This window comes from Allobosea sp. TAF32 (genome assembly GCF_052113585.1).
Lineage (GTDB): Bacteria > Pseudomonadota > Alphaproteobacteria > Rhizobiales > Beijerinckiaceae > Allobosea.
The window spans coordinates 220,205-330,314 of the sequence record NZ_JBFRDM010000006.1 but is presented as its reverse complement, the minus strand read 5'-3'; the positions used below and the strand labels follow the sequence as shown (position 1 = coordinate 330,314).

Annotated in this window: 106 protein-coding genes, 1 tRNA gene and 1 pseudogene (2 of these 108 cut by a window edge); 44 read left to right on the top strand and 64 right to left on the bottom strand. The window is 65.6% G+C overall.

Annotated elements, in window-relative coordinates; translation table 11 throughout:
* Positions 1–1,680: the 5' portion of a glycoside hydrolase family 3 N-terminal domain-containing protein gene (locus AB4Z16_RS15185; RefSeq protein WP_441512185.1), read on the bottom strand. It extends 519 nt beyond the left edge of the window; the window shows 1,680 of its 2,199 coding nt (coding positions 1–1,680); it begins with the start codon at positions 1,678–1,680; its stop codon lies off the left edge, out of view.
* Positions 1,681–1,809: 129 nt separating this feature from the next.
* Between AB4Z16_RS15185 and AB4Z16_RS15180 the strand changes: the two genes are divergently transcribed.
* The 3 genes from AB4Z16_RS15180 (at position 1,810) to AB4Z16_RS15170 (ending at position 5,582) form a co-directional block, all read left to right on the top strand.
* The gene (locus AB4Z16_RS15180; RefSeq protein WP_441512184.1) at positions 1,810–2,433 is read left to right on the top strand and encodes a YitT family protein; all 624 of its coding nucleotides are present in this window, start codon (positions 1,810–1,812) and stop codon (positions 2,431–2,433) included.
* Positions 2,434–2,530: 97 nt separating this feature from the next.
* Positions 2,531–3,682, top strand: a complete 1,152-nt coding sequence (locus AB4Z16_RS15175; protein ID WP_441512183.1) for an alpha-hydroxy acid oxidase — start codon at positions 2,531–2,533, stop codon at positions 3,680–3,682.
* Positions 3,645–5,582 (top strand): acyltransferase family protein, encoded by a 1,938-nt coding sequence (locus AB4Z16_RS15170; protein ID WP_441512182.1) that lies wholly within the window; start codon positions 3,645–3,647, stop codon positions 5,580–5,582. Before AB4Z16_RS15175 ends, AB4Z16_RS15170 begins: the two co-directional genes overlap by 38 nt.
* A 182-nt stretch (positions 5,583–5,764) precedes the next feature.
* Here AB4Z16_RS15170 and ettA read toward each other — a convergent pair whose 3' ends face one another.
* The gene (gene ettA / locus AB4Z16_RS15165; RefSeq protein ID WP_441512181.1) at positions 5,765–7,417 is read right to left on the bottom strand and encodes an energy-dependent translational throttle protein EttA; all 1,653 of its coding nucleotides are present in this window, start codon (positions 7,415–7,417) and stop codon (positions 5,765–5,767) included.
* Between the two features lie 159 nt (positions 7,418–7,576).
* On the opposite strand from ettA, the gene AB4Z16_RS15160 reads away from it, so the two are divergent.
* Both AB4Z16_RS15160 and AB4Z16_RS15155 read left to right on the top strand, forming a co-directional pair.
* Entirely contained in the window at positions 7,577–8,122 is a 546-nt protein-coding gene (locus AB4Z16_RS15160; protein ID WP_441512180.1) for a hypothetical protein, read from the top strand.
* Positions 8,123–8,233: 111 nt separating this feature from the next.
* A complete protein-coding gene (locus AB4Z16_RS15155) occupies positions 8,234–9,043 on the top strand; it encodes an MBL fold metallo-hydrolase (protein ID WP_441512179.1) in 810 nt (269 codons plus the stop codon).
* A gap of 9 nt (positions 9,044–9,052) precedes the next feature.
* On the opposite strand, the gene AB4Z16_RS15150 is transcribed toward AB4Z16_RS15155, so the two are convergent.
* Positions 9,053–9,793 carry a 3-oxoacyl-ACP reductase family protein gene (locus AB4Z16_RS15150; protein ID WP_441512178.1) on the bottom strand — a complete coding sequence of 247 codons (741 nt, stop codon included), beginning with the start codon at positions 9,791–9,793 and terminating at the stop codon, positions 9,053–9,055.
* 105 nt (positions 9,794–9,898) lie between these two features.
* On the opposite strand from AB4Z16_RS15150, the gene AB4Z16_RS15145 reads away from it, so the two are divergent.
* On the top strand, positions 9,899–10,522 hold the full coding sequence (locus AB4Z16_RS15145; protein ID WP_441512177.1) for a TetR/AcrR family transcriptional regulator: 624 nt from the start codon (positions 9,899–9,901) through the stop codon (positions 10,520–10,522).
* Positions 10,523–10,615: 93 nt separating this feature from the next.
* The gene (locus AB4Z16_RS15140; RefSeq protein ID WP_441512176.1) at positions 10,616–10,930 is read left to right on the top strand and encodes a hypothetical protein; all 315 of its coding nucleotides are present in this window, start codon (positions 10,616–10,618) and stop codon (positions 10,928–10,930) included.
* Between the two features lie 9 nt (positions 10,931–10,939).
* On the opposite strand, the gene AB4Z16_RS15135 is transcribed toward AB4Z16_RS15140, so the two are convergent.
* Positions 10,940–12,754 (bottom strand): monovalent cation:proton antiporter-2 (CPA2) family protein, encoded by a 1,815-nt coding sequence (locus AB4Z16_RS15135; protein ID WP_441512175.1) that lies wholly within the window; start codon positions 12,752–12,754, stop codon positions 10,940–10,942.
* Positions 12,755–12,883: 129 nt separating this feature from the next.
* A complete protein-coding gene (locus AB4Z16_RS15130; RefSeq protein ID WP_441512174.1) occupies positions 12,884–13,894 on the bottom strand; it encodes an aldo/keto reductase in 1,011 nt (336 codons plus the stop codon).
* Positions 13,895–14,050: 156 nt separating this feature from the next.
* Between AB4Z16_RS15130 and fliK the strand changes: the two genes are divergently transcribed.
* The 4 genes from fliK to mog all read left to right on the top strand — a co-directional run bounded on the left by fliK (position 14,051) and on the right by mog (position 17,725).
* Positions 14,051–15,652 (top strand): flagellar hook-length control protein FliK, encoded by a 1,602-nt coding sequence (fliK, locus tag AB4Z16_RS15125; protein ID WP_441512173.1) that lies wholly within the window; start codon positions 14,051–14,053, stop codon positions 15,650–15,652.
* Positions 15,649–15,939, top strand: coding sequence for an EscU/YscU/HrcU family type III secretion system export apparatus switch protein (locus AB4Z16_RS15120; protein ID WP_441512172.1), 291 nt, complete (start codon positions 15,649–15,651; stop codon positions 15,937–15,939). The genes fliK and AB4Z16_RS15120 overlap by 4 nt, the downstream gene beginning before the upstream one ends.
* Positions 15,936–17,090 carry a GNAT family N-acetyltransferase gene (locus AB4Z16_RS15115; protein ID WP_441512171.1) on the top strand — a complete coding sequence of 385 codons (1,155 nt, stop codon included), beginning with the start codon at positions 15,936–15,938 and terminating at the stop codon, positions 17,088–17,090. Before AB4Z16_RS15120 ends, AB4Z16_RS15115 begins: the two co-directional genes overlap by 4 nt.
* Before the next feature lie 101 nt (positions 17,091–17,191).
* On the top strand, positions 17,192–17,725 hold the full coding sequence (gene mog, locus AB4Z16_RS15110) for a molybdopterin adenylyltransferase (protein WP_441512170.1): 534 nt from the start codon (positions 17,192–17,194) through the stop codon (positions 17,723–17,725).
* A gap of 150 nt (positions 17,726–17,875) precedes the next feature.
* Here mog and AB4Z16_RS15105 read toward each other — a convergent pair whose 3' ends face one another.
* From AB4Z16_RS15105 to AB4Z16_RS15050, 12 genes are all read right to left on the bottom strand, one after another.
* Complete coding sequence (locus AB4Z16_RS15105; protein WP_441512169.1) at positions 17,876–18,442, bottom strand: glutathione peroxidase; 567 nt, start codon at positions 18,440–18,442, stop codon at positions 17,876–17,878.
* A 103-nt stretch (positions 18,443–18,545) separates the two neighbouring features.
* Entirely contained in the window at positions 18,546–18,932 is a 387-nt protein-coding gene (locus tag AB4Z16_RS15100) for a response regulator (RefSeq protein WP_441512168.1), read from the bottom strand.
* A gap of 11 nt (positions 18,933–18,943) precedes the next feature.
* Positions 18,944–20,041, bottom strand: coding sequence for a chemotaxis-specific protein-glutamate methyltransferase CheB (gene cheB / locus AB4Z16_RS15095; RefSeq protein ID WP_441512167.1), 1,098 nt, complete (start codon positions 20,039–20,041; stop codon positions 18,944–18,946).
* Entirely contained in the window at positions 20,041–20,634 is a 594-nt protein-coding gene (locus AB4Z16_RS15090) for a chemoreceptor glutamine deamidase CheD (RefSeq protein WP_441512166.1), read from the bottom strand. The genes cheB and AB4Z16_RS15090 overlap by 1 nt, the downstream gene beginning before the upstream one ends.
* Positions 20,631–21,512 (bottom strand): CheR family methyltransferase, encoded by an 882-nt coding sequence (locus AB4Z16_RS15085; protein ID WP_441512165.1) that lies wholly within the window; start codon positions 21,510–21,512, stop codon positions 20,631–20,633. The genes AB4Z16_RS15090 and AB4Z16_RS15085 overlap by 4 nt, the downstream gene beginning before the upstream one ends.
* 3 nt (positions 21,513–21,515) lie before the next feature.
* Entirely contained in the window at positions 21,516–23,333 is a 1,818-nt protein-coding gene (locus tag AB4Z16_RS15080) for a methyl-accepting chemotaxis protein (RefSeq protein ID WP_441512164.1), read from the bottom strand.
* A gap of 65 nt (positions 23,334–23,398) precedes the next feature.
* Positions 23,399–23,914 (bottom strand): chemotaxis protein CheW, encoded by a 516-nt coding sequence (locus tag AB4Z16_RS15075; protein ID WP_441512163.1) that lies wholly within the window; start codon positions 23,912–23,914, stop codon positions 23,399–23,401.
* The gene (locus AB4Z16_RS15070) at positions 23,911–26,223 is read right to left on the bottom strand and encodes a chemotaxis protein CheA (protein ID WP_441512162.1); all 2,313 of its coding nucleotides are present in this window, start codon (positions 26,221–26,223) and stop codon (positions 23,911–23,913) included. Before AB4Z16_RS15070 ends, AB4Z16_RS15075 begins: the two co-directional genes overlap by 4 nt.
* Positions 26,224–26,233: 10 nt before the next feature.
* Positions 26,234–26,593, bottom strand: a complete 360-nt coding sequence (locus AB4Z16_RS15065) for a response regulator (protein WP_441512161.1) — start codon at positions 26,591–26,593, stop codon at positions 26,234–26,236.
* Between the two features lie 5 nt (positions 26,594–26,598).
* A complete protein-coding gene (locus AB4Z16_RS15060; RefSeq protein WP_441512160.1) occupies positions 26,599–26,880 on the bottom strand; it encodes an STAS domain-containing protein in 282 nt (93 codons plus the stop codon).
* 122 nt (positions 26,881–27,002) lie between these two features.
* Positions 27,003–27,470 carry a response regulator gene (locus AB4Z16_RS15055; protein WP_441512159.1) on the bottom strand — a complete coding sequence of 156 codons (468 nt, stop codon included), beginning with the start codon at positions 27,468–27,470 and terminating at the stop codon, positions 27,003–27,005.
* 53 nt (positions 27,471–27,523) lie between these two features.
* The gene (locus AB4Z16_RS15050; RefSeq protein ID WP_441512158.1) at positions 27,524–29,026 is read right to left on the bottom strand and encodes a methyl-accepting chemotaxis protein; all 1,503 of its coding nucleotides are present in this window, start codon (positions 29,024–29,026) and stop codon (positions 27,524–27,526) included.
* A gap of 238 nt (positions 29,027–29,264) precedes the next feature.
* On the opposite strand from AB4Z16_RS15050, the gene AB4Z16_RS15045 reads away from it, so the two are divergent.
* The gene (locus tag AB4Z16_RS15045; RefSeq protein WP_441512157.1) at positions 29,265–30,011 is read left to right on the top strand and encodes a superoxide dismutase; all 747 of its coding nucleotides are present in this window, start codon (positions 29,265–29,267) and stop codon (positions 30,009–30,011) included.
* A gap of 102 nt (positions 30,012–30,113) precedes the next feature.
* Here AB4Z16_RS15045 and AB4Z16_RS15040 read toward each other — a convergent pair whose 3' ends face one another.
* Complete coding sequence (locus tag AB4Z16_RS15040; RefSeq protein ID WP_441512156.1) at positions 30,114–31,514, bottom strand: amidohydrolase family protein; 1,401 nt, start codon at positions 31,512–31,514, stop codon at positions 30,114–30,116.
* 130 nt (positions 31,515–31,644) lie between these two features.
* Positions 31,645–32,502, bottom strand: a complete 858-nt coding sequence (locus AB4Z16_RS15035) for a LysR substrate-binding domain-containing protein (protein WP_441512155.1) — start codon at positions 32,500–32,502, stop codon at positions 31,645–31,647.
* A gap of 284 nt (positions 32,503–32,786) precedes the next feature.
* On the opposite strand from AB4Z16_RS15035, the gene AB4Z16_RS15030 reads away from it, so the two are divergent.
* On the top strand, positions 32,787–32,981 hold the full coding sequence (locus tag AB4Z16_RS15030) for a hypothetical protein (protein ID WP_441512154.1): 195 nt from the start codon (positions 32,787–32,789) through the stop codon (positions 32,979–32,981).
* Positions 32,982–33,911: 930 nt separating this feature from the next.
* On the opposite strand, the gene AB4Z16_RS15025 is transcribed toward AB4Z16_RS15030, so the two are convergent.
* From AB4Z16_RS15025 to AB4Z16_RS15005, 5 genes are all read right to left on the bottom strand, one after another.
* Positions 33,912–34,778, bottom strand: a complete 867-nt coding sequence (locus AB4Z16_RS15025; RefSeq protein WP_441512153.1) for a flagellar motor protein MotB — start codon at positions 34,776–34,778, stop codon at positions 33,912–33,914.
* Between the two features lie 28 nt (positions 34,779–34,806).
* On the bottom strand, positions 34,807–35,664 hold the full coding sequence (gene motA / locus AB4Z16_RS15020; RefSeq protein ID WP_441512152.1) for a flagellar motor stator protein MotA: 858 nt from the start codon (positions 35,662–35,664) through the stop codon (positions 34,807–34,809).
* A gap of 426 nt (positions 35,665–36,090) precedes the next feature.
* Positions 36,091–37,161 (bottom strand): ligand-gated ion channel, encoded by a 1,071-nt coding sequence (locus AB4Z16_RS15015; protein WP_441512151.1) that lies wholly within the window; start codon positions 37,159–37,161, stop codon positions 36,091–36,093.
* Positions 37,161–38,123, bottom strand: a complete 963-nt coding sequence (locus tag AB4Z16_RS15010) for a cache domain-containing protein (protein ID WP_441512150.1) — start codon at positions 38,121–38,123, stop codon at positions 37,161–37,163. Before AB4Z16_RS15010 ends, AB4Z16_RS15015 begins: the two co-directional genes overlap by 1 nt.
* Before the next feature lie 17 nt (positions 38,124–38,140).
* The gene (locus tag AB4Z16_RS15005) at positions 38,141–41,218 is read right to left on the bottom strand and encodes a S8 family serine peptidase (RefSeq protein ID WP_441512149.1); all 3,078 of its coding nucleotides are present in this window, start codon (positions 41,216–41,218) and stop codon (positions 38,141–38,143) included.
* Between the two features lie 230 nt (positions 41,219–41,448).
* Between AB4Z16_RS15005 and AB4Z16_RS15000 the strand changes: the two genes are divergently transcribed.
* Positions 41,449–42,435, top strand: coding sequence for an AraC-like ligand-binding domain-containing protein (locus AB4Z16_RS15000; RefSeq protein ID WP_441512148.1), 987 nt, complete (start codon positions 41,449–41,451; stop codon positions 42,433–42,435).
* Between the two features lie 107 nt (positions 42,436–42,542).
* Positions 42,543–43,027 (top strand): annotated as a pseudogene (locus AB4Z16_RS14995) (site-specific integrase); the annotation flags it as partial.
* Positions 43,028–43,286: 259 nt separating this feature from the next.
* Here the strand turns inward: AB4Z16_RS14995 and AB4Z16_RS14990 are convergent.
* The 6 genes from AB4Z16_RS14990 to AB4Z16_RS14965 form a co-directional block, all read right to left on the bottom strand.
* Positions 43,287–43,362, bottom strand: a tRNA-Ile gene (locus AB4Z16_RS14990).
* A gap of 113 nt (positions 43,363–43,475) precedes the next feature.
* Complete coding sequence (locus tag AB4Z16_RS14985; protein WP_441512147.1) at positions 43,476–45,884, bottom strand: methyl-accepting chemotaxis protein; 2,409 nt, start codon at positions 45,882–45,884, stop codon at positions 43,476–43,478.
* A gap of 313 nt (positions 45,885–46,197) precedes the next feature.
* Entirely contained in the window at positions 46,198–46,608 is a 411-nt protein-coding gene (locus tag AB4Z16_RS14980; RefSeq protein WP_441512146.1) for an acyl-CoA thioesterase, read from the bottom strand.
* 321 nt (positions 46,609–46,929) lie between these two features.
* Positions 46,930–48,165, bottom strand: a complete 1,236-nt coding sequence (locus AB4Z16_RS14975) for a class I SAM-dependent methyltransferase (RefSeq protein ID WP_441512145.1) — start codon at positions 48,163–48,165, stop codon at positions 46,930–46,932.
* Complete coding sequence (locus tag AB4Z16_RS14970) at positions 48,162–48,965, bottom strand: DUF1365 domain-containing protein (protein ID WP_441512144.1); 804 nt, start codon at positions 48,963–48,965, stop codon at positions 48,162–48,164. The genes AB4Z16_RS14975 and AB4Z16_RS14970 overlap by 4 nt, the downstream gene beginning before the upstream one ends.
* Entirely contained in the window at positions 48,962–50,275 is a 1,314-nt protein-coding gene (locus tag AB4Z16_RS14965; RefSeq protein ID WP_441512143.1) for an NAD(P)/FAD-dependent oxidoreductase, read from the bottom strand. The genes AB4Z16_RS14970 and AB4Z16_RS14965 overlap by 4 nt, the downstream gene beginning before the upstream one ends.
* Before the next feature lie 181 nt (positions 50,276–50,456).
* Between AB4Z16_RS14965 and AB4Z16_RS14960 the strand changes: the two genes are divergently transcribed.
* The 6 genes from AB4Z16_RS14960 (at position 50,457) to AB4Z16_RS14935 (ending at position 54,578) form a co-directional block, all read left to right on the top strand.
* Positions 50,457–51,050: a hypothetical protein gene (locus tag AB4Z16_RS14960; RefSeq protein WP_441512142.1), complete on the top strand. Its 594-nt coding sequence runs from the start codon at positions 50,457–50,459 to the stop codon at positions 51,048–51,050.
* Between the two features lie 29 nt (positions 51,051–51,079).
* Positions 51,080–51,448, top strand: a complete 369-nt coding sequence (locus tag AB4Z16_RS14955; RefSeq protein ID WP_441512141.1) for a DUF2147 domain-containing protein — start codon at positions 51,080–51,082, stop codon at positions 51,446–51,448.
* A 145-nt stretch (positions 51,449–51,593) separates the two neighbouring features.
* Positions 51,594–52,136 (top strand): sigma-70 family RNA polymerase sigma factor, encoded by a 543-nt coding sequence (locus tag AB4Z16_RS14950; RefSeq protein ID WP_441512140.1) that lies wholly within the window; start codon positions 51,594–51,596, stop codon positions 52,134–52,136.
* A complete protein-coding gene (locus tag AB4Z16_RS14945; RefSeq protein ID WP_441512139.1) occupies positions 52,133–52,759 on the top strand; it encodes a ChrR family anti-sigma-E factor in 627 nt (208 codons plus the stop codon). Before AB4Z16_RS14950 ends, AB4Z16_RS14945 begins: the two co-directional genes overlap by 4 nt.
* Before the next feature lie 26 nt (positions 52,760–52,785).
* Positions 52,786–53,556, top strand: a complete 771-nt coding sequence (locus tag AB4Z16_RS14940) for a DUF1295 domain-containing protein (RefSeq protein WP_441512138.1) — start codon at positions 52,786–52,788, stop codon at positions 53,554–53,556.
* On the top strand, positions 53,556–54,578 hold the full coding sequence (locus tag AB4Z16_RS14935; protein ID WP_441512137.1) for an SAM-dependent methyltransferase: 1,023 nt from the start codon (positions 53,556–53,558) through the stop codon (positions 54,576–54,578). The genes AB4Z16_RS14940 and AB4Z16_RS14935 overlap by 1 nt, the downstream gene beginning before the upstream one ends.
* Before the next feature lie 23 nt (positions 54,579–54,601).
* Here the strand turns inward: AB4Z16_RS14935 and AB4Z16_RS14930 are convergent, their stop codons facing one another.
* Positions 54,602–55,015, bottom strand: a complete 414-nt coding sequence (locus tag AB4Z16_RS14930) for a DUF2177 family protein (RefSeq protein WP_441512136.1) — start codon at positions 55,013–55,015, stop codon at positions 54,602–54,604.
* A gap of 144 nt (positions 55,016–55,159) precedes the next feature.
* Between AB4Z16_RS14930 and AB4Z16_RS14925 the strand changes: the two genes are divergently transcribed.
* Complete coding sequence (locus AB4Z16_RS14925) at positions 55,160–56,005, top strand: alpha/beta hydrolase (RefSeq protein ID WP_441512135.1); 846 nt, start codon at positions 55,160–55,162, stop codon at positions 56,003–56,005.
* A gap of 112 nt (positions 56,006–56,117) precedes the next feature.
* Here the strand turns inward: AB4Z16_RS14925 and AB4Z16_RS14920 are convergent, their stop codons facing one another.
* The gene (locus AB4Z16_RS14920) at positions 56,118–57,365 is read right to left on the bottom strand and encodes an MFS transporter (RefSeq protein WP_441512134.1); all 1,248 of its coding nucleotides are present in this window, start codon (positions 57,363–57,365) and stop codon (positions 56,118–56,120) included.
* Between the two features lie 180 nt (positions 57,366–57,545).
* Between AB4Z16_RS14920 and AB4Z16_RS14915 the strand changes: the two genes are divergently transcribed.
* Positions 57,546–58,565, top strand: a complete 1,020-nt coding sequence (locus tag AB4Z16_RS14915) for a 2-dehydropantoate 2-reductase (RefSeq protein ID WP_441512133.1) — start codon at positions 57,546–57,548, stop codon at positions 58,563–58,565.
* 38 nt (positions 58,566–58,603) lie between these two features.
* Here the strand turns inward: AB4Z16_RS14915 and AB4Z16_RS14910 are convergent, their stop codons facing one another.
* On the bottom strand, positions 58,604–58,891 hold the full coding sequence (locus AB4Z16_RS14910) for an HlyU family transcriptional regulator (RefSeq protein ID WP_441512132.1): 288 nt from the start codon (positions 58,889–58,891) through the stop codon (positions 58,604–58,606).
* A 205-nt stretch (positions 58,892–59,096) separates the two neighbouring features.
* Here AB4Z16_RS14910 and AB4Z16_RS14905 point away from each other — a divergent pair, with 205 nt between their 5' ends.
* Complete coding sequence (locus AB4Z16_RS14905; RefSeq protein ID WP_441512131.1) at positions 59,097–59,414, top strand: hypothetical protein; 318 nt, start codon at positions 59,097–59,099, stop codon at positions 59,412–59,414.
* 150 nt (positions 59,415–59,564) lie between these two features.
* Positions 59,565–59,816 carry a DUF2798 domain-containing protein gene (locus tag AB4Z16_RS14900; protein WP_441512130.1) on the top strand — a complete coding sequence of 84 codons (252 nt, stop codon included), beginning with the start codon at positions 59,565–59,567 and terminating at the stop codon, positions 59,814–59,816.
* 6 nt (positions 59,817–59,822) lie between these two features.
* On the opposite strand, the gene AB4Z16_RS14895 is transcribed toward AB4Z16_RS14900, so the two are convergent.
* The 6 genes from AB4Z16_RS14895 to AB4Z16_RS14870 all read right to left on the bottom strand — a co-directional run bounded on the left by AB4Z16_RS14895 (position 59,823) and on the right by AB4Z16_RS14870 (position 66,430).
* Positions 59,823–60,248, bottom strand: coding sequence for a secondary thiamine-phosphate synthase enzyme YjbQ (locus AB4Z16_RS14895; RefSeq protein ID WP_441512129.1), 426 nt, complete (start codon positions 60,246–60,248; stop codon positions 59,823–59,825).
* Positions 60,249–60,255: 7 nt separating this feature from the next.
* Complete coding sequence (locus AB4Z16_RS14890) at positions 60,256–60,867, bottom strand: LysE family translocator (protein ID WP_441512128.1); 612 nt, start codon at positions 60,865–60,867, stop codon at positions 60,256–60,258.
* 100 nt (positions 60,868–60,967) lie between these two features.
* Positions 60,968–61,495 carry a T6SS effector amidase Tae4 family protein gene (locus tag AB4Z16_RS14885; protein ID WP_441512127.1) on the bottom strand — a complete coding sequence of 176 codons (528 nt, stop codon included), beginning with the start codon at positions 61,493–61,495 and terminating at the stop codon, positions 60,968–60,970.
* Between the two features lie 153 nt (positions 61,496–61,648).
* The gene (rpoD, locus tag AB4Z16_RS14880; protein ID WP_441512126.1) at positions 61,649–63,661 is read right to left on the bottom strand and encodes an RNA polymerase sigma factor RpoD; all 2,013 of its coding nucleotides are present in this window, start codon (positions 63,659–63,661) and stop codon (positions 61,649–61,651) included.
* Positions 63,662–63,859: 198 nt separating this feature from the next.
* The gene (dnaG, locus tag AB4Z16_RS14875) at positions 63,860–65,749 is read right to left on the bottom strand and encodes a DNA primase (protein ID WP_441512125.1); all 1,890 of its coding nucleotides are present in this window, start codon (positions 65,747–65,749) and stop codon (positions 63,860–63,862) included.
* A 219-nt stretch (positions 65,750–65,968) separates the two neighbouring features.
* Positions 65,969–66,430, bottom strand: coding sequence for a GatB/YqeY domain-containing protein (locus AB4Z16_RS14870; protein WP_441512124.1), 462 nt, complete (start codon positions 66,428–66,430; stop codon positions 65,969–65,971).
* A 155-nt stretch (positions 66,431–66,585) separates the two neighbouring features.
* Here AB4Z16_RS14870 and carA point away from each other — a divergent pair, with 155 nt between their 5' ends.
* From carA to AB4Z16_RS14850, 4 genes are all read left to right on the top strand, one after another.
* Positions 66,586–67,794 carry a glutamine-hydrolyzing carbamoyl-phosphate synthase small subunit gene (gene carA, locus AB4Z16_RS14865; protein ID WP_441512123.1) on the top strand — a complete coding sequence of 403 codons (1,209 nt, stop codon included), beginning with the start codon at positions 66,586–66,588 and terminating at the stop codon, positions 67,792–67,794.
* A 27-nt stretch (positions 67,795–67,821) separates the two neighbouring features.
* Positions 67,822–68,151, top strand: a complete 330-nt coding sequence (locus AB4Z16_RS14860; RefSeq protein ID WP_441512122.1) for an NIPSNAP family protein — start codon at positions 67,822–67,824, stop codon at positions 68,149–68,151.
* A 172-nt stretch (positions 68,152–68,323) separates the two neighbouring features.
* Positions 68,324–69,142, top strand: coding sequence for a prephenate dehydrogenase/arogenate dehydrogenase family protein (locus AB4Z16_RS14855; RefSeq protein WP_441512121.1), 819 nt, complete (start codon positions 68,324–68,326; stop codon positions 69,140–69,142).
* Positions 69,143–69,177: 35 nt separating this feature from the next.
* Entirely contained in the window at positions 69,178–69,618 is a 441-nt protein-coding gene (locus AB4Z16_RS14850; protein ID WP_441512120.1) for a group III truncated hemoglobin, read from the top strand.
* A gap of 105 nt (positions 69,619–69,723) precedes the next feature.
* Here AB4Z16_RS14850 and AB4Z16_RS14845 read toward each other — a convergent pair whose 3' ends face one another.
* Positions 69,724–70,656 carry a LysR family transcriptional regulator gene (locus AB4Z16_RS14845; protein WP_441512119.1) on the bottom strand — a complete coding sequence of 311 codons (933 nt, stop codon included), beginning with the start codon at positions 70,654–70,656 and terminating at the stop codon, positions 69,724–69,726.
* A gap of 91 nt (positions 70,657–70,747) precedes the next feature.
* On the opposite strand from AB4Z16_RS14845, the gene AB4Z16_RS14840 reads away from it, so the two are divergent.
* On the top strand, positions 70,748–71,656 hold the full coding sequence (locus AB4Z16_RS14840; protein WP_441512118.1) for a DMT family transporter: 909 nt from the start codon (positions 70,748–70,750) through the stop codon (positions 71,654–71,656).
* Between the two features lie 8 nt (positions 71,657–71,664).
* Here AB4Z16_RS14840 and AB4Z16_RS14835 read toward each other — a convergent pair whose 3' ends face one another.
* Complete coding sequence (locus AB4Z16_RS14835) at positions 71,665–72,924, bottom strand: class I SAM-dependent methyltransferase (RefSeq protein WP_441512117.1); 1,260 nt, start codon at positions 72,922–72,924, stop codon at positions 71,665–71,667.
* Between the two features lie 150 nt (positions 72,925–73,074).
* On the opposite strand from AB4Z16_RS14835, the gene AB4Z16_RS14830 reads away from it, so the two are divergent.
* From AB4Z16_RS14830 to AB4Z16_RS14815, 4 genes are all read left to right on the top strand, one after another.
* Positions 73,075–73,767 (top strand): class I SAM-dependent methyltransferase, encoded by a 693-nt coding sequence (locus tag AB4Z16_RS14830; protein ID WP_441512116.1) that lies wholly within the window; start codon positions 73,075–73,077, stop codon positions 73,765–73,767.
* Between the two features lie 136 nt (positions 73,768–73,903).
* Entirely contained in the window at positions 73,904–74,698 is a 795-nt protein-coding gene (locus tag AB4Z16_RS14825; protein ID WP_441512115.1) for a hypothetical protein, read from the top strand.
* 4 nt (positions 74,699–74,702) lie between these two features.
* Positions 74,703–75,173, top strand: a complete 471-nt coding sequence (locus tag AB4Z16_RS14820) for a hypothetical protein (protein WP_441512114.1) — start codon at positions 74,703–74,705, stop codon at positions 75,171–75,173.
* Between the two features lie 128 nt (positions 75,174–75,301).
* A complete protein-coding gene (locus tag AB4Z16_RS14815; protein WP_441512113.1) occupies positions 75,302–76,138 on the top strand; it encodes a peptidoglycan-binding domain-containing protein in 837 nt (278 codons plus the stop codon).
* Between the two features lie 31 nt (positions 76,139–76,169).
* Here the strand turns inward: AB4Z16_RS14815 and AB4Z16_RS14810 are convergent, their stop codons facing one another.
* The 4 genes from AB4Z16_RS14810 to AB4Z16_RS14795 all read right to left on the bottom strand — a co-directional run bounded on the left by AB4Z16_RS14810 (position 76,170) and on the right by AB4Z16_RS14795 (position 79,714).
* On the bottom strand, positions 76,170–76,574 hold the full coding sequence (locus tag AB4Z16_RS14810) for a GtrA family protein (protein ID WP_441512112.1): 405 nt from the start codon (positions 76,572–76,574) through the stop codon (positions 76,170–76,172).
* A 124-nt stretch (positions 76,575–76,698) separates the two neighbouring features.
* Positions 76,699–78,033 carry a hypothetical protein gene (locus AB4Z16_RS14805; RefSeq protein WP_441512111.1) on the bottom strand — a complete coding sequence of 445 codons (1,335 nt, stop codon included), beginning with the start codon at positions 78,031–78,033 and terminating at the stop codon, positions 76,699–76,701.
* A 132-nt stretch (positions 78,034–78,165) separates the two neighbouring features.
* Positions 78,166–79,227, bottom strand: a complete 1,062-nt coding sequence (locus AB4Z16_RS14800) for a class I SAM-dependent methyltransferase (protein WP_441512110.1) — start codon at positions 79,225–79,227, stop codon at positions 78,166–78,168.
* 97 nt (positions 79,228–79,324) lie between these two features.
* On the bottom strand, positions 79,325–79,714 hold the full coding sequence (locus tag AB4Z16_RS14795; RefSeq protein WP_441512109.1) for an ArsR/SmtB family transcription factor: 390 nt from the start codon (positions 79,712–79,714) through the stop codon (positions 79,325–79,327).
* Positions 79,715–79,865: 151 nt separating this feature from the next.
* On the opposite strand from AB4Z16_RS14795, the gene AB4Z16_RS14790 reads away from it, so the two are divergent.
* The 3 genes from AB4Z16_RS14790 (at position 79,866) to greA (ending at position 85,159) form a co-directional block, all read left to right on the top strand.
* Positions 79,866–81,092, top strand: a complete 1,227-nt coding sequence (locus AB4Z16_RS14790) for an MFS transporter (RefSeq protein WP_441512108.1) — start codon at positions 79,866–79,868, stop codon at positions 81,090–81,092.
* A gap of 141 nt (positions 81,093–81,233) precedes the next feature.
* Positions 81,234–84,581, top strand: a complete 3,348-nt coding sequence (carB, locus tag AB4Z16_RS14785; RefSeq protein WP_441512107.1) for a carbamoyl-phosphate synthase large subunit — start codon at positions 81,234–81,236, stop codon at positions 84,579–84,581.
* 104 nt (positions 84,582–84,685) lie between these two features.
* Entirely contained in the window at positions 84,686–85,159 is a 474-nt protein-coding gene (gene greA / locus AB4Z16_RS14780) for a transcription elongation factor GreA (protein ID WP_441512106.1), read from the top strand.
* 119 nt (positions 85,160–85,278) lie between these two features.
* Here greA and AB4Z16_RS14775 read toward each other — a convergent pair whose 3' ends face one another.
* A complete protein-coding gene (locus AB4Z16_RS14775) occupies positions 85,279–85,890 on the bottom strand; it encodes a MarC family protein (protein ID WP_441512105.1) in 612 nt (203 codons plus the stop codon).
* 178 nt (positions 85,891–86,068) lie between these two features.
* Here AB4Z16_RS14775 and AB4Z16_RS14770 point away from each other — a divergent pair, with 178 nt between their 5' ends.
* On the top strand, positions 86,069–86,566 hold the full coding sequence (locus tag AB4Z16_RS14770; RefSeq protein WP_441512104.1) for a hypothetical protein: 498 nt from the start codon (positions 86,069–86,071) through the stop codon (positions 86,564–86,566).
* 261 nt (positions 86,567–86,827) lie between these two features.
* Here AB4Z16_RS14770 and AB4Z16_RS14765 read toward each other — a convergent pair whose 3' ends face one another.
* Entirely contained in the window at positions 86,828–87,292 is a 465-nt protein-coding gene (locus AB4Z16_RS14765) for an Lrp/AsnC family transcriptional regulator (RefSeq protein ID WP_441512103.1), read from the bottom strand.
* Between the two features lie 98 nt (positions 87,293–87,390).
* On the opposite strand from AB4Z16_RS14765, the gene AB4Z16_RS14760 reads away from it, so the two are divergent.
* The 3 genes from AB4Z16_RS14760 to AB4Z16_RS14750 all read left to right on the top strand — a co-directional run bounded on the left by AB4Z16_RS14760 (position 87,391) and on the right by AB4Z16_RS14750 (position 90,597).
* Complete coding sequence (locus AB4Z16_RS14760; protein WP_441512102.1) at positions 87,391–88,380, top strand: mitochondrial fission ELM1 family protein; 990 nt, start codon at positions 87,391–87,393, stop codon at positions 88,378–88,380.
* Positions 88,381–88,605: 225 nt separating this feature from the next.
* Positions 88,606–89,610 (top strand): thioredoxin-disulfide reductase, encoded by a 1,005-nt coding sequence (gene trxB, locus AB4Z16_RS14755; RefSeq protein WP_441512101.1) that lies wholly within the window; start codon positions 88,606–88,608, stop codon positions 89,608–89,610.
* Between the two features lie 477 nt (positions 89,611–90,087).
* Positions 90,088–90,597 (top strand): L,D-transpeptidase, encoded by a 510-nt coding sequence (locus tag AB4Z16_RS14750; protein ID WP_441512100.1) that lies wholly within the window; start codon positions 90,088–90,090, stop codon positions 90,595–90,597.
* A gap of 30 nt (positions 90,598–90,627) precedes the next feature.
* Here AB4Z16_RS14750 and AB4Z16_RS14745 read toward each other — a convergent pair whose 3' ends face one another.
* The 6 genes from AB4Z16_RS14745 to AB4Z16_RS14720 form a co-directional block, all read right to left on the bottom strand.
* The gene (locus tag AB4Z16_RS14745) at positions 90,628–91,308 is read right to left on the bottom strand and encodes a hypothetical protein (RefSeq protein ID WP_441512099.1); all 681 of its coding nucleotides are present in this window, start codon (positions 91,306–91,308) and stop codon (positions 90,628–90,630) included.
* Between the two features lie 120 nt (positions 91,309–91,428).
* Positions 91,429–91,554 carry an ABC transporter gene (locus AB4Z16_RS14740; protein ID WP_441473303.1) on the bottom strand — a complete coding sequence of 42 codons (126 nt, stop codon included), beginning with the start codon at positions 91,552–91,554 and terminating at the stop codon, positions 91,429–91,431.
* A gap of 238 nt (positions 91,555–91,792) precedes the next feature.
* The gene (locus tag AB4Z16_RS14735) at positions 91,793–92,395 is read right to left on the bottom strand and encodes a protein-S-isoprenylcysteine O-methyltransferase (RefSeq protein ID WP_441512098.1); all 603 of its coding nucleotides are present in this window, start codon (positions 92,393–92,395) and stop codon (positions 91,793–91,795) included.
* On the bottom strand, positions 92,392–93,714 hold the full coding sequence (locus tag AB4Z16_RS14730; protein WP_441512097.1) for a hypothetical protein: 1,323 nt from the start codon (positions 93,712–93,714) through the stop codon (positions 92,392–92,394). Before AB4Z16_RS14730 ends, AB4Z16_RS14735 begins: the two co-directional genes overlap by 4 nt.
* 125 nt (positions 93,715–93,839) lie before the next feature.
* Positions 93,840–94,604 carry an IclR family transcriptional regulator gene (locus tag AB4Z16_RS14725; RefSeq protein ID WP_441512096.1) on the bottom strand — a complete coding sequence of 255 codons (765 nt, stop codon included), beginning with the start codon at positions 94,602–94,604 and terminating at the stop codon, positions 93,840–93,842.
* A gap of 408 nt (positions 94,605–95,012) precedes the next feature.
* Positions 95,013–95,978 carry a helix-turn-helix domain-containing protein gene (locus AB4Z16_RS14720; protein ID WP_441512095.1) on the bottom strand — a complete coding sequence of 322 codons (966 nt, stop codon included), beginning with the start codon at positions 95,976–95,978 and terminating at the stop codon, positions 95,013–95,015.
* Between the two features lie 631 nt (positions 95,979–96,609).
* On the opposite strand from AB4Z16_RS14720, the gene AB4Z16_RS14715 reads away from it, so the two are divergent.
* Positions 96,610–97,611, top strand: coding sequence for an HAD family hydrolase (locus AB4Z16_RS14715; protein WP_441512094.1), 1,002 nt, complete (start codon positions 96,610–96,612; stop codon positions 97,609–97,611).
* Between the two features lie 88 nt (positions 97,612–97,699).
* Here the strand turns inward: AB4Z16_RS14715 and AB4Z16_RS14710 are convergent, their stop codons facing one another.
* The 6 genes from AB4Z16_RS14710 to AB4Z16_RS14685 form a co-directional block, all read right to left on the bottom strand.
* Complete coding sequence (locus AB4Z16_RS14710; RefSeq protein WP_441512093.1) at positions 97,700–98,719, bottom strand: amidohydrolase family protein; 1,020 nt, start codon at positions 98,717–98,719, stop codon at positions 97,700–97,702.
* Complete coding sequence (locus AB4Z16_RS14705) at positions 98,716–99,558, bottom strand: citryl-CoA lyase (RefSeq protein WP_441512092.1); 843 nt, start codon at positions 99,556–99,558, stop codon at positions 98,716–98,718. Before AB4Z16_RS14705 ends, AB4Z16_RS14710 begins: the two co-directional genes overlap by 4 nt.
* Positions 99,555–100,781, bottom strand: a complete 1,227-nt coding sequence (locus AB4Z16_RS14700; protein ID WP_441512091.1) for a CaiB/BaiF CoA transferase family protein — start codon at positions 100,779–100,781, stop codon at positions 99,555–99,557. The genes AB4Z16_RS14705 and AB4Z16_RS14700 overlap by 4 nt, the downstream gene beginning before the upstream one ends.
* A gap of 23 nt (positions 100,782–100,804) precedes the next feature.
* Entirely contained in the window at positions 100,805–101,833 is a 1,029-nt protein-coding gene (locus AB4Z16_RS14695; RefSeq protein WP_441512090.1) for an ABC transporter substrate-binding protein, read from the bottom strand.
* A 42-nt stretch (positions 101,834–101,875) separates the two neighbouring features.
* On the bottom strand, positions 101,876–102,640 hold the full coding sequence (locus AB4Z16_RS14690; protein ID WP_441512220.1) for an ABC transporter permease: 765 nt from the start codon (positions 102,638–102,640) through the stop codon (positions 101,876–101,878).
* 94 nt (positions 102,641–102,734) lie between these two features.
* A complete protein-coding gene (locus tag AB4Z16_RS14685; RefSeq protein ID WP_441512089.1) occupies positions 102,735–103,520 on the bottom strand; it encodes an ABC transporter ATP-binding protein in 786 nt (261 codons plus the stop codon).
* Between the two features lie 173 nt (positions 103,521–103,693).
* Here AB4Z16_RS14685 and AB4Z16_RS14680 point away from each other — a divergent pair, with 173 nt between their 5' ends.
* Positions 103,694–104,392, top strand: a complete 699-nt coding sequence (locus AB4Z16_RS14680; RefSeq protein WP_441512088.1) for an IclR family transcriptional regulator — start codon at positions 103,694–103,696, stop codon at positions 104,390–104,392.
* A 332-nt stretch (positions 104,393–104,724) separates the two neighbouring features.
* Complete coding sequence (locus AB4Z16_RS14675) at positions 104,725–105,615, top strand: LysR family transcriptional regulator (RefSeq protein ID WP_149133170.1); 891 nt, start codon at positions 104,725–104,727, stop codon at positions 105,613–105,615.
* A gap of 545 nt (positions 105,616–106,160) precedes the next feature.
* Here AB4Z16_RS14675 and AB4Z16_RS14670 read toward each other — a convergent pair.
* From AB4Z16_RS14670 to AB4Z16_RS14650, 5 genes are all read right to left on the bottom strand, one after another.
* Positions 106,161–106,871 carry an NADPH-dependent FMN reductase gene (locus tag AB4Z16_RS14670; RefSeq protein WP_441512087.1) on the bottom strand — a complete coding sequence of 237 codons (711 nt, stop codon included), beginning with the start codon at positions 106,869–106,871 and terminating at the stop codon, positions 106,161–106,163.
* Complete coding sequence (locus tag AB4Z16_RS14665) at positions 106,846–107,421, bottom strand: methylated-DNA--[protein]-cysteine S-methyltransferase (protein ID WP_441512086.1); 576 nt, start codon at positions 107,419–107,421, stop codon at positions 106,846–106,848. The genes AB4Z16_RS14670 and AB4Z16_RS14665 overlap by 26 nt, the downstream gene beginning before the upstream one ends.
* Before the next feature lie 82 nt (positions 107,422–107,503).
* On the bottom strand, positions 107,504–108,460 hold the full coding sequence (gene msrP / locus AB4Z16_RS14660) for a protein-methionine-sulfoxide reductase catalytic subunit MsrP (protein ID WP_441512085.1): 957 nt from the start codon (positions 108,458–108,460) through the stop codon (positions 107,504–107,506).
* A gap of 181 nt (positions 108,461–108,641) precedes the next feature.
* A complete protein-coding gene (gene leuB / locus AB4Z16_RS14655; RefSeq protein ID WP_441512084.1) occupies positions 108,642–109,751 on the bottom strand; it encodes a 3-isopropylmalate dehydrogenase in 1,110 nt (369 codons plus the stop codon).
* Positions 109,752–109,861: 110 nt separating this feature from the next.
* Positions 109,862–110,110, bottom strand: the 3' portion of a protein-coding gene (locus AB4Z16_RS14650) for a RidA family protein (protein ID WP_441512083.1). The gene runs 141 nt beyond the window's last position; 249 of the gene's 390 nt are visible here — the last part of the coding sequence; the start codon falls outside the window, past its right edge; its stop codon occupies positions 109,862–109,864.

Sequence of the window (110,110 nt, the reverse complement as noted above, 5' to 3'; positions counted from 1 at the left end):
CCCCGACGGATTGTAGCGGCCGGTCAGGATGTCCGCTATCGCGGTCCGCCCCTCCGTGCCGCCATGGAAGGTCTGCAGGATCGCGCCGACATGCTCGCTCGCCCAGGTCAGGATGAGCGGCCGGGCCGTCGCCAGCACCAGAACCACCGGCTTGCCGGTCTTGACCAGCGCCTCGAGCAGTTCCTGCTGCACCCCCGGCAGCCCAAGCTTGGTGCGTGAGGCCGCCTCGCCGATGAATTCGCAATCTTCGCCTAGCATCGCGAGCACGAGATCGCTTTCGGCGGCGGCGCGGATCGCAGCCTCCTTGTCGGCGAATTCCGTGCCGCAATTCTTGGTGAAGGCAGGCTGATAGGTAACCGAGACCTCCTTCGGCAACCGCTCGCGCAGTGCGTCCGGCAGAGGCGTGATGACCCGCCGGCCCAGTCCGGCGGGATCGGTCCAGACCCGCTCGTCTTCCGGCACCGCCATCGCACCGATAACCGCGACCGACTTCACCGTGTCGCGAACCGGCAGCGTCTCGTCGGCGTTCTTGAGCAGGATCGCGCCTTCGCGTGCCGCTTGCAGTGCGACCTCACGGGCGGCCGGCATCTGCATCTGGCGCGGTGCGGCAGCCGGATCGACATCGGGCCTCTCGAACAGGCCGAGATGGAACTTGACGCGCAGCACCCGCCGCACCGCCTCGTTCACCGCCTTCATCGGCACGCGGCCGGCACGTACCTCGTCGGCGAGGTGCTTGTGGTAGACGTCGCCCATCATGTCCATGTCGATTCCGGCCAGGAGCGCCTTGCGGGCCGCCTCGGCATCGTCGCGCGCGATGCCGTGCAGTCGGAGCTCGGAGATCGAGCCGAAATCGGAGGTGACGAAGCCGCGGAAACCCCAGCGACCGCGCAGCAGGTCGGTCAGCATGGCGCGATGCGCCGTCGTCGGCATGCCGTTCAGCGCCGTGAAAGCCGCCATCGCCGTCATGGCTCCGGCCTCGAAAGCGGCCTTGAACGGCGGCAGATGCAGGTCGAAGAGCTGGCTCGTCGGAATCCAGGTCGCGTTGTAGTCGCGCCCCGCCTCGACGGCGCCATAGCCGACGAAGTGCTTCGGCGTCGTCGCCACCCCGCCGCGCTGGTAGCCGCGCGTGCGCGCAGCCGCGACGACGGCCCCGAGATAGGCGTCCTCGCCCGCTCCCTCCAGAGCGCGGCCCCAGCGCGGATCGCGCGAGATGTCGACCATCGGCGCGAAGGTCCAGTTGATGCCGGCGGCCGAGGCCTCCCGCCCCGTCCAGTAGGCCGCCTGCTCGATCAATTCCGGGTTCCAGCTCGAAGCCTGTCCGAGCGGCAGCGGAAAATAGGTCGAGAAGCCATGGACCGCGTCGAGCCCGATGATCAGCGGGATTTTCAGCCGGCTCTCGCGCGCGGCCTTCTGCACCGCCAGAACCTCGGCCGGCACGACGAAGTTCATCACCGCGCCCATGTCGCCGCTGCGGACCTGATTGATGTCGAAGCCTTCGCCGCGCCCCGAGAGGTGGAGCTGGCCGACCTTCTCCTCAAGCGTCATTCGCGCGATCAGCGCATCGACCTTGCGTTCGATCGCGCGCGCCTCGCGTCCGGTTTTCCAGGCGACAGGCTGCTGTGCCCATGCGATGCCGGTCGGGATCAGCAGCAGCAGGGCCGCGACAAGCCGCAGAAGCATCGAGGGCATCTCTCCGAAGAATACGGGAAGTAGGAGAAGTCCGCGCCTCACTGAATGGTTCCCCGCCTCCTGGCTCGTCCATTGCATAGCCTCTGGCGCTCGCAGCCTCCAGCCGATACAGGGCTCGCCATGTCCCAGACCGCCGTCGCCGCCATGCCGCAGCAGCACCGTCTCTACGAAGATCTGCTCGCCCTTCCGCTGGGCACGCTGATGATCAGCATCGGCATCGTGCTCTTTGCCAAGGCGACGCTGCTGACCGGCGGCGCGGCCGGGCTCGCTTTGCTCCTGCAATTCGCCACAGGCGCGGATTTCAGCCTGCTCTTCTTCGTTATCAACCTGCCCTTCTACTGGCTCGCCTTCCGGCGGATGGGCTTTGCCTTCACGCTGCGCACGATCGCTGCCGTTGCGCTGATCTCGCTCTTCGTCTGGGCGACCCCGGGCTGGTTCCGGATCGAGGCGGTCGCACCGCTCTATGCCGCCATCGCCGGTGGCGTCGCGATGGGGCTCGGCCTGCTGGCATTGGCGCGCCACCGCACCGCCATCGGCGGGGTCAACATCCTCGCGCTCTACATGCAGGAGCGCCATGGCCTGCGCGCCGGCTGGGTCCAGCTCGGCATCGACGCGGCGATCTTCGCGGCCGCCCTTTTCGTGCTTCCGCCGGACAAGCTCGCCCTGTCGCTGGTCGGCACGCTCGTACTCAACGCCATCCTGGCGATGAATCATAAGCCGGGCCGCTACATGGCGATCTCCTGATGGAAGGCCCTCCTGCTGCTCGGAGAGGTTGCGCCCTGACCATCGGCATGCGAGTCAGCCGAAGCAGCTGACGGGAAGCGAACGGCGAGACGAGACCATGGCCCAGCCTCTGACCATCGAAGACCTGCGGCTCCTGGCCAAGCGCCGCGTCCCGCGCATGTTCTACGACTACGCCGATTCCGGCGCCTGGACCGAGAGCACCTATCGCGCGAACGAGACCGATTTCGCCAAGATCAAGCTGCGCCAGCGCGTCGCCGTCGACATGACCAATCGTTCGCTGGCATCCGAGATGATCGGCCAGCCGGTCGCGATGCCGGTCGCGCTCGCCCCCACCGGCCTCACCGGCATGCAGCACGCTGATGGCGAGATCCTCGCGGCCCGCGCCGCTGCCAAGGCCGGCGTGCCCTTCACCCTCTCGACCATGAGCATCTGCTCGATCGAGGACGTGGCGAACCACACCCAGGCGCCGTTCTGGTTCCAGCTCTATGTGATGAAGGACCGCGACTTCATCTCCCGCCTGATCCAGCGTGCCAAGGCCGCCGGCTGTTCGGCACTGGTCCTGACGCTCGACCTGCAGATCCTCGGCCAGCGCCACAAGGACATCCGCAACGGCCTCTCCGCCCCGCCGAAGCCGACGATCGCCAACCTGATCAACCTCGCCTTCAAGCCGCTCTGGTGCCTGAAGATGCTGGACACGCCGCGCCGGCAGTTCGGCAACATCGTCGGCCACGTCACCGGCGTCGCCGACATGTCCTCGCTCTCCAACTGGACCGCCAGCCAGTTCGATCCGAAGCTCAACTGGGACGACGTCCAGTGGATCAAGGATCAATGGGGCGGCAAGCTGATCCTGAAGGGCATCCTCGACCCGGAGGACGCCGAGATGGCGGCCAAGAGCGGCGCCGATGCGCTGATCGTCTCGAACCATGGTGGCCGCCAGCTGGACGGCGCCCTGTCCTCGATAGAAGCCCTCCCCGGCATCGTCGAGCAGGTCGGCAACCGCATCGAAGTGCTGTTCGACGGCGGCATCCGCTCGGGTCAGGACGTACTGAAGGCGGTCGCGCTCGGCGCCAAGGGCACCTTCATCGGCCGCGCCTTCCTCTACGGGCTCGGCGCCATGGGCGAGCAGGGCGTCACCGCCGCGCTCGACATCATCCGCAAGGAACTCGACGTCACCATGGCCCTTTGCGGCAAGCGTGACATCAGGGATGTCGATGCGAGCATCCTTGTCGGCGGCAAGCCGACAGCCTGATCTACCGCGCGGAGACCCTACCCTGAGACCCCTGGCCTACAACCCGGGCGGGACCGCGCCGGCGGGCCTGCCCGCGGCGGCTCGCTCGAGCCTCCCGCAGCGACTATTCGCCGGCCCATCCTTCGCAGACCGTCTGGCGGCCGCTGGTAACCGGCCGGCCGGCTTCGACTATCTGCGCCTCCTGCTCTCGACGCTCGTCATCGTCACTCATGCGGTGGGTGTGGCCTACGGCGTCGGCGAAACGCTTCGTATCTTCGGCGGAGCGCTGCGTCCGGCGGTGGCCCTGATCCTGCCGATGTTCTTCGCATTGAGCGGCTTTCTCGTCGCCGGCAGCCTCGAACGCTGCCGGTCGCTGATCTCGTTCCTCGGGCTGCGGCTGCTCCGGCTGGTCCCGGCCCTTGCCGTGGAGACCTTTGCGGCGGCCATCGTCATCGGCGCGATCTTCACGACGCTGCCGCTGAAGGAGTATTTCGCCAGCCCGCTCTTCCGGCAGTATTTCCTGAACATCCTCGGCGTCGTCCAGTTTCTCCTGCCGGGCGTGTTTCTGGACAATCCGTGGCCGGGACTGGTCAACGGCCAGCTCTGGACCCTGCCCTGGGAACTGTACTGCTACCTGATCATCGCCGGCATCACGGCAATCGGGCTGTCGCGCCGGGAGGATCGCGCTCTTGCAACGATCCTCGTCGTCCACGCCGTCATTTTCGTCATCTATGTCCTGATCAGGCGTCAACAGCCGGGCGTCACCGTCTCGGGGCCCGTGCTGATCCTCTGTTTTCTCTACGGCATCGGCTTCTATCTGTTCCGGAACCGGATCGTGTGGAGCAAGGCGCTGTTCGCGCTGTCCCTCGCAGCGACGCTGCTGGGGTTGAGCTTCCCGGGCGGCGACTATCTGATCGCCCTGCCCTGCGCCTATCTGACTGCCTTCATCGGGCTGACCCGGCCGCGCCGCGTCTGGCTGGTCTCGTCGGGCGACTATTCCTATGGCCTGTTCCTCTACGGCTTCCCGATCCAGCAGGCCGTGGTCGCCAGCTTCGGCGCGGGAGGACAGTCCTGGTGGGCCAATGCCGCCATCTCCTGGTGCCTGGCATTCGCCCTCGCCTTCCTCTCCTGGCACCTCGTCGAAAAAAACGCGATGAAGCTGCGCCCGCGGCTCCTCGCCACCGAAACAAATCTGCTCGCGCGCCTGCCGGGGCCCGATGTCTTCGCCGGATGGCTCCGCTCTCGCCGCGTCATCGCCGCCTTTGCCGTAGTGCTGATCGCCGCCGCGGCAGCCGCCACCTATCTCGCGTTGCGCAAACCGGCCGAGAACTTCCCGCTTCTGGCGAGACTCGCGGTCATCAACGCCCAGATCGGCGAAGCCGACGCGGATTATGTCTTCATAGCCGGCGACTCCAACGCCGAGATGATCAACTCCACCCATCGCCTCTGCGGCCGCAACGTCGTCAACGCCGGTATCAGCGGCGCCAAGATGACGGATATGAACGGCCATTGGGCGAAATTCGCCTTTACGAAGAAGCCAAGCAAGATCGTCATCCTGGTCGGCACCAACGACCTGCATCGCAAGCGTAATCCCACTCAGCCGAAATACCTCGACGCATTCGAACGCAACACAGACCGGCTCATCGCCAGCGCGGCCGCGCTGTCCGCGAAGGTCTTCGTCGCCGCAGTTCCCCCCGCCGAGCCCTCGATGATTAAATATTACGAGCCGGCGGCGGTCGTCGCCCTGTCGGAGAGGCTGAAGCGGGCCTGCGGTCGCAACGCCTGCACCTTCATCGACCCCTTCGCCGGCACCCGCGACGGAGCCGAGGGCCTCGCCAAGCCAGACAGCACCCATGACGGCATTCACGTGCGGTCGTACCGGGAGGCCATGACGTCGGTCGAAGCCGAAATCTGCGGCTGATCGCCCGCTTTCGAAGCAGGCCAAAAGCCTCGGATGGCCCCTCCTTCGAGGAGCCGGCCAGTCGGCGCCGCGCCGCCTCCCCAAAAGCAAAGCCCGCCGGCGACCGGAGGCGCATTGGCGGGCTCGACGGAAGGCAGCGGGCAGGACGAGAGCGCCGCATCGCGCGGCGCCCTCGCGAAAGCTCAGCGCGTGAACTTCTTGTACTGGATGCGCTTCGGAATGGTGGAGTCGATGCCGAGGCGGCGCTTCTTGTCCTCCTCGTACTCGGCGAAATTGCCCTCGAACCACTCGACATGGCTGTCGCCCTCGAAGGCGAGGATGTGGGTCGCGATGCGGTCGAGGAACCAGCGATCGTGGCTGATGATGACGGCGCAGCCAGCATAATCCTCCAGCGCCTCTTCGAGCGCCCGCAGCGTATCGACGTCGAGATCGTTGGTCGGCTCGTCGAGCAGCAGGACGTTGGCACCTGACTTAAGCATCTTGGCGAGGTGGACGCGGTTGCGCTCGCCGCCCGAGAGCGAGCCGACCTTCTTCTGCTGGTCGCCGCCCTTGAAGTTGAAGGCCGAGCAATAGGCCCGCGAATTGATCTCTTTCTTGCCGAGATAGATGATGTCGTTGCCGCCCGAGATTTCCTCCCAGACGTTCTTCTTGTCGTCGAGCGAGTCGCGGCTCTGGTCGACATAGCCGAGCTGGACGCTCTCGCCGATCTTGATCGTGCCGGCATCGGGCTTCTCGACCCCGGTGATCATCTTGAACAGCGTGGTCTTGCCGGCGCCGTTGGGGCCGATGACGCCGACGATGCCGCCCGGCGGCAGCTTGAAGGACAGGCCGTCGATCAGGAGCTTGTCCTGGAAGCCCTTCGACAGGTCCTCGAAATCGACGACGTTGTTACCGAGCCGCTCGGCGATCGGGATGATGATCTGGGCGGTGTCCGGCCCCTTGTTCGAGGCCTTCTGCACCAGCTCGTCATAGCGCTGGATGCGGGCCTTGCTCTTGGCCTGCCGCGCCTTCGGCGAGGCGGCCATCCACTCGGCTTCGCGCTCCAGCGTCTTCTGGCGCGAGACATCCTCGCGGCCTTCCTGGGCGAGGCGCTTCTGCTTCTGCACCGACCAGGCTGAGTAATTGCCCTCATAGGGGATGCCCTGGCCGCGATCGAGCTCCAGAATCCAGCTCGTGACGTTATCGAGGAAGTAGCGATCGTGGGTCACGATCAGGATTGCGCCCGGATAGGTCCGCAGATGCCCTTCGAGCCAGGCGGTGGTCTCGGCATCGAGATGGTTGGTCGGCTCGTCGAGCAGCAGCAGTTCCGGCTGCTCCAGCAGGAGCTTGCACATGGCGACGCGGCGGCGCTCGCCGCCCGAGAGCTTGTCGACCTGCCAGTCATCCGGCGGGCAGCGCAGCGCGTCCATCGCCTGGTCGACCTTGGAATCGAGATCCCACAGCCCCTTCGCCTCGATCTCGTCCTGGAGATTGGTCATCTCGTCGGCGGTCTCGTCCGAGTAGTTCATGGCGAGTTCGTTGTAGCGGTCGAGGATCGCCTTCTGCGGCGCGACGCCGAGCATGACGTTCTCGCGGACGGTCAGCTCCTCAGCCAGCTTCGGCTCCTGCGGCAGGTAGCCGACGCGCGCGCCCTCGGCGACCCAGGCCTCGCCGGTCCACTCCTTGTCGAAGCCCGCCATAATCTTGAGCAGGGTCGACTTACCGGCGCCGTTGACGCCGAGCACGCCGATCTTGGCGTCCGGGTAAAAGGACAGGTGGATGTCCTTCAGCACCTGCTTGCCGCCCGGATAGGTCTTGGACAGGCCACGCATATGGTAGATGAACTGGCGGGACATGAGGCGAGCGGGCTCCGCTTTCAGGCGCTTGGCGACGGGATGTCGGGAAATCTGGCCGCTATGTAGCGAGCAGCCGCGCCCGCCGCAACCGCATCGGCGATTGCGGCGGCTGCGCGTGTCCTGAACAATGGACCGACTGCGGCTGGGACTCGATCCGAGATGTCAGATTACGATGGCAAGGCGATGATCGAGCTGCGGCTGCGCGACGGCGCGCAGCTCTTCAACAGCCTCGACCCTTTCCCCTTTCGCGAGGGCGACCTCGCGGCCGAGGCCGAGGGGTATATTCTCGATTGGGCGCGCGACCTGCCAAAGGACAAGCCGATCGCAATCGTGATCCATCTCGAAAAGCCCGATGCTCCCGACAAGCCGCTGCCGGACCTCGCCACCGCCATCACCCGCTGGTTCGCAGGCCGGGCGAGCGCCGAAACCCGCGCATTGCACGAGCTTTTCCACGACGGCCGCCTCGCCTTGATGATTGGTTTTGCCGGGCTCGCCGCCTGCCTGTCCCTCAGCTGGCTGCTGACCCAGGACAGTGAAGGCCCCTTCGCGCGCGTCTTCCGGGAAAGCCTGATCATCATCGGCTGGGTGGTGATCTGGCGCCCGGCCGAAATGTTTCTCTACGACTGGGTGCCGATCCTGCGCCGCAGAAAGCTCTACCGCCGCCTCGCCGAGGCGAATGTCGAGGTCAGATTGCCCGAGCAGTGAAATGCGTATGGCGGGCCGCGTCTCGGCGCCAGTTCACAAAACCGCCAGAGCGCTTCCAACGGCCCGCCATTTGCCTGATCGTCGCCGGAAAAGGGAAAGCAGGAGCGTGCGATGAATCTGTCGAGCCCCTTCGCAGCACTGGCATTTGTCGTCGCCGCTATCGCAGGTTTCATCCCCTCGGCCACCCGCGCCCAATCCGGCGAGCCGGGCTGCCGCCCGGAGATGGCGCGCCTTGGCCTGCCGATCCAGCGCGTGCAACTGGCCAAGGACGAGGTGCGGCTGACCTTCGTCGGCCATGCCACCTTCCTGATCGAGACGCCCGGCGGGGTGAAGATCGCGACCGACTACAACGACTATGTCCGTCCGCCGGTGACGCCCGACATCGCCACGATGAACAAGGCGCATGCGACCCACTACTCGAACCATCCCGACCCCGGCATCAAGCAGGTGCTGCGCGGCTGGGACCCGGAGGGCAAGGGCGCCGCTCATCACGACGTTACGCTGGGCGACGTCCGCGTGCGCAATGTGCCGACCAATATCAGGACCTATGACGGCGGCACCGATTACGACGGCAACTCGATCTTCGTCTTCGAGATCGGCGATCTCTGCATCGCCCATCTCGGCCATCTGCATCACCCGCTCGAACCCGGCCATCTGCGCGCGCTCGGCCGGGTCGATGTCGTGCTCTTCCCGGTCGATGGCAGCTATACACTTGACCAGGAGGGCATGATCGAGGTGCTGAAATCCCTTCAGGCCAAGATTATGATCCCGATGCATTTCTTCGGCGGCGGTACGCTGAACCGCTTCCTCGCCCGCACGCAGGATCTCTGGCCGGCCGAGCGGCGCGAGCAGCCGGCGATCACGTTGAGCAAGGCCACATTGCCGGCGACGCCCACCGTGATCGTCCTGCCCGGACATTAGCTCTGGGCGTCAGGTGTTCACCCCACCATCCACTGCAAAGCCCGCGCCGGTGAGGAAGCGCCCTTCCTCGCTGGCGAGATAGGCCACGGCGCCGGCAATATCCTCCGGCCTGCCATAGGCGGGAATGGCCATGCGCGCGAGCTGCGCCTCGGCACGCGGGCCGTTGGCCGGATTCATGTCGGTATCGGTCGAGCCGGGATGAACGATGTTGACGGTGATGCCGCGCGGGCCGAGATCGCGCGCCAGCCCCTTGGTGAAGCCGATCAGCGCCGCCTTGCTCATCGCGTAGAGCGTCACGTTGGGTTCGACCACTCTATCGGCGAGGCAGGACCCGATCGAGATGATCCGCCCGCCCTTGCCGAGATACGCGGCGGCCGCCTGCGAGGCCAGCACCACCGAGCGGATATTGACCGCAAGGGTCGCGTCGATGTCGGCAAGGCTCCATTCCGCGACCGGCCCGCCGCGATAGATGCCGGCATTGTTGACGAGGATGTCGAGGCCGCCGAGCGCCTTCGCCGCCTCGTCGACCGAGCGCTTCACGGCGGCGGGATCGGCACTGTCTGCGGCGATGGCGACGCCCTTGCGCCCGAGCGCCTCGACCGCCTTCACGACCTCGGCCGCCTTGTCGGCGGAGCGCTCATAGGTCAGCGCGACATCGGCGCCCTCGCTTGCCAGTCGCCGGGCGATGGCGGCGCCAATTCCACGGCTGCCACCGGTGACCAGGGCGCGCTTTCCAGCAAGGCGGGACATGGCAAACTCCATTTATGTGATGATCGATACACAAATGGGTGACGCGCTTGCCTCACGCCGTCAAGAGAAATATATAACGACCGACACAGAAATTTCGGAGATGGAATGGCGATGGCGGAGCGAGGGCGGCCGCGCAGCTTCGACCGGCAGTTCGCGCTGCAGCGCGCCATGGAGGTGTTCTGGGATCGCGGCTATCAGGCGGCGTCGATGAGCGACCTCACCGGGGCGATGCGCATCAATTCGCCGAGTCTCTACGCCGCTTTCGGCAGCAAGGAAGAGCTCTATCGCGAGGCCATCGCCCATTTCGCCGCGACGGAGAGCGACGACATTCTCAGCCCCTTGCAGGACGCGCCGACCGCGCGTGCGGCGCTGGAGGGTTATCTCATGGCCAGCGCCGAGACCTTCACCGGGCCCGGCCGCCCACCCGGCTGCATGGTCGTGCTCTCGGCGGTCAACGCGGTCGGCGTCGGCGAGGAAACCAGCCGCATTCTGCGGGAAATGCGGGCCGGCAGCGTCACCATGATCGAGAAGCGGCTGATCCGTGCGGTCGCGGAAGGCGAGTTGCCCGCTTCGCTCGATCTGCGGGCCCTTGCCAGCTACTACGTCACCGTCCAGCAGGGCATGTCGATCCAGGCCCGCGACGGCGCCTCGCGCGCGATGCTGGAAGCGATCGTACAGGGCGCCATGGCGGCATGGGACGGCCTGACCCGGCCGCGCACTGCAGCCTGAGCATTCGCGTTAACGCCTCGCTGAGGCTGATCCGAAGCTTCGCTTGCCCTTGCGGCAGATCGCGACATCCTGCCGGCAACCGGGAGATCGCCCATGCGCCGCGTCGCCGCCGCCTGCCTGTTCGCCGCCGCCACCTTCCTGCCCGTTCAGGCGGAAGCCGCCGGGTTCCGTGGCGGGCGCGGCAGCGCCGCCACCAAGACCAGCCGCAGCGTTGTCATCGTCCCCGGTGCAGCCGCCGCCAATCGCGCTCAGGCTGCGGAGACCGGAAAGCCCGAGCGGGTGCCCTTCCCGCCTTCCGACACGCCGCGCGAGGAACCCGTTCTGCTGCGCCTGACCGCCAATGAAGGCAACCAGAAGCCCTGGTGCCGGACCGATGTGGTCGTCGGCGGCTTCTGCATCCTGAACTGAGCCCCGCCCTCAGGACTCCCCACCGATATCGTCCGGCAGATTCGCCGGGATCTGGCCGGGCCGCTTCGGCTTGGTCAGCGGCGTCGGGACTGGCGCGTTGTTCCTGAGCAACTCCCGCCCGGAGTAGAGATCGCCTGCCAACTGCAGGTCGAAACGCTCATCGTCGCGCCGGCGCACATCAACCTCGATCGCCTCGGCCTCGTCTTCGGGAACGCCGAGGCATTTCAGCAGGGCCGTGCCGAAGACCATCGCCGATTCGAAGGTTTCCCGGATCTGATACTCGACGCCGGCATGGACAAGATCGAGCGCGTGCCCCCGATCATAGGCCCGCACGAACAACTTGGCGTGCCCGAACTCGGCCTGCGCCAGCCGCACGATCGCATCCGTCGTCTGCTGCCGGTCGACGCAGACCACGATCACCTCGGCCCGCTCGGCGCCAGCGGCTTGCAGGATGTCGCGCCGGGTTCCGTCGCCGTAATAGAGCTTGAAACCGAACTGCGACGCGGCCCGGATCATCCCGACATCGAAATCGATGATCGAGACGCTGATGCCGCGGGCGAGCAGCGCCTGGCTCGCAACCTGGCCGAAACGGCCGAAGCCGACGATCAGCGCCTGCCCCTTCAGCCCGTCCGCCACCTCGATGCCGTCGAGATCGGTCGGTGCCGCAGGCATGAAGCGGTCGAGCGCCAGCGCAAGCAGTGGCGTCAGCGCCATCGAGATGATCACGGTGCCGCTCGCGATGGCGGTGGTGCGCGGATCGAAGATGCCGGCGGCGGCAGCCGCCGCATAGAGCACGAAGGCGAACTCGCCGCCTTGCGAGAACAGCGCGACGCGCGTGATCGCCTCGCGCCAGTCCGAGCCGAAGAGCTTGGCGACGATGAAGATGCCGAGCGCCTTGACCGCCATGAAGCCGATGACGGCGGCCAGGACGAGGCGCCATTCGCGCGCCACGACGCCAAGATCGAGCGACATGCCGACGGCGAGGAAGAAGAGCCCGAGCAGGATGCCGCGGAACGGCTCGATATCCGCCTCAAGTTGATGCCGGAACGTGGATTCGGAAAGGAGCACCCCGGCGAGGAAGGCGCCCATCGCCATCGACAGGCCGCCGAGTTGCATGGCGAGCGCCGAGCCGAGCACGACGAGCAACGCCGCGGCGGTCATGACCTCCCGCGCCTCGGCCGCCGCCAGCACGCGGAACATCGGGTTAAGCAGCCAGCGCCCGGCCGCGATCAGCCCGCCGAGCGCGCCTGCCGCGATGGCGAAAGAGACCCAGGCCTGCCCGCTGCCGCCCCGCTGCGGCGACAGCAGCGCCACGATCGCAAGCAGCGGCACGATGGCGAGGTCTTCCAGCAGCAGGATCGAGACCGCCTTCTGGCCCTGCGGCGTCGAGGTCTCGCCGCGCTCGTTCAGCATCTGCATGACCACAGCGGTCGAGGACAGAACGAAGCCCATCGCCGCGATGAAGGCGACCTGGGGGCCGAGGCCGCCAGCCATGCCGAGCAGCGTGAGGAGGAAGCCGCAGGTCAGAACCTGCGCGATGCCGAGCCCGAAGATGCTGCTCCTGAGGCCCCAGAGCCGCGAGGGCTGCATTTCCAGCCCGATCACGAACAGGAACATCACCACGCCGAATTCGGCGATGTGGAGGATGCCTTCCGGATTCGAGAACAGGCCGAGGCCGAAGGGGCCGATCACGATCCCCGCGCCGAAATAGCCGAGCACCGAGCCGAGCCCGAGCTTGCGGAAGACCGGCACGGCCACGACCCCGGCGCCGAGCAGCGCCACGACCTTGACGAGGTCGCTCGTCAATCCTGCCTCGGCAGCCATTCGCCTTCCCTTCGTGGCGGGCTCGACTGCGGCCCGCCGTTCAAACCTAGCGGGCGCGCCGAAGGTTCAACAAGGCGGTTGTTCGATAGTAACGCAGCGAGCCACGCGGGCACGCCCATCCGGTCGGTGTCAGCCCGCGCGGCTGGTCCGCCCTTCCAGCGGATAGGCCGGATCGGAATAGCCGGGCGTCGAGGGGTGGCCCGGGGGCACGAGGCCGTCGACCAGCGCCTCGTCCTCGCTGTCGAAACCCGCATCGACCGCCGCGAGATAGGTCTGCCATTGCTCGAAGGTGCGCGGCCCGGCGATCGCCGCCGTAACGAAGGCGTTGTTAAGCACCCAGCGCACCGCGAACTGGATCGGCGTCAGCCCCTTCTTAGCGGCATGCTCCTTCAGCGTCTGGGCGATGGCGAGGCTCTCCTCGCGCCATTCCGCCTGCATGATCCGCTTGTCGCCGCGGCCGGCGCGCGTGCCCTCTGGCGGCGCCTCACCAGGCGCGTATTTCGCCGTCAACACACCGCGCGCCAGCGGCGAATAGGAGGCGACGCCCAGCCCGAAATAGCCGCAAGCCGGCAGATGCTCGACCTCGGGCATGCGGTTCATTGCGTTGTAATAGGGCTGGCTGACGACCGGCCGGTCTATGCCGAGCTCGTCGCAGAGCCGGCAGATCTCGGCCAGCCGCCACGCCCGGTAGTTCGAGACGCCGAAATGCCGGATCTTGCCCTGGCGGACGAGATCGGCAATCGCGTGCACCGTCTCCTCCAACGGCGTCTGATGATCCTCCTTGTGGAGGTAATAGATGTCGATCGTCTCGGTGCCGAGCCGGCGCAGGCTGTCCTCGCAAGCGCGCATCATCCAGCGACGCGACAGCCCGCCGCTCATCGGCCCCGGCCCCATCGCACTCGCCACCTTAGTCGCCAGCACCCAGTCATGGCGATTGGGGGCGATGGCGCGGCCTGTGACCTCCTCCGATCGCCCCTCATTGTAGACATCGGCCGTGTCGATGAAATTGATGCCGGCCTCGCGAGCATTGTCGACGATGCGACGCGAGGTCGCCTCGTCGGTCGGTCCCCCGAACATCATCGTGCCCAGGCATAACGGCGAGACCTTGAGGCCGGAACGGCCGAGGCGGCGAAAATCCATGGCGATCATCCTACGGATGGGGAAGCGCCGAGCCTGCCGCAGCACTACCCCCGACGCCAGTGCCGACGGCGCAGGCGCGCCCTGCACGGCACGGCCAACAGCAAGGAAACGCTTAATCTTTCGTGACAGGATGAGTCGTCGTCACATGGCAGCCAGATGAACCTCGCCCAGCTCGTCCAGAGCCAGACCTTTGCCACCCTGCTGCACGCGCTCGAATCGGCGGGTGAGCTGACGGCCGGCCGGACGGTGCAGGCCAGATTGCTCTCGCTGGAGACGGACGGCACGGCAACGGCGATGATCGGCGACGGCAAGGTCGCGCTCGTGCTAGCGGGCCCCCAGGCCAAGCAGGCGGAACTGCAGCCGGGAGCCACCCTGCTGCTGCGGCTGGACCCGCCCGAGCAACCAGGCGGCGATCTACGCGCCACCCTGGTCGAGGTGCGTCCGCCCACTACGTCGCCTGCCCCCCCGGCCGCCTCGCAGCCGACCGTCGCATTTCCGGCGCCCCGAACCGGCGTGCCGCTGCCGGCCGGCAATACGCAGTCGATCGCTCCGGCACCGACCGCGCCGCCTTTGCCGCCGGCCACCAGCCAGCCGCCGCTTTCAGGGCCGGCAGCCATGCCCGCCTATACGACCGTTTCGTCCGCCGGCAGCCCGCTTGCCGCCCCTGCGTCGGTGGCCGCGCCCGGCATCGCCACGCTGCCCCGAGCGCCTTCGCCACCGCCGCCAGCTGGCCCCGCCATTCCAAATCCCGCCACGGCGCGCAGTCTCGCCGGGCCGCTGCTCGGCTCCGTGCTGCAGACCCAGGACAGCCTCGCTCCGCTCTTCGCCAACCTGCGCGGCCTCGCGCAGGGTTCGATCGCGCTGACCTTGCCGAAGCCTCTGCTGACGGCGATCGACCGCGTGCTCGCCCAGGCGATACCGGCCGAGCGCCAGCCGGTCACGGCGCAGCGGCTGAAGGAGGCGTTCCAGAGCTCGGGTCTCTTCACGGAGGCTCGCCAGGCCAGCGGAGCGCCCGCCCCGCGGCAAGGCGATCTCAAGAACGGCCTCCAGGCGCTGCGCGAGACGCTGCTGCCGATCATCGAGAGCCTGTCGCCCGGGCCGAGGGCGAGCCAGCCGGACCGCTCCGCCGCTGCGCTCGCAACCGACCGGCCCTCCGACAGCCCGCCGGGCGCCACGGCGGACAGCGCCAGCCGCACCGCTCCGCCGCGCCGCGATGGCCCGCTGCTACCACAGGCAGCCACCGAGCCAACGCTTTCGCCGGGCGAGAAGCCGCTCGCCATCGTCGAGACGCTGCTCGATCAGGCCGATGCGGCGCTGGATCGCATCAAGCTCACCCAATATGCCTCGCTGCCTCTGGACCAGGCGCGGCACGACAGCAGCCAGCCGGCGCAGCGCTGGCTCGCCGAGATCCCGATCGCCTTCCAGCACGGCACAGCAATCCTGCCGCTGCAAGTCGAGCGCGAAGCCCCGCGGCGGGATGTCCAGGGTATGAGCCCGCCCCTCTGGCGTATCCGCTTCGCCCTCGATGTCGAGCCCATGGGGCCCCTGCAAGGAGTGGTCACCTTGCAGGCACGCGATGTCGGCGTGACGCTCTGGGCCGAGCGCGAGGAAACCAGCCAGCTTCTGCGCGGTGCCGCGCCCGGTCTCGAGAGCGCTTTGCTCCATGCCGACTTCAGCAGCGGCGCCATCGATATCCACACCGGACAGCCCCGTGTGATGCAGCCGACGGCCGGCCAGTTTCTGGATCGCCTGTCATGAATCCGCAGCCGCCCCGCATCGCCGTCGCGCTCGAATATGACGGGCATGGCGCACCGCGCGTCACCGCCAAGGGACGCGGCGAACTGGCGGAGCGTATCGTCGAGACCGCGCGCGAGCATGATGTTGCGGTGGAGCAGAACGCTATCCTCGCTCAGGCGCTCTCGGCCGTCGAACTCGACGACCAGATCCCGGAAGAACTCTATCGCGCGACGGCCCAGGTGATCGCCTTCGTCCTCGCATTGCGCGGCGAATGGCGCCGGCCGAACCGCGACGGCCATCGATCTTGAGCGGCATCGTCGTCAGGCGCATCGGCCCAGCCGCTTACGCGGAGCTGGGGCCGGCTTTCGCGGAACTCGCCGATCATGCGGCCGAGCCGAATCCACATATGGCGCCGGCCGCCGTCAGCGCGGCGACCCTGCTCGTCCCCGAGGAGGAGATCATCGTCCTCTGCGCCTGGTTCAGCGAGGCGCTCGATTTCGAGCGGCTGGTCGGTGTCTGGGCCTTCAAGCGCGTGCGGGGCTGGCGCAGCGGTTTCGCCGGCGCCCTCGCCGCGCCGCTCGTGCCGCTCTACGAGGTCTCTTCGCTGCCCGTGCTCGACCACGACCACGCGGCGGAGGCCGCGCGGGCGCTGATGCGCTATCTCCTGGCCTCGCGCGACCTGCCGCATGCGCTTCTGCTGCCGCTGCTGCCACTCGACGGCCCATGCTATGCCGCCCTTTCGGAAGCCAGCCGCCAGACGGGCAGCCGGATCTCGATCTACGAGCGCTGGACCCGGCCGGTGATGGTCCCTCAGCCCGGCGACGATTTGGAGCGCTATCTGCGGCGCTCGCTCGGCTCCAGCTACAAGAAGCGGATGCAGCAGTTCCGGGCGGTGGCGAAGCATGGCGCGCTGACCTTCCGCCGCAGCCGCGGCCCCGCGGCGCTCGAGGCGCTCGAGGCCTTCCTCACGCTCGAAGCCGCGGGCTGGAAGGGCGCGGCCGGGACGGCAATCGCCTGCATACCGACGGACGCCGCCTATATCCGCCGGATGGCCGAACTCTTCGCCGAGGCGGACGCCCTCCAGATCGATACCTTGCTGCTCGACGGGCGCGTGCTCGCGATGGGCCTGCTCGTCGAGAGCGGCAACCGCCGTCATTTCCTCAAGATCGCCTATGACGAAGCGCAGGCGCGCCATTCGCCTGGCCGCACCCTCACGATCGCGATGCTGCAGGCCGACCTCGCCGGTACGCCACCCGCATTCTTCGACAGCGGTGCCGGCGAAGGCGTCGATGCCGGCACCTATGCCTGGGGCGAGCGCCGTGAGATGGGCAACGTCATCATCCGCATTGGACCCGGCCGGCCCAGCCCGGCGCATATCGCGGCCTTCAGCCGGATGTGGCTGCGACGCCTGCGGGAGGCCGCTCGAAGCCGATCTGACCGAGTATCTCCTTCCAGATAGTCTCAAGGAGCGGGAGCGGGGAGAGTTCGCAACGCCGCCCATGCGCTTGACCGCCCTTCCCGCCGGCCGATAGAGCCGCAGTGCTGCGTTGGAGACGCCCGATGACCGTTGTCGCCCGGATTGGAATTGTCACGGTCTCGGACCGCGCCTCGGCCGGCGTCTATGCCGACGAAGGAGGCCCCGCGATCCGCAGCTACATGGCGAAGGTGCTGACCTCGCCCTGGGAAGCGGTCGAGCGCGTCATCCCCGACGATCGCAAGCTGATCGCGCAGACCTTGACCGAGCTTGCCGACCGCGAGGGCTGCTGCCTCGTCGTCACCACCGGCGGTACCGGCCCCGCCCCGCGCGACGTTACGCCGGAAGCGACCGAGGATGTGATCGAGAAGCCGATGCCGGGCTTCGGCGAGCTGATGCGGCAGGTCAGCCTCGCCAAGGTGCCGACCGCAATCCTTTCGCGCCAGACGGCCGGCATCCGCGGCAAGACCCTGATCGTTAACCTACCCGGCCGCCCCCGTGCCATTGCCGAATGCTTGGACGCAGTGATGCCGGCGATCCCCTATTGCATCGACCTGATCGAAGGCCCCTATCTGGAGACCGACCCGGCGGTGATCACCGCGTTCCGGCCGAGGAAGTGATGAGCGAACAAGCCCTGCGTCATGCTCAGGCTTGCCCCGAGCATCTCCTGCCGAAAGAGGCTCCGGCGTCTTGTTCTGGCGGAGGTTCTCGGGTCTACGCTTCGCTTCGCACGAGAATGACGGCGCTGTGCTAGCCGGAACCGCTGAAACTCAACCCGCCACCAATTCCCGCCCGATCGCCTGGACGAGCTGCGGGGAGAGCGGATCGGTCGCCGCCGGGAAGCCGCCGATCAGCGTGCCGTCGCGGCCTATCAGATATTTGTGGAAGTTCCACCGCGGCGTCTCAGCCGGCCGCTGCGCCGCCGCCCAACGATAGAACGGGTGAGCCTCCGGCCCACGCACGACGGTCTTCTCGACGAAGGCGTAAGTCGCGCCATAGCTCTCATGGGCGGCCTCGGCGATGGCGGCGCCGTCCAACGGCTCCTGCCCGCCGAAATCATTGCTGGGCACGGCGACGAGCATCAGCCCGCGCGTCTGATAACGCTGCCAGAGCTGCTCCAGCGTCGCCATCTGCCCGGCATAACCGCAGCGTGTCGCGGTATTGACGACGAGGATCGGCCGGTCGCGGTAATCAGACAGGGCAAGTCGCCCCCCGCCCGGCCGGTCGAAGCCGAAGGCGTGCGCTCCTGCGAGCGATTGCGCGAGAGCCCCGCGCGACATGACGCCAGCCGCCATGGCGGCTGTTCCAGCAAGCACTCCCCGCCGCGACACGCTCATGGTGCTTCTCCATGCCATCCGACACGCCAATCATGCCCCAAAGCAAAAAGCCCCGCAGCCGGTCGGCGCAGGGCTTTGCTTCACGATGGCGCTATCAGGAGCCTCAGCAGGAGAGAACCTTCTTCACCCGCACCTCGAGGTCGCGCAGCTCGTAGGGCTTCACGACGTAATGATCGGCGCCGTTGCTGGTCGCCTCGTCCATTTTGTCGACCGAGCGCTCCGAGGTCGCCATGATGATCTTGATCTGGTTGAGCTCCGGCACGGAGCGGATGGCGCGCAGCAGGTCGATGCCGCTCATGCCTTCCATGTTCCAGTCGAGCAGCAGCAGATCGTAGCGCTTCTGCTGCATCTTCATCAGCGCCTCGCGGGCGTTCTCTGCCTCGTCGATGTCCTGAAACTCGATCTGCTTCAGGAAATAGGTCGCCAGGCCGCGCATGCTCTTCTGGTCGTCGACCACCAGGATGCGGAACTCGCTTCTGGCCTTTGACATAACTTTGCTCCTTACGCGCTCCGCAGATTCGGGCGCTCGCCGATCAGCTGCCCGACCGCCGCGCCGATCTGGCAGAGCGGAACGACTCTGTCGGCGGCTCCCATCTCGAAGGCCGCTTTCGGCATCCCGTTTACCACGCAGGTCTCACCACTTTGGATTAAAGTTTCGGCGCCTGCTTTGCGCATAGCTAACAAACCGTCAGCGCCGTCGCGCCCCATGCCCGTGAGCAAGATGCCGATCGCATGCGCTCCGAGGCTACGCGCGACCGAATGGAACATGACGTCGACCGAGGGCGAATGGCCGCTGACCAGCGGACCCTCCTTCAGGACGCAGACGAACTCGCCGCGCCGCTCCTCGATTTCGAGATGCCGCAATCCCCCCGGCGCCACCACAGCCGAGCCGGGCCTTAGCCGGTCGCCATCCACAGCCTCGCGCACATCGAGGCCGGTCGCGGTCGCGAGCCGTGCCGCGAACTTTGCCGTGTAGCCCGGCGGCATGTGCTGGACGACGACGACCGGCAGCCGCAGATGGGCGAGGTCGCGCATGACCGTCTGCACGGCCGGCACGCCGCCCGTCGAGGCGCCGATGGCGATCAGCGAGGTCTTGCCGGCACGGGCCGGTTCCTTCGGCGGCGCCGGGCGCGCCGGCGCAGCGATCTGCGCGATCTGACGAGCGGCCGCGATCATCTTGCGGCTTCCCGCCGCACGTTGCAGCCCCGCGACCAGATGCTTCATGAAGCCTTCGAGCGTGTGGGTCGTGCCGTCCGGCTTTTCGATGAAGTCGATGGCACCGAGCTCGAGCGCCTGGATTGTGTTGTCGGCGCCCGGCCCGCCGAAGGCCGAGACGATCAGCACGGGCAGCGGGTCCTGCTTCAGCACCCGTGCCAGCAACTTGAGGCCGTGCCGTCCCGGCAGTTCGAGATCGAGCGTGACCACATCCGGGCGCAGTTCCTGGATGGCGTCCCAACCCTCCTCGGCGCTGCCGGCGACGCCGATCACCTCGAAGCCCGGCGCAGAATCGATGATCTTGGTCATCAGCTTCTGCATCAGGATGGAATCGTCGACGACGAGAACCTTGACCGGCGCAGCGGACGACGTCGGCATGCTCATTACCAGACCTCCACTTCACCAGCCACGGGCTGAGTCTTGAGCCGGTTGAGATAGGCGATTTCCTGCTCGTGGCCGCTGTCCCGCGCCGTCGGCTGGACATGCTGCACCCAGGCCCGTCCCGTCGAGGGCTGGTAGTGGATGCGCCGCGAGCGCGTGCCGCCGACATCCCGCGAGACGACGGGTATGCCCTCAACCTTCAGGAATTCGTTGACGAAGGCGATGTTGCCGTCGCCGATCGCCAGCATGGTCGCGCCCGAAAGCACGCGCGCCCCGCCGAAGACCTTGGCCTCGAAATTCTGGCGCCTCGCCCCACGCTTAAGCAGGTCGTTGATCAGAACCTCCATCGCCGTATCGCCATAGCGTTCGCCGGCGCTGGGGTCGGCATTGCCGTTGTTCTTCGGCAGCAGGAAGTGGTTGAGCCCGCCGACGCCGATCTGCGGGTCGCGCAGGCAGACCGAGACGCAGGAGCCGAGCACGGTGGCGACGATCTCGTCCTTGGCCGAGGTGATCTCATGTTCGCCTGGAGCGACGGTGATAATCGTCGCCTCGAAACGCGGGTCGAAATAGCGGCGCGAGGACCGGGAAACGCTCATGCTGTCCTCTCGTAGATCGTGCGTCCGATCAGGCGCAGATGCTGGTGCGGTTGCGGCAGCGATTCCGAATGGCCGAGATAGAGGAACCCGCCCGGCGACAGCAGCGCTACGAACCGATCGAGGATCGAGGCCTTGGTCTGCGTATCGAAATAGATGAAGACGTTGCGGCAGAAGATCACGTCGAACGGCCCGCTCATCGGCCATTTCTCGATGAGATTCAAACGCTTGAAGGCGATCAGGCGGCGCAGATCCTCAGCGATGCGCGCCTCTGCGCGCCCCGCTCCGCCTTCCAGCTTGAGCAGCGGCTTCACATCGGCGGGCAGCCGCTCGAACAGCTCCGCCGGATAGATCCCCGCTTCGGCCCGAGCCAGGATGTCGGTGTCGATGTCCGTCGCCAGGATCTTGAAATCGAGGTCGCCACGCGCGCCCATCACGTCGCGGCAGGAGGCCGCGATCGAATAGGGTTCCTCACCCGACGAACAGGCCGAGGACCAGATGCGGATGCGCCCGCGCCGGCCCGCCCGCTCCTGCAAAAGCCGCGGCATTACCTCCTTGCGCAAGTGATCGAAATGGTGACGCTCGCGGAAGAAGGCGGTGTGATTGGTCGTCACCGCGTTGATCAACTCGGGCAACTCGCCCGCCGCCTGCGGCGTCTTCAGGAAAGCGCAGTATTCGGCCACCGAGCTCAATCCAAGCGCCTTGACGCGGCGCGCCAGCCGGCCGCGCGTCATCGCTTCCTTATGCTCGCGGATGACGATACCGGCTTGCTCGTAGACCAATGCGGCGATGAACTTCATGTCGTCGCGCGTCAGGCTGATGTCGGCCATTGCGGGCTGGAGCGACGGCACCATGCTCGGGAGCGATGTCGGTCTGGACATGCCTCAGCCTCCCGCCCGTGCGCCAGCGGCAAGGCGGCGAGGCTGCATGTGCGGCGGCAAGCGCTGTTCGGCCGGAACCGGTGCAGGCACGGCGCGGCGCGCGCGCGGCGGTTCGCTGCGCACCGGCACGCTGGCGAGGCGGAGCGTCTCGACGATCTCGCTCAACGTAGCGGCTTGATCGGCGAGTTCGCCCGCCGCCTCGACGCCGCGCCCGGCGAGCTCGGCATTCGCCCGGATATCCTTGTTCACCTGCGCCACGCTGCGACTCATCCCTCCCATGCCGCGCGCCTGCTCGGCGCTCACGGCGGAAATCTCGGCGACCGTCTCGGAAACCTTGCTCACTGCTGCGGCGATGCGGCCGAGCGTCTCGCCGGTCTCGCGCACGAGGCCGACCCCCTCGGCGACCTGCCCGTTCGAGGTCGCGATCAGCCCCTTGATGTCTTTTGCGGCCTGGGCCGAGCGCTGCGCCAGCGACCGCACCTCGGAAGCGACCACGGCGAAGCCCTTGCCGGCGTCGCCGGCGCGCGCCGCCTCGACCGCTGCGTTGAGCGCCAGCAGATTGGTCTGGAAGGCGATCTCGTCGATCACCCCGACGATCTCGGCAATGCGCAGCGAGGAACTCTCGATCCGTTCGATCGCGCCGACCGCCTTGGCAACCACGCTCCGGCCTTCCTGCGCCACGCCCATGGTCGTGCCGGCGAGCTCGCTGGCCTCGCGGGAACGCTCATGGCTCCGTCCGACCGAGGCTGCGATCTCGACCGCCGCTCCCGATGTCTCGCCCAGTTCGCCGGCAACCTTCTCGGTCCGCGCGGCAAGGTCCGTCGCCACGCTGTTCACGTCGATGGCGACATGGCAGACGGAGCCTGCCGTCGCGCGGATCATTTCGATCCGCTCGTCGAGCAGGCCGAGCGCCTGATTGAGCTCGTGCTGGAGCCGGCCCAGCCGGCCGGAGCGGTGGCCTGCCATGCGGCGGGTCAAATCGCCTTCCGACAGGGCCTCAACCACCGCGTCGATATCGGCGAAGGTCTCGTCCAGCTGGCCGTTGATCCGGTTCATGCCCTCCGCGATCCGGGCCACCGTTTCGGATTTGCCCTGAGCGGCGATGCGCCGCGAGAAATCGCCTTCGATGGCAGCCTCGATCAGCTGCGAGATTTCCTGGGCAACAGCCAGCTCGTCGGTCAGTTCGTGCCAATCCACGGCCGTCCCGAGGCTGCGCCCGTCGGCGGCCTCGACGGCCGTCAGGGTCAGGCAGACGATCCGGCGGCCGAGCGTCAGGCGAACGGAGGGGCCGGTCGCCAGGCGGGGCTCGGCCCGCACACGTTCCATCACGCGCCCGAGCATGTCCTTGGCCGAGCAACCCGGAAACGCCGCGCGAAAATCCTCCTGCGCCTCGGCGAAGAAGCGCAGAAGCCCCTTGCTGGCATAGATGACGCGACCGTCCGGATCGCAGATCATGACGCTGGCGCGGCCATGGTCGAGGACGGAGCGCAGGCGGACCGCTTCCTGCGCCCGCTCCTGCAAGCTGGCGAGGACACGCGACAGCTCTGCGCATTCGTGGCTGCCGCCGGCCTTTGGCAGAACCAGATCGACGTCATCCACCAGACCCGGCGCGATCCGCGACAGGCTCGCGACGGATCGGCCCGCGCCCCAGGCGGCGAAGCCGCCGAGCAACGCCACGGCCGAGACCGCGAGAGCTCCCATGACAGGAGTTCCCGACGCCGCCGCATAATAGGCGAGCCCCCCGGCAAGTGCCGCGGAACCGGCGGCGGTCAGCGGCTGGCTGACCGAGAGTCGCGAAAAGGGGCCGAGCGCGCTGCCCATAGGACCTGTCGTTTCTTGTTCTGGCCCGCCTGGACGCTACGCTCGGGCTATGTTTTGAAAGCTGTTCAGGCGGCGCGGCTGGTCTTGAGCTGCACTTCGCCGCCACCACCGTCACGGATGACCGCCGCCAGATCGAGCAGCGCCACGATGTCGCTGTCGAGCAGGACGAGGCCCTCGATCAGGCCGTGCTCGTCGCGCTCCAGGTCAGGAGCAGGGCGAACCGCGGAAACCGGGACATCCACGATGTCCGACACCGAGTCGACCAGCAGGCCCGCGGTCTTGTCCTCGACATCGACGACGACGATCACATGCGTGGCTGAGGCATCGGTGACGCCCATGCCGATCGCGGTACGCAGGTCGTAGACGGCGAGAATCACGCCGCGCAGATTGAGCACACCGCGCACATGCGGGGCCGCATGCGGCAGCGGGGTCGTCGCCTGCCAGCCCTTGATCTCGCGGACCATGCCGACATCGATGCCGAAGGTGCGGTCGCCGACCTTGAAGGTGACGATCCGCCTCGCCGCCGCTTCCGGCTGCGCAGACGAGAAGTGCTTTTCGCCGAGTTGGAGGGTCATGGTCATCCAGCCATCTTGAGATCTGTCACGGGAGTTCGGCCGCCGGACGCGGCGAGCCGCAGCATGGAGTCGATATCCAGGATCAGGGCGACGAGGCCGTCGCCGAGGATCGTCGCCGCAGAGGCGCCGTTGACGGTGCCGTAATTCGCCTCGAGGCTCTTCACGACCACCTGTTGCTGGCCGACGATCTCGTCGACCGCGATGCCGACATTGTTGCCGCGCTCGTTCTCGGCGATGATCACGATGTTCTCGTTGGGCGTGCCGATCGAACCCATTACTTCGCCGAGGCGATAGAGCGGCGTCACCTCGCCGCGCCAGCGGAGCACCTCCTGGCCGAAGGGCAACCGCTCGATCGGTGTCGAGGCGAGATGCTGGGTCTCGATGACGGAGGCGATCGGGATGACGTAGCGGTCGTCGCCGCAGCGGATCACCATGCCTTCCAGAACCGCGAGCGTCAGCGGCAGCGCCAGCGTGAACTTGCAGCCGCGGCCCGGCTCGGAATCGACGCTGATGCGTCCGCCGAGCGACTCGACGTTGCGGCGCACGACGTCCATGCCGACGCCGCGGCCGGAGATGTCGCTGACCGCTTCCGCCGTCGACAGGCCGGCGGCGAAGATGAGCTGGTCGATCTCCTCCGGTTGCAGCCTTTCGTCGGCGCCGACGAGGCCGCGCGAGCGGGCCTTGGCCAGCAGCCGGTCGCGGCCGATGCCGCGCCCGTCATCGGTGACGGAGATGACGATGCGGCCGGCGCGATGCTCGGCGATCAGCTTGATCGTGCCCTCGCGCGGCTTGCCCGCGGCGACGCGCTCGTCCGGCGTCTCCAGCCCGTGATCCATCGAATTGCGGATCATGTGGGTCAGCGGATCGGCGAGCTCTTCGATGATCGTCTTGTCGACCTCGGTGTTCTCGCCTTCCAGTACGAGACGCACTTCCTTGCCGAGCGTCTGCGCGAGCTCGCGCACCAGCCGCGGCATGCGTTGGAACACTGCCTTCACCGGCTGCGCGCGCACCGCCATGACATGATCCTGCAGCTCGCGCGTCTGGCGGGAAAGGGTCAACATACCTTCGGCGGTCTTGGCGTAGACGTCGTAGGGCAGCGAGCGCACGCACTCGACCAGCATCGACTGGGTGATGACGATCTCGCCGACGAGGTTCATCAGCTTGTCGATGCGATCGAGATCGACGCGCACGCTCACAGCCTGGCGCTGGCGCGTCGCTTGGTCATTGGCCGGAGCCCGCGCGGCCGTGCGGGCGGCGGCCGGCACTTCGGCAGCCGGCGGGGCGGCGACGGCAGGCGCCTCGACCGGCGGCATGGCCGGTGCAGACGCGACATCGGGCTGGCTCGCAGCCTCGGGCATCGGGCCGAGTTTGGCGAGGATCGCCGAGAGATCGGCAGCGACCGAGCTTGGAACCTCGGCCTCCGGAGTCTCTTCGACGATGGCGGCGGCTTCGAGCGCCTCGATCTCGAATTCCTCGTTCGCCAGGCTGAAATCGAAGCGCCCGTGCAACTCCTCGACCGACAATTCGGTGCGCAGATCGACCTCGAAGCGCATCCAGCAATCGGTGACGTCGAGGGTTTCGAGCGACGGCACCTGGCTGAGATCGCAGCGGATCGCGACGACATCGTCCGCCGGCAAGGAGGCGAAGACGACGCGCGGCTCGATCACGCGGCGGAACAGATCGTTCTCCGGCGTGATGCGCAGGCGCAGGTCGCGACCCGCCTTCAGGGCGACGGGCGGCGGCGCGGGCATCGCGGCGGGCTCGTCATCCCAGCCGTCGTCTGCAGACGCGGTTGCAGCTGTCTTCGCCTCGACCATGGCAAGGAGGTTACCGAGCGCGGCGATGCCGAGAGGCGCATCCTTGTCCGCAGCAGGGACGGCAGGCGCGGAAACGGGAACCGAAGCGGCCGGAACGGGCGCAAGCGCCAACGCCACCGGTTCCTTGCCGACCTGCTCTAGCGCTGCCAGCAGATCCGGGCGCTCGGTCGCGGGCTCGTCGCTGCGCGCGGCCGCGACCAGATCGGCCACGGCATCCGAGCAGCGCAGGAACAGCGTGAAGGGTGCATCTTCGATCGCGACACGGCCCGACCTCAGATGGTCGAGCGAGGCCTCGAAGACATGCGCGAAGCCGACCAGCTCCGTGCAGCCAAAAGCCCCTGCCCCACCCTTGATCGAATGGATGGCGCGAAAGGCGGCGTTGACATCCTCGGGATCGACGGAACCCTCGTCGAGAGCCTGGAGCTTCTGCTCCAGCGCGCCGAGGAGTTCTTCGCATTCCTGGAAGAAGGTCTGCTTCAGTTCTGCCAACGGATCCATCGGCCGACCTTCAGTTCTGGTAGCGCGCGACGAGGCCGAGCAGCGTGTTGGGTTCGAAAGGCTTGACCATCCAGGCGCTGGCGCCGGCGCGGCGGCCTTCCGCCTTGATCTCGGCTCCGTTCTCCGTGGTCAGCACGATGATCGGCGTGTTCTGCCCGGCGGCCCGCGAGCGGCAGGCGCGAGTGAACTCGATGCCGTCCATGATCGGCATGTTGAGATCGGTGATCACGAGATCGGGCTTGAACTGGTCGAATTTGTTCAGGCCGTCCTCGCCGTTCTCGGCCTCCGCCACTTCGTGACCGGCGTTGCGCAGAGTCAGGCTGAGCAGGCTGAGCAGGGTCTTGGTATCGTCGATGGCCAGGATTTTCATGCCTGTCACTCCAGAACGAGAGCGCTGTGAGCGGCATCGAAGCCGATCGCCCGCAGGGATTCGCGGCATTCCGAGGAGGCCACCTTGAGCGTGACCGAAAGCCCCCGCGCCTTGGCGCTGGCGGCTGCGGAATGAAGGAGCTGGATCCAGAGGCTCGGCAGCGGCCCGGCTTCCGCGCATTCGACGGCGACGCTTTCCTTCTGCTCCAGCGCGACGAGCAACTGGTTGCGAAAGGTCGCGGCCTCGGAACGGCCGAGGAAGGGCGGAAGCGAGACGGTGATGACCATGAAGGGCGATCCAGGATTGCCCGTGGAGCATCACAACAAACTGGTAAAAACTTCGCTAAATGGCGCGAGGCCCGTCAACACTCGTGACGTTTTCGCGACGATGGCGCGGCGGCCGGCCCGGCTCAGAACATATTGTTGCTGATCGCCCGCGGCACCAGTGTGATCTTGCCGTTCGTCTCCCGGTATTTTCGCGGCATGTTGATGATCCCCGACATATGCAGCCAGAGATTGTTGGGCGAGATCGGCTTGGTGATGATCTCATGCGCGCCGAGCTTCGCTGCCTGGAGGATCGAGCGCCGGTCCGGCCGCTCCATCATCACCAGCACCGGCGCCTTGGCGAAGGGCGAAGTCTTGAAGGAGCGGATCGCGGCCAGGCATTTCACGCTGCCGCCATCCGGCAGATCCCAGTCGAGAATGACGATGTTCGGCTGCTTCTGAATGAAGGTCGTGGCGGCCGAGGACAGATCCGGCGCCTCGAAGATGCGATTGAGCTGCGTCTGGTACAGCATCGTGCGGACGATCCGCCGATAATGCGGGCTCGGGTCGATGAGCAACACCGACAGGTTCGGGAAGGAAGGCGCGATATGCATGGCGCTCGCTCGGGTACTCGCTCACTCAACTCCGCAGACGGCACGAATGGCCGCTACGCCTTCAGCCCGATGCGGAAGCCGCCCCAGTGCCGCCCCTTCACCAGGATCGGCGCCGACAGATCCTCCATCACCAGGAACTGCCCGCCGCCCATGTCACGCCTGTAGCTCTGCAGCAGGAAGGGCTTGCGGTTGCGCGCGGCAGCGAGCCCGGTCCGGTCGTCGAAGATGCGCCGGTTGCGGCAATTCGCATTATTCCACGCCGGGTCCCGGCCCTGCGGCTGGGCATATTTGCGGTTATGCGTCGGCAGGAAGCCGTTGCGGTCGACGGCGGCGCAGAACACGATGCGCCCGTTCGAGCCCAGCAGTTGCTCCTGCAGCGGCGGCAGCAGGCGGTCGGTCAGGCCGACGAAGCGGGTCACGTGCTGGACCGGGTCGGAGCCCGGCACCGGCCGATAGCCCTCGTCGAACAGATCGGCGAGCGTCACATCGCCCCGCGCGAGTGCGGTCTCGAACAGCGCTCCGATCGTCGCCGCCGTCTCCATCACCGTCGCGATCAGTTCGGATTGCGCGGTCCGCACGCCGGAGGCGGCGATCGAGCCGAGAATGCCCTCGCTGATCGTGACCAGCGCGTCGGTGCGCTCGACCGCCTGTTCGAGGATGTGGGTCGACGCGTCGACCCCCGCAACGAGCCCGGCAAGATCCTGCCCGGCCTTCGCACAGGCCTCGGCGTTCTCCCGCGTCGGCCGCGACACTGCCTCGATCTCGCCTATCAGATCGACGACCGAGCGGCCGAAGCTGTCGAACTCGCTGACCTGCTGCGAGATCGTCTGGCTGCCCTCGCGGGCACGCTGCGCGGTCTGGGCATTCTGCTGACTGCGGCGGGAAAGCGCGTCGACCGCCTTGACCGGAAGATCAAGTTGCGCCGCGCTCGCGGCTGTCGCTTCCCGCGTCTGCTCGGCCAGTGCCTTCACGGCGGCGGCGATCACGGCGAAGCCCTTGCCGGCCTCGCCGCTGCGCGCTGCCTCGACGCCGGCATTGATCGAGAGCAGCTGAATCTCGCGGGTGATCGACTGGATCGCATCGCTGGAGGCCCGCGCCTTGTGTGCGTCGCTGACGGCCTGCGCCAGCGCCCGCGACATCGACTGCGCCTCCTCCGAGAGCGTCTCGATATCCGTCTGCGCCGCATTGAGACCGAGCTTGACCGAGCCGGCGACACGTTCCAGCCCGCTGCGCACTACCGAAGCCGCAGCTTGCGCCCCCTCGGCGGATTGCCGGATCGCATGATTGGCCCGCGAAACCTGCTCGACCGCCCCGACGACGCGCCGAAGCCCGGCGGTCTGGGTCTCGAATTGCTGGGTCACATCGCCGATTCGGCCGGCGACATCGGTGATCTCGGCGCTGAGCTTGCCGAAGCGATCCGCGATCTCGCGCACGGCGCGCTCGGCGCCGGTCTCCGGAGTTGCAATCGGGCGAATGGATGCGCCGGCGGACGCCGCAGCATCGTTGAGCAGCTCGTTCGGGGTCGCCAGATCGGCCTTGAGAGCCAGTGCGTGCATGCGAGGCGTTTCCCGAACTGACGGATTTCCTTCCAGACCGTAGTGAAACGCGGTAAATCGCTGGTTAAGAGGGTGTTTCGGGGCGTTAAGCGTGTTGCGGGCGGTTCGACTTGCCGTCGCCGCATCCGGCGGAGCCAGATGCCGCTGGAACCGCCCTGAACCTTTCGACGTAGATGAACGACAACAACCGGCGGCGGGCGGACGGGCTGCCGGCCATCATTTCCTGCAGGAGAACGCCATGACGGAATTCGCAGCCCTTTCTCGCCGCGGCGTGCTGACGCTTGGCGCAGCAGCCCTCGCGGTCGCTACTGCGCCGAAGGTCTGGGCGCAGGCCACCGCCCCGGCAGCACCGGCCGGCCCCTTTTCGCTGCCGAAGCGCGCCTATGAGCCCAATGCGCTCGAACCACATATCGACGCGACCACGATGGATATCCACTACAACCGCCACCATGCCGCCTATGTCGCGGCCCTCAACAACGCCGCCAAGGACAATGGCGTGATCGCCAAGGCCTCGGTCGCAGAGCTGCTCACGGACCTCAACCAGCTGCCGGAGAGCGTGCGCACCCTCGTTCGCAACAATGGCGGCGGCCACGCCAACCACACCATGTTCTGGGAGGTGATGGGTCCGGGAGCCGGCGGCGCACCGACCGGCGACGTCGCCGCCGCGATCACCCGCGACCTCGGCGGCTTCGACAAGTTCAAGGCCGATTTCGAGGCGGCGGGCCTGCGCGTCTTCGGCTCGGGCTGGGTCTTCGTCACCGTCGACAAGGACGGCAAGCTCGCCTTGCTGCCGAAGCCGAACCAGGACAGCCCGATCATGGAGAAGCAGATGGTCCTGCTCGGCAACGACGTCTGGGAGCACGCCTACTACCTGAAATACCAGAACCGCCGGGCCGACTATCTCAAGAGCTGGTGGAACGTCGTGAACTGGACGAAGGTCAACGAGCGCTACGCCGCTGCAAAGGCCGGCAAGCTCGCGATCTGAGCTGCCGCGGACTGACCCGGTTCAAGTCGGAGAACAGTCGCATGCACGCTGCCAATCGGCAGTGTGCATGCGAAACTCGCGACGAACGCGGCACTCCAGGGCTCAGGCGACGCCGACGCTGCCGAAGACCATGCGGCCGCGATGGAAGGTTGCGCTGCGCTCCGGTAGGCGCGCGACAGCCTCCGCCGAACAGCTGGCCGGAACCAGCGTGAAGGCCGCGTCGTCGCCGGCCTTCGGCCATGCCCGCTTGCCGCTGTCGTCGAGCGGCAGCACGCCGCCGGTGGCGATCGCCATGGCGCGCGACAGCCGGAACTCGTCGCTGCCCCTGTAGAGCTGCGCGTGGAGATTGGCCTTCTCCAGCATGTCTCCCTTGCCGAACGGCGACCAATGGTCGATCACGCTGTCGGTCCCGGTCATCACGAAGACACCCTTCTCGCTCAGCTGCGGCAGCGGCATCGTCAAACCACCGAGCGGCACCGTCGAGGCGATGGTCATCTGCTGAGCCGCCATGCGGCCGATGGTCTCCGTCAGCGCGCCCGCAGACAGGGTGGTCAGGGCGAAGGCGTGGCTGATCGTCACCTTGCCCCGCAAGGCCGGGTTCTTCTCGACGGTGTCGATCATATGATTGACTGCCGCGACACCCGCCGGGTTGGTCTCATGCAGGTGGATGTCGACGCCCTTGCCCGAGTCGAGCGCGATCTGGAACATGGCGTCGAGCGATTTCTCCATCGCGCCGTCGACATTGGTCGGATCGAGCCCGCCGACATAGGCGGCGCCCATTTTCATCGCCTCCCGCATCAGGCCGTCGACCTTTGAATGCAGCAGGCCGTGCTGCGGGAAGGCGACGATCTCGCAGTCGAAGTCGTCGCGATGGTTCTCCAGCGCGCGCTGCAGATGTTCGAGGCTCTTGAGGCCGCTCACCGGATCGATGTTGCAATGGCTGCGGGCTACGGTCGTGCCCTTTGATTGCAGCAGGGCGATCAGCGCCTCGGCCCGCTGCTGCGAGGTCGGCAGCAATTGCGGGATCAGCTTCTCTTCGCGAGCGATCATGTCGAGGATCGTCTTGCCCTGGCGCGGTAGCGGCGCCTGCCACGGACCGCTGTAGAAGGTCTTGTCGAGATGGATGTGCATGTCGCGCATCGCTGGCAACGCAAGCTGGCCATGGGCGCGGTAGCAGGGCACGCCTGCTGGCAGTGCGGCTCCGGCCGGATGCAGCGCGGCGATCTTCCCGGCCTTGATCTCCAGCGTGTAGAGCGCCGTACGCGTGCCGACGACGATCTCGCCCTCGCGCTCGAAGCCGTCCTCGAGTCTCACATCGGTCAGGCAATAGTGCTGGTCCGTCAGCCTGCTGACGCCCGCCTCAGACGCCGAACGCGGCTGCGCGGCCGTGCTCGGGGCGGCCTGGGCGTCGCCGCTCGCCAGCCCGGCGACGGCATAGGCGGCAGTAACCTTTCCGGTCTGGCTGAGAAAGGCCCGTCGGCTGTGATGATGCCCGGTATCCATGGCGGTTTTCCGTTGCCTCGATGGTTGCGTTTCCGCTCCCGGATTTACGCTCGGGCAGCTGCGCTTGGCAGCGATATTTGCCAATCCTGGCTATTGGAAACGGCAATGGCGCCTGACAGCGGCCACCCACTCACCATTCCAGCTGGCAGAATTCGGCCAAGCGCTCCGCCAGCACGATGACAGCCGCAGGCGCGGTGTCGCGATAGTAGAGCGCCAGCTCGAAATCCTTGATCTCCGGCAACCCCTGGGCCACGCCAAGCACCCGGTGGCCGGGCAGCCGGCAGCTCGATGGCAGCAAGGTCACGCCCAGCCCGGCAGCCGACGCGGCAGCGAGCGCGGCCAGACTGGCGCTGCTGTAGCTCACGCGCCAGCGAATGCCGAGGCCGTCGAGCGCCTCGCAAAGCTCCTCGCGGTAGAGGCCATTGAGCGGAAAGACGGCCAGCGACACCGGCGAGCGCTCGATCGCCGGATGAGCCGTGCTGTCGAGCCACAGCAAGGGCTCCCGCCGGGCTGCGCGAGGCGGCTGGCGGCGGCGCTGCTTGACCAGGATCAGGTCCAGCTCCTCGCGGTCATAGGCGCTGCGCAGATCGGCGCTGAGGCCGCTGGTGACGTCGAGCCGCAAATGCGGCTGCTCGCGGCTGAACGCGGCGAGCAGGTCGACGGTCGGCACCGTGAAGTCCTCGGGCATGCCGAGCCGCAGCACGCCGTCGCGCCAGTAACCGGTCAGCGCGTCATGCGCCTCCTCGTTCAGCGCGATGATGCGCCGCGCATAGTGCAACAGCCTGCCGCCTTCTTCGGTCAATTCGACCTGATGCGAGGATCGCTCCAGCAGGGGCTTGCCGAGGAGCTCCTCCAGCCGCCGGACCTGCTGGCTGACGGTTGATTGCGAGAGGGATACGCGGTCGGCCGCGCGGGTGAAGCTCAGCGTCTCGCACACCGCGACGAAGCTCAGCAGCAGTTGCGGGTTGAACATCGGATAACGGTTCATTGGCCCGCCGCGAGGCACGTCATCGGCCGATTGTCCAAGACCTTGAGGGCGTTCGCCACGCTGCCGCGCACGACCATCGCAGGGTTGGCCAAGCCTTCGGACCTGTCAACGCCGAAGCATCGTTCATCGAAGCGTAAGGCGTTGCCGGCGCTTTTGGCGTATCCTGTGCGAAGCTACGCCGCTAAAGCACGCGCCCTCTCCGCCAAATCACAAGCCAAACACTGCGTGCTTTGGATGGGCGAGGACGGACATCTACCCCGCGCGCAAGGATGAGAGGTTCCGGGATGGCTGAAGACGAGCAGGAGGCCTGGCTCAGGAAGCTGAAGGAAGCCCGCCGGCTGATGATGGTTCACTATCTCGCCGATCGTCATGACGAGGGCGACAAGATGAAGAGGCTCGCAGCAGATCTCGAACAGCTCGGCCGGTCCCGGGCTTGGCCGATTCCAGACGAAGAGTATGCGCGGAAATCCGATCGTTGAGATCGAATTGCCGCCGTCCCACATGGCGGACCGGCAGCTATCTGTGGCGATTTCGGCCTCGCGGAACCCAAAGTGGCCTTTGCTCGGCAAGAACTGGTGGGCCGGGCCGGACAGAACTGGGAACATCTTTGGCCCGTTGAGGTCACCCAGAGCTTCCGCTTTCCGGCGGGGCTGGCTGAGATAATCTTGAACCGCCAAAAAATGGTCCATTCGCTTGCGCCCGGAATGTCGATTTTGTGGCGCGCTATTGAGGTCGGTAGCTCCGCAGGCGGAACCGATGATAAGGCGTTTGCGCGCCAGCGGGGGATTGCTGCAAGCGCGGGCGCTCTGAGGGTAGGCAATAGCCGACGAAGACGAATCTGACGGCAATTGGGGCTTCCGCTGGCCGAAGGCGCGGGACTGACATTTTGCCCAATCCGACCATCACCATGAAAACGCTGACCTCAACCTTTTCGGCTTCAGCCGCACATGGAGGATGACGAGCGAGTACGGGATGGTGGCGGACTTCATGGTCGAGCGGGTAGCCGCAGATTACCACGATAAGGACCTGCTCGTTTTTCCCCATGATCTTCAATTATCGGCACTGGATCGAGCTGTCGTCGAAGTCCCAAGCGCGTACGGCCGAGCCGCGCCGCTGGGCAAGGCCTCCTCGGGCTCAAGAGGGGAAGGCGGGCGCCTATAGGCATGGACCTTCCGCTCCTGCATCCAAGCCGAGCGCTTACGAACCGGAGAGGCTTCGAGGTTCCCACTGGCGCCAAAGGCCGTAGAACGGACCCTCGGTAGATGACTGCTCGCGGCGCCCGGTCCGCAACTTCGCGCAGCGCATCGACGTCTCCGAGGCCGTGATCCACGTCGTAATGGTCAGCCTCTTGCGTGTCAGCCACTGAGCTCAATCTCAACGGAGTCTGAGGCGGCCGAGGCGCCTTGTCGTCAGGGAACGCCCGGGGGCAGCGGCGGCTCCGCATTGAGCAGCGTGATCGTCACCCGTCGGTTCGACGGGTTGTAGGGATCATCGAGGAAGAGCGGCTCGGTGTCGGCACGTCCTACCACGGAAGCAAAGCGGTTGCTGGGGAGCCCGGCACCCGACAGGATCTCGCGCACGGCGAGCGCGCGCCCGGCGGTGAGGCTCCAGGAATCGGCGGCCTGCACCGAGCCCGGGCGCGCAGGGGCCGTGTGGCCGGCGACAGATAGTTGGTTGGGCAGCCGGCGCAGGGTGGGCGCGAGCGCCTCCAGCACGAGACGGGTGCGGTCGTAGGGCTGGACCGAGCCCTCGGGGAACATGGAGCGGCCGTACTCGTCCACGAGGGAAACGTTCACCCCCTCCTTGGTCGGCTCGATCACGATGTTGCGCGACAGCTCGGAAATTTCGGGCATTTTCTGGAGCGCCTGCCGGAGGCTGGCTATGGCGCTGTAGTTGGCCTGCACGCCGGCGGCCGGGCGGCTGACTTCACGGTCGCTGCGGCCCGAGCTGGGTGGGCGCGCCTTGTCCTCTTGCCCGTTAGTGCCCCTCGCCGCGTCGCGGGGCGCCGACGGCCTGCTGCCTGACTTGTCCAGGGCGGTGCCCATCATGACACCGCCGGAGCCACTGGTTGTAAGACTTGGAGCCGCCGGCGCGAAGTATTCCGCCAAGCCGACTTTCTGCTCCTGCGTCGTCATGCTGATCAGCCACATCAGCAGAAAGAACGCCATCATGGCGGTCACGAAGTCCGCATAGGCGATCTTCCAGGCCCCGCCATGGTGCGCATGAGCGGCCTTCTTGACCTTCTTGATGATAATCGGCTGGGTGGGCTTGGCCATCGAGTCCCTGCTGGAGATTGGGTCAGATCTAGGCGGGCAGATTGGCGGTTGCCGCTTCCACTTCGCTGAAGGTCGGGCGGACGTCGCTCATCAGAGCCTTGCGGGCAAATTCTACCGCCACCACCGGTGGCTGGCCGCCGATATGGGCGAGGAGACCAGCCTTGAGTGAAAGGAAGTATTTGGATTCCGCCTCGAAGGTGCCCTTGAGCGACTGCGCCATGGGCCCGAAGAAGCCGTAGGCGACGAAGACGCCGAAGAAGGTGCCTACGAGCGCGCCGCCGATCAGATGTCCCAGCACCTCCGGCGGCTCTGTGATCGCCCCCATCGTCTTGATCACGCCGAGCACGGCGGCGACGATGCCGAGCGCCGGTGTCCCATCGGCAAGCGACTGCATGGCCGCAACGAGACGCTCCTGCTCCTGATGGTGCGTCTCCAGTTCCTCGTCCATGAGAGCGTCGATCTCGTGGACGTTGTTGGCGCCCATCGTCAACATACGCATGTAGTCGCAGACGAACTCGACTGCATGATGGTTCGCTGCAAAAGTCGGGAAGGCGTTGAACAGCGTCGACTCGCTTGGATTTTCAATATGCTCCTCGACCGCGAGCATGCCCTTCTGCTTCACGAATTTGTACAATGAATACTGCATCCCCAGCAGTTCGACATAGCATTCCTGCTTGTACTTGGAGCCCTTCATGAGCGTGCCGAGCATGGCGGGCACGGCCTTGAGCACCGGCGCGGGGTTGCCGATGACGAAGGCACCGATCGCTGCACCGAGGATGATAACAAACTCGAACGGCTGCCAAAGGACCTCGAGGTGGCCACCCATCGCCGCGTAGCTGCCGAAGACGCAGACGAAGACGATGATTGTGCCGACGATCAGCCGCATGGTTTGCCACCCTCGCGCCGCAGCAGGTACAGCCCGCGCGAAGCCACTCACTAGTCCGACGGATGACCGATCAAGGTTAAGGGCGCGTTTATGGCAGCTGGCCCGCAGGTTTGTCAGCGTCGTCCTCCGGCCGCGGCTTTGAGGCTCGGGGCGGCAAGGTAGGCCCAGGGAAGAGATCGGGGGTACGATGCGTCTCCCGCCAATTCCGGTGATCGGCGTCCAATAGGGAACCGTTTCCCGGGATCATCTACGCTGCGCCGCTTTGCTGTGGCGCGGCGAGGCGATGCTCAAATGTCCGGTTATGGCGCCGTTGCGACCCGTTTCGGGATGCGAGCAATTTCCGAAACCATCATATGACTTCGGATAGCATTCCGGATCGTGCGCTCTTCGAACTAGCCTCGAATGCCCGGTGGTGGGAGAGAGGAACTATCCAGGCAGGACGCGGACCGCTGCCCCGATGCAGATGATCAACATCATCGCCGGTACCGCCCAGCGCAAATGCCAACGCAAATCGGCGGCCTGGTCGCGCCAGCGAAAGCTGGGGTGAGCGATCGCCACCGACAGGGCAATCTCGAACATCAGCACTGCGACGAGATAGAGGTATCCGAGCGATATCATCTCGGCGACGGGGGTATTGAGGGAGATCGAGCCCGGAAACGAGGATTCGAAGGTGAAGCTGATCGCGGCAAGGGCCAGTAGCGAGGAAAAGATCAGGCCTCCTTTGTCTTGCTCCTTCAAACCCGGAGACCACAGCACGAACAGCGAGACCGCGAGCACCGCGATAATGGGAATGAAGACCCGCAGGTGATAGCGCTCCGCATAGCGCGCGATCGTCACGGTCGCGTTGAGGCGCGAGTAGGAGCGCGCGTTCCAGCCGATCGCGAGATCGTTGGTGAAGCGCAGGCCGACCGGCCGCCAGTCGACGACCGAGAGCGCATCCTCGACGCCAGAGAAGGGACGGTCGGCCTCCGTCGTCAGAATGATCGCCTCCTGCTGCGCATAACGCGGCAGCGAGAGGCCGATCGTCAGGTTCTGCCGATCGAAGGGAAAGGCGTCCATGTCCATCCGAAAGCGGAAATCGCTTTCGAAGCGCTCGATCAACACCACCTCGCCATCGGCATGCACTGAAAGAGCGACGATGCGTGCGTCCTTGTCTCCGATCTGGTTGTCGAGCGCGAGGCCGGGCGACCATATGGTCTTCAGATAGTCGTCGGCCTCTTCGCCGACCCGATCTTCCCGGGCAAGGCCGCGCGCGACCGCATCGAAGGCCAGGCGCGGGTCTTGCCAGCGCTGGGTCAACTCGAGATGCAATCGCCCCTGCCCTGAGACTTCCTTGATCTCCAGGACGTTGAGCACGCGCAGCGCGATATGGACGCGTACGGGCAAGCCGAAGGCCTCCGGCAGCGTGGCCTTGCCGTTACCCGTCCTTTCCTCGCCCCATGCGCCTTGAGCGAGGCCGAGGAGGATCAGGGGGAGAAGAAGCAGGCGGCCGATCATCAAACGGCCCGCCGCGGGCGCGACAATACGAGAAAGCCGACAAAGGCGAGTATCCCGCCGCAGAGAGCGATGACCCATAGTTCGGTGCTCAGGCGGCGCCAGTCGGACCGGGTTTCTTCCTTGAGCATCAGGACGGTTCCGACCAGCTTGCCGGAGAAGTCGACCAGTGGCTGGCTCATGAAGGCGTAGCTGCGCTCGCCGATCTGCCTGCGGCCGAACTCGATGTCCCGTTGCGGCTGCGCTCCCCGGGAACGCAGCAGGTTCAGGAAAAGCTGATCGTCGGTCGATGCCATGACGCTGAGACCGCCGACCGAAGGCAGCTTCGGATCGAGTGCGACGCCGGTGAGAGAGGCAGCAGCGACGACCCCAATCTCGCTGTTGGTCGCCGTCTTGACGAGCTCGATCAATGGCCGAAGGTCCAGCCCGACCTCCATCGTCCCGAAGAACTCCGAACCGCGCTGGACCAGTGCGACACCGCGGATGCCGATACCGGCGATGCCGATCTCGATTCCGGTCTGGGCGCGCCGCAACCGGTTTGCTGCGACGATCATGGCCCGGAAGGCGGATATGTCGTCGCCATGCTGATCAGGGCGATGCATGCGCAGCAGGTAACGCAGCTCCTTGTCGTGATAGCCGAAGATCTGCACGTTCGCCTGCCGGCTGAGATACTGGTAGGTGTCCTCCGACAGGGCCCGCAACCGAGCGCGATCCTCGGCCGCAAGCGCGTCGCGAATCTCGGCATTGCGCGCGAAGGATTCGGCGAGCGAGAGCGAGAACCTGGCTGCTTGATCAAAGCTCGAGCCGAGCAACGTGCCGACAAGCCGCATTTGTTCCTCGCGGTTGCGGGAGGCGACCTGTTCGACACTGCGATGCTGGTGCAACAGCATCGCCCCGAGAATGCAGGCGAGGAGGAAGGCGGGCAGGCCGGCGCCCAGCAGGCGTCGTCCGAAGGGGGGCAGCATAGGCATCTCCGGTCGGCCTACCAGCGGGTCATCGCCTGGAAGGAGAAGCGATGGGTCGTGGCTCCCAGCCGCAGGTCGCCGTCATAGGAACCGGCCACCTCGATCTGCGGGGTGACGAAGCCCGACAGGCTTGCGCCGATCACCGCTCCGTCGCGGGCTGCCTGCGGGCTTCGCGTCACGACACTCGCACCCAGCAGGCTCGCTTGCAGGACCGCGACGTTGTCAGCGAACTCATGAGACCAGTAAGCCTTGAGGTCGAGGCGCAGCTTCGCGTCGCCGGCCAGGGGCGTCGACAGCCGGGCGCCCGCCAGGGAACGCACGGAAGTCTGGCCTTGACCACTCAGGCTCAGCGCGAAAGCCCCGGCCTGCGTCTCGGTCAGGCCATCCTGTCGGGAATGAAGCAGGCTGATCCCGGCTTCAGGCGACAGATCGAGGCCCGCTACGGAGGCGAGGCGATATCCGGCGACGGCATTGCCGAAGAAGCCGTAGCTATCGCCCTCTCCATGTGCGACCCGCTGGGCATTGCCGAGCTGGATCGTCCTGCGAACGTCCGTCTTGCCATAGTTGGCGCCGATCGAGCCGCGCAGGGTCAGGGCACCGAAATCGGCGCGGCCATAGGTCGCCAGACTGTAGCTGTCGAGCGCGACGCGGCCCGCCGCATCGGCCTTCGGGTCTGCGCTCGAACGCGTGTATCCCAGGGCGGCGCCGATCGTTCCGGCCGGGAAGGCGGCGGTTTCCGCACCGATCATGGCGCCGGCGAGGCCGAAGCGCGAGCCCGTCCCGTTGACGTCTCCTCCCGTCCGCCCGAAACCGTAGAGGGCCTGCCCCCAGATCACGCCGTCCCTGGCCGGCTGCACTCGCCCGGGCTCGACCGAAGCGCTGCCAAGGCTGGCATAGCCCGCCGCCCCCAGCCCGGTGAGCTGGTCATATCGGGAGGACCAGCCGGCCGTCAGGCGCTGATCGAGAGCCGCGCTGACCGTGCGCTGGGCGTTCATCATCGCCATGCGGGCATCGGCGTAGCTCTGCCCTGACAGCGAGCTCAGCGCACCAGGCAGCGTGCCCGATGCGGCCGAGTAGAGCGCGTCGAATACCTCCTGCCGCGCGGCATCGGGGCGCGTCCCGGCGGCTGGCCGCACGGAATCGAGCGCCCTTGCGACGGAAAAGCCATTGCCGTTCAGGCCTGCGAGCGCGGCATAGGAGCCGGGTGTCACGACCAGCGACAGCCCGGTGGCGCCGTAGAGGGCGTCGAAGCGGGCATTGGCAGGCAAGCCATTGGCCGGCTGGTCCAGCCCGGTGAAGCTGCCGCTCAGGCCTCCCTCGGCCACCAGCACCCGGAAAGCGGTTCCGGACACGGGCGTAAAGCCGTTGCTCGCATCGCCGGCGATGCCGCGCAGCACGGGGGCGATCCGCCCATCCACGGTGACATGTCCCGAAACGGTCTGTGCGACGAGACGCGAATAGTTGCCCGCACCGTTGCCCGTGCCGGCTCCGTCGATGTCGAGGACGAAGCGGTTGGTGCCGCCGAAGCTCACCGGGCCCTTGACGAACAGCGTGCCGGGGGAGTTGCCCGGCATGACCGTGCCGGCGCTGAACAGGCCAGCCTCGATCGAGCCGGTGCCGCGCAAGGTGCCTTGCTGGCCGACGGAGACTGCGGAGGTAACGGAGCCATTCAGCGCCAGCGTTCCGGAGATGACAGCGGTGCCGCCGGCGTAGGTGTTGCGGCCGCTCAGTTCGAGCCGGCCTTCGCCCCGCTTGACCAGCCCGCCCGCGCCGGTGATGTCGTTGCCGAAAGTCGCCGAATAGCCCTTGGTGTCGACGTCGAAGGTTTGCACGAACTGGCCGGGGCCGCGCACCGCCTTGCCGACATTGAGCAGGCCCCAGCCATAGATCTCGGGCGAGCCTAGATCGGTCGCCGTGGTGAGGATGGACTGGACCACCTGCGGCGCGGTCATGAATGGAAACGCTTCGCGGACGAGGGCTGCTGCCCCTGCCACATGCGGAGCAGCCATCGAGGTTCCGCTGGATAGATTGTACGGCTCGGTCGGCGAGCTGCCATTGGCCGGGGTTACGGTCGAGACGATGTTGACGCCGGGCGCCGCAAGGCACCAGGCGGCGGCGATGCCGCAATAGTTGCTGAACGACGCTATCTTGCGATCGCGGTCCACCGCGACGACGGCGATCGTGTAGGGCTGGAGATCCGAATAATTGAGGCTGCTCGAACTGACCTGGTCGCCATTGCCGTCGAGGAAGACATAGAGATTCTTGCCGGCATTCTGCGGCCGGATCGCGGGGTAGAAGGCCGCACCCGTCGGATTGTGCGCGATCACCGGCTGGTCCTCGCGCTCGTTGCCCGCGGCGAAGACCATGACCATGTCCGATGCGCCGGCCTGTCGAATGGCTGAGACTTCGGCAGAGGTGCCGTCGATATGGTAGGGCTGGATCGGGAAGACGACGTAGTCGGGGTTGGGGCTGCCGTCCGGCAGGGTCGGCGAGGGATAAGAAGGGCCGTAGCTGCCGTTCAGGACCTTGGCGCCGTGCTCGCTCGCATAGCGGATGGCGGCGGCGATATCCCCGCCGCCCGGAACGATCGCGCGCAAGGCCAGGATCTCCGCGTTATAGGCGACGCCCTGCATGCCGTTGCCGTCTCTCGCGGCGGCGATCGTGCCGGCCACGTGGGTTCCGTGCGAGAACCTATCCCGATCGAGGATGTCGGCCGGGTCGGGCCGATCGAACCCGAAATTGCGGGATAGCGGCGAGAGTCTGCCGTCGAATTCGGGATGCATGAGGTCGATGCCGCTGTCGACGACCGCCACCAGCACGCCCTTGCCGCTGAGCCCAAGCACATAGGCGTCGGCGGCGTTGATCTGCGCCAGGCCGTAATTGGCGTTGTATTCTGGCGTCGCGAAATACGCGGGCGCAGAGGTCATTGCGACACGCGGGAGATTGCGGACGGGGCGGCCGAAAAACGCGTCCGGCAGCGCAGGCAGATCCGATGCCGAAGCCGCCATCGGCATGAGAGCGGCAAGAAGCGACGCCGCGGTCGCGCAGAGGAAGGCGGAGCGATGGACGGCGCGGTGCGCGGCGATGGCAGGCATAGGCAAGGCTCGTCAACGTGGTCCAGCAGGCGTGGACCGGTCGTTCGGCGCGTAACATGGAACGAAAACCGGGGAGACGGCGGAGAGGCGACGCTGCGTCCCAATCATCCGGGGCGGCGTATCAGCGCTCTCTCGTCGGCCTCTTTACGTTATCGCAGCTCTCTTTCGTCTAGAAAAACGTCGCGGATGCCTGGTAACGGGCGGTGCGGCGATGGGGGGCAGGCCGGGCGATGGGCAAGGAAGGCGATCACGCGCGCCAGCTTTTCGGGAGCTGGCGTGAGACCATTGCGCCGATCTTCGATGTCCGGCCGCTCGCGGGCGATTGGGATGCCGGTTTCCACGCCGAGCTCGATCGGCACCATCTGAGCACCGCGCTGGTCGGGCAGGTGGCGACGAGCGCCCAGCATTATGAACGCTCGGAAAGCCTGATCGGCGCGGTCGGCGTCGATCACCTGCTGATCCAGCGGTACGAGGCCGGTCATACGACGCTCGACCTGGATGGGGAGGAAATTCATGCCGGCCCGGGCGACGTCCTGGTTTTCGACCTGTCCCGTCCGGTCCGGTCTCATGCCACCGACATGCGGGCGGTCAGCCTCGTCCTGCCGCGCGGCCTGCTAGCACTCGACGCCGGCAGTCTGGACCGCGTGCATGGCACCGTTCTGTCCGGGACAAGCGCTCTCGGTTCGCTGGCGGGGGACCATCTGCGCAGCCTGCTGAAAGGGGCGCCCACACTGGAACCGACAGCAGCCCCGGACATCGCCAAGGCAAGCGCGCAACTGCTTTCGGCCTGCCTATCGCCTGTACTGAGGCGCGACAAAGATGCCCCTGCAACGCTGACGGCAAGCGTAGCGATGATCTGCCGCTTCATCGATCGCCGGATCGGCGATCCCGCTCTGGATGCCAGAATGCTCTGCAGTGCATTCGGCCTGTCGCGCTCGGCGCTTTACCGCCTCTTCGCCCCGATCGGCGGGGTCTCAAACTATATCCGCCAGCGCCGGTTGGCGCGAGCCCGTCTGGCGCTTAATGCTTCGACGCGCGGAAGGGGCGGCATCGGGAAAATCGCGCGCCAGTTCGGCTTTTCGAGCGACGATGCCTTCTCGCGCGCCTTCAAGGCTCAGTTCGGCATCGCGCCGCGCGACGTCGTGCATCTGCGCCTGTCGCCATCGCTCGAAGCGGGCGATGGCAGCCTGGCGAACTGGCTCCTGCACCTGGTCTGACCGTCGGCTTTCAGCTGCGCGGCCAAATGTCCGGTTGTGGCGCCACGCACGAGCGGCGGATGCGGTACGGTTGGTCCCGGATGCGGCATCCCGATGGAGGATGCGTCATGCTCTTCAAAGCTCAGGAGACTCATCGGAATCCAGCCTGGAATACGGGGCGCATTATCGGCCCGAAGCCGCCACTAAAGCCGCGTCACATCCGGGCTATCAGGACACGGCTGCAGCACGAACGCCGTATGCGAGATTTGGCAATGTTCAATCTCGCGATCGACAGGAAGCTGCGCGGCTGCGGTCTTGTCCTGCTTCGCGTGGCTATGTGGTGCTCGGCGGAACCGTGAGGCTGAGGATGTCGATCATCCAGCAGAAGACCGGCCGGCCGGTGCCATTCGAGTTGACGGCTCCGACCCGAGAGGCGCTGACAGCTCGGCTCAGGAGACGACCAGCAGCAACTGGCGATTGGCTGTTTCCGAGCCGCGGCCGACCCGGGGATCACGTAACGACCCGGCAATACGGTCGCACGCTCGGCGGCTGGGTCGCCTCGATCGGCCTCGATCCCGCGCTCTATGGAACGCACAGCCTTCGGCGAACGCAGCCTGACATCGCTAAGAACGGACGGTTCCACCTCATGGAAAACGGATCTGACCGTGTGGGCCAATGTCGGTCGCGGTACCCCCCGGCGCAGAATGGCCGCTTCCTGGCAGGGACCGAATGTCTGATTGTGGCGCTCATCGATGCAACCGACGGGCGCTACACCGCATCGTCAGCCTCGGCATGTTGCTATCGCCAGACCCGCCCTGAGTTGCAGAAACCACGCCGCTGGGCACGGTCCGGTTCGCAGTTCTGATTGGAAATGGTGGGCCGGGCCGGACTCGAACCGGCACCGGCGCTGTTATGAGCAGCGAGCTCTAACCATTGAGCTACCGGCCCGTCACTCGCCTAGCACCGTGCGAGGCCGGCAAGCAAGGCGATAGCGGCCACATCGAAAAGGAAAGGGCCCTGCGCAGCTGCGCAGGGCCTTCGTTTTCTCGGCGTGCCGTTGTTCAGGCTGCGGTCGCCATGGCCGGCTTGTCGTGATGCCCGGCGGCATGGCCTTCGCGGAAGGTGAAGCGGGCGATGTGCTCGGTCAGCGCGCGCGTCTGCTCGTCCGTCAGCGCCAGTGCCGCGTTGGTCTCTTCGACGAGGGCCGCGTTCTGATGCGCCATCGTGCCGATGCCGTCGATCTCGGTGTTGATGGCCGAGACGTCGTTGGCCTGGTTGCGCGCCGTCTGCGAGATGCCGTTCATCAGCCCGGTCAACTCGTTCACGGACGAGACGATCGCACCGAACATGGCGGATGTCTCCTCGACGAGGCCGACGCCGACCTTGACGTCGCCATGCGCGGCCTCGACCAGCTTCTTGACGTCGTTCGAGGCATCAGCCGAGCGCTTGGCGAGGCTGCGCACCTCGGTAGCGACCACCGCGAAGCCCTTGCCGGCATCGCCGGCGCGCGCCGCCTCGACTGCCGCGTTGAGCGCGAGCAGGTTAGTCTGGAAGGCGATCTCGTCGATCATCGCGATGACCTCGGAGATCTTGCTCGAGGACTGGCGGATGCGCTGCATCGCTTCGAGCGCGGAGGCGACGACCTTCTCGCCCTGCTGGGCGCGCTGCTCAGCGCCCTCGGCCATGCCCGTGGCCTGGGCCGCCTCGCTCGCGGTCTTCTTGACGGTGCCCGCGAAGGCGCCGAGCTGGTTGGTGGCCATCGAGACGGCGTTGCTCTCCTCGCTGGTGCGCTCGGCGAGGTCGGTGACGCCGTCGAGGATCTCGCTGGTGGCGCTGCGCACGGCCGAAACCGTCTCGGCCAGCCGCGCCAGCGTGCTCTCGAACTCGTCGGCCAGCGCATTGGTGCCGTCCTTGAGCTCGGCAAAGGCACCCTGGTAGAGCCCCTCGATGCGGGCCGAGAGATGACCGGCCGAGAGTTCCGCCAGGACGTCGCAGGTCTCGGACAAACCGGCCTGCACCGTCTCAAGCAGCGTGTTGACCGAGCCGGCGAGCGCATTGAGCTCGGCATCGGCGAACTGGGCCGCGACACGCTGGCTGAAGTCGCCGGCGGCGGCGGCGGCCACCACCACGCCGAAGGCCTCGCCCAATTCCTGCATCATCTGCCGGCGCTGCTCCTGCGCACGGACCTGATCCTCGATCTTGGCGGCTTCGGCGGCGCGCAATGCCACCGCATTGTCGCGGAAGAGCAGCACGCTCTTCGCGATATCGGAGATCTCATCGTTGCCCTTGGTGTCGACGGCGGTCTCGAGCGCGCCGTCGGCGATCGCCTTCGTGGCGGCCCAGAGGCGGTTGAGGCGCCCGACGATCATCGGCCGGACATAGAACAGCGACAGCGCCAGCGCGATCAGCAGCGAGCCGAGCCCGATACCGCCGAGCCAGAGCTTGCTCTGGTCGATCAGCGCCCCGCTGGCCTCGCCCGAGGCCACGGCTTCGCTGCGCGCCGTGCTGACCAGCTCGCCGACCTGGGAGCGAACCGCTTCGGCAGCGACATGGGTCTGCTTGAGGCCGGCCTGGATCGCCGTGCTGGTGTTCAGGTCGCGCTCGCGGATCGCGATCAGTCCGCTCTGCCCCTCGCCGAGGTCGATCACGGCGTTGACGGCCTGGGCGCGCGCCGGATTGGCCTGGATCTTGTCCGCCGCGGCGAGGAAGCCGCGAACCTGGCCCAGGATCGCCTTGAAGCGCGCCTTCGCGTTCTCCAGCTTCTCGGGGCTCTCGATCTGGGAAATCTCGCGCAGCAGCCCGACCAGCTCGCTGACCTGGAGCTGCAGCGCCTGTGCCGTCTGCAGCGCCGCCAGATCCTTGTCGATGATGTTGGACAGCGCTTCCTCGACTTCCTTGCCGGTGAGCTGGGTGGCGCTGGCGATGTTCATCTTGACGTTGAACTGGGCATCGCCGGTCTCGAAATCGGCGAGCGCGGTGAAGCCTTCACGGGCCTTCGAGAGCTTGCCCAGCGCTTCGCCCTGCTCCGAGGCGTTGCGCAGCCGGTCGCCGGTCAGGTCGTTGATGTCGTTGATCTGGCGCCACAGCGCGTCGATCGCTCCCTGTGTCTTCGCCTTGTCGACCTGACCCTGCTCGGCAATACGGCGCAGCAGGTCCATCTGCCGGACTTCGACCTTGTCGAGCTCGCCCGTCAGGGCGGAGCGCTGCTGGACCGACTCGATCTCGCTGAAGCGCGCCGCCAGCGCGGTCGACTGCGTCGCCGCCTGCGACAGCTCGAGCGCGAGTTCCACGACCGGCATCTTCTTGCCGACGAGATCGTCCACCGTCTGGTCGACGCGATTATAGGAGAACCATGCGACCGAGGAGGAGACGAGGGTCAGAGCCGTCATCATACCGAGCGCGGCATAGATGCGTGCTGCGATGCCGATCCGCAACGGCTTGCCCTCACGCGCGGGCTTGGCTTTCGTCATGAAGTCGTACTCCGGATATCACGCAACGCTGAACGACGAACTTAAGGGAAACGAGGTGCCGGCCGGGCCGCAGCCGGGAGGCGGCTGTTCGACGGCGCCGCGGCCACGGGAATCCCCTCCCTCCCCTGGCGGCGGCCAGGCGGCTGGACCCGCATGCGGCATCGAACGGACATGAATTCCCCCGGCCGGGTCTTCCCCGGTCTGTCGGAGCAAAGCATCGTCCGGGCGCGCTTAAAGAACGGTTTAAAAATGGATTCTTTTGAATCACATTGCCGGAGGGCGATTTCATCCCCCGTTAGGAATTGAGGCGCGGTCAGTCCTTGGCCGGCTTCGGCACCGGGCGCGGACGGCCCTCCTCGTCGATCGCGACGAAGGTGAAAGTCGCGTCGGTCACCTTCTCATGCAGCGTGGTCCGGAAGCGCTTCGCCCAGGCCTCGACATGGATCTTCATCGACGTCCGGCCGATCGACTCGATCTCCGTATAGACGCTCAGCACGTCGCCGACCTTCACAGGGTGGATGAAGGTCATCGCATCGACAGCAACGGTGACCACGCGCCCCTGCGCCTGATCCACGCCAGCGATGCCGCCGGCCTGGTCCATCCGCGACATCACCCAGCCGCCGAAGATGTCGCCATTGGCGTTGGTATCGCCGGGCATGGCGATTGTCCGCACCGTCAGCGTGCCGCGCGGCTCGTGTTCGTGGCGGTGGTCGGCTTTGGTCATGGGAGTCCTGCGAGTCTCGGCGGGGTATTCGCCGGCGATGATGGCGAGGCGGCCGGCGACAGGCAAGCGCGCCGCTGCCCACTGTGCCTCGCGCAACGCCCAGAGCACGGGCCGGCAGGCGGCGCCCGATAGAGCCCATCGGCCACGCCCTCGCCGCGCCGCTGGGGCTGGACAACCTGCCCTTGGCCACCGACACGCCCTTCGCGATCACCGTGGGGCCGGCATCGGCTGCTCCGGCCGGACTCGTTGTCGCCAAAGGGCTGATGATGCGTCGCCTCTGACCGCGAGGGGCCGCGGAGTGAGTGCGGAACGCTGCGGGCGTCAGCGGCCCCGCAGGCTGATGAGGTTGACGTCGATCGTCCGCGCCCGGAAACCGGCTTCGCAATAGCAGAGATAGAACTCCCACAGGCGGCGGAACGGCTCGTCGAAGCCGAGCGGCGCGATCTCGTTCCAGCGTTCGAGGAATCGCCGCCGCCAATCCTTCAGGGTCAGGGCGTAGCTGTCACCGAAGTCGAGTTGCTCGACCACGCCGAGGCCGGCCGCCATCGCGCTTCGCTTTAGCGCCGGGACCGATGGCAGGCAGCCGCCGGGGAAGATGTAGCGCTGGACGAAATCGGTGCCCTGCTGATAATCCTCGAACATCGCGTCATCGATCGTGATGGCTTGCAGGACCACGCGGCCCCCGGGCCGAAGCGAGCGGCTGAGCGTGGCGAAGTAGGACGGCCAATAGGCCCGGCCCACGGCCTCGATCATCTCGATCGAGACGATGCGGTCGAACTCGCCCGAGACGTCTCGGTAGTCCTGAAGCAGGACGCTGGCGCGCTCGGCAAGGCCAGCTTCCGCGATGCGCCGTTGCGCCGCTTCGAGCTGGGCGGGAGACAGCGTGATTGCGGTCACGCGGCAGCCTTCGCGGGCGAGCCGCTCCGCGAGCGCGCCCCAGCCGCAGCCGATTTCAAGGACACGCTCCCCCCCGGAGAGGCCGAGCATGGCGACGAGCCTGTCGAGCCGCCGCTGTTGCGCTGCCTCGAGCGTTTCCGTCGGATCCGCATAGAGCGCCGAGGAGTACATCATGCTGGCGTCGAGCCAATGGCCATAGAACTCATTGCCGAGATCGTAATGCGCCGCGATGTTGCGGCGGCTGCCGCTGCGCGTATTGGCGTTGAGCCGATGCCGCACGCGGTTGAGCAGGCGCGCAGGCCAGGCGCCGGAGACGAGCTTGCGCAGCGTCGCATCGTTGCGCGCGCCGAGTTCGATCAGCGCCGTGAGATCCGGCGTGTACAGGTCGCCGTCGCGATAGGCGTCAGCCAGGCCGATATCGCCGTCGAGCAGCAGCCGGCGCATCGCTCGCCAGCTTGTCAGGATCATCGTCGCCTGGGGTCCGGCCACAGCCTGAGCGCTGCAATGGCGCGCACCGTCCGGTGTGAAGACCGTCAGACGGCCGATCTTGATGTGGGACAGCAGCCGACGCAGGAACCAGCGCGACAGGCCGACGCCACCTGGCAACGCGAGCGGCTGCTCGCCCGTCCGGAGATGCTGTTCGGTATCGGGCCGGCTCATGGCTGCATCGGTCCTTTCGCATGCTTGGTCACGGCGCAGCCCACGCTGAAGGGGCGCTCCGGCGCGGCAGGATGACGCCGCCAGGGAATGCGCTTCGCCAGCAACCTCAGCGCATGCCAGTGGATGGCGGCGGTGACCTTCAGCGTGAGGAGCGGGTGGGTCGCCAGGAGCAGCAGCAGCGCCGCGTCGCTCAGTACCCGTCTTTTGCCGCCGAGCGTCGTGGCGATGAGGCGCCCCTCGGCATCATGACCGTCGATCGCGACGGAGACGCGCTCGCCGGGTGGCGCGACTGAAAAGGCGTAGCGCATATCCAGGCCCATGAAGGGCGAGACGTGGAAGAGCTTGCAGGCTTCCTGGCGGAGCGTTCGCCCGGCAGCATCGGCGGGCGCGACGTAGCTGTGGGTCTCGCCGAAGGTGTTGTGCACCTCATAGACGGTGGCGCAGAGGCTGCCGTCGCGGCGATAGCAGAAATATGTGCTGAGCGGATTGAACGCGTAGCCGAGGATGCGCGGCATGGTCAGGAGGCGTATTCGGCCGCCGTCATGCGCGATCCCGGCATCACCAAGGGCGGCTTCGATCTGCGGGCGCAGGGGTCGCCCGCTGCGATCTCCGTAATCCGCGTCACGAAAAGCGTAGAGATTGAAGCGGTTGCGCGAGAACAGCGAAAGCCTGGCGGCCAGCTCATCGATCTCGTCGAGATCGATGAGCATCCAGAAGACGCGATAGGCCAGCGCGTGCGGCCGGGGCCGGAACCGATGATGCCGCACCCGGCCGACATAGAGGGCCGATTGGCAGGTCATGCGGCCTGCTCCAGCCGGGGCAGAACGGGAATGCGGCCGGATTCATCGCGAACCCGCCAGGGCCGACGGACGCCGCCGAGCGCCTCGGCAACGGCGAGCCCCGCCTGCAAGCCATCCTCATGGAAGCCCGATCCGACATAGGCGCCACAGAACCAGCTTCGACGCGCTCCCTGCAGCGCCCAGAGCCGCTGCTGCGCATCGAGCGCCGCCGCATCGAACAAGGGGTGTTCGTAGATTTCCTCATGGAGAACGGCATCGGCGCGCAGCGAATCGGGCGGGTTGAGCGTGACGAAGAGAGGCGGCGCGTCCGCCAAGCCTTGCAGTCGGTTCATCCAGTAGGTGACCGCACAGGCGGCGTCCGGCCTGGCACGGTCGCCGATATGGTTCCAGCTTGCCCAGGCGCGGCGACGCGTCGGCATCAATGCGGCGTCGCCATGCAGCACGGCGCGGTTGCGGCTGTAGCGGAAGGCGCCGAGCGCCTGCACCTCGGCCATATCGGCGTCCGTGAGCATCGCGAGCGCCTGGTTGGCATGGGTTGCGAAGACGACCGCGTCGAAGCACTCGCTCCAGCCCTCGCCCACAAGCACGACCCCACTCGGACCACGCTTGACCTGCCTCACCGGCGAGGACGTTCGGACTTCGCCCGAGAAGGCCTTTCGTAGCCTGTCGACATAAACGGCGCTGCCGCCTGCCACCGTGCGCCAGGCGGGCCTGTCCGCGAGCTGCAGCAATCCGTGATTGTGATGGAAGCGCAGGAAGGCGGCAGCAGGATAGGACAGGATTTCCGAACAGGGGGCCGACCAGATCGCGGCCGCCATCGGCAGGAGGTGGTCGTCCCGGAAAGCGGCGCCGTAGCCGCCGGCGGCGAGGTAATCGCCGAGCGAAATCTCGGCCGCGCCACCCGCGAGCGCGTCCCTGGACGCGTTCCGGTAGAAGCGGGTGATGTCCTGCAGCATCGCCCAGAAGCGCGGCCGCACCAGATTGCTGCGCTGGGCGAACAGCCCGGCGACGCTGGTACCGCTATATTCGAGCCGGCCTCCGTCGAGCGACACGGCGAAGGACATCTCGGTCGACTGGGTGGCGACGCGAAGATGGTCCATCAGCGCGATAAAGTTCGGATAGGTCGCCTCATTGAAGACGATGAAGCCGGTGTCGACCGCGGTCTCGCTGCCAGCGCTGGCGACGCGAACGGTGTTGGCGTGACCGCCGAGGCGGCGCGACGCTTCGAACAGCACCACCTCATGCGCTTGCCCCAGCAGCCATGCCGCCGCCAGGCCGGAGATGCCGGCACCGACCACGGCGATCTTCATCGCCTTTCCCCCTGCTCGCTCCATGGTCGCGTCCCCGCTTTTCATGACCGGTATACGCGGCCCGCGCCGGACTGGATTTGCTGTGGCGCGACCAAAAACGCGCGGGCGAGGTGACCCACCCTTGGGTCTGGCTCGTAAGCGAAGAAAGGTCGGAACATTCCGCGAGGGTTCGATAATGCCGATGAGCCGAGTGAAGCGCTTGGTCGCGGCGATCGGCGCCTATTCAGCCGATCCCGATCCGCGGGCTGCGATCGCCAATACAGTCGCGATCGTGGTCGTCTCCAACCAACCCTTCTATCCGTTCTATCTCCACTGGGCGGTCTCGCCCGTCGCCACGCCGTCCTATGTCGCCTTCCTGTCGACGCCGTTTTTCGTAGCCGTACCGATCGTCATGCGGCGCAGCCCTTTGGCCGGGCGGGCGCTGCTTCTCCTCGCCGGCATCGGCAACACATTGCTCTGTCGCGTTGCCTTCGGCCCAGGCTCCGGCGTCGAAGTCTTCCTGTTTCCCTGCCTCATGCTCGCGCTCATGCTGTTTCATCGCTCGGAGCGCGCCTTCGCACTAGGCTTCGCGGCGCTCGCCTTCGTCACCTATCTGCTGCCGACGGCGCTGCTGGGCGCGCCGCTGCACCGCTACCAACCGAGCGAATACGAAGCTTTGCAGCGCCTGAATTTTCTGAGCGCCGCATCCCTGACCGTGCTGATCGGATGGCTCTTCGCCACACGCCTTCACACAATTTCGCGCCCCGATGAAACCGACCGCGACCGTGGAGCGTAGACGAAGTCATTCGCTGAAAGGACACCGCCATGAGGCGTCTGCTGCTCGCTCTCGCGCTGGTTTCGTCTTCGGCTGCTGGCGCGGCCGCCGCCGATCTCGATGGAACGTGGCTACGCGACGACGGCAATGCGCGCGTGCGCATCGCGCCATGCGGCGACAAGATTTGCGCCACCAACCTCTGGATCGGCGACACCAGCAAGGGCGAGGCGGCTGGCGACAAGCTCATCATGACGCTTGCGCGTCAGCCCGACGGAACGTTCTCGGGAAATGCCTATGACCCCAAGCGCGACTGGAATTATTCGATGACGATCACGGCGACGGCCGGCGCGCTCACCACGCGCGGCTGCATCCTGGGGCGCCTGATCTGCCGTGACGTGAACTGGAAGGCCGTCGAGTGACGGTGGATGATGTCACCGCCGAAGTCGGGCCGGTGATCCGATGCGACGACGCCCACGTATTTCGCATATGGTTCCCGCACTCGCCCTGACTGTCGATGGCATGCGCAAGGCGGGAGCTATCGCGCAAGGAGGTCGGTTCGTCGTCTTGTTCGACCCCAACATATTGATTGCCGCCATTGCGCGCTCGGGCGACCGGGCGGCCTTTGCAGCGCTGTTCGATCATTTCGCGCCGCGCGTGAAGGGATTGCTGATGCGCGGTGGAACCTCGGCCGAGCTCGCCGAGGAGGTCGCGCAGGAAACGCTGCTCGCCGTCTGGCGCAAGGCGGCGCTGTTCGACCCCGAGAAGGCGAGCGCCTCGACCTGGATCGCGACGATCGCGCGCAATCTGCGCATCGATATCGCCCGCCGGGAAACCCGTTCGCGACTGTCGCAAGTGTACGAGATTCTGGATGAAGACTCCCCCGAAATGCCCGATGCGACGCTCTCCGGCGCCGAACGTGACGCGCGCGTACGGGCAGCGATGACGCAGCTCTCGACCGATCAGTACCGCGTGGTCGAACTCGCCTTCCTTGAAGGCTTCAGCCATCAGGATGTTGCCCGCCGCCTCGCCATCCCGCTCGGCACAGTGAAATCGCGGCTACGCCTGGCACTGTCGCATCTGCGCAGCCGGCTGGAGGATCTGCGATGAGCATCATGCATCGCCCATCCGACGAGACGCTCGCCGCATTCGCCGCAGGGCAGCTCGACGAGGGCTTCGCATTGGTCGTCGCCTGTCATATCGAGGCGGATCGGAAGAGCCGGCAGCGGCTGCGGGAACTCCAGGCCGTGCAGGGCGCGCTGCTGGATGCTGTGGAGCCCGTCGCGATGGCGTCCGGCCCACGCGATGCGGGCACCGCGGCAGGGGAAATTCCGGTATCGGTTGCGGCCGCCCCGACGCCCGAGGCCGGGATGCCGCAGGTGCTGCGCCCTTACGGCCTCGGTCCCTGGCGCCCGATCGGCATCCGCATCGCCATGCGGCGCATCGAGGTTCCCGGCGCCGAGGCTCGTGTCTTCATGCTGCGCGCCGGGCCGGGCATCGCTTTGCCCCATCACAAACATAGCGGCCTCGAATGGACCACGATCCTCTCCGGTGCCTATGAGCACGAATATGGACGCTATGCGTCCGGCGATTTCGACGAAGCGGATTCCGAGCACGACCACACCCCGCGCGTCGATCCCGTCGAAGGCTGCACCTGCATCGTCGCCATGACCGGCAACGTGCTGTTCCAGGGCTGGCTCGGGCGCTTGCTGCAGCCGCTGGTGCGGCTGTGACGATCGCCTCCTTCGCCGGAGCTGCGGTGTTTACGGCCCTGGCGATGTCCGCCTTCATGTCGCTGGCCGCGTCGATCGAGCGCCGGACCGGCAATTCCGGCTGGATCGACGTGGTCTGGACCTTTGGGCTGGGTTCCACGGGCATCGTTGCCGCGCTGCTGCCTTTCGGGTCGGGCCCGATGTCGCGGAGATTGCTGGTGGCCGGCCTCGCTCTCGCTTGGGCGCTGCGCCTCGGCATGCATATCGCACACCGCACGAGCGGCATCGCCGAAGACCCGCGCTATGCCAAACTCAAGCGCGATTGGGGCACCGAGGCGGCGCCTCGGATGGTCCGGCTGCTCCAGATGCAGGCGCTGGTCAGCATCCCGCTGGCGCTGGGGATCGTCCTGGCGGCCCATAATCCCGCGCCTTCGCTGGGCTCGCGCGATCTCGCAGGGTTGGCCGTGTTCGTCGCCGGCCTGGCGGGCGGCGCCCTCGCGGACGCGCAGTTGCGCGCTTTCGCTCGTTCGGGAAAGGGCGGGGTCTGCGAGCGTGGCCTGTGGGGCTGGTCGCGGCATCCCAATTATTTCTTCGAATGCCTTCTCTGGTGTTCCTATGCGGTGATCGCTCCCGGAGCCGGCTATCCCTGGGGCTGGCTCGCCTTGCTGGCACCGGCCTGCATCACTGTGCTGCTCACCCGCATCTCCGGCATCCCGCCACTGGAAGAGCACATGCTCGCCAAGCACGGCGACGCCTATCGCGCATACCAGCATCGCACCAGCGCCCTGATCCCGCTGCCGCCGAAAGGAGCGACGTGATGACGATCATGCAAAGGCTCTCGACCTGGGGCGAAGGGCTGCCCGTGCCCGATGCCGTCAGCCGCATGGTGATCGCGTCGTTGGTCGGGCGCACCGATCGGTCGCTCGCCGCGCAATCGGCCGACGCCGCGGCCTTCGCCCGCGCGATGGCGACGTTCCCCATCGCCGTCCATACCGACGCCGCCAACGCCCAGCACTACGAGCTGCCTGCCGCCTTCTTCGATCTGGTCCTGGGCCCTCGGCGCAAATACTCCTGCTGCTACTACGCCGACCCTGGCGACACGCTTGCGGCAGCGGAAGAGACGGCCCTGCAACTCACGGCGGAGCATGCCGATCTCGCCGATAGGCAGGACATCCTCGAGCTTGGCTGTGGCTGGGGCTCTCTGTCCCTGTGGATGGCGGAACGCTATCCGAAGGCGCGGATCGTCTCGGTCTCCAATTCGACCTCGCAACGCGCCTATATCGAGGAGCAGGCGCGGCGCCGCCATCTTGGAAATCTGCGCGTCGTCACCGCGGACATGAACGACTTCGCGTCGCAGCAGCGTTTCGATCGCGTCGTCTCGGTCGAGATGTTCGAGCACATGGCGAACTGGCGCGCGCTTCTCGGGCGGATTCGCGGCTGGCTGAAGCCGGACGGCCGGCTGTTCATCCATGTCTTCGCTCACAGGCAGGGCTGCTATCGCTTCGATGCCGCCGACGCGGGCGACTGGATCGCCCAGCATTTCTTCACCGGCGGCCTGATGCCGAGTGCCGCGCTCGCGCACCAGTTCCCAGATCTCTTCGACGTCGAGGACGAGTGGCGCTGGAGCGGCGAACACTACCGGGCGACCGCCGAAGACTGGCTGGCGAATTTCGATCGCAACCTGCCGATGATCGATCCCATCCTGCGACAAGTCTACGGTGCGGAAGCGCCGCTGTGGCGCCGGCGTTGGCGCCTGTTCTTTCTGGCAACGAGCGGGCTGTTCGGCCATGCGAGCGGCGATGTCTGGGGTGTCCATCACTACAGACTGCGCGCTACCTGAGGGGACTGGCCGGTAAGGGACGGCTAAACCCAGCCCCAGTCGGCCGCACGGCGGACGACGCCATAGGCGATCCATGTGCACAGACCGACGACGACCGTGCCATAGACGATGTCCGCGAGCGTGATCGTCAGAGTCCAGGGCCGCAAGGTGGCGTAGTTCGTCAGGTCGTAGGTCGCATAGGCGAGCAAACCGATGAGCGCGCCATTCAGCAACGCAGTGCTTGCGCTCCCATCCCGCAGCGCGGGCATCAGCGCGAAATAGATCACGCCGAGCGGGAAGCCGAAATAGAACAGAGCAGCCGGCCAGTATCGCACCTGCTCGACGATCAGGTCGCCGAGTGCGGGCCTATAGAGCACAGCGGTCATCGTGCCCAGCCAGATGGCATCGCTGATTCCGAACGCGACGAGGAAGGCGATGTAACCGGCAACGAAGCGCATGATGACCTCCCGGGTTGTGTGGAGGATACGCCGGGAATGCCGAAGCGGTTCAGTATCGCATCCGGCCTCTGCGCCATCCGGCGAACAGATCCATCGCGGCACACGAGGCGTATGATTTCGCACGCTCCTCCGGCCGATGGCGACATGACGACCAAGATTTCCCGCCGCGCTATCATTCCGATGCTCGCTGCAGCGCCTCTCCCGGGCTGCGCAGCCCTCAGGCCTGGCGGCTTGGCCGAGGGCAAGCGCGACGTCGCCTATGGCTCGCATCCTCGGCAGCGCATGGACATCTATGTGCCGCGCGCTGCCGGAGCGGCTCCAAGGCCGGTCGCCTTCTTCGTTTACGGCGGTTCATGGGCCAGCGGAGACAAGGAGACCTATGCCTTCGTCGGAGACGCCCTCTCCTCGCGCGGCTTCGTCACCGTGATTGCTGACTATCGCCTGGTCCCGGAGGTCCGCTTTCCGGCCTTCATCGAGGACGGCGCGCTGGCGCTGCGCTTCGCGCACGACAATATCGCCAGCTTCGGCGGCGCGTCCCAGGCGATACACCTGATTGGGCATTCCGCCGGCGCGTATAACGCGATGATGCTGACCTTGGACAAGCGCTACCTTGCCGCCGCCGGGCTTCATGCGAGCGCGATCCGTTCCACCGTCGGCCTCTCGGGCCCCTATGACTTTCTCCCGCTCGACATCGACGTCACGAAGCAGGCGTTCGGCAACGCCCACGACCTGGCCCAGACACAGCCGGTGAACTTTGCCCGGCGCGACGCCCCGCCGATCCTTCTGGCGACGGGCTCTGAAGATACGACGGTCCTGCCGCGCAACAGCGAGCGCCTTGCGCAAGCGCTCAGAAGAGCCGGCGCCAAATCGGTGTCGCTAAAGATCTATCCAGGGCTCGGGCACGCGGGAACGGCGACATCCATCGCTCGGTTGTTGCAATGGCAGGCGCCGGTTCTCGACGATCTCGTCGCCTTTCTCAACGCGACGTGACGCATAACTTTGGCATTTTGCCGGCAGCGGATGCGCCACCAGCTTGGGCGCGCCCCGTCGCAATACCCTTCATCCGCAAGGACCCGGAAGGGCATGTCTGGTGCTTCGGCACCTACCGCCCCGCCTCGCCGGCGAGCTGAGCCGGCGGCGCAGGGCGCCGCGACCGCAGCATCAGCCAGCAGACCACGCTCAGATTGACGAGGTTCCAGGCAAGGCCGTTGAGGAAGGCCATCCGGTAGGAGCTGAAATAGTCGAAGATCACGCCCGACAGATAGCCGCCGACCGCCATGCCGAGCACCGTCGCCGACATCACGAGGCCGATCCGCACGCCGGCCTGCTTGGCCGGCAGGTATTCGCGAATGACGACCGCGTACATCGGCACGATGCCGCCCTGGAACAGACCGAAGATGCCGCTGACGACATAGAGCGAGGTCAGCCCGTCGAACCAGAGATAGAGGAAGAGCGCGACGCCCTGCATCAAAGATCCCAGCGCCAGCGTCGCCACCCCGCCGATCCTGTCGGCGACGAAGCCCGAGCCGACGCGGCTGATGATGCCGAGCAGCATCATCAGCGACAGCATCTCGGCGCCGCGGGCGACGCCGTAGCCGAGGTCGCCGCAATAGGCGACGATATGCACCTGCGGCATCGCCATCGCCACGCAGCAGGCGAAGCCGGCGACGCAGAGCAGGAGCTGGAGCTGGTTGGCGCTGAGGCCGAGATCGCCGCGCGCCCCGGCACTATGCGCCTCAGCGGCTGCGAGCGTGGCGGCTGTGGGCTGGCGGCGGAAGAACGGGGCCAGCGGCAGCATCACCACCAGCGCCACGACGGCGATGCCGAAATGGGTGGCGCGCCAGCCATGATGGGCCAGCCCCCAGGTGATGACCTGCGGCCAGACCACGCCGGCGAGATAGCTGCCCGAGGCACCGCAGACCACGGCAAGCCCGCGATGGCGGCGGAACCAGTGCGACAGGTCGGAGATCAGCGGCGAGAAGCCTGCCGCGCTGCCCATCCCGATCAGCAGCCCATGCGCCAGCGCGAACTGCCAGAGCGAATGCGACAGCCCCGCCGCGGTGTAGCCGGCGGCCAGCAGCAGAGCCCCGGCGATGATCGGCACCGTGATGCCATAGCGGTCCGCGACCCGGCCCATGACGATGTTGCCGGCGCCGAAGCCGAGCATGGCGAAGGTATAGGGCAGCGAGGCGCCCGCGCGCAGCGTCTCGAACTCGCCCTGCATCGCCGGCAGCACCACCACGACCGACCAGGAGCCGACGCAGGCGACGGTGCCGATCACCAGCGCAACGGCAAGGCGCAGCCAGGCATAGGGAGAATCGGGCTGATAACGGTCGGCAGGCTGGGACATGTTTCCTCGGCGGCCACCTGTTTGGAGATGGCTCTTCTCCCGGCAGCTTTAGCGACTGGGACGTCCCGGACAAGGGCACCGGGGGCAGGGCCGCCGCGCGACCGCAGCAGGATCGCCTTGCCGAGAGCGCTTGATGCCTCTCCGCTTTGACGGGACACCGGAACGGCTGGAGCGCGCGACATGACGAGGATCTGCATCTACGGCGCCGGGCTGATCGGCTGCTATATCGGCGGGCGCCTCCTCGCCACAGGCAGCGATGTCCGCTTCGTCGGGCGCCCCGCCATGGGCGAGGTGCTGGCGCGCGAGGGCCTGAGCATCTCGCATTACGACGGCCGCGACTGGCATGTACCGCCCGCTTCGATCGTCTTCGGCTCGGATGCCGCGATGGCTTCGGGCGCCGATCTCGTTCTCGTCACCGTCAAATCAGGCGGCACGGCCGTGGCCGCTCGCGATCTGGCGGAGGTTCTGCCTCCTGCGGCCGCCATCGTCAGCTTCCAGAACGGCCTCGGCAACGGCGCCCTGTTGCGCGATCTCCTGGATGATCGCACCGTTCTCGACGGCATGGTGCCGTTCAATGTCGTCTCCAAGGGACCTGGCAGGTTCCACCAGGCCTCGGAAGGAAACCTCTATGTGCAGGCCGGCGGCGACGCCGATAAACGCCTCGCGATCTTCGACCGGGCCCGGCTGGCGCTCACGCGGCCGGTCGACATGCGCTCCGTCCAGTGGGCCAAGCTGCTCCTCAACCTCAACAACGCCGTCAATGCGCTCGCAAACCTCCCGTTGAAGCAGGAACTGTCGCAACGCGGCTATCGACGCTGCCTGGCCAAAGCGCAGCGCGAGGCGCTGTCTCTTCTCGGCAAGGCGGGCATCGCGCCGGCGCGGCTCACTCCATTGCCCGCGCGGTGGATCCCGGCCCTGCTCGAATTGCCGAATTTCGTCTTCAGCGTGCTGGCGCGGCGCATGCTCGCCATCGATCCGAGCGCGCGCTCCTCGATGGCCGAAGACCTCGCGGCCGGCCGCCCGACCGAGATCGACTGGATCAATGGCGAGGTGGTCCGGCTCGCGGCAAGCCTCCGACGCGCCGCCCCCGTCAATGCCCGGCTTTGCGAACTCGTCCATGACGCCGAAGCCCAGAGTCTGCGGACCTCATGGACCGCAGACCAGCTTTTGGGAGCGCTGCGGCGGCTCCCCGGCAAATAGCGCGCTTTGGGCGGCTTCGACGGCACCCGCGCCGATGCTCAGCGGAAGATGCGCTCGCCTTCCATGTCGACGATCTGCTGGCCCTTCACCAGGGTGAAGTCTGCGGCTTCGGCCTGTCCCGGGAAGCGGTCGGCGCGGATGAAGCGATGGCTCTTCGTCTCGCCGTCGATCACCTTCTCGATGACGCCGCAAAGCTGGTACTGGCCGCCCTCCTGATAGGGCGTCGCATGAATGGTGAAACCGTTGTGCTCGATGCTCTTGACCGGGCCGGCCGGCTTCTCCTCCGCGGGCTTGCGACCGCCGAACAGTGTTTTGAAGAAAGACATGGCACCTCCGGATTGCTTGCCGCTGATATAGGACAGGAGCCGCGCCAAGGGGAGCACTGTTTCGGCATGCCGAAAGCGGCGCGTCTCGCTGCTTCAAGCGCTTGAACGACCGTACGGAACTTCCCACATCCAATCTGTTCTGGGCGGTCGCAAGACTTGCCGTCGTCGTGCCGCCCGGGCGGCCGCTTCCGGACAGGAGGTGGCCATGACGTTGATCAAGGTCCTGATGATCGCTGGATTGGCGGGGGTGGCGTTTTCGCCCAGCGCCCTCGCCCAGAAAGCTGCGCCGCACGAGACGCCCTGTGCCGAACGCGCCCATGTTGCCGAAAAACTCCGCGAGACTTTCGGCGAGCGCATGGTCGGGAGTGGCCTGACCGATAGCGGCGTCCTGTTCGAGCTCTATGTCGGCCCCGCCAGCACCTGGACCTTGCTCGCCACCACGCCCGCCGGCGTCAGCTGCCTCGTCGGCGCCGGCGAAGCCTGGGAGCCCCTGCCCAGCCCAGACATATTCGTGGCGCGGTAGACGGCTTGGCACGATCCCGGCAATCGACTATGGAGCCATCATCGGGCTCCGTTCCCGTTCGTAAGCGTCTCACGTCAGGCAACGCGTCCAGCCGGCCCATGGCCGCATCGGATGCATCCGAACGGCCTGCCACTTGCGAAAGCCTGACCTATGCCTCGCCCTGTCTTCCGCCGCCTGCCCGCCCGCTACGCCGGGGTGGCGATGCCGTTCTTCCTATCCGTGCTGATGACCTTCGTCGTCTCCGGCATCTCGACGCTGAAGGCGCTGGGCCCGACGGCCGAATTCCTGCAGACCTGGCCCGGCTCCTGGGCCCTTTCCTGGATCGTCGCCTTCCCGACCCTGCTGCTGGTGTTGCCTGTGGTCCGGCGCCTCGTCGCGCTGGTCGTCGCCCCGCCGGCTTGAACGCTGCTAGGCGCCGAGGTGCAGCGCGACCTCGCGCCGATGCGGCCTCGCCCGGTGCTCGAAGAGATAGATCCCCTGCCAGGTTCCGAGCGCGAGGCGCCCGCCCATCACCGGAACCGAGAGGGAAACCGGGGTCAGCGCCGCCTTGATATGGGCGGGCATGTCGTCGGGCCCCTCCGCGCGATGGACGAGATAATCCATCGCCGGATCAACCGCGGATGGCACCAGCCGGCGAAAAAACGCGTCGAGATCCCGCTGCACATCGGGATCGGCATTTTCCTGTATCAGCAAGGAGCAGGAGGTATGTCGCACGAACAGCGTCAGCAAGCCGCTGGTCTCCCCGCCCGCACGCACGAAGGCGACGGCGCGGTCGGTGAACTCGTAAAGCCCCGGTCCGCGCGTATCGATCGTCAGGATTGCCTGGCGCGACATCGCCGTTTCATCGCTCGGTGAGAGCAAGCTTGGCGCCGAGCGCGACGAAGGCGGCCGCGAAGCTGCGGCGCAGCCACGCCATCACCGCCGGGCGGCCGATGACCTTGTCGCGCATCGCAGCCGCGAAGAGCCCGTAGAGCGCGAAGACGATGAAGGTCATCGCCATGAACACGCCCGAGAGTTCCAGCATCCGCGCCATCGGACTGGCTTCATCCGCCGCGATAAACTGCGGCAGGAAGGCGACGAAGAAGATCGAGAGCTTGGGGTTGAGCAGGTTGATCGCCAGCCCGTCGCGCAGCACGAGCCAGGCCGAGCGCGCATCCGCCTCGGTTTCGACCTTGAGCGCCCCATGCTCCTTCAGCGTCTGCCAGGCCATGTAGAGCAGATAGCCGACGCCGGCATATTTCACGATGGCGAAGGCGAGCGCGCTGGCATGCAGCAGCGCCGCGATGCCCATCATCGCCGCGATCAGATGCGGCACGATCCCGATCGTGCAAGCGAAGGCGGCGAGCACGCTCGCTTGGCTGCCGCGCGTGAGGCCGGCGGCGATAGTGTAGAGCGCGCCCGTTCCCGGCGAAGCGACGATGATCAGCGAGGTGAGGAGGAATTCTGGGGACATGAGGCCTCCGGGCAGTTGGCTCCAAGAAGCCTCTTCCAACCGGCGAGATCAAGTGCCCGGCAACGCTGGGTCGCCATCGCGGTGTCCGATGCACTTTGCTTCAGCGCGCCATCCAGAAATAGAGCTGGCCGTCATGGCTGTTGCCGCTGAGCAGATACTCCTCGGCGACCATGTTGATGCCGTTGAACAGATCCCAATGATCGCCATTCACGCGCTGGAAGAACAGGAAGGACGTGCTCTTGTCGCCTTCCGTCTGGTAGCAATCCTCCAGATAAAGCACGCCCTTCTTGCCGAGCACCGAACGCCATACCTTGTTCGAGGCGCCCTTGACGTCCGGCTCACCATAGACCCGCCGGACTCGCGGCTCCAGTTCCGCTGCCCGGATGAAGAAATTGGCGCTGAGCGTGCCCATCGGGCGCGCTCCACCCACGGGTCCGGCATCGCCATTCACCCGGCTCGCGATCTTCGCCAGATGCTCGATCGTGGCATCGTCCTCCGAGGGCGTCAGCCGCAGCGTATAGCCCATGCAGATCGCACAACGATTGGTGGCATCGCCGACCGTCTTCTTCGCCCAGGGTCGGACCGTCGCGAACCGTTCGGCAAGCGCAGCATAGGTAAATGGCAGCATCGTGCGGTTTCGAGCCTCTACGATCGAGTGGCGTAGCAGCGTACCCTGCTTCGCCCGCTCTCAAGCCGCATCCTGCGTTCGTGGGACATCCTCCGACAGGCTGTCGGAGGGCACATATGAAAAAGGCCGGCGTTGCGGCCGGCCTTCTTTGGATCAGTTGTCCAGGAAGCTCCGGAGCTTCCGGCTCCGGCTCGGATGCTTCAGCTTCCGGAGCGCCTTCGCCTCGATCTGGCGGATGCGCTCGCGGGTGACGCTGAACTGCTGGCCGACCTCTTCCAGCGTGTGGTCGGTGTTCATGCCGATGCCGAAGCGCATGCGCAGCACGCGCTCCTCGCGCGGGGTGAGCGAGGCGAGCACGCGCGTCGTCGTCTCGCGCAGATTGCTCTGGATCGCCGCGTCGATCGGCAGGATCGCGTTCTTGTCCTCGATGAAGTCGCCGAGATGCGAATCCTCCTCGTCGCCGATCGGCGTCTCCAGGGAAATCGGCTCCTTGGCGATCTTCAGGACCTTGCGCACCTTTTCCAACGGCATGGCCAGCTTCTCGGCCAGCTCCTCCGGCGTCGGCTCGCGGCCGATCTCGTGCAGCATCTGGCGCGAGGTCCGCACGATCTTGTTGATCGTCTCGATCATGTGGACGGGGATGCGGATCGTGCGGGCCTGGTCGGCGATCGAGCGGGTGATCGCCTGCCGGATCCACCACGTCGCATAGGTCGAGAACTTGTAGCCGCGACGGTACTCGAACTTGTCGACCGCCTTCATCAGACCGATATTGCCTTCCTGGATCAGGTCGAGGAACTGCAGGCCGCGGTTCGTGTACTTCTTGGCGATCGAGATCACGAGACGCAGATTCGCCTCGATCATCTCCTTCTTCGCCTGCCGGGCCTCGCGCTCGCCCTTCTGGACCATCAGCACGATCTTGCGGAATTCCTGGATTTCCAGGCCGGTCTCGGAGGCGAGCGTGTGCACCTCCTCGCGCAGTTGCTTGATCCGCTCCAGCTCCGACCCAACGAATTCCTTCCAGCCGCGCGAGCCCAGCTTGGAAACGCGCAGCACCCATTTCGGGTCGAGCTCGCCGCCGACATGCTGCTTGAGGAAGTCCTCGCGGCCGACGCCATAGCTCTCGGCGAGGCGCAGCAGGCGCGTCTCATGGCCGATCAGGCGCTTGTTGATGTCGTAGAGCTGCTCGACCAGCGCCTCGATGCGGTTGTTGTTGAGCGAGAGCGACTTCACCGCGGTGATGATGTCGTCCTTGAGCTTCTTGTATTTGCGGTCCTGCGACGGCGAGAGCTTGGTGTTCTCCAGCCGGTTGGCGATGTCCTGGTCCTGCAGGCGGCGCAGCTTCTTGTAGTCGTCGGCGATGGCGTTGAACGTCTCGAGCACGCGCGGCTTGATTTCGGCTTCCATGGCCGAAAGCGACACGTTGTTCTCGATGTCGTCGTCGTCCATTTCGGGCGGAGCTTCGCCCTCGGCGGCCTCGGCCTGCTCGCCTTCCTCGCCCTCCTCCTCGCCGGACACGGCCGGGTTCTTGCCGTCCGGGCCGGCATAGGTCGCTTCGAGATCGATGATGTCGCGCAGCAGCACCTTGCCGTCGACGAGCTCGTCGCGCCAGATGATGATGGCCTGGAAGGTCAGCGGGCTCTCGCAGAGCCCGGCGATCATCGCCTCGCGGCCGGCCTCGATGCGCTTGGCGATGGCGATCTCGCCCTCGCGAGAGAGAAGCTCCACCGAGCCCATCTCGCGCAGATACATGCGCACCGGATCGTCGGTGCGCTCGGTCGGCTCGAGATTACGCTTGGTTTCGGCCGGAAGCGCCGGGCGCGAGGCATCGACCAGATCGCCGCCCTCGGCCTCGTCGTCGTCGCTGCCGGCGGCATCCTTGCGGTTGGCACGTTCCTCGCCGGCCGCTTCCGGATCCTCGTTGTCGACGACGTTGATGCCCTGCTCGCTGAGCTGGCCGAGCACGTCCTCGATCTGCTCGGAAGAGAACTCCTCCGAGGGCAGCACTTCGTTCAGTTCGTCATAGGTCACATAGCCGCGCTTCTTCGCGAGCTTGATCATGCGCCTTACGGCCTGATCGGTCAGATCGAGCAACGGGCCGTCGGTAGTCGGGGGGGCGTCGGGCGCGACCTGATCGGTCTTTTCCCGTTCGCTCGCTTTCGTCGCCATCAATCAGCGCTCCGCATTCGCGCGCCGGCGATGACAAGAGCTGTCATGTACCGACGCATAAAAGGGCGGCGCGACCGCAGGCCCGGCGCGCTCACCCACCCAAATCCATTCGCAGATGGCACCAGACGTCGTTGACGAATCGTGAACCACCCCGCAGCCCCGCGCGCATCGAACCTGCGTCCACCATTCGCTGGGCTATCAATCTCCGGACATGGCCTCGGTGCCGTCGATTGTCTCGAGGCGGGCCTTCACGTCCTTGATCCAGGCGAAATTGGCTTCGGTCGCGTCGTCAGCCAATGCGCGCTCGGCTGCTCTCAACTCGCTATTTAGCGTTCGCGCGCGATGATGCAAGACGATGGCCTGATGAATCGAGTCAAAAACCGATTCAGGATCAGCATCTTGTGCCAGTTTGCGCCTCTCTGCGGGGCCGGTGACAGCCATGAGTTGATTGCGGGCCTCCCGCACACGCGGCTGTACCAGCCGATTCGCCAGGATCTCCAGGTCGAGCTTGTCCTCCACCGCATCGAGCAGCGCCTGACGGAAGCGTTCGGCGGCCGGACCGTCGAGCGACAGCTCGGCAATTTCGTCGGCGCAGCGCAGGATGAGATCGGGATGGCTCGCCAGCGCTAGCAGGATGAAGGCCTCGCGCTGATCCTCACCGCGCAGCTTCGCCATCATCCGCGACTGGGTCACCGCGCTCGAGGCCTTGAGCGGTCCAGCGAGCCAAGGGGGCACCTGCCGGCCGAAGCCGCCGCGCCCTGCGCCCTTACCGCGTTGAAAATTTGCCCCACCGCCGCGTTCCGGCCGGGCCGGGGCGGCGCTGGCGAAGAGCTGCGCCAGCCGCTCATCCATCTCGCGGCGATAGTGCTTGCGCGTGGTCTCGTCGCGGATCTGCCCGAGCGGCTCCTTCAGCCGGCGCTCGAACGCGGCTCGGCGCTCCGGCGTGTCGAGCGGCCCGGCCTCGACCTCGCGTTGCCAGAGCATGTCGACCAGCGGACGCGCCGCCGCAACCACCTCCGCGATCGCCTGCCGCCCGCCCGAGCGGGCGAGATCGTCGGGGTCCTGCCCGTCCGGCAGCAGCGCGAAGGAGAGCGACTTGCCCGGTTCGAGCATAGGCAACGCCAGATCGATGGCGCGGCTCGCCGCCTTGCGCCCGGCCTTGTCACCGTCGAGGCAGATCACCGGCTCGTCGGCCATGCGCCAGAGCAACCCGAGTTGGTCCTCGGTCAGCGCCGTGCCGAGCGGCGCCACCGTCTGCGGGAACCCCGAAAGCGACATGGCGATGACGTCGACATAGCCCTCGACCACGATCACCTGCCCGGTGTCGTGGGCGGCCTTGCGGGCATTGTGGTGGTTGAACAGGAGATGGCCCTTGTGGAAGAGCGGCGTCTCCGGCGAGTTCAGATATTTCGCCGCGACCTCGGCGCTCATCGCCCGCCCGCCAAAGGCGACGACGCGTCCGCGCGAATCGTGGATCGGGAACATCACACGGTCGCGGAAGCGGTCATAGGGCACGGCGATCTCCTCGCCATGCACGAGCAGCCCCGCCTCCATCATCAGCTCGGCTGGCACGCCCTTGCCGGCAAGATGGTCCCGCAGTGCGAAGCGATCCACCGGGCCGTAGCCGAGGCGAAAGCGCGTACGCGCCTCGCCGTCGAGGCCGCGCGTCGCGAGATAGCGCCGAGCCGAGCCGCCGCGATCGCCCATGAGCTCGGCCTCGAAGAACTGCGCCGCGAGCTCCACGACCTCGTGCAGCCCCTTGCGCTTCTCTTCCTGGACCTGCGCCTCGTGCGTGATCTTCGGCAGGATGACGCCGGCTTCCGCGGCGAGCTTCTCGACGGCTTCCGGGAAGGAGAGCCCCTCGGTCTCCATCACGAATTTGAAGATGTCGCCGTTCTTGCCGGAGGAGAAATCGAAGAACGACGCCTTCTGGTCGTTGACGAAGAAGGATGGCGTCTTCTCGGCATTGAAGGGGGAAAGCCCCTTCCATTCGCGTCCGGCCTTCTGGAGGCGCACGCGTTTGCCCACGACCGCCGAAACCGGCAGCCGCGCCTTGATCTCCTCAAGGACGGAGGGCGGGAATTTCATGTTTCCTGATGTGGCCTCTGCGTGTCGGAAAGCCAACCTCGAACATGGCCTCGACAGAGCTTGTCGGGAATATCCACAAGGGGAGGCGTCCAAGCAGGCTCGTCATTCCCGGGCGAAGCACAGCTTCGACCCGAGAATCTCATGACCAGAGGGCGCGAGTTTCCGAGATGCTCGGGTCAAGCCCGAGCATGACGGCCTGAGCTTTTCGGCCGCGCCGGCTCAGCCGCCGAGCGCGGCCTTCACCATCGGGCTGACCTTGCCGAAATCCATCTGGCCGGCATAGGCCGCGCGCAGGGCGGCGATGACCTTGCCCATGTCCTTGACGGCGGTCGCGGCGGTCTCGGCGATGGCCTTGTCGATCGCGGCCTTCACCTCCTCGTCCGACATCTGCTTGGGCAGATAGGAGGAGATCACCGCGACCTCGGCGCGCTCGCCATCGGCGAGCTCGGGGCGGTTGTTGGCGTCATAGATCGCGATCGATTCCTGGCGCTGCTTGATCATCTTCTGGAGGACGCCGAGGATTTCGTCAGCCGTGGCCTCGCCCTTGCCGGCGCCGCGCGCCTCGATGTCCTTTTCCTTCAGCGCCGCCTGGATCAGACGGATCGCGCCGACCCTGCCCTTCTCGCCGGCCTTCATCGCTTCCTTGAGGTCGCCGGTGAAGCGCTCGCGCAAGCTCGTCATCTCGTTGTTCCTTTTTCTCTTGTGCGGCCTGCGCCTGCCTTGATTGACGGGCAGCGCCCGGCTCTTTATGGCTCGCGTTCCAGATCGGCGGAGCGGATTTCTGCAGCCCCGCCTCCGCATTCTGCCGCTGGCGCGGCCTGGACCGAGACATAGACATGACCGCCTCCGAAGGAAACCCCGCCGATAGCGGCTGGATCGAACCGCGCGCGACCGCGCTCCTCGTGCTCGCCGACGGCACGGTGCTGGAAGGCTTCGGCCTCGGCGCCGTGGGCGAGGCGCCGGGCGAGGTCTGCTTCAACACGGCGATGACCGGCTATCAGGAAATCCTGACCGACCCGTCCTATGCCGGACAGATCATCACCTTCACCTTCCCGCATGTCGGCAATGTCGGCGTGAACGAGGAGGATACCGAGACGGTGAACGCCGCCGCTTCTTCCGGCGTGCGCGGCTGCGTGCTGCACGCCGCCATCACCGAGCCTTCGAGCTGGCGCGCTAACCGCCATTTCGACGCCTGGCTTAAAGCCCGCAACATCGTCGGCATCTGCGGTATCGACACCCGCGCCCTCACCGCGCTGATCCGCGACAACGGCATGCCCAACGCCATCCTCGCCCACAGCCCGGACGGCGTCTTCGACATCGACCGGCTGAAGAAGCTGGCGGCGGAGCTGCCCTCCATGGCCGGCCTCGACCTCGTCCCGCTCGTCACCGCCGCCCAGCGCTACGACTGGGACGAGACGCCCTGGGTCTGGCCGGCCGGCTATGGCAAGCGCGAAACCAGCGACTTCAAGGTCGTCGCCATCGACTACGGCGTGAAGCGCAACATCCTGCGCCTGCTCGCGAAGGCTGGCTGCGACGTCACCGTGGTGCCCTCGACCGCGACGGCCGAAGACATCCTGGCGCTGAATCCCGATGGCATCTTCCTCTCGAACGGCCCTGGCGACCCGGCTGCGACCGGCGAATACGCCGTGCCGGTGATCAGGCAGCTGCTCGACCGGAAGATCCCGACTTTCGGCATCTGCCTCGGCCACCAGATGATGGCGCTCGCCATCGGCGGCCAGACGATGAAGATGAAGCAGGGCCATCACGGCGCCAACCACCCGGTGCAGGACAAGACCACCGGCAAGGTCGAGATCGTCTCGATGAACCATGGCTTCGCCGTCGATCCGGCGAGCCTGCCGGCCAATGCGGTCGAGACCCATGTGTCGCTCTTCGACGGCTCGAACAGCGGCATCGCACTCACCGACCGCCCGGCCTTCAGCGTCCAGCACCACCCGGAGGCCTCGCCCGGCCCGCAGGACAGCCACTATCTCTTCAACCGCTTCGTGGAATTGATGGTGGCGGAAAAGGGCAAGAAGGCCGCCTGACGGCCGCCACGACGAGAGGAGGCAGGCATGATCCACCAGTTGCGCATCTACGAGATCTTCGAGCGCAACAAGGCGGCCTTCCATGCCCGCTTCCGCGACCATGCCGCCCGCATCATGGCGCGCCACGGCTTCAGGATCGTGGCGATGTGGGAGACGGCCAGCGCCGGGCGCACCGAGTTCGCTTACATCCTCGCCTGGCCGGACATCGAGACGAAGGCCAAGGCCTGGGCGAGCTTCATGGCCGATCCGGAATGGAGCGAGATCAAGCGCACCACCAAGATCGAGCATGGCGACATGGTCGGCGCGATCGAGGACCGCACGCTGACGCCGACCGCCTATTCGCCGAAGCTCGATTGACAGCGCCGCACCCGCACGCTTTAAGTGCGTCATGATCAGCCTGCTGACCTTTCTTCACGGCTATTACGCCCCGTCCTCATAGAGGCGGTGGCATTCCCATGTTCAACCGCCGCGCTGGCGGTTGAATTCAGGCAGATCACCCGGCATCGCGGCCCACCACCGGACCAGAGCGATGTCTTCCAAAATCAGCACCATCTCCACCATCGGCATCATGGGCTTCGGCGCCTTCGGCCGCCTGATGGCCCGTCATCTCCAGCCGCATTTCGCCTTGCGCGTCTGCGACCCCGCGCAACCGCCCGAACCGGACCTATCAGGCAAGGGGCTCCTGCCGGTCAGCCCCGCTGAGGCGGCCGCTTGCGACCTCGTGATCCTGGCCGTGCCAGTCCCGGCGATCCCAGAAGCGCTCTCGGTGCTGCGCCCCCATCTCAAGGCCGGCGCCGTCATGCTCGATGTCGGCTCGGTCAAGATCGGCCCGGCCAGCGCCATGCAGGCGGCGCTGCCCGATGATGTCGAGATCATCGGGACGCATCCGCTTTTCGGCCCGCAGAGCGCCCGCAATGGCCTCGCCGGGCTCAGGATCGCGCTCTGTCCTATCAGGGGCGGCAGCGCGCCGCGCATCGCCGCCTTCCTGCGCCGCGTCCTCAAGCTCAAAGTCATCATGACGACCGCCGATGCCCATGATCGCGAGGTTGCGATGGTGCAGGGCCTGACCCACCTCATCGCCAAGATCCTGGTCCGCATGGAACCGCTGCCCCGGACGATGACGACGGCGAGCTTCGACCTCCTGATGCAGGCGACCGAGATGGTCCGCTACGACGCACCCAACGTCTTCATGGCGATCGAGCGCGCAAACCCACATGCCAAGGCGGTGCGGGACCGCTTCTTCGCGCTCGCCGAGGAGATGCGGCTGTTCCTGGAGGATGGCCATGCCGAAGCAGCACAGCCGGCCGCCGACCTGCCTCACAAGGTCGCAGAGGTCGCGCAGGCCTAGCCTTTGCGATCCTCCCCTACGAGAATACCGGAAACATGAACGTCCCTGCGATGACCGACAATCCCCTGACCCACCCGGGCGCTGCCCATCCCGACCTGCGCGAGCCGATGATCGCGGAGCTCGTCCGCACCTTCTATGCGAGGGCGCGACAGGACAAGCTGATCGGCCCCGTCTTCGCAGCGGCCGTCGAGGACTGGGACGAGCATATCGCCAAGATCACCGATTTCTGGAGCGGCGTGATGCTGCGCAGCGGCCGCTACAACGGCCGCCCGATGCGCCCGCACCTGATCCTGCCGCTGAAAGGCGAGCATTTCGACCGCTGGCTCGACCTGTTCGAGATCACCGCGCACGAGGTCTGTCCGCCCGAGATCGCGCAGGCCTTCATCGTCCGGGCGCGGCGCATCGCCGACAGCTTCGAGATGGCGCGCGCCAGCCAGCGGGGCGAATTCGCGGCTCCGCGTCATAGCTTGCGCTGAATGCAGTCCGTCATTCTCGGGCTTGTCCCGAGAATCTCAGGCCGAAAGAGATTTCGGCACCTGCTGGTCACGAGATGTTCGGGTCGAGCATGACGCAGATACGGCTCAGGCCGCCCGCGCCTCGCGATTCAGGAACGCCTCGCTCTCGGCTGGCGCGGCACCTGCCTCGCGCGCGATCCGCTCAGCCAGCGCCGCAGCCGATGGGCGAAGCGCTCCCAGCGGCCGGTCGAGCCAATAGGAAACCGGGTTCAGTGCCTCGCGCGCATCGACCCTGACGATCCGTCCCACCGCCAGTTGCTCGCGCGCCAAAGGCGGCCGCGCCAGCGCGATGCCGAGGCCATGCGCGGCCGCATCGAGCACCAGATTGTAGTCCTCGAAGCGCCGATCCTGCGGGCGCGGACGGTAGTCCAGCCCCTGCGCCGCGAACCAGGCCTTCCAGCCGGCGGCGTCGGAATCATGGATCAGTGGCTGCGCCAGCAGCCGCTCCGGTGCCCCCTCCCCGATTGCGGCGGCGATCTTCGGCGAGGCGATCGGGAAGCACCATTCCTCGAACAGCTTCAGTGAGAGCCGGTCCGGCGCGCCGCCGCGCCCGCAGCGAATGCCGAGATCGACGCCCTCCTCCTCGAAATCCACCTTGCGATGCTCGACCTGCAGCACGATCCGCAATGAGGGCGTCCCCGCCTCCAGCACAGCCAGTCTCGGCATCAGCCAGAGTGCACAGACCGAGGGCGGCGCGCTGACCCGCACCACCGAAGCACCTCGCGCCTCGCGCCAGCGTTCCGACGTATCGGCAATCAACGCGAAGGCCTCCTGCGTCCGCTGGAGCAGGCGCTGGCCCTCCGGCGTCAGCGAAACCCCGCGCGCCTGCCGCAGGAAGACGCGCAGGCCCAGCCAATGCTCGAGCTTCGCGATCTGCCGGCTGACAGCGCCATGCGTCAGGTTCAGGGCCTCGGCGGCGGCCGAGAAGCTGCCGGTGCGCGCCGCAGCCTCGAAGGCACGCAGGGTATCGAGCGGCGGCAGGTTCGAGCTGTGATCCATCCTCACAGCTCATGCGCGAATTGATCGTTTGTCAATCAGCTCGCCGAGGCGTCTATCGGGAACAACCTTTTGTCACCGATGGATCGACGCCATGTCCTCCTCAAGCTGCGCCACTCCCGCGCTGACCTCTTCGGGTTCCCAGCGCCTCGACCCCACGCTGCTCTTCACCGTCACCTTCACGGTGATGGCCTGGGCCTCCTCCTTCCCGGCGATCCGGGCCGGGCTCGCCGGCTTCGGCCCGGCCGAGATGGCGGCGCTGCGCTTCGCGCTTGCCGGCGTTCCCGCCGCGCTTTTCCTCGTCGCGACCCGGGCGAAGCTGCCTGAACGCGCCGACATCTGGCGCTTCCTCGTCGGCGGCGTGATCTTCATCGCGGGCTATGCCCTGCTGCTCAATTTCGGCCAGCGCGTCGTGCCGGCAGGTCCCGCCGCCTTCATCATCAACACCAACCCCATCATGACGGCCGTGCTCGCCATGATGATCCTCAGCGAGCGCTTCAGCCTGACCGCCTGGCTCGGCACGGCACTCTCCTTCGCCGGCATAGGCGTCATCGCGCTCGGCAAGGGGCTCGATGTCGAGATCGGCATGAGCGTGCTCTTGATCCTCGGCGCCGCCTTCTGCAACGCCATCACCACGGTCGTGCAGAAACCGCTCTTCGCCCGCTACAAGCCGCTCCATGTCGCGGCCTGGAACATGGCGATCGGCGGCTTCGTGCTGCTGCCCTTCCTGCCTTCCGCAATCGCACAGGCGCAGGTCGCCCCCGCCGTCTCCTTTTGGTCGGTGGTCTATCTCGCCGCCGTGCCGAGCCTGATCGCCTACGGCACCTGGGCGATCACCCTCTCGCGCCTGCCGGCCGCTCGCGCCGCGAACTTCCAATACGCAGTCCCACCGGTGGCGATGCTGATCGGCTTCCTCTGGCTCGGCGAGGTGCCGACGCTCTTCGGCCTGATCGGCGGCGCCATGGCGCTGGCCGGCGTGGTGGTGGTCAACCTGAAGCGCTGAGCTATGAGCTAGAAGCCCTTCGCCGCTAGCGCCTTCTCGTCATCGGCGATGTAGTCGCGGATGATCGGGACGGCGCTCTTGTGCGGTCCGAGCAGCAGCTGGAACACCATGTCGCCGCCGATGTCGAACGAGATCGAGCAGGCGCAGAGATAGAACTCCCACATCCGGGCGAAGCGCTCGCCCATCATGCCGACCACCTCCTCGCGCCTGGCCATGAAGCGCTCGCGCCAGGCTTCGAGCGTCCAGTGGTAGTGCCGCCGCCAGAACTCGCAATCGGAGGACCACAGCCCGGTCTGCTCCACCGCCGCGAACACCTCCGACAGTGCCGGCGCATAGCCACCGGGGAAGATGTATTTCTCGAAGAACGGCCCGGTGAAGCCGGGCGGCCCGGCGCGGCCGATGCAGTGGACGAGAGCGATCCCGTCCGGCGTCAGCAAGTCGCGGATGCGCTCGAAATACTCGCCGTAATGCGCGACGCCGACATGCTCCATCATGCCGACCGAGACGATGCGGTCGAACGTTCCGGTGAGCTCCCGGTAGTCCTTGTTGATGAAGGTCACGGCATCGCCGACGCCGGCGGCGTCGGCGCGTTGCTGCGCCGCCGCCATCTGGTCGGGCGAGACGTTGAGGCCGGTCACCTTGGCGCCGCAGGCCTTGGCCAGATAGATCGCCAGTTCGCCCCAACCCGAGCCGATATCGAGCACGCGCATGCCCGGCTCGATCTTGAGCTTGGCGGCGATATGCCGGAGCTTGGCCTTCTGCGCGTTCTCCAGCCCCACCTCGGGACTGTGCCAATACGCGCAGGAATAGGTCATCGTTTCGTCGAGCCAGAGCCGGTAGAAATCGGTCGGGATGTCGTAGTGGTGCTTGACCTTCTTGCCGGCGAGGCCGAGCGGGTTGTGCATGCGCCAGCGCCGGATGCGGAAGCGCACCTGCCGAATCGCCTTCTGCAGCGGATGCTTCCGCAATTCCTTGCGCTGCAGCCAGAACAGCGTCAGCAGGTCGTGGATCGTGCCTTCCTCGAAGTCGATCCGGCCATCCATGTAGCCTTCGGCCAAGGCGAGCTCGGGATTGAGGAAGAGTTCCCGCTCGATGCGGTCGTCATGGAAGCGAACGGTGACCGACGGCGCCACCTTGCGCACGCCGGCGAACAACATCTCGGCCGGACCGGGCCCGAAGGCATGGCGCTTCCCGTCCGGAGTGATGACAGTCAGGCGTCCCTGCCGGACGAACCCCTTGAGCAATCGCGGCAGCAGCAGCATCGGCATCCCCCTCCCGCGCGTCCCCGACTCGCGGACGCATTCACGACTTAAGCGGAAACGGACGCGTCCCGGAACCCCGGCTGTTGCGGAGCCACGCCGCTTGCGTCTAGTCATCGGATGACGGCCGCGAGCGGCCACCGAGGATCGACACTGCCCATGTCCTGGCGCGATTTCTGGAACGGCGAACATTCCATCTACGTCTCGCCGCGCCACAAGGCGCTGCATTACCGCGCCATCGCGAGCGACTTGATCGCGCATGTTCCCGCGCGTGACGCCGTCGTGCTCGACCATGGCTGCGGCGAGGCGCTCGACGCCGCGCGCGTCGCCTCCGCTTGCGGCCGACTCTACCTCTGCGAAGCTGCGTCCAGTGTGCGCGACAAACTGCGCGCCCAGTTCGGCCGCAAGGACAACATCGCGGTCGTCTCGCCCGAGGAGGTCGAGGCCCTGCCGGAGGCATCGCTCGACCTCGTCGTCGCGAATTCGCTAGTCCAGTATCTCTCCCGCGACGAGCTGAAGGCACTGCTCGAAACCTGGCGCGGCAGGCTCAAGCCCGGCGGAAAGCTGGTGATCGCCGACGTGATCCCGCCGAACGTCAGCCCGCTCACAGACGCATCGCAGCTCCTCGCCTTCGCCTGGCGCGGCGGCTTCCTGACGGCGGCGCTCGGCGGCCTCATCCGCACCGCCTTTTCCGACTACCGCAAGCTGCGCGCTCAATACGGGCTGTCGACCTATACGTCCGAGGCCATCTCGGCACTGATCGGCGAGGCCGGCTTCGTCGACCTGCAGCGGCCCGCGAATTTCGGCCACAATCCGCACCGGATGACGTTCAAGGCGGTGAAGCCGGCCTGATCCGCAACACGGCGCATCCAACGGCTCGCCATGGCGACTAATACTAAAGTTCCGTAACTGTAATGCATCAGGCATCTTGATTTAACGACGCAAACATGGCTCTGAGCGCGGCTTGCCCCAAAGGCGTGAGAGCTCCGTGCAGGACCAGTTCAACTGTCCCTATTGCGATGCCACGCTCAATGCGGGGGTGCTGTCCTGCCGTTGCTGCGGACGTGACCTGACGCCCGTGCTTCCCTTGCTGCGCCGTCTCGGTGCGCTCGAAGAGCGGCTCGCCGCCTTCGAGAGACGTGCAGAGGAGGACCGCGCCGCGCTGGCTGCAAGACCCGTTGCAGCCCTCGACCCCGCAGCATCGGAGCCGGCAGACGCGCCAGGGCCTGCAGCGCCGGTCGCCCACCCCGCCGCACGCCGCCGCTACTGGGTGCTGCCCTTCGGCCTGACTTTGCTGCTGCTGGCCTATTGCGCCGTCGTCCTTTGGCTCGACCTGCCGCTCTGGGCGCTGCGCCTCGCCTCGATCGGGATCCCCTTCTTGACCGGCATGCTCTATTTCGGGCTTCGCCCGCGGCTGCTCGCTTTCGATATCGGCATCGCCATAGGTTTCGCGATTTTTTCCGTCGCGACCATGAACGCGTTGCTGGGTTGGCACGACAATATACCGCTCCTTCCGCAAGGGCTGGCAGCCTGGCGCGAGACTTCGTTCTACGCGCTGAGCATCGGCGCCTCGATGTTCTCGGGGATGTTGATGCGCGTGACGCAGGCTGCGCTTGCCGCGCGGGGTCTCGTCTCGTTGCCGGAACTGCGAAAGGGGCTGCTGGCCGTGCATGGCAAGGTGCCGATGGAAACGCTGAAGACCATCGAAACCACCATCCTGATGGCCGGTACCATCATTTCTGCCATCGCCGGCCTCATCGCCGGAATTCTGGGAGTGAAATAGGACGATGATGAAGACTGTGCTCATCCCGCACATTCTGCGTGTTGTTCTCGCCACCGCTGCGATGTCGACGGCGTCGCACGCCGCCGAGCCGGTTCAGCTCATCACACGCGAGGAAGCGGGCTTGCCGACCACGGCCAAGGCGCCGGCCAGCACGCGCAACCTCACCCGCGGCCCCGGCATCGACACCTTGCCGACACCCGACAAGGGTGTCGATGGCAAGCCCTTCCGCCTGGCCGTTCGCTTCATGCCGAGCAATGGCGTACCCATCGATCCTGCGACCGTGCGCGTCTTCTATCGCCGCCAGCCCCCGGTCGACATCACCGAGCGGATCAAGCCCTTCATCACCCCGGCCGGGATCGACGCGCCCTCGGTCCTTGTCCCCAGCGGAAGCCACATCATCGAGATCGAGGCGACCGACAAGGAAGGCCGCATCGGCCGCCGCCAGCTCACGCTGACCGTCGCCCCGCCGCAGTAAGGCGGCGCGCAGCAGCCCGAATACACCGTGTGCGTCATCCAAATGGGTGACGCCACATGCAGCCCACGCGCCTTCAATCAACGATGCTGGGGAAGCGCCGTCGCGCCTCCGTCGCCGGCGGGGCTGCCATGTCGTCGAAGATTCTGAGGCCTGGCCAGTTGCTGTCGGCTGGCAGCCAAGGGCCTGAAGTCAAGCAGGTTCAGCGCCTTCTGAACCTGTTCCCTCCGACCAAGCTGGCAGCTCTCAAGCTCGACGGCATCTTCGGGGAGAAGACGCGCCGGCGCGTGCTCGAATTCCAGCAATCGGTAGATCTGCGGCCGGACGGGATCGTCGGCCCAGCCTCGGTCAATGCCCTCTGCGTGACGTTTCCGGAGTTCGAGGCACTCGGAGCCCGCTACGGCACGGTGATTCAGGGGCCCCGTCGTATCGCCTATCAGCGCCAGCTCCACGCCACGGTAAACGGATTTCGCCCGGTCGCCGCCGTCCCGGGCGTCGTCGTGGTGGTCGGGCTCGTCATCGCGATCATCATCGTCTTCTACATCGCGATGCTGAACCTTCTGCCCGCGCATCAGAAGGCGCATCGCGAATTCGCGAAGTTCATCGAGACGAAGATCGACGAACTACGCGAGGCGATGAACCTGCCGGGTCCCGTGCAGGTGATGGAACGCGCCATCGAGAACATCCGCGAGACGACCAAGGAATTCATCGAGCGGCTAAAGCAGAGCCGGCTTAACTGCGACCAGTCGCCCGAGGCCCTGACGCGATGTGCCAAGCAGAGCATGGCAGTCGCCGTTGCCACGCAGAACCTGCTTCACAAGCTCGGCGAGCTCACCTTCATCGGCACGCGAGGTTTCAAGCTCGACGATCTGGTCACCGGCATCCTGGCCTCCTGCGCAGCGCTGGTGAAAGCCTATTCCGAGCTCGGCAAATGCCTGAACTGCAAGGACATCTCATTCCTGGACTGAGTTCGGGCTGCGTCGGGACGCCCCCTCGTCGCTAGCTGGCCTTATCGGCGAAGCTGAAGAATTTGTGGCCGAGGAACGAGAACACCATCACCACGCCGGTGGTGACGATCTGCATCGGCAGATAGGGCAAGCCGGCCCGCGTCACGAAGAGATGCATCATGATGCCGGTCAGCACGAAGCCGCCGGCCGCGATCAGGGCGAAGCGCCACCCCGCCTGCGCATGGCTGCGCGTGGCGTCGAAGGTCATCCAGCGGTTCAGCGTGTAGGACACCAGCGCTCCGACGACGAAGCCGGCGAGCGTCGCGGGAACGGGGTCTACGCGGCCGAGTTCGACGAGCCCGATCAGCACGCCGTAATGCGCGACCGCCGTCAGCCCTCCGGCGACGACATAGGCCATGAGCTGTCGGAACTGGCGCGGATAGCGGCGAAACGGCATCCGCGCTTCCTAGAGCATTTTCGCGCGAAGTGGACACCGGTTCGCATGAAGAAAATGCGATAAGGTCAAAGCCGGAGGACGGACGCGCCGGGCGAATGGTTTTTCACCCGGCGCGTCCGGTCCGTCAGCCCGCGTCGCTGCCGGCGAGATTGGCCGGCATGCCGCCGACCGGCATATCGAGCCCCTGCCTCAACGTATCGAGATGGTATTCCCGGATGCGCCCACCGGTCGGATCGCTGACGAAGGCGCTGCCGCCGATCACGGCGAGGCCGGGCGTCGGAGTCTTCGCGCCAAAGGCGCAGTCGAAAGCCGGGACGGCATCGAAGGAGGCCAGTTCCTTCCAGGCCGGCGCAACCTCATAGACCCTCAGCTTGCCGTCGGCTGTGAGGTTCGCAAGCCGGGTGCCGGTGCTGCTCAGCTCGAACTGGCAGACGGCCTGTCCGCCAGGCACCGACAGCACGTCCTCGGCGGAGAGCGCCTTGGCATGCGGATCGATGCGCAGCAGCGCATCATAGGGCGCCTTCAGTCCGTAATTGCCGACGACATGGCGTCCGCCCTCGCGGGATTTGAGCGCGCTGGTACGGCGCTCGTCGGGATAGGCGAGCTTTCGCGCGCTCCAGCCCGCCGCCTCGCCCTTGCCCGCCTTGGAAAGCACGAGGACGCCGCCCCCCTCCCCTTCGGCGCAACCGAAGAGATGCCGCCCGCCGCGCGCCGGCGCATAGCCGTGATAGAGCTTGCAGGAGGCATCCGGCCGCGCCGGATCGTTGAAGTTCGCGATCCGCTTCCAACCGTCTCCCGTCGCGGACGACTTGGCCCGCTCAAGGATTTCGAAGCCGTTGGGCCGCGGCGAGGCCCCGCGATCGTCGCCCCCGGCATAGGCGGGGTTGGGCACCGAGATCAGCCATTGCTTCGCGCCCAGCGGCACGGCGATGCCATGCTGCGGCGCCGGGCTTGGCCAGATCGTCATATCGGGCTTCGGCTTGGCAAGGCCGTCGATGGCGAGCATCACCACCTTGGGCTCGCTCTTGCCCTCCCAGGGTCGCAAGCCGTCATAGAACAGCCCGAGCTGGCCCTGCCCCGAGATGACATGGGCGGGCCGATCACCCTTCGTCATGAGCTCGAGCAGCTTTGGCTCGGCCTTGGCGAGGTCGACATGGTCGCCATGCGATTCGGCCATCAGCCCGGTGTCGAGGATGCGCAACGTACCGGCCTCGTCGCCGGTCTTGACCACGACGTAGCGCCCCCCGGATACGCCTGCGAAACCCGGATTCGCCTTCGGAACGTCAAAGCTGTGCGTCACCTCGCCGCTGTCGAGGTCGAGGATGCGGATAACCGACTTTTCGTGGTCGGCGAAGACGAGGCGCCCGCGCAGAACCGCATGATCATGCGCAAGGGCCGCGGAAGCGAGGAAGCAGCCGGCGAGCCCGAAGCCGGCTGCGACGAAGCGAGACGAAGGCAAATGGAGCTCCAATCATTTATGCAATGATATAACATTGCACATTTATGATCGCAGCTTCAACCCGCTTCGGCCGCAAGCGCTGGGGAGACGCCGTCCGGGACGCTTCGGACAGCGCCTCGCCGGATTCAGGCCTCAGGCCCGCACCTCGAACACCATGTTGAACGGCGTCTCGGTCGCACGACGGAAATGCGAGAAACCCGCATCCATCGCGACCTTGCGCAGCCGCATCTCGCCGGCCTGCGCGCCGAGGCAAAGCCCGACCTCCTGCGACTGCGAGGCCGGCGTGCAGATCATCGTCGATGCCCCGTAGAAAATCCGCCCGACGGGGTTGAGATTGTCCTTGAGATGGTCATGCGCGAAGGGCTCGACGATCATCCAGCTGCCGTCACGCTCCAGCGACTCGCGCACATGCTTGCCCGCACCGACCGGATCGCCCATGTCGTGCAGGCAGTCGAACATCGTCACGAGGTCGTATTTCCGCTCGGGGAAGTCCTTGGCGGAAGCGCGCTCGAAGACGATGCGGTCCGCGACCCCGGCTTTCTCGGCGGCCTCTCGCGCCCGCTCGATCGACGGTCCGTGATAGTCGAAGCCGTAGAAGCGCGATTGCGGATAGGCCTGCGCCATCAGAATGGTCGAGGAGCCATGCCCGCAGCCGACATCGGCGACGGTCGCGCCCTGCATCAGCTTGGCCTGGACGCCCTCCAGCGCCGGAATCCACTCCGCCGTCAGATGCGCGTTGTAGCCCGGCCGGAAGAAGCGCTCGGTGCCCCGGAACAGGCATTGGCTGTGTTCATGCCAGCCGAGACCCGCCCCCTTCCGGAACGCCTCTTCGACCTTCGGCTCATCGACCCACATCGACTGGACGATCTCGAAGGCGCCGGCGAAGAAGGCAGGACTGTCTTCCTCGGCGAAGGCCATGGCCTGTTCGGGTGACAGGCTGAAGCTGTCGCTGCCTTCGTCATAGTCGACATAGCCGGCCGAGGCCTGGCCTGCGAGCCATTCGCGCACATAGCGCTCCTTGAGGCCAGTCTTCTCCGCCAGTTGCAGGGAGGTGACGGGCTCGCCATCGCCCATCGCCTTGTAGAGGCCGAGCTGGTCGCCCAGCACGATCAGGGCGCCCGTGACGGAGGCTCCGACGTCACCGACGAGACGTCCTACCAGCGCATCGAGTTTCTGAGGGTCGGCTGCACGCATGGCCATGCTCCTCGTGTTCGGGCGTGGCCGGTGCCGCGTCGCGATCCGGCTCGACGCCATCGCGGAAGAGAGGACGCTAAACCCGGATGGACCGCTGTCAACGGGGCGAAGTGGAACCCTGCGCCTCATCGCCGCCTGAAAGCCATTCGGGGCCGAGCCGCGGCAGGTCAGGATCGCGCCGCGCGGTCTCGATCACGCTGTCGATCAGCCCGGGAAAGCGCTGGTTCAGCTCGTCGCGCCGGATGCTCAGATAGCGTGACGTCCCCTCCACCCGCATGCGGGTGATGCCGGCCTCGCGCAGCTTGGCGAAGTGATAGGATAGCAGCGAAGGCGAGGCGAAGGCGGTGAAATGGCTACAGCGCGCCTTGTCGACCTCGCTGACATCGGCGAGCGCGACGAGGATGCCGAGCCGGATCGGATCGGCCAGCGCAGCGAACACGTCGGCGGGCGCGACATCCTCGATATCGGGATGAAAAACCGGCTTCATGACCGACGAGATAGGCGATCCCCGCGCTCCTGACAATATTCAACATTCATTGAAATTACCCTTGCGGTAATTGTCGGGCCCGACTAATTCAACGATCCTTGAATTTCAAAGCCTGACTCCGAAACAGCGATCATCCGCAAGGATCATTCCCATGGATACGCGCCTTCTTTCGCTTGCCGGCGGCGCCTTCGCCATCGGCACGGGCAGCCTGATCGTCACCGGCATTCTGCCCCATCTCGCCAACGGCCTGAGCGTCTCGGTCGACACCGCCGGCCTGCTTATCTCGATCTTTGCGCTCGCCTATGCGATCGGCTCACCCATCCTCTCCACCGTTCTCGGAGACGCCGACCGCAAGGCCGTGCTGGTCGGAGCGATGACGGTGTTCGGCCTTGCCAATCTCGGCGCCGCCTTCGCCAGCGACTTCTGGGTGGTGATGGGCGCCCGCATCGTGATGGCGCTTTCGGCCGGCGTCTTCATGCCGGCGGCGAACGCCGTCGCGGTGGCGGTGTCCGCTCCGGAGCGGCGCGGCCGCGCCATCGCGCTGGTCACCGGAGGCATGACGGTCTCGCTGATTCTCGGCATCCCGATCGGCACCGCCGTCGTCGGCTTCGGCGGCTGGCACCTCGCCTTCCTGATCGTGACGCTGTTCAGCACGCTTTCGCTGGCGGGCCTGCTCGTCAAGCTGCCGCGGGGCCTGCCGCGCGGCACCAACACGCTGCGCGAGCGCCTCCAGGTCGCAGGCCGCGGCGACGTGCTGCTGGCGCTGGCCACGACCATGCTGTGGACCACCGGCGCCTTCGTCCTCTACACCTATATCGCCCCCTTCCTGACCAACCACACCGGCATCGTCGGCCCCTGGCTCGCTGCGACGCTCGTCGTCTCCGGCATCGGCTCGGCCATCGGCAACCAGCTCGGCGGCATAGCCAGCGACCGCTTCGGCCCTGAGCGCACGCTCACCGTGGTGCTGACCGTGCTGGCTGCGGCGCTGCTCGCGGCTTCGCTGATCGCCGTCAGCCTGCCCCCTGAACTGGCGATCTGGCCGATTCCATTCGTGCTGCTGATCTGGAGCGCGGCGGGCTGGGCTGGCCATCCCTCGCAGATGTCGCGGCTCGCGGCGATGGCGCCGGACGCAGCCGTGGTCGCGCTCTCGCTCAACGCCTCAGCACTGTATTTCGGCATCGCGGCCGGCGCCGCGCTCGGCCAGCAAGTGATGCGCCATGCCGGCACCTGGCCGCTCGGCTTCGTCGGCGCCGCCTGCGAGATCGCAGCGCTCGCCGTCCTCTTCATCGCCATGCAGCGCAAGCGCCGGTTGGAGCGTCGCTCGCCGCGCCCGCTGGAGATCGATCTCGCCCTTCCGGCACCGCGGCCTGTGCGTTGAGCAAGGACCGAAGCGCTTTTAGCTTCCTTCCGCCGCCTTGCCCGTCTATAGCGAGCGCCTAGCATTCATTCAGACGCTCGCCAGGCCTCCGCTCGCCCGATCGGACCGGCCTTGCGCGCGCCCGCAAGACCGGTCGAGATCATGCCCAAGCGCACAGACATCAAGTCCATCCTGATCATCGGCGCCGGCCCCATCATCATCGGACAGGCCTGCGAGTTCGACTATTCTGGCACCCAGGCCTGCAAGACGCTGAAGGCCGAGGGCTACCGCATCATCCTGGTCAACTCGAACCCGGCGACGATCATGACCGATCCGGACCTGGCCGATGCGACCTATGTCGAGCCGATCACGCCCGAGATCGTCGCCAAGATCATCGAGAAGGAGCGCCCCGACGCGCTGCTGCCCACCATGGGCGGCCAGACCGCGCTGAACTGCGCGCTCTCGCTCAACAAGAAGTCGATCGTCCAGCCCGATGGCAGCAAGATCAGCGTGCTCGAGAAGTTCGGCGTCGAGATGATCGGCGCCACCGCCGAGGCCATCGACAAGGCCGAGGACCGCGAGCTCTTCCGCGAAGCCATGACCAAGATCGGCCTGGACACCCCGCGCTCGCACCACATCAAGACGCTCGGCCAGGCGCTCGACGCGCTCGAGGATATCGGCCTGCCGGCGATCATACGCCCGTCCTTCACCATGGGCGGCACGGGCGGCGGCATCGCCTATAACAAGGGCGAGTTCATCGACATCGTCGAGCGCGGCATCGACGCCTCCCCCACCAGCGAGGTCCTCATCGAGGAGAGCGTGCTGGGCTGGAAGGAATACGAGATGGAGGTGGTCCGCGATAAGAAGGACAACTGCATCATCGTCTGCTCGATCGAGAACTTCGATCCGATGGGCGTCCACACCGGCGATTCGATCACCGTCGCGCCGGCGCTGACGCTGACCGACAAGGAATACCAGATCATGCGCGACGCCTCGCTGGCGGTGCTGCGCGAGATCGGCGTCGAGACCGGAGGCTCGAACGTCCAGTTCGCGATCGATCCGGCCACCGGGCGCATGATCGTCATCGAGATGAACCCGCGCGTCTCGCGCTCGTCCGCTCTCGCTTCCAAGGCGACCGGCTTCCCGATCGCCAAGGTCGCGGCGCGGCTGGCCGTGGGCTACACGCTCGACGAGATCGAGAACGACATCACCGGCGGCGCGACGCCGGCCTCCTTCGAGCCGACGATCGACTACGTCGTCACCAAGATCCCGCGCTTCGCCTTCGAGAAGTTCCCGGGCTCCGAGCCGACGCTGACCACGGCGATGAAGTCGGTCGGCGAGGCCATGGCGATCGGCCGTACCTTCCAGGAATCGCTGCAGAAGGCCCTGCGCTCGTTGGAAACGGGCCTCGACGGGCTCGACGAGATCGAGATCGAGGGCTTCGGCCATGGCGACGACCGCAACGCCATCAAGGCGGCGATCTCGATTCCGACGCCGGACCGCATCCTCCACGTCGCCCAAGCCATGCGCTTCGGCTTCAGCGACGAGGAGATCCACGAGAGCTGCAAGATCGATCCCTGGTTCCTCGCCCAGATGCGCCAGATCGTCGAGACCGAGGAGAAGATCCGCAAGTTCGGCCTGCCGCAGACACCCGGCGCCTTCCGCCAGATCAAGGCGATGGGCTTCTCGGACAAGCGCCTCGCCGCAGTTGCAGGCAAGACCGAGGCCGAGGTCAGGGCGCTGCGCAAATCGCTTGACGTCCGCCCCGTCTACAAGCGCATCGACACTTGCGCGGCGGAGTTCGCCTCGCCGACCGCCTACATGTATTCGAGCTATGCCATGCCTTTCGCCGGCAAGGCGGCGGATGAGGCCAATCCTTCCGATCGCAAGAAGGTCGTCATCCTCGGCGGCGGCCCGAACCGCATCGGCCAGGGCATCGAGTTCGACTATTGCTGCTGCCATGCCTGCTACGCCCTGCGCGACGCCGGCTACGAGACCATCATGGTCAACTGCAACCCGGAAACAGTCTCGACTGACTACGACACCTCCGACCGGCTCTATTTCGAGCCGCTCACCGCCGAGGACGTGCTCGAGATCCTCGAGACCGAGAAGCAGAACGGCACGCTGCACGGCGTCATCGTCCAGTTCGGCGGCCAGACCCCGCTGAAGCTCGCGAATGCTCTGGAAGAGGCGGGCATCCCGATCCTCGGAACTTCGCCTGACGCGATCGACCTCGCCGAGGACCGTGACCGCTTCAAGCGCCTGCTCGACAAGCTGCATCTCAAGCAGCCGAAGAACGGCATCGCCTATTCGGTCGAGCAGTCCCGCATCATTGCGGGCGAACTGGGCCTGCCTTTCGTCGTCCGCCCCTCCTACGTGCTCGGCGGGCGCGCCATGGCGATCATCCGCGACGAGGTGATGTTCGAGGACTATCTGCTCGGCACCCTGCCCTCGCTGATCCCCTCCGAGGTCAAGGCGAAGTATCCCAACGACAAGACCGGCCAGATCAACACAGTCCTCGGCAAGAACCCGCTGCTGTTCGACCGCTACCTATCGGACGCCATCGAGGTCGATGTCGACTGTCTCGCGGACGGCAAGGACGCCTTCATCGCCGGCATCATGGAGCATATCGAGGAAGCCGGCATCCATTCCGGCGACTCGGCCTGCTCGCTTCCGCCGCGCTCGCTCTCGGCCGAGACCATCGCCGAGCTCGAGCGCCAGACCAAGGCGATGGCGCTCGCGCTCGATGTCGGCGGGCTGATGAACGTGCAATACGCCATCAAGGACGGCGATATCTACGTCCTCGAAGTGAACCCGCGCGCCTCGCGCACCGTGCCCTTCGTCGCCAAGGTCATCGGCCAGCCGATCGCCAAGATCGCCGCCCGCATCATGGCCGGCGAGCCGCTGGCGGGCTTCGACCTGAAGCCGGCCAGCCTCGACCATGTCGGCGTCAAGGAAGCCGTCTTCCCCTTCGCGCGCTTCCCGGGCGTCGACGTGCTGCTCGGGCCCGAGATGCGTTCGACGGGCGAGGTCATCGGCCTCGACCGCTCCTTCGACACGGCCTTCGCCAAGAGCCAGCTCGGCGCCGGCTCCAAGGTTCCGGTCAAGGGCACGGTCTTCGTATCGGTGCGGGATGATGACAAGCCGCGCATCGTCCCGGCCGTCCGCATCCTGGCCGATCTCGGCTTTCGGATCGTCGCGACCGGCGGCACGCTACGCCTGCTGCAGGAACAGGGCATCGATGCCGCGCGGATCAACAAGGTTCTGGAAGGCCGGCCGCATGTCGTCGACGCGATCAAGAACGGCGAGATCCAGCTGATCTTCAACACCACCGAGGGTCCACAGGCGCTTGCGGATTCCCGTTCGCTCCGTCGAACAGCCCTCTTGCACAAGGTGCCCTATTATACCACCTTGGCCGGAGCGATCGCTGCGGCGGAGGGCATCAAGGCCTATTGCAGCGGCGATCTCGAAGTACGATCGTTGCAGTCATACTTCGAACGCGCGGCCTGAGACAGGCCGTTCGTGGCGAACGAGGATTGAGCGGAAGCGCGGAAACGCCGGCGGCTGATTTGCCGCCGGCGAACTGCGCTTTCGGAGCTTATGGAACGGAAAGAATGGAAAAGGTTCCGATGACCGCGAGCGGCTTCGCCGCTTTGGAGGTGGAGCTGAAGCAGCGCCAGCAGGTCGAGCGTCAGCGTATCATCACCGCGATCTCCGAGGCGCGCGCCCTCGGCGACCTGTCGGAGAACGCCGAATATCACGCGGCGAAAGAAGCACAGTCGCTGAACGAGGGCCGGATCCTGGAACTCGAATCGCTGATCGGCCGCGCCGACATCATCGATGTCAGCAAGCTCGGCGGCGACACGATCAAGTTCGGCGCCACCGTCAAGCTGATCGATGACGATACCGAGGAAGAGAAGAGCTACCAGATCGTCGGCGAGCCGGAATCGGACGTCAGGTCCGGCAAGGTCTCCATCGGCTCGCCGATCGCGCGCGCGCTGATCGGCAAGAAGGTCGGCGATTCCGTCCAGGTCAACACGCCCGGCGGCGGCAAATCCTACGAGGTCGTCAGCATCGCCTTCCGCTGAGCTCAGCCTCCCCGCAGACCGCACCATGCTCGCCCTCGTGGCGAGCATTTGTGTTTCGGGTTCTACCGGCGATGGCGACTAAAGCGCTGGAATAAATCCGGGCGCGACGCAGGCGGCCGTCATCCCGTCACGACGATCCTTACCGCCTTGATGATGCCGTCCACCGCGACGCTCGCCAGGATCAGGCCCATTACGCGGCTGATGACGCTGGCACCGGCATTGCCGATCACCGCAATGATGCGCGAGGCGCAGAACAACAGCCCGACCAGGACGACAAAGATAATCGTGATCTGAAGCACGGTCTCGGCCTGCTCGGCGATGCTGAATCGCGAATTGTCGGTGACGGTCATCACCGTCAGCATCGCGCCGGGGCTGGCGATGCTCGGGATCGCGAGCGGATAGACCGCTTTCTCGAGATCCGTGGAGCTCAGCAGCTTCTGATCCTCGTCGAGCTTCGATTCGCCGAAGATCATCGTCAGAGCGAACAGGAACAACACGATGTTCCCGGCGATCTGGAAGGAGCTCAGCTCGATATCCATCGCCGTCAGCAGGATCTGGCCAAGCACGACGAAGAACAGCAGCACGATGAAGGCGACGAGCGATCCCTGAAGGGCGATGCGGCGCGCCGCAGCAGCGCCGAGCCCTGCGGTGACGGCCAGGAATACCGGTAGGGTCCCGATCGGATCGATCACCACCCAGAGCTTCACGAATTCCGTCAGCCAGCGTTCCATCGAATCCCCCAGCGATTCTGACGCCCATAGAGCATGCCGAGACGATGGCGACTATGCTGCCTACCCGCGACACGCCTTGGAAACCAAGATCGAGTGAAGATGGCGCGCGGGCCCGCAGCCATGGAATATCGCAGCCGCGCGCCTACATTGATGTGGCAAGCCTTCGGAGACCCCGGCCATGATGACGCGTCGACTTTTTCTGGCTTCCTCGCTCGGTGCCGCGGCGTGGACTCTGGTGCCCCGCGTAGCCTCCGCTCAGGCCGTGCCGATCGGCTCGATCAAGATTCAGTTCTCGCCAACCGTGACTCACGCCTGGGGCGCGAATGTTGCCATCGTCAAGAGCGAGCTTGAACGCACGCTCATCGACCTGCTCGGCCCGTCGTTGCAGCGCGGCGCCGGCACATCCCTCGTCGTCAATGTCAGCAGTATCTGGCTGGCGAGCTTCGCCGGCGGCGGCGGCGGCGGCAAGCCATCCGATGGCGGGGGTTCCAACGACTACCTGGAAAGCATCGCGACGCTCTACGATCGCAACGGCCGCGAGCTCGCCAGCTATCCGATCATGTCGACGGAACTGTCCGGCGGGGCCGGCGCCTGGTATCGGCCGGACATCGATCAACTGCGTCTGAAGGCGCTCGCCCGCAACAACGCCTACTGGATCAAGCGCTACATCGGCTGAGCGCTCAGAGCCCGTTTCGAAACTCGCTGCGGCCAGTCAGATGGCGGTGCTTTCGGGAACCGGAGCGCAGCGGACATTAGATCAACCTGCCATTGGGCGGAATCACCCAATGGCAGAAAAGTTTATTGATTCCAATATCTTGAGCATAATGTTCTCCAAAAAGTGGAAGCTACTTTTTGGCATCGCGCCCCGGTCCGCGGGCACCGGACGCGCAGCCAACGCCGTCTGATGGCCGCTGCAGCAGAGTTTCGAGACGGGCTCTCAGCCGAAGGGCACGATCGGCTCGTCCTTGACCCGGTCGAGGGCGAGCGCAGTGCGGACGTTGCGGACATTCGGCATGGCCGTCAGTTCCCCGACGAAATCCTGAAAGGCCTTCAGGTCCGGCGCCACGCATTTCAGCGCGAAATCGATGTCCCCCGAGAGCGTCCAGCATTCGCGCACCGTCGCCCATTCGCGGATGCGGCCCTGGAATGCTGTGAGATCGGCTTCGGCCTGGCTCGCCAGATGCACGAAGGCGAAGCAAACCACCTCATAGCCCAGCTTTCGCTCGTCGAGATCGGCATGGTAGCCGCGGATCAGCCCAGCTTCCTCCAATGCCCGGACGCGACGCAGGCAAGGCGGCGGCGAGATGCCGACGCGACTGGCGAGCTCGACATTGGTCATGCGCCCATCGGCCTGGAGCTCGCGCAGGATGCGCAGGTCGATATCGTCGAGTTTCGGACGCACGAAGATCCCCGAAGGCAAAGTATCCTCAAAGAAAAGCCGGGCTGGTGTAGACGGCAGTGACGGGCGATACAAGGCGCATGCCGCGGACGCAGACAGCCATGCACGAAAATCCGACGCCGACCGTCTGGGTCCTGAGCGACGGCAAGGCCGGCGACGAGTTGCAATGCCTCGGCGTGGCCGAGCGCCTGGGTGCCGCCCCGGAGATTCGCCGGGTGAACCCGCGCAAGCCATGGGCCTGGCTGATGCCGCGCGGCCCGATCGACCCGCGAGAGGCGCCGGATCGGCCGGGGAGCCCGCTCAGCCCGCCCTTTCCGGAGATCGCGATCGCCTCGGGGCGGCGCGCCGTCGCGTATCTGCGCGCCCTCAAGAAGGTCTCGAACGGCGCGACCTATACCGTGTTCCTCAAGGACCCGCGCACCGGCCCGGGCACCGCCGACCTGATCTGGGTTGCCGGGCATGACCGGCTGCGCGGCGACAATGTCCTCGTCACCACCACCTCCCCTCACCGCCTGACGCCGCAGAAACTGGCGGCCGCGCGCGCTGCTCCGCCCCCCGCGATCGCCGGACTGCCGCATCCGCGCGTCGCCGTACTGGTCGGTGGCGACAGCCGCCATCACCGCTTCACGCCTGCCGACATCGAGCGCTTCACCGGGCAACTCGACGCGCTGGCCCGCTCGGGCGCGTCCCTGATGGGCTCGCCTTCCCGGCGCACCTCCCCCGCATTGGCCACCGCCGTCGCCGCCGTCTTCACCCGTCACGGCGGCTGGTGGTGGGATGGCTTGGGCGAGAACCCCTATCTCGCGCTGCTCGCCAATGCCAACGCCGTCGTGGCCACCGCCGATTCAACCAACATGATCGGCGAGGCAACCGCGACGGGCGCACCGATCCTGGTTTTCGAGCCGCAAGGCGGCCATCCGAAGATCGCGGCGCTGATCCAGGCGCTGGAGCGCGAGGGCGCTGTGCATCGCTTCTGTGGACGCCTTGAAGGCGAGGGCTATCAGCCGATAGACTCCACACCCGTCATCGCCGATGCGATACGGCAGGGCTGGCAGCGCCACAGGGCCCATTTGGGGCTCGGCGCCGCTTAAGTCCGAGGGCTCTTGTTTTGGCGCCGCGCCGCCGTATCTGACGGATCGAGGCTGCGGCCCGGCCGCAGGAGAGGAACTGAGACGATGGCCTCATACCCACGCCCGCGTCATGGCCATCGGCTCCGGCCCGGCCGCCCGATCGCCCCCATCGCAGGCAGTCGCGGCACTCCGATGCATGCTCTCACGGCCGCCTGATTCCAGCAGCTACCTTTACGGGTTTCACTGATGTCGAAGACTCATCACACCAAGACGCTCATCATCGGCGCAGGTCCTGCCGGCTACACCGCGGCGATTTACGCAGCACGAGCCAGCCTCAAGCCGATGCTGGTGACGGGCATGACACCGGGTGGCCAGCTCACGATCACAACTGACGTGGAAAACTACCCTGGCTTTGCACACGCCGTGCAGGGGCCCGATCTGATGGAGCAAATGCGCCAGCAGGCGGAGAATGTAGGAACGCAGCTCGTCTACGATCTGATCGTCTCGGTCGACCTCGCGGCCAATCCAAAGAAGGCGATCGGCGACTCCGGCGATATCTATCTCGCGGATACCGTGATCATCGCAACCGGAGCCCAGGCGCGCTGGCTAGGCCTCGAATCCGAAAAAGCCTTTGGCGGCCATGGTGTGTCCGCTTGCGCGACCTGCGACGGCTTCTTTTACCGGGGCAAGGAAGTCGTGGTCGTCGGTGGCGGCAACACGGCCGTCGAAGAAGCGCTCTATCTGACCAACCATGCCAGCAAGGTCACCGTCGTCCACCGGCGCGACAGCTTTCGGGCCGAGAAGATCCTCCAGCAGCGTCTTTTCGCCAATCCGAAGGTCGAGGTGATCTGGGACCACGCGGTCGACGAGATCCTCGGCACCACCGACCCGCTGAAATCGGTCACCGGCGCAAGGTTGCGACATGTGAAGACCGGAGAGGCCAGGGACATCGCGACTGACGGCGTCTTCGTCGCAATCGGCCACGATCCTGCCACCAGCTTGTTCCGTGGCCAGATCGATATGGACGAGACCGGCTACATCAAGATCGCACCGTGGTCGACCAAGACCAGCCAGAAGGGCGTGCTCGCCGCGGGAGACGTGGCCGACCCCACCTATCGCCAGGCTGTCCTTGCGGCCGGCATGGGTTGCATGGCGGCTCTGGAAGCGGAGAAATACCTGGCCGAGCACAGCTCGAACCCCGAGGTGGCCGCCGAAGAGAAGCAGCATTCCGAGATGATCGAAGCCTGGTGAGTTGAACTTCCCTGACCGCGCCCCGCAATGCCGGCGTGGTCGCCACAAAATCCAACGTGGATCGCGACGATCGCGCCCGGGCCTTCGCGCGTAGGCGAGATCGCTTTGGCGGATTGCGCTCGTTTCCACGGCAAAGCTTCCAAATGGTCCGGATGCGGCTTCAAGCCTTCGCGATCGGGGCCTCGCGGCCGATGGCAGCGTCGCGCTCGATTGCCGGTTGCATCGGTCCGGCCGCATCCGAGAAGAAGATCGGCTTATCCTGGCCGCCTGTCCCCGAAGCCGCCAGCAGGCCGCTCCATCAAGGCGGAAGACAAAAGCGGTTGCAGGTGAGTTGCGCCATGCATCATTTCGTAAATGCACTGCAGCATATGTTTCTGCACGCTCTGTCTCTCACTTGAGATGAGCGCGGTTCTAAGCGAAGTTAGATAGGCAGCGCTACCGAGCCGCGTGAGAGCCTGACTGTGCAGGGTGAGTGACATGCGAATTGGCTGGACGACAGTGTTGGCACTCTCTTTAGCCGCGCCGCTGGCGCCTTCGCCCGCAAGTGGCAGAGAAGTCGTCAGCTATAATGGCACGGAAGGGCCTGGCTCTATCGTCATCCGGACAAAAGACCGACGGCTATACCTTATTCTGGAAGATGGAACGGCCATCCGATATCGCGTAGCGGTAGGGAAATCAGCGAAGCAATGGCAAGGAACCGTTCGGATTGAAGGCAAATATGTCGAGCCAGCCTGGTCTCCCCCGGACGAAATTAAGCGCGACAACCCAAATATACCCGATGTCATAGCGGGAGGTTCTCCGCGCAACCCAATGGGCGCCCGCGCAATGACGCTTTCCGGCGGCGGGCAATACGCGATACACGGAACGAACAGGCCCGACTCCATCGGGACTTTTGCGTCTTATGGATGCATCCGCATGCTGAATGACGACATCATCGACCTGTTCGGTCGTGTCCCGGTTGGAACCCCGGTCATAGTGGCTAGATAACACGAGAAACACCTCGTGTTTCGAACGGATCTATTGACCACTATGCGATGAGAACTGCGGCTCCGACATTTTACGACTGTTGAGATCGCGAAGACTGGAGATATAATCCGCCGGGTACAGCAGCGTATTATCCGGCGCTCTCATTCCCATGAAAGTAGCAACCTCGCCAACCCAGCGATTGCAGTTATAAAGCACGGCATGCCACATCGTGGCAGTCCTTTGCTTTTGCTTGATATAAGCTAGCACCCGCCGGTACTGAGCCTCATCGAGTAATACGCGAAATCGGTTGGAAATGTACTGATCTTCCGTGTCGCCGTCGCTGGCTCCGGTTTCTGCCGGGACCGGTATGACGTGCCCGGCCGACCAGAGCTGAGGCCCCTCTCCCGCGGGGTGGAGGCCAGCGACTTGATCCGCCGTGACCGGGCCGACCTCACCTCTCGCGTTGAGGCGTCCATGAACCAGGAATGTGTGCCCATAGCTCAAGGCGTAGCGGGAGCGAAACTCGACGAAATATTGCGCTCTCTCGCGCGGTGCGTATGGCGATCTCGGCGCCGACACCGTTCGCGTCGTCGATGCAGCAGCCTGGCTCCTGCTCCCGCCCGATTCATGATCGCGCGCGGCCGCTACACCGCTACCAAATACGAGCAGAATGCTCGTTAGGCCACAAGCGAAGATCCAGGAGCGTATTGGAGGGTTTTTGGCGAACCGCATCGCAAGCCTCCGATCAAGCTTCAACGTGCCAGCGACTGCGCCTCAGTAATCCGAACGCCGCATGCGCCGCACCAAAGGAGAAAGCGGCCGAGTACTCGACCGCTTTCCTTATAGATAATGCTAACCCTTGGTTACGATGGGGGCAGCAGCGGGAGGCGGAGCCTTCCCCTTACCCTTACCGATGGAAGCACACCCGCCAACGCTAATGAGTGCAACAGATACGGCCAACACTACGATCTTTTTCATCGGTTCGCCCTCGGTTAAACAAGCCCACTTTGAGGTCAGCGCAATCATTAGCCTAGTGCAACTGCGCAACATCGTGCCGAAAAATACAAGTCGTCGTGTGGCACCTGCCCATCATCTCAGATGCCATAAGCAATTTCAATTGACAAAAATCCATTAGCTGCGGGACGACGATTTATGGTTGCCAAACAACATGAAGACGGCCGCCCTGGCCGAAGAATCCGCGCTCCATGGCAACTCGTCAGTGGGGAGGATGAGCGCTATTCAGACGTGGCACAACCCGGCCGGTACGATTGATGTAATCCTGGTACTGCTTGCCGAACGCCCCGCTCATGAGCCTTTCCTCCTCCCCGACACGAAAGAAATACAGCGTACCGAAGCCAATGAGTCCAGCCGGACCCGAAATCCAATTAGGTAAAAGCAGCGCCTGCGCTATGGCCCATAACCAAAAGGCGCTATACATCGGGTGACGAACGTAAGTATACACTCCGCTGGTTACTAACTTGTGGCTCTCTCGAAGATCGAGGGAGACAGACCAGTTGCGCCCCAAAGCGCGGTGAGTAAGGTAAAACAATAGCAATGACGCGGCTGCGAGAAGCGCCCCTGCCCAGGCCAAGGTGGGCTGGAACGCGTATTTCGCAAACCGCGGAAACCCGAATGCGACATAGGCAAAAGGCAGGATCCCCAAACCCGTAAAAGAGATGCTCAGCAGGATGCGTTCCTTGATTCCGCGCGCTGACCGGGAAACAGGCGTCCGACGAGAACGCCGCTCGTGCGGAATGCGGATGATGTACCAACCAATTGCGAGAACCAGATAGATCGCCTTGGCAACGGAAAGGGTCATAGCTTCACGACCCCGGCGGCATCGAGATCGCCTGAAAGCTCAACTGATTCGATCAGTTGACCGTCTGCGTCGAATAAATCCATCACACCTCGCTCCGATCGCGCGCTCTGCTCCGCGGAGATCGGGCCGCAGATCGACATGAAGTAATCATAAGGGGCCCGCCGATCGTTGGCCCTCACAAATTGACAGTGCATTTTGTACCAGTTCCTGCGGATTCTCGGATAGCGCTCCGGGGCGATCATCCGTCGGATGCTGACATTGCGAACCATTGGAGAGCCGGTGGCAGGCAGCCTCAAATCTCGCAGCAGGTCCGCGCCATAGAAGTTCATGACATCGGAACGAGCGCGGTAATCCGCCCACACGACGTCCGGATTCGAGCTGACACGACCGACCGCCTCGCGAAATCCGCGTGCAGCGCGGTGGAGGCCAATTTTGAGAATGGAAGCCCCGACCGAAAAAAAGGCCAGCTTCCGGCTTACCCGGCGCTCGAGCTGAAGCTTCGTGGCGCGATCGATGAGATCGACAGCGAGCACGGCGCCCAGACTGTGCCCGACAATGAGAACCTCATCCACCGCCTCGCTTTGAGCGCTGGCGGCGATATCCGCGGCGACCCGCTGCAGGCGGACGTCCAAAACTTCATTGCCAAATCGGATATAGTGACGCGAAAAAATCCAATCATCTAACAATAACCCAAGATATAACAAGCGATCAGACACGTATAGCAATAAACAAACAACCAAAAATAAGACAGCCAAACCAAAAAATACACTACCGACAATCTTCGACACCAAATAAAATGAACCTATAGCGAGCGCGATAATCGACATCAATATCACGAACGGATAAATGAAAAACATCGCGTAACGCCAGCTTGATCGAAGATATCCTACGAACGCTCCTGCACTCAAAAAATCGAAAAAGGCCGCAGCCCCCGGTATCAAGCGTCCCCATGTCGGCCCTGCGACCGATTCAGCTATCAGATCATCCCACCGAACCAGACGAACTTCCGTTTCGGTGCGCCAGTTGGGGCCCGCTGCAGACACCTGCCATGTCGCGAGATCTGGCTCGGCCGTCAGCTCAGAGATCGTCGTGCGCACATTCCAGGCGCGTTCGAAGCGCTTCAATTCCTTGGCGAAACGTTCGAACACGGCCGATGGCGGGGCCGGGTCATAGCCACCAACATGGTACACGCGACGCTTGAGAACCCGAGTCTCACTCGCTCCAGGCTGATTTTGGCCGCGTTGTTCCGCTCCATGATCCTGAAGATCGGTCCTATGTGGAGCAGGCGTCATCTCTTGGAACCCGAAGTCAAGACTCATTCCACTGCAAACGCGGCGAGGTCACCCGTAGGATTGCACCGGTTGAGATCATCACCATCTCGCCCCGGCGTAAAACACGAACGACTCATAGCTCGCTCGGCCTTTTAAATACGGCGACAGCGCCTTTACCCCTTATAGGTCGTTGCAGCTCGTAAACATTGCAGCTCACGCGAAATCCTGTCGGCGGCCTCCAGAATGTGTTCTGCCATCGCCGGAATGACTTCGTCGGTCAATCGGCTCGACGAACCCGATATGCCGACTGCTGCGTGGATTGCCCCGTCGGCGCATCTGATCGGCGCCGCCATCTCGCATTTCGCTCCATCGCCGCCGGTCCAGTGAGCAGCATATCCTTGCGAGCGGATCTCCTCGAACTCGCGTCGAAATGCATGGGGATCACCCTGTGCTGGGGCGGCCGCAAGAGCGCTTTTCTCTAGTTCACCAATCACCTCGAGGGATTGGAAAGCGAGAATAGCCTTCCCTGCCGCGCAAGCGAGGGCAGGCACTTTTGTTCCAACCTCGAACTCCGCCCCCATCGGCCCGGGCACGTTAAATCCGGCCGCGACGACAATCTCCGTATCCGCAATGATTGCCATACACGCCGACTCGCCAGTGCTCATGACAAGCTCGGAAAGATGATGATCCGCAACACGTGTTAGATCGGCCGTGGCCTTCGAGCAAAATCCCAAGCTCCATAATTTTGGCGACAACGTTATAATTTCAGATGCCTGAGATATGGATATATAGCGCGTCGTTTCGAGTATCCTGAGCGTCTCTTGAACTATTTCCTGATCGAATCGCGTCTGAGACCTGATTTGATCAATGGTCTTTGGATGTTTACTTCCAGCTAAAGCTTCAAGGACGGCCATTCCGGCTTCAAATGATACGTTCATGATCAACCTCATGACATTAAGATGGTTGAGAGCCTATGTCCGCTTTCTCAAAGCCACGATACCGGCGCTTGCGCGAACACGGCATCCGGCAACTCAACGTCTACGCACGGATACGCGAGGTGGTCAGGTGCGATGAATACTGATCCGATCGCCAGCCCAAGGCCAGCGCAGATCAAGCTGTCCCCCCAATTTTTTGCCGCAGCGCTGTCCGTGAACTCGCCGATCCGCTGTGGCGCTATCGGAGGCAAGGGACGGCACCCATCCGACCGTCGACGATTGCAGCCTTTTCAACCGCACGCAGTGCGCGCGGGTCGCTGCCCGTTCAACGGGGATGCGCTTTTCGTTGGGCCGAACCGCGGGCAAGCCGTGTCCGCACAATTGGGAACGAAAGATCGGCCGCTTCCGGCACTAGCCAAACTGCATGGATGGCACGCAAGATCGAACACCGGCGTTGAGCCCCGCGAGCGTGGCTGATGGCGCTTCACCGAACAATCGTCGGTAGTACGCAGCGAATTTCCCAAGTTCCGAGAAGCCACATTGAGTGGCCGCTTCGGTGACGCTTTCTCGTCTACTGACAAGACGGCGACGCGATTCGTTCAGTCGATAATTTCGAACGAACTTTGCCGGTGGCATGCCCGTTAGACTGACGAAAGCCCTATGGAGCGTTCGCCTCGGAATGGCGAGTTCGGCACAGATGCTGTCGATCCCGCTGCCCCGTTCGATGCTCGACCGCGTGAACTCGATAACGTCGTTGACGATCTTCCGATCTCTTGTCGGGTCTCTTCTGGAATCCGACGTTTCCGGATCGAGTCTGGAGAGATATGCACCTAGAAACCGGTCGCGCACTTCAGCTGCGAAATTCGGGCAGGAGAAGCGCTCCGGGCTGTGCTGCAAGAAGTTCGAAAGAATGCGGCCGACCCAGAAGGCGCGCTTTCCGTCGGCAATGATGCCCTCGGACTGCAACTGTTTGCGGCCCAGTCGGAATTCGTTCTGATCCGCGAACGCGGCCAATCGATCTTCAGACAAGGCTAAGGTCAGATACTCGGCCGAGCCCTGATAGAGTGCCGTCTGCGGGCTTCCAGCCGGGAAGAAGCCAAGATCGCCGGATTCCACCTCGCTTGCCCAATGCGTCACGGGCCGCATGCACGACAGCAGAACACCTAAAACGACGCGGTCCGGCGACAGCGGGCCCTCCAGGTAGAAATCCCCCGCGACCCTGCCGAACGAGAGAACGGCCCCGTCCAAATCTGCGACGAGGAGCGAACCATGAATGCCCGCGGCAGAAAGTTGCGTCGCGCGGACCTCGGCGCCAGCGATCGGGCGCTGGAGCGCTTCGATGTTGTCGAGAACAGACTGGTGAACCGCATCCACCATCGGCGTCCTCCATTGGCAGAAATGGCATAGCCTACTTTCCGCAACAGATTATGGTCGCGATACGGCGGGATGTCGACAGCATTCAATATTGAACGATAGTTTCAGCAATATCTTGAAAGCAATCACGTCGGGAGGCTGATGGCTGAGTGCGGAGAACTGATCCTCTCGCAAGCTCACGAAACGGAGATCAAAAGGAATTCCGAAGCGCTAGTTGGAGTTGATCCTGTGTTTTGCTGCGCTTTTTCGCTGTGCCTCCTCGCCGCTGCCCCACTTGTCTGGGCGCAATCGACAGGCGCAGATAGGCTCGCCAGGCAGCTCGCAAATCCGGTCTCGGACCTGATCATGTCATGGGCGGCAGTTGGACGGCGATAGCGTACGGGAGCGACGCGATAGCCGTCGGCGGGACTGCCGCGTACAATATGAAAACGGGCGAGGTGTCGGCCTCCGCGCGGTGCAAGATTTACAGGCAGTTCGATGCCTGCAATTGGCAGGAAGGAACCGAGGACTTTCCGACCTGCCGTTGCCGCTCGGCGGGCAGCGGCCGCAGCCGAGCACCGCCAAGACGATTGGGCCGGTGGCGGACGACCGGAAAGGCCCCGCTCTCAGTGCTTTATGTGCGTTGGAGGGTTTCATGAAGGGTATCAGGAAACTCATTGCGGTTTTGACGCTGGCCACTGCGGCCCTCACGACGAGTTGGGCATCGGCGCAGCCGGACCCGCTGCCTGGGTGGAATGACGGCAAGTCCAAGGCCGCAATTCTGGCGTTCGTTCGCAAGGTTACTCTGGAGCGCGGACCCGATTTTGTGCCGCCAGCCGAACGAATCGCGACCTTCGACAATGACGGGACGCTTTGGGCCGAGAAACCGATCTACTTCCAGGCGCAGTTTGCTCTTGACGAGATCAGGAGCCAAGCCGCGGCGACACCCGCGCTGAAATCCAAGGAGCCGTTCCGGACCGTTCTCGCGGGCGATCTGAAGGCGCTGATGGCTGATGGCAACAGGGGCCTCGGCCTGGTTCTCGCGCGTACCCATTCCGGCATGACGACAGAGGCCTTTTCCCGCTCGGTCGCCGAGTGGTTGGAGACCGCGCGTCATCCGCAAACCAAGCGCCGCTATACGGAAATGGTCTATCAGCCACAGCTCGAATTGCTGGCCTATCTGCGCGCAAACGGCTTCAAGACGTTCATCGTTTCGGGCGGCGGGGTCGAGTTCATGAGGGTGTTCGCGGACAAGGCCTACGGGATCCCGCCCGAACAGGTCGTCGGCTCGTCCGGCGTCGTCAAGTTTCGTCTGGGCAAAGACGGGAAGCCTGAACTGATCAAGGAGGCCAAGGTCGAGTTCGTCGACGACGGCCCGGGCAAGCCCGTCGGCATCAATCGCTTCATCGGCCGTCGTCCGATATTCGCATTCGGCAATTCCGACGGCGATCTCCAGATGCTGCAATACACTGTCGGCGGCAGCGGCCCGAGGATGGCCTTGATCGTCCACCACACCGATGCCGAGCGCGAATGGGCCTATGATCGCAAGTCCGAAGTCGGGAAACTCGACAAGGCGCTTGACGAGGCCGCGGCAAGGGGCTGGACGATCGTTGACATGAAGAACGACTGGAAGACCGTTTTCCCGCCGCCCCCGTGACGTCGGCCGCCGACATAAAGCGGGGAGCTCCCTGCCCCCGGCTGGCATGCTGCGGCTGGAGCCGCGCCGTTCGCTTCTGCGCCGCCCGTCAGAGGCGATAGATGCGACTGGCCGTGTCCCAAAACAGTGCCGACCTGTCGTCGGCCGAGTAGTCGGCAGTCAGACGCTTGAAGGCGTTCCAGCCTGCCGCGCAGGCATAGGAGCCCCGGTCCACCGGTGCATTGCTTTCCAGCATGCAGCGCCTCGGGTCGAAAGCCTCGATGGCGGTCTCCACATAAGGCCGCCATGCCTCGGCAAGCGCGCGTGAATCGGGTGGCCGCATCCCTTGCTCGAAGCCGAACCCGTTGATCCGCATGCCGAGGCCGCCGATCTTGGCGACCACGTTCGGGCAGCGGGCGAGATCGCGGATCGCGCGCTTCCAGTCACCGAACAACTCGTCGCGTCGCCCCTGATAGTCGCCGGCGCCGAGAATGCCGCCGAGATGGTCGAGCACGATCGTCGTCTCGGGAAAGGCTTGCGCCAGCGCCGTCAACTCGTCGAGCTGGGGCTGGAACAGCCAGGCGTCGAAACTCAGCCCGAGCGGCGCTAGCCGGGCGAAACCCTCCCGGAAGCGGGCATCGCCGAGCAGACCGGGCGGACCGGCGCTCAGCGGGTTCATCAGGCTGGAATCGGCATCCCACACCGTGATGTGACGGATGCCACGGAACCGGCCGCGCCCCTGCTCCATATGCGCGAGGAGAACCGCCTCGACCCCGGCGCCCAGGCGCAGATCGGCATGGCCGACGATGCCTGCGCAAAAAGCGGGCCCGTCCGGACCGAGCCGCTCGGCCTCGGCAGCGACATAGGCGGTCTCGCCGACCGGGCGCAGATGCGGCGACTGCGTCGGGTCGTAAGCGGTCTGGCATTGCATGAAGACGGAGGCGATGATGCAGTGGCCGCTCGCGGCAAGCTCTGTCTTGTAATCGTCGATCAGAAATCGCCAGCCCGGCCGGTCCCAGAGATGGTGATGGGCGTCGACGATCGGCAATTCTGGTTCGAGGGCCGCCTCTGGGGTGCTCGCCAGCCAGTCCGGGCGCACCGGCAGATAATTGGCGGCCGGCGCGCTCATGGCTCGCGGTTGGGCACCGGCCGTCGCGACGGCCCGTCATAGCGATAGGCGAAGCTGCGTGGGATCGGCCCCTTGTTCCGTTCGCCGCGTCCGCTCTGCTCCCAGGCATGGGCGAGGATGCCGACTGCCCGCGACAGACAAAATACACCGCGCGCGAGCGGAGCGGCGAAGCCGAGCTCGCCATAGATCACCGCGGTGGCACCATCGATATTCATCGGGATGAGCCGCCCCTTGCGTCCCTCCAGGCAGCCCTCGACGGCTCGCGCCGCCGCTGCATAGCGTCCGGTGATGCCGCCCTTGCCGACCGTAGCGTCGACAAGCGCCAGCAGGCGGCCGGAGCGAGGGTCGACCGGATGGAAGCGGTGGCCGAAGCCGGGCAGGTATTTCCCGCGCGTCGCGATAAAGGCATCGATCGCGGCTGCCGCCGCCTCGTCCATGCCACAGCCCGCCGCACATCTCGCCAGCAGGTCGTCATAGAGTTCGAGCGCCTGCTCACCCGCGCCGCCATGCACATCGTCGAGGGTGTTGAGCGCTGAGGCCAGCGCTCCGTTGAGCGGCAGCCCGCAGGACACCGCCATGCGCGAGATGGCGATGGAGGGCGCGTGCGGGCCGTGGTCGACCGAGGCGACGAGCGCGGCCTGAAGCAGTTGCTCCTGCTCCGGGCTCGGCAGATCGCCGCGCAGCATCAGCCAGATCATCGCCGGAAAGGAGACGGCGCCGATCAGTTCCTCGATCGGATAGCCGCGAAAGGCGATGCGACCGGGTGCGATATCCGCGATCGCGGTCGACCAGTACTCGGCGATCATCTCGCGATCGGAGGGTGAAGCTTCGTCGTTCATGCTGCGCTCTTTTGCCGTTCGCAGCCGACGATCCGACGCGCGATCAGGCTCTCGATCTCGTCTTCGCCATAGCCGAGGCGCCGCAGCCAGGCGGCGGTATCCGCCCCCAGCGCGGGCGGATGGGCCGGTGGCTCGAAGGGCTCGTCAAGCAGAAAGCCCGGCCGGGTCACGCGCAGCGAGCGGCCGCCGCGGCCCTTGGCATCGACGGGCTCAACGAAACCGCGCTGCGTCACCTGTGGCTCCGCCATCACCTCGGGCACGGTGAGGACGCAGCCGGCCGGCACGCCGGCAGCGTTCATCAGGCGCTCCCATTCGCGTGCCGGGCGCGTGGCCAGCGCCTGTTCCAGCGCTGCGGTCAGCGCCCGGCGATTGTCCTTGCGGGCCTGGCGGGACGCGAAGCGCGGATCGTCGATCAGTTCTGGCCGTTCGATCAGGCCGCACAGCGCCTCGTATTGCTTCTGCTCGTTGGCGGCGATGTTGAGCGGCCCGTTCCCCGTCCGGAACGTCCCGGACGGGGCGGCTGTGAAGTTTTCGTTGCCGATCGGCTGCGGGTCGACATCGGCATTGAGATGGTTCGACACCACCCAGCCCATCGCGGCGAGCGTCGATTCGAGCAGGGACACGTCGATGAAGCGCCCCCGCCCGCTCTGCTTCTGATCGACGAGCGCCGCCGATATCGCGAACGCCGCCGTCAGCCCGGAGATGGTGTCGGAGATTGGAAAGCCGGTCCGCAGTGGCGCGCTTTCCTCATCGCCGGTCACGCTCATGACGCCGGAGAGACCCTGTACGATCTGGTCATAGGCCGGACGCCCGGCCCAGGGCCCCGTCTGGCCGAAGCCGGAAATCGCGCAATAGACCAGGCGCGGATTGATCTGCGACAGGTCCTCATAAGCGAGACCCAGCCTCTTCATGACGCCGGGGCGGAAGTTCTCGAGGACCACGTCGGCTGTCCCGACGAGCCGCAGGAAGACTTCGCGCCCCTCCGGCGCCTTGAGGTCGAGCGCAATCGACTGCTTGTCGGCATTGACGGCGACGAAGGACAGGCCGGAGAGGCGCGCTGCCATCTCGGGATCGGCGCCGAGCTTGCGGGCGAGATCGCCGCCATCCGGTTTCTCGACCTTGATTACCTCGGCGCCGAGGCGGGCGAGGTTGTACCCGCAGAACGGGCCGGCGAGCACGTTCGAGAGGTCGAGAACGCGCACGCCCGCAAGTGGCATAGTCATTTTCTGTCTCCGACTGCGCGGGATTATTTGCCGATCCGCCTTGCGGCTTCCTCGGCGAACTTGTTCGTGTAGGTCTTGGACAGGTCGATGCCAGCCGCGGCAATCGCGGGATCATAGGCGGTGAGCACCGAGAGCGGCGTCTTCAGGGTGTCAGGCGAGAACCGGCCATCCTTGGAGAACAGACCCGTCGAGGCACGCATGATCTCGATGTTGAGCACGCGATCGTCGAGCTTGTAGGCCGACGGGATCGCATCGACGACAGCCTCCGGGCTGTTGGAATGAATCCAGCGCACAGTCCGCAACATGGCGTTGGCGAGGCGCTGCACGGTTTCCGGATTCTTGTCGATATAGCTCTGGTTAAGATAGAGGCAGGCGGTCGGATAGACGCCGCCGAAAGCTTTCTTCGAGCCTTCCTCGGTGCGGCCGTCGAACAGGATCTTCACGGCGTTCTTGCGCGTCAGGATGGTCGCGGTCGGATCGTAGAAGCCGAGCACGTCGACCGCCTTGCTTTCGAGCGCCTTCATACCCGGGGCGCCGCTGCCGACGCCGATGAACTCGACATCGCGTGGCCCAAGCCCGTTCACCTTGGCGTAGTAGCGAGCGATCATGTCGGTCGAGGAACCCGGCGTGGTGATGCCGACCCTCATGCCCTTCAGGTCGGCGCCGCTCTTCACCTTGTCCGCGAGATCGGCGCGGACGCCGAACACGATGCCGGGGACGTCGTTGAGCAGAAAGACGCAGGAGATGTCCTTCTTCTTCGCCTGCATCTGGATGGTGTGGTCGTAGAAGCCGACCACGCCGTCGACCGAGCCGCCGACCAGTGCCTGGAGCGCCTTGGCGCCACCGGCCTGGAAGTTCTGAATGGTGACGTCGAGGCCTTCCTTCTTGAAGTTCCCGAGGGAGTCGGCCAGCGCCAGCGGCATGTAGTTGAGAATGGCGGAGCCGACGGCGATGGTGACCGCCTTGTGCTCGGGTTCGGCGGCACGCGCAGCGCCCGCCGGAAGCAGCAGCGCGATGGCGAGGGCCGCAGCCCGGCTTGCGATCGATGTCATCTGTTTCCTCCTGCTCGGTTATGTTTGTGGTTGCGATGCGGGTCAGGCGTCATCATGCGAGGGGGCCGGACGCCAGACGAGGAGCCGCTTCTCGAGGCGGTCGACCACGAGATCGAGCAGCACCACGAAGACGGAGAGCACGACGATGCCGGCGAAGACGCCGGTGGCGTCCATCACGCCCTCGGCCTGCGCGATGATATGGCCGAGGCCCATCGAGGAACCCAGATATTCGGCGACCACCGCACCCATCACCGCCATGCCGACCGAGACGCGCAGCGACGACAGGATCCAGCTCATCGCCGACGGGATATAGACATGGCGCAGCAGCGAGAGCTTGCTGGCACGCAGCAGGCGGGCATTGGCCAGGACCACCGGATTAACCTCGCGCACGCCCTGATAGGTGTTGAAGAAGGCGATGAAGATCACGATCGTCATGCCGAGCGCGACCTTGGAGGCGAGCCCGAGGCCGAACCAGATCACGAAGATCGGGGCCAGCAGCACGCGCGGGATGGCGTTGAAGACCTTGATGATCGGCTGGATGACGTCGGCGGCGAAGCGCGAGAGGCCGAGCCAGATGCCGAGTGCGGTACCGCCGGTCACACCCAGCACGAAGGACAGCACGGTCTCGAGGAGGGTGATGCCGAGGTCGCCCCAGATGTCGCCCTCGGCGAACCATTGCGCGATGCGCCCGACGATGGCCGAAGGCGTTGGAAAGAAGAACGGGTCGATCAGGCCGGATCTGGCGCCGGTTTCCCAGGCGGCGAAGAAGCCGCCGATCAGCACCAGCCGGGTCAGCCTGACCTTCATGCGATAGGCGGAAGCGGCGCTGCGCCGGCGCGCCTCGACGGCATCCTCGGAGGAGGCGGCACCCGCTGGCGGCGCAAAGGCGAGCGTCTGCGACTTACTGGACGACATAGCTCTTCTCCACTTCGGCGCCGAGGAGATTCCAGATCTCCCGGTAGAGGCTGACGAAAGCGTCGGTGGTCGCCAGCGCCGAGACGTCGCGCGGCCGGGGCAAGGTGATGTCGACCTCCCCGACCACACGGCTGGCGGGACCTGCGGACATGACCACGACCCGGTCCGCCAGGGTGATCGCCTCGTCGAGATCGTGAGTGATGAAGACGAGCGAGCGGCGGTCGGCCTGCCAGAGATCGAGCAGGATCCGGTGCATCAGCCGGCGGGTATGCACGTCGAGCGCCGAGAACGGCTCGTCCATGAGGACGATGCGCGGTTCCATGATCAGCGTCTGCGCCATGGCGACGCGCTTGCGCTGCCCGCCCGAGAGCTGGTGGGGATAACGCTTCTCGAAGCCCTTCAATCCAACCTTGGCGAGCCAGGCCCGCGCCTTGGCTCGCGCTTCTTCCTTGGCCATGCCGCGAAAGATCAGACCCAGCGCGACATTGTCCTCGGCGGTCTTCCAGGGAAGGATCGCTTCCTGCTGGAGCATGTAGCCGCTGTCGCCGTTCAGGCCCTCGAGCGGCTTGCCGAATATGGCGACCTCGCCGGCGGCCGGGCGAAGCAATCCGGTGACGACGTTGAGAATGGTCGACTTGCCGCAGCCGGTCGGCCCGACCACAGCCACGAACTCGGTGTCGCCCACAGTGAGATTCATGTTGCCGACGGCGGTGAAGGCGCCAAAGCGCACAGCGACGTCGTGCAGCCGAACGGCTGCTGTTCCCTCGGTCATCGTTCCTCCTGACAGAATAGCATTCTATTTTGCTGCGCTTCTAGCAGGACACAGGTGGCCGGTCAACATCCGTTCCGTTAAGCGGAACATAAAATCAGCGTGATAACGGCCTCCTTGCACAATGCAGAAAGTTACGTTCTATTAGACAGAACGATTTTGATGACGAGGTAGACATGTCCGAACCCGGCACGAAGCGGGAGGGAGTCGACGCGGTGGAGCGGGCTCTGGCCATTCTCACGGCGTTCAGTGAGCAGGCCCAGGAGCTGAGCCTTGCCGAATTGGCCCGGCGGACGGGGCTCTACAAAAGCACGATCCTCCGCCTGGCCGCCTCGCTTGAGCACACGCGCTTCCTGACGCGCGGAAGCGACGGCGCCTTTCGCCTGGGACCGGAGCTCTGGCGGCTGGGCTCGCTTTATCGCCGGAGCTTCGATCTCGGCGAATATGTCCGCCCGACGCTGCGTGCCCTGGTCGAGGCGACGCAGGAGACGGCCTCCTTCTACATCCGCGACGGCGATCAGCGCATCTGCCTTTATCGGCTCAACTCGCCGCGCTCGGCCCGCCATCACCTTGATGAGGGCGTGCGCCTCCCGCTCGGCCGCGGCGCCGCCGGGCGCGTGCTGCTCGCCTTCACCGAACGTGACGATCCTTCGTTGCAAGCAATCCGGGACGCTGGCCTGGTGATTTCGCGCGGAGAGCGTGATCCCGAAGTGGCGGCGGTATCCGCCCCGGTCATCGACAGCGCCGGCCATTTGCGCGGCGCGCTCTCGCTCTCAACGCTCATGAGCCGCTTCGACGAGGAGGCCCAGCGCAAGCTGGTGGCAGCGATCGTGCCGGCAGCGACGAATCTCGCAGCGCGGCTGCCGGCTGAATAAGCGCGTTTTCGGGATATCGTCGCGCAGCCCGACAGTGCAGCCGGGGCCGCCGGACCTTCGCCCGAGCCCCCTGGCCGCTGCGCATCCTTGGGCGAGCCATATTCGGCTTTTGGCCGGACACACTGATCGGCCACAACAGGCGGCAGCAAGCCGCCATTGCGCGCCCATCAGGGGAAGCTGCCGAGCAGCCGCCCTTTACGTACTCATCACCGAAGCTGATGGGTTTAGTCACCAGATTAAGTACGGATAATGGGCGACATTTGTCACACGGACATTGACGCACAGCAGCTTTATCCCCCATCATGCAAAAAACGCATAGCGGGGGAAGCGCGGTGGATTGGGACCGCATTAGAATCTTTTATACGGTCGCGGAGTCAGGCAGCTTTACCAAAGCTGGCGATGTTCTCGGCTTGAGTCAATCGGCCGTCAGCCGGCAGATCGGGGCGCTTGAGCGAGAGCTGCGCGCGCCGCTGTTCCATCGGCATACGCGGGGTCTCATCCTGACCGAACAGGGCGAGTTGCTCTGGCGGGCGGCGCGCGAGATGACGCAGCGCCTCGAACGGACCCGCTCGCAGCTTTCGGAGACGCGCGAGCATCCTTCCGGCGAGCTCAAGGTTACCGCCACGCGCGGCCTGGGTGGCCATTGGCTGACCCCACGCCTCGCCGAGTTCATGGATCTCTATCCGGACATCCGGGTCGAGCTCATCCTCACGGATGAGGAGCTCGACCTGTCCATGCGCGAAGCCGACATCGCGATCCGCCTGCGCCAGCCGCAGCAGCCGGATCTGATCCAGCGCAAGCTCTTCACGGTGCACTTCCACGTCTACGCTTCGCCTGCCTATGTGAAGCGCTTCGGCGAGCCGAAGACCTATGACGACCTGGACAACCACCGCATCCTGTCCTTCGGGGGCACCTCGCCCTCCTATCTGACAGCGGTGCACTGGCTGGGCACGATGGGACGCGACCAGCGCAACCCGCGGCCGATCCATCTGACGGTGAACAACATCACCGCCATGAAGCGCGCGGTGGATTCGGGCGCCGGCATCGCCGTGCTGCCCGACTATCTGATCGAGACCGGCTCCCCGCTCGTGCAATTGATGCGCGAGACCGAGATGCCGCAGCTCGAAAGTTATCTGGTCTATCCGGAAGAAATGAAGTCGGTAGCCCGCGTCCAGGTCTTCCGCGACTTCCTGATCCAGAAGGCCCAGCGCTGGACCTACTGACAGCAAGCCGCCCTCTTCCTCGAAAGGCCGTTGAATCGGGCGCCTGCGGCGCCCGTTTTCAATTCTGACAGTTTTGTGACCAGGGCAGCATAATCCCTGCGCAAATCCACACGCCGGGAACGCAGGAAAGCCGCCAAAAGAGCGAAAATGCCCCGCTAATCGACTTAAAATTGTACCGCCGCGCCAGAAGCGTGTGCAACGAATGCATATTTCTCAATCATTTAGGATCAAATTCGTACCATTTGCCACTATCTCATGCAGATAACGCATAGCGGCCCCAAACTATGCTGCATTGCAAAAAGGCAGATCATGCCCGATATTGTGCTCACGGTTGTTCGGAACGGGCTCCGCAATCTCCTCCCGGCGTTGAGTTCGTTTCAGCCGTTCCCCTCTGAGATGTTTGGCGTTTCGCCAGATGTTTCAAACTTTCAAAGCCGGCTCCCCTCGGGGACGCCGGCTCTTTTTTTGCCTGGCCACCGGTCAGCAAAAAAGCGCCGCCCCGAAAGGCGGCGCCTGCGATGGAAGCTTGCGAAGGGCGCGGCCTGTCAGGCCGCGAGCTTGGTCGCAATTTCGGCGAACTGATCGAGGAAACCCTGCAGGAAGGCCCGCGTCCCTTCATTGGTGATGTTGTGCTCCGCGTCGATCAGGCCATCCTTGAAGGTGATGAAGACCTGCCCGCCAACCACGACGCCGACAAGGTTGGTCAGGATCATGCGCAGTTGCTGCTGCGACACGGCGGTGCCGACCGCGCCGCTGCTGGTGCCCGTCACAGCCACGGTCTTGTTCGCCCACGAGTTCTGGCCATAGGGCCGAGAGGCCCAGTCGATGGCGTTCTTGAGCACCGCAGGGATCGAGCGGTTGTGTTCCGGCGTCACGATCAGGATCGCGTCAGCCGCCTCGATCTCTCGCTTCAGCCGCAGCGTCGGCTCCGGCCGCTGTGGCTCAAGATCCGGGTTGAACATCGGCAGGTCGTCGATCTGGACGAAGGACGCGTCGAAGGCGTTCGCCCCCAGCTTCACGAGCGCCTGGGCCAGCTTGCGATTGATCGAATCGCGACGATTGCTGCCCACGATGACGGCGAGCTTGAGTTTGGCCATGATACCTCTCGAAGGAGCGTGGAAAGGCCCGAACAGTAGCGGCCCCTGCACGCCTCGCAAGCAACCTCGCTGCAAACGCGTATTGCGCGATTTCAAGGAAAACAGGTGCACGAAAAACGGGTGATTGCGCGACTCAGCGTCGGGCAGGCCGTGCCGCAAGCGGCAGCTCCCCGAACAGGCCGGGCTCGGCGCTCGTGCGCGCCTTCTCGATGGTCAGGATTCTGAGCTTGGTCTCGACGCCCCCATCGGCAGAGAAGCCGCCAGTCTTGCCGCCTGCCGCCAGCACGCGGTGGCAGGGCACAATGATCGGCCAGGGATTCTGGCCGAGCGCGACGCCAACGGCCCGCGCCGCGCCGGGCTCGCCGATGCGCTGCGCCACCTCGCCATAGGTCAATGTCTCGCCCGGCGGAATGGAGAGCGCGACTTCATAGACCTTGCGGTTGAAGTCGGAGACCGTCTCCAGCGCGACCGGCAGATGGGCCAGCTCACGCTTCTCGCCATCGAACAGCGCCCGGATGCCGGCTACCGCCTCGGCGACGAAGCCGGTCGCCCTTGCCTCGTCAGCCTGCGGGTAGCGCCGCGCCAGTCGCCTGCGCGCCGTATCCTCGTCACGTTCGGGCAATTGCGCGCCGACGAAGCGCTCACCCTCCCAGATCAGCGCACAGGTGCCGATCGCTGTGTCGAAGAGATGGAAATGCTGGATAGCCATGGGCGTTTCGTGCCGTTCCAACTGCATGGTAGCTGCACGCTACCATGGCCCCGCTCGGCTTGGGCACCCGAAACCTGCTCCCTCACATGAACAGGCGCTCGTTCTCCAACCCCTTGTAGAGGCCGGCAACCTGCTCGCCATAGCCATTGTAGATCAGCGTCGGGCGCCGGTCCCGCGAGCCCAGCACCTGCTCGCTCGCCTGGCTCCAGCGCGGATGCGGCACGGCCGGGTTCACATTGGCCCAAAAGCCGTATTCAGAAGCCTGTAGCCCTTCCCAGAAGGTCTTCGGCCGTTCGGCGACGAAGCTGATCTTCCGGATCGATTTCACCGATTTGAAGCCGTATTTCCACGGCGTGATCAGCCGGATCGGGGCGCCGTGTTGCGTCGGCAAGGGCTTGCCGTAGATGCCGGTGACGAGCAACGGCAATTCGTTCGTCGCCTCCGCGATCGTCAGCCCCTCCGTATAGGGCCAAGGGTACCAGCGCTGGCCCTGGCCGGGCGCGACACGCGGGTTCAGGAACGTCTCGAAGCGGATGTATTTCGCGCCCGAGAGCGGCTTGGCCAGCGCCACGAATGACTTGAGCGGAATACCGGTCCAGGGCACGGCCATCGCCCAGGCCTCGACGCAACGGAAGCGGTAGAGACGCTCTTCGAGCGGCAGCTTGCGCACGAGATCGTCGAAGCCGATCTCGAACGGCTTTTCGACCATGCCGTCGACCTGAACGGACCAGGGCCGTGTCGCCAGACGCTGCGAGGCATCGACGATGTCCTTCGACATCCCGAATTCGTAGAAATTATTGTAGTTCGCCGCATCCTCCGCCTTGGTCAGCGGCACGTCGAGCTTATAGGCGTCGTTGCGCTTGGCGGGGTAGAGGTCGAGCGTCGGATCGGGTGCCTCCGCTCCGGCACGGCCCGGCCACGCTGCCGCTGCGATCAGCCCCGCTCCGGCACTCATCAACTGGCGGCGGTTGAGGAACGCGCTCTCGGGCGTGGCCTCGCTTTCCGGCATTTCCCAGCCGGCACGGCGCTTGATCAGCATGACGGACACACTCCGCTTTCGATGGCGCTGTTAGGCCATGAAAGCGGAGGCACCGCAATTCACGAGGGGGAGAGGTTTTCTCCAGCCGTCATGTTCGGGCTTGCCCCGACCATCTTGTAAACCAGCCAGATTCTGCCGGAGCTGGTCGGGTCAAGCCCGACCATGACGCGGCGGGATCAGCTCACCCACGCGCTTCCAGCGCCTTGATGATCGCGGCGCCCATCTCGCTGGTCGAGACGGCGTTGGCGCCATCAGCGGCGATGTCCTTGGTGCGGGTGCCCTGGCCAAGCACGTCGGAAATCGCGCCCTCGAGCCGGTCGGCCGCCTCGCCCGCGCCAAAGGAATAGCGCAGCGCCATGGCGAAGGAGCCGATCATCGCGATCGGGTTGGCGAGGCCCTTGCCGGCGATATCCGGCGCCGAACCATGGACCGGCTCATAAAGCGCCTTGCGCTTGCCGGTGGCCTTGTCCTCGGCACCGAGCGAGGCCGAGGGCAGCATGCCAAGCGAGCCGGTCAGCATCGCCGCGACGTCGGAGAGGATGTCGCCGAACAAATTGTCGGTGACGATGACGTCGTATTGCTTCGGCCAGCGCACGAGCTGCATGGCGCAGTTGTCGGCCAGCACATGCTCCAGCTCGACATCCCCGTACTCGGCCGCGTGCAGCGCGGTGACCGTCTGCTTCCAGAGCACGCCGGTCTTCATGACGTTGTGCTTCTCGGCCGAGGAGACCTTGTTGCGGCGGGTGCGCGCCAGCTCGAAGGCGACGCGCGAGATGCGCTCGATTTCCGGCGTGGTGTAGAGCTGGGTGTCGACGCCGCGCTTGGAGCCGTCCTCCAGCGTGACGATCTCCTTCGGCTCGCCGAAATAGACGCCGCCGGTGAGCTCGCGCACGATCAGGATGTCGAGACCTTCGACGACCTCCGGCTTCAGCGACGAGGCCGAGGCCAGCGCCGGGTAGCAGATCGCCGGGCGCAGATTGGCGAAGAGGCCGAGATCCTTGCGCAGGCGCAGCAGGCCGGCTTCCGGGCGGTGCTGATAGGGCACCTCAGCCCATTTCGGCCCACCGACCGCGCCGAACAGCACGGCGTCGGCGTCCTGCGCCAGCTTCATGTCGCCTTCGGAGATCGCCGCCTTGTGCGCGTCATAGGCGGCGCCGCCGACGAGCCCCTTCTCGATCTCGAAGGAGGCCAGGCCCTGCTTGCCGAACCAGGACACGATCTGCTCGACCTGGCCCATCACCTCGGGGCCGATGCCGTCGCCGGGGAGCAGCAGGAGCTTGTGGGTCGCCATGATCGTCGCCTCGCCTTGTCGCGTGTTTGCGTTGGCGGGGTGATTACGAGCGCAGCGCCCGGCGCGCAAGCATGCGAATGCAGGCCCGTCCTGTTCACGCCGTGGCGCGGTCAGCCCTTCGGCAGGCGCGCCGTCACCTCGATCTCGATCTTCATCTCCGGCCTGAGCAGCCCGGCGACGACATAGATGCCGGCCGCGGGCCTGATCTCGCGAAAAAACTCGCCGCAGACGGCGAGCACGGGTTCGCAATAGCTGCGATCGGTGACGAAATACTGCGCCCGCACGGCCTGTGACAGCGAAGACCCCGCCTCCTCCAGCACGGAGCCGATGGTGCGGAAGATGTTGCGCGCCTGCTCGGC

What these genes read in the sequence shown, in the direction of transcription:
- AB4Z16_RS15180 (WP_441512184.1), top strand. Translation starts at nt 1,810, where the DNA reads ATGTCCCAGACCGCCGTCGCCGCCATGCCGCAGCAGCACCGTCTCTAC.
- AB4Z16_RS15175 (WP_441512183.1), top strand. Translation starts at nt 2,531, where the DNA reads ATGGCCCAGCCTCTGACCATCGAAGACCTGCGGCTCCTGGCCAAGCGC.
- AB4Z16_RS15170 (WP_441512182.1), top strand. Translation starts at nt 3,645, where the DNA reads ATGCGAGCATCCTTGTCGGCGGCAAGCCGACAGCCTGATCTACCGCGC.
- ettA (WP_441512181.1), bottom strand. Translation starts at nt 7,417, where the DNA reads ATGTCCCGCCAGTTCATCTACCATATGCGTGGCCTGTCCAAGACCTAT.
- AB4Z16_RS15160 (WP_441512180.1), top strand. Translation starts at nt 7,577, where the DNA reads ATGTCAGATTACGATGGCAAGGCGATGATCGAGCTGCGGCTGCGCGAC.
- AB4Z16_RS15155 (WP_441512179.1), top strand. Translation starts at nt 8,234, where the DNA reads ATGAATCTGTCGAGCCCCTTCGCAGCACTGGCATTTGTCGTCGCCGCT.
- AB4Z16_RS15150 (WP_441512178.1), bottom strand. Translation starts at nt 9,793, where the DNA reads ATGTCCCGCCTTGCTGGAAAGCGCGCCCTGGTCACCGGTGGCAGCCGT.
- AB4Z16_RS15145 (WP_441512177.1), top strand. Translation starts at nt 9,899, where the DNA reads ATGGCGATGGCGGAGCGAGGGCGGCCGCGCAGCTTCGACCGGCAGTTC.
- AB4Z16_RS15140 (WP_441512176.1), top strand. Translation starts at nt 10,616, where the DNA reads ATGCGCCGCGTCGCCGCCGCCTGCCTGTTCGCCGCCGCCACCTTCCTG.
- AB4Z16_RS15135 (WP_441512175.1), bottom strand. Translation starts at nt 12,754, where the DNA reads ATGGCTGCCGAGGCAGGATTGACGAGCGACCTCGTCAAGGTCGTGGCG.
- AB4Z16_RS15130 (WP_441512174.1), bottom strand. Translation starts at nt 13,894, where the DNA reads ATGGATTTTCGCCGCCTCGGCCGTTCCGGCCTCAAGGTCTCGCCGTTA.
- fliK (WP_441512173.1), top strand. Translation starts at nt 14,051, where the DNA reads ATGAACCTCGCCCAGCTCGTCCAGAGCCAGACCTTTGCCACCCTGCTG.
- AB4Z16_RS15120 (WP_441512172.1), top strand. Translation starts at nt 15,649, where the DNA reads ATGAATCCGCAGCCGCCCCGCATCGCCGTCGCGCTCGAATATGACGGG.
- mog (WP_441512170.1), top strand. Translation starts at nt 17,192, where the DNA reads ATGACCGTTGTCGCCCGGATTGGAATTGTCACGGTCTCGGACCGCGCC.
- AB4Z16_RS15105 (WP_441512169.1), bottom strand. Translation starts at nt 18,442, where the DNA reads ATGAGCGTGTCGCGGCGGGGAGTGCTTGCTGGAACAGCCGCCATGGCG.
- AB4Z16_RS15100 (WP_441512168.1), bottom strand. Translation starts at nt 18,932, where the DNA reads ATGTCAAAGGCCAGAAGCGAGTTCCGCATCCTGGTGGTCGACGACCAG.
- cheB (WP_441512167.1), bottom strand. Translation starts at nt 20,041, where the DNA reads ATGAGCATGCCGACGTCGTCCGCTGCGCCGGTCAAGGTTCTCGTCGTC.
- AB4Z16_RS15090 (WP_441512166.1), bottom strand. Translation starts at nt 20,634, where the DNA reads ATGAGCGTTTCCCGGTCCTCGCGCCGCTATTTCGACCCGCGTTTCGAG.
- AB4Z16_RS15085 (WP_441512165.1), bottom strand. Translation starts at nt 21,512, where the DNA reads ATGTCCAGACCGACATCGCTCCCGAGCATGGTGCCGTCGCTCCAGCCC.
- AB4Z16_RS15080 (WP_441512164.1), bottom strand. Translation starts at nt 23,333, where the DNA reads ATGGGCAGCGCGCTCGGCCCCTTTTCGCGACTCTCGGTCAGCCAGCCG.
- AB4Z16_RS15075 (WP_441512163.1), bottom strand. Translation starts at nt 23,914, where the DNA reads ATGACCATGACCCTCCAACTCGGCGAAAAGCACTTCTCGTCTGCGCAG.
- AB4Z16_RS15070 (WP_441512162.1), bottom strand. Translation starts at nt 26,223, where the DNA reads ATGGATCCGTTGGCAGAACTGAAGCAGACCTTCTTCCAGGAATGCGAA.
- AB4Z16_RS15065 (WP_441512161.1), bottom strand. Translation starts at nt 26,593, where the DNA reads ATGAAAATCCTGGCCATCGACGATACCAAGACCCTGCTCAGCCTGCTC.
- AB4Z16_RS15060 (WP_441512160.1), bottom strand. Translation starts at nt 26,880, where the DNA reads ATGGTCATCACCGTCTCGCTTCCGCCCTTCCTCGGCCGTTCCGAGGCC.
- AB4Z16_RS15055 (WP_441512159.1), bottom strand. Translation starts at nt 27,470, where the DNA reads ATGCATATCGCGCCTTCCTTCCCGAACCTGTCGGTGTTGCTCATCGAC.
- AB4Z16_RS15050 (WP_441512158.1), bottom strand. Translation starts at nt 29,026, where the DNA reads ATGCACGCACTGGCTCTCAAGGCCGATCTGGCGACCCCGAACGAGCTG.
- AB4Z16_RS15045 (WP_441512157.1), top strand. Translation starts at nt 29,265, where the DNA reads ATGACGGAATTCGCAGCCCTTTCTCGCCGCGGCGTGCTGACGCTTGGC.
- AB4Z16_RS15040 (WP_441512156.1), bottom strand. Translation starts at nt 31,514, where the DNA reads ATGGATACCGGGCATCATCACAGCCGACGGGCCTTTCTCAGCCAGACC.
- AB4Z16_RS15035 (WP_441512155.1), bottom strand. Translation starts at nt 32,502, where the DNA reads ATGAACCGTTATCCGATGTTCAACCCGCAACTGCTGCTGAGCTTCGTC.
- AB4Z16_RS15030 (WP_441512154.1), top strand. Translation starts at nt 32,787, where the DNA reads ATGGCTGAAGACGAGCAGGAGGCCTGGCTCAGGAAGCTGAAGGAAGCC.
- AB4Z16_RS15025 (WP_441512153.1), bottom strand. Translation starts at nt 34,778, where the DNA reads ATGGCCAAGCCCACCCAGCCGATTATCATCAAGAAGGTCAAGAAGGCC.
- motA (WP_441512152.1), bottom strand. Translation starts at nt 35,664, where the DNA reads ATGCGGCTGATCGTCGGCACAATCATCGTCTTCGTCTGCGTCTTCGGC.
- AB4Z16_RS15015 (WP_441512151.1), bottom strand. Translation starts at nt 37,161, where the DNA reads ATGATCGGCCGCCTGCTTCTTCTCCCCCTGATCCTCCTCGGCCTCGCT.
- AB4Z16_RS15010 (WP_441512150.1), bottom strand. Translation starts at nt 38,123, where the DNA reads ATGCTGCCCCCCTTCGGACGACGCCTGCTGGGCGCCGGCCTGCCCGCC.
- AB4Z16_RS15005 (WP_441512149.1), bottom strand. Translation starts at nt 41,218, where the DNA reads ATGCCTGCCATCGCCGCGCACCGCGCCGTCCATCGCTCCGCCTTCCTC.
- AB4Z16_RS15000 (WP_441512148.1), top strand. Translation starts at nt 41,449, where the DNA reads ATGGGCAAGGAAGGCGATCACGCGCGCCAGCTTTTCGGGAGCTGGCGT.
- AB4Z16_RS14985 (WP_441512147.1), bottom strand. Translation starts at nt 45,884, where the DNA reads ATGACGAAAGCCAAGCCCGCGCGTGAGGGCAAGCCGTTGCGGATCGGC.
- AB4Z16_RS14980 (WP_441512146.1), bottom strand. Translation starts at nt 46,608, where the DNA reads ATGACCAAAGCCGACCACCGCCACGAACACGAGCCGCGCGGCACGCTG.
- AB4Z16_RS14975 (WP_441512145.1), bottom strand. Translation starts at nt 48,165, where the DNA reads ATGAGCCGGCCCGATACCGAACAGCATCTCCGGACGGGCGAGCAGCCG.
- AB4Z16_RS14970 (WP_441512144.1), bottom strand. Translation starts at nt 48,965, where the DNA reads ATGACCTGCCAATCGGCCCTCTATGTCGGCCGGGTGCGGCATCATCGG.
- AB4Z16_RS14965 (WP_441512143.1), bottom strand. Translation starts at nt 50,275, where the DNA reads ATGAAGATCGCCGTGGTCGGTGCCGGCATCTCCGGCCTGGCGGCGGCA.
- AB4Z16_RS14960 (WP_441512142.1), top strand. Translation starts at nt 50,457, where the DNA reads ATGAGCCGAGTGAAGCGCTTGGTCGCGGCGATCGGCGCCTATTCAGCC.
- AB4Z16_RS14955 (WP_441512141.1), top strand. Translation starts at nt 51,080, where the DNA reads ATGAGGCGTCTGCTGCTCGCTCTCGCGCTGGTTTCGTCTTCGGCTGCT.
- AB4Z16_RS14945 (WP_441512139.1), top strand. Translation starts at nt 52,133, where the DNA reads ATGAGCATCATGCATCGCCCATCCGACGAGACGCTCGCCGCATTCGCC.
- AB4Z16_RS14935 (WP_441512137.1), top strand. Translation starts at nt 53,556, where the DNA reads ATGACGATCATGCAAAGGCTCTCGACCTGGGGCGAAGGGCTGCCCGTG.
- AB4Z16_RS14930 (WP_441512136.1), bottom strand. Translation starts at nt 55,015, where the DNA reads ATGCGCTTCGTTGCCGGTTACATCGCCTTCCTCGTCGCGTTCGGAATC.
- AB4Z16_RS14925 (WP_441512135.1), top strand. Translation starts at nt 55,160, where the DNA reads ATGACGACCAAGATTTCCCGCCGCGCTATCATTCCGATGCTCGCTGCA.
- AB4Z16_RS14920 (WP_441512134.1), bottom strand. Translation starts at nt 57,365, where the DNA reads ATGTCCCAGCCTGCCGACCGTTATCAGCCCGATTCTCCCTATGCCTGG.
- AB4Z16_RS14915 (WP_441512133.1), top strand. Translation starts at nt 57,546, where the DNA reads ATGACGAGGATCTGCATCTACGGCGCCGGGCTGATCGGCTGCTATATC.
- AB4Z16_RS14910 (WP_441512132.1), bottom strand. Translation starts at nt 58,891, where the DNA reads ATGTCTTTCTTCAAAACACTGTTCGGCGGTCGCAAGCCCGCGGAGGAG.
- AB4Z16_RS14905 (WP_441512131.1), top strand. Translation starts at nt 59,097, where the DNA reads ATGACGTTGATCAAGGTCCTGATGATCGCTGGATTGGCGGGGGTGGCG.
- AB4Z16_RS14900 (WP_441512130.1), top strand. Translation starts at nt 59,565, where the DNA reads ATGCCTCGCCCTGTCTTCCGCCGCCTGCCCGCCCGCTACGCCGGGGTG.
- AB4Z16_RS14895 (WP_441512129.1), bottom strand. Translation starts at nt 60,248, where the DNA reads ATGTCGCGCCAGGCAATCCTGACGATCGATACGCGCGGACCGGGGCTT.
- AB4Z16_RS14890 (WP_441512128.1), bottom strand. Translation starts at nt 60,867, where the DNA reads ATGTCCCCAGAATTCCTCCTCACCTCGCTGATCATCGTCGCTTCGCCG.
- AB4Z16_RS14885 (WP_441512127.1), bottom strand. Translation starts at nt 61,495, where the DNA reads ATGCTGCCATTTACCTATGCTGCGCTTGCCGAACGGTTCGCGACGGTC.
- rpoD (WP_441512126.1), bottom strand. Translation starts at nt 63,661, where the DNA reads ATGGCGACGAAAGCGAGCGAACGGGAAAAGACCGATCAGGTCGCGCCC.
- dnaG (WP_441512125.1), bottom strand. Translation starts at nt 65,749, where the DNA reads ATGAAATTCCCGCCCTCCGTCCTTGAGGAGATCAAGGCGCGGCTGCCG.
- AB4Z16_RS14870 (WP_441512124.1), bottom strand. Translation starts at nt 66,430, where the DNA reads ATGACGAGCTTGCGCGAGCGCTTCACCGGCGACCTCAAGGAAGCGATG.
- carA (WP_441512123.1), top strand. Translation starts at nt 66,586, where the DNA reads ATGACCGCCTCCGAAGGAAACCCCGCCGATAGCGGCTGGATCGAACCG.
- AB4Z16_RS14860 (WP_441512122.1), top strand. Translation starts at nt 67,822, where the DNA reads ATGATCCACCAGTTGCGCATCTACGAGATCTTCGAGCGCAACAAGGCG.
- AB4Z16_RS14855 (WP_441512121.1), top strand. Translation starts at nt 68,324, where the DNA reads ATGTCTTCCAAAATCAGCACCATCTCCACCATCGGCATCATGGGCTTC.
- AB4Z16_RS14850 (WP_441512120.1), top strand. Translation starts at nt 69,178, where the DNA reads ATGAACGTCCCTGCGATGACCGACAATCCCCTGACCCACCCGGGCGCT.
- AB4Z16_RS14845 (WP_441512119.1), bottom strand. Translation starts at nt 70,656, where the DNA reads ATGGATCACAGCTCGAACCTGCCGCCGCTCGATACCCTGCGTGCCTTC.
- AB4Z16_RS14840 (WP_441512118.1), top strand. Translation starts at nt 70,748, where the DNA reads ATGTCCTCCTCAAGCTGCGCCACTCCCGCGCTGACCTCTTCGGGTTCC.
- AB4Z16_RS14835 (WP_441512117.1), bottom strand. Translation starts at nt 72,924, where the DNA reads ATGCCGATGCTGCTGCTGCCGCGATTGCTCAAGGGGTTCGTCCGGCAG.
- AB4Z16_RS14830 (WP_441512116.1), top strand. Translation starts at nt 73,075, where the DNA reads ATGTCCTGGCGCGATTTCTGGAACGGCGAACATTCCATCTACGTCTCG.
- AB4Z16_RS14820 (WP_441512114.1), top strand. Translation starts at nt 74,703, where the DNA reads ATGATGAAGACTGTGCTCATCCCGCACATTCTGCGTGTTGTTCTCGCC.
- AB4Z16_RS14815 (WP_441512113.1), top strand. Translation starts at nt 75,302, where the DNA reads ATGTCGTCGAAGATTCTGAGGCCTGGCCAGTTGCTGTCGGCTGGCAGC.
- AB4Z16_RS14810 (WP_441512112.1), bottom strand. Translation starts at nt 76,574, where the DNA reads ATGCCGTTTCGCCGCTATCCGCGCCAGTTCCGACAGCTCATGGCCTAT.
- AB4Z16_RS14800 (WP_441512110.1), bottom strand. Translation starts at nt 79,227, where the DNA reads ATGCGTGCAGCCGACCCTCAGAAACTCGATGCGCTGGTAGGACGTCTC.
- AB4Z16_RS14795 (WP_441512109.1), bottom strand. Translation starts at nt 79,714, where the DNA reads ATGAAGCCGGTTTTTCATCCCGATATCGAGGATGTCGCGCCCGCCGAC.
- AB4Z16_RS14790 (WP_441512108.1), top strand. Translation starts at nt 79,866, where the DNA reads ATGGATACGCGCCTTCTTTCGCTTGCCGGCGGCGCCTTCGCCATCGGC.
- carB (WP_441512107.1), top strand. Translation starts at nt 81,234, where the DNA reads ATGCCCAAGCGCACAGACATCAAGTCCATCCTGATCATCGGCGCCGGC.
- greA (WP_441512106.1), top strand. Translation starts at nt 84,686, where the DNA reads ATGGAAAAGGTTCCGATGACCGCGAGCGGCTTCGCCGCTTTGGAGGTG.
- AB4Z16_RS14775 (WP_441512105.1), bottom strand. Translation starts at nt 85,890, where the DNA reads ATGGAACGCTGGCTGACGGAATTCGTGAAGCTCTGGGTGGTGATCGAT.
- AB4Z16_RS14770 (WP_441512104.1), top strand. Translation starts at nt 86,069, where the DNA reads ATGATGACGCGTCGACTTTTTCTGGCTTCCTCGCTCGGTGCCGCGGCG.
- AB4Z16_RS14760 (WP_441512102.1), top strand. Translation starts at nt 87,391, where the DNA reads ATGCACGAAAATCCGACGCCGACCGTCTGGGTCCTGAGCGACGGCAAG.
- trxB (WP_441512101.1), top strand. Translation starts at nt 88,606, where the DNA reads ATGTCGAAGACTCATCACACCAAGACGCTCATCATCGGCGCAGGTCCT.
- AB4Z16_RS14750 (WP_441512100.1), top strand. Translation starts at nt 90,088, where the DNA reads ATGCGAATTGGCTGGACGACAGTGTTGGCACTCTCTTTAGCCGCGCCG.
- AB4Z16_RS14745 (WP_441512099.1), bottom strand. Translation starts at nt 91,308, where the DNA reads ATGCGGTTCGCCAAAAACCCTCCAATACGCTCCTGGATCTTCGCTTGT.
- AB4Z16_RS14740 (WP_441473303.1), bottom strand. Translation starts at nt 91,554, where the DNA reads ATGAAAAAGATCGTAGTGTTGGCCGTATCTGTTGCACTCATTAGCGTT.
- AB4Z16_RS14735 (WP_441512098.1), bottom strand. Translation starts at nt 92,395, where the DNA reads ATGACCCTTTCCGTTGCCAAGGCGATCTATCTGGTTCTCGCAATTGGT.
- AB4Z16_RS14730 (WP_441512097.1), bottom strand. Translation starts at nt 93,714, where the DNA reads ATGAGTCTTGACTTCGGGTTCCAAGAGATGACGCCTGCTCCACATAGG.
- AB4Z16_RS14725 (WP_441512096.1), bottom strand. Translation starts at nt 94,604, where the DNA reads ATGAACGTATCATTTGAAGCCGGAATGGCCGTCCTTGAAGCTTTAGCT.
- AB4Z16_RS14720 (WP_441512095.1), bottom strand. Translation starts at nt 95,978, where the DNA reads ATGGTGGATGCGGTTCACCAGTCTGTTCTCGACAACATCGAAGCGCTC.
- AB4Z16_RS14715 (WP_441512094.1), top strand. Translation starts at nt 96,610, where the DNA reads ATGAAGGGTATCAGGAAACTCATTGCGGTTTTGACGCTGGCCACTGCG.
- AB4Z16_RS14710 (WP_441512093.1), bottom strand. Translation starts at nt 98,719, where the DNA reads ATGAGCGCGCCGGCCGCCAATTATCTGCCGGTGCGCCCGGACTGGCTG.
- AB4Z16_RS14705 (WP_441512092.1), bottom strand. Translation starts at nt 99,558, where the DNA reads ATGAACGACGAAGCTTCACCCTCCGATCGCGAGATGATCGCCGAGTAC.
- AB4Z16_RS14700 (WP_441512091.1), bottom strand. Translation starts at nt 100,781, where the DNA reads ATGACTATGCCACTTGCGGGCGTGCGCGTTCTCGACCTCTCGAACGTG.
- AB4Z16_RS14695 (WP_441512090.1), bottom strand. Translation starts at nt 101,833, where the DNA reads ATGACATCGATCGCAAGCCGGGCTGCGGCCCTCGCCATCGCGCTGCTG.
- AB4Z16_RS14690 (WP_441512220.1), bottom strand. Translation starts at nt 102,640, where the DNA reads ATGAAGGTCAGGCTGACCCGGCTGGTGCTGATCGGCGGCTTCTTCGCC.
- AB4Z16_RS14685 (WP_441512089.1), bottom strand. Translation starts at nt 103,520, where the DNA reads ATGACCGAGGGAACAGCAGCCGTTCGGCTGCACGACGTCGCTGTGCGC.
- AB4Z16_RS14680 (WP_441512088.1), top strand. Translation starts at nt 103,694, where the DNA reads ATGTCCGAACCCGGCACGAAGCGGGAGGGAGTCGACGCGGTGGAGCGG.
- AB4Z16_RS14665 (WP_441512086.1), bottom strand. Translation starts at nt 107,421, where the DNA reads ATGGCTATCCAGCATTTCCATCTCTTCGACACAGCGATCGGCACCTGT.
- msrP (WP_441512085.1), bottom strand. Translation starts at nt 108,460, where the DNA reads ATGCTGATCAAGCGCCGTGCCGGCTGGGAAATGCCGGAAAGCGAGGCC.
- leuB (WP_441512084.1), bottom strand. Translation starts at nt 109,751, where the DNA reads ATGGCGACCCACAAGCTCCTGCTGCTCCCCGGCGACGGCATCGGCCCC.